Genomic DNA, 114,089 nt, shown 5'->3' on the forward strand with positions numbered 1-114,089 from the left:
ACCTTCACCCCGGCGGCAGGGATTACCGACACCACCAACGTGATCACCCTGGACAACACCGGCATTGCCGACCTCGCGGGCAACGCCGGCAGCGGCACCACCGATTCCAACAACTATGCCGTCGACAGCCAGCGCCCGACCGCCACCATCGTGCTCTCCGACAGCAGCCTGAGTGCCGGAGAAACCTCGCTGGTCACCATTACCTTCAGCGAAGCGGTGACCGGTTTTGACAATTCCGACCTGAGCGTCGCCAACGGCACCTTGAGCAACGTCACGTCCAGCGACGGCGGCATCACCTGGACGGCGACGTTCACGCCGAATGTGGGCGTCAACGACGCCACCAACCTGATTGTCCTGAACAACACCGGCATCGCCGACCTCGCCGGCAATACCGGCAGCGGCACCACCAGTTCGCCCAACTACACCATCGACACCGTGCTGCCGACCGCGACCATCATCGTGTCCGACTCCAGCCTGAAAATCGGCGAAACCTCGCTGGTCACCATCACCTTCAGTGAAGCGGTGACCGGTTTCACCAACGCCGACCTGACCATCGCCAACGGCACGTTGTCGGCGGTCAGCAGCAGCGACGGCGGCATTACCTGGACGGCGACCTTCACCCCGACCAGCAACGTCACCGACGCCACCAACCTGATCACGCTGGACAACTCCGGCGTGCAGAATCTGTCCGGCAACGCCGGCAGCGGCACCACCGATTCGAACAACTATTCGGTCGATACTCAGCGTCCGACTGCCACCATCGTGGTCGCCGACACCGCGCTTGGCGTCGGCCAGACCAGTCTGGTGACCATTACCTTCAGCGAAGCGGTGACCGGTTTCACCAACGCCGACCTGATCATCGCCAACGGCACGCTGAGCGCCGTGAGCAGCAGCGATGGCGGCATTACCTGGACCGCGACCTTCACCCCGGTGGCAGGGATTACCGACACCACCAACGTGATCACCCTGGACAACACCGGGATCGCCGATCTGGCGGGCAATGCCGGCAGCGGCACCACCGATTCCAACAACTATGCCGTCGACAGTCAGCGTCCGACGGCGACCATTGTCATGAGTGACAGTGATCTGCGCCTTGGCGAAACCGCCCAGGTGACCATCACTTTCAGCGAGGCGGTGACCGGTTTCGACAACTCGGACCTGAGCGTGGCCAACGGCACCCTGAGCAACGTTTCGTCGAGCGACGGCGGCATCACCTGGACGGCCACCTTCACGCCGAACATCGGCGTCACCGACCTGACCAATCTGATCGTCCTGAACAACACCGGCATCACCGACCTGGCCGGCAACACCGGCAGCGGTACCACCAGCTCGGCCAATTACCAGGTGCAGACCGAAGTGCCGACCGCGACCATTGTCATTGCCGACACTGCGCTCAAGGCCGGAGAAACCTCGCTGGTGACCATCACCTTCAACGAAGCGGTCAGCGGTTTCGACAACAGCGACCTGACCATCGCCAACGGCACGCTGAGCAACGTCAGCAGCAGCGACGGCGGCATCACCTGGACCGCGACGTTCACGCCGACCAACAACATTACCGACAGCAGCAACCTGATCACCCTGAACAACGCCGGAGTGACCAACCTGTCGGGCAACAGTGGCGTCGGCACCACCGATTCCAACAACTTCGCCATTGACACCGCGCTGCCGACCGCCACCATCGTGGTTGCCGACAACCGCCTGGGCATCGGTGAAACCACCACGGTGACCATCACCTTCAGCGAAGCGGTGAGCGGGTTCGACCTGTCGGACATCAGCGTCGCCAACGGTTCGCTCTCGAACCTGACCAGCAGCGACGGTGGCGTGACCTGGACGGCGACTTTCACGCCGACAGCCAACGTCAACGACCCGACCAACCTGATTCTGATCGATACTGCCGGCGTCCAGGATCTGGCCGGCAATGCCGGGGCGAGCATTGCCATCTCCAACAACTACCTCCTCGATGCGACCCGGCCGACGGTGAGCATCGTGGTCGCCAACCCGCATCTGGGCATCGGCCAGACCACCACGGTGACCTTCACGTTCAGCGAGGCGGTGAGCAATTTCGATCTGTCGGACCTGAGCGTGACCAACGGTGACCTGAGCAACCTGACCAGCAGCGACGGCGGCAAGACCTGGACCGCGACCTTCACGCCGACCGCGAATGTCACCGACCCGAGCAACTTCATTGCCCTGGACACCAGCAACGTCACCGACCTGGCGGGCAACGCCGGCAGCACGGTGGCGGTGTCGAACAACTACACCCTCGACAGTGAACGGCCGACCGCTACGGTAGTGGTTGCCAATCCGAACCTGGGCGTCGGCCAGACGTCGCAGGTGATCATTACCTTCAATGAAGCGGTGACCGGTTTCGATCTGTCGGACCTCAGCGTGGCCAACGGTACTTTGTCCAACCTCAGCAGCAACGACGGCGGCAAGACCTGGACCGCGACCCTGACGCCAAACGCCAACGTCAGCAGCGCCAGCAATGCGATCAGCGTCAACCGTGCCGGGGTCAGCGATCTGTCGGGCAACAGCGGCAGCGGGATCAGTCAGTCCGGCAACTATGTGATCAACACGGTGCCGGCCGTGCCACCGACGTCTCCTCTGGTGGTGACGCCGGATCCGCAGTTTCGCAGCAGCGATCCGGTCGTGGCACCGCCACCGCCCAACGTACCGCTGCAACCGATGGTCTTCACGACGCCTGTCGGGAATCTCGGTTCACCGCTGACCTTCCCGCCGCTGTTCGAGCAGCGGGTCATCGGCAACGGTATCCGTCCATTGGGCGACATTTTCATCAACCACGGTGCCTTGAGCCCGAGTTTCATTGCCCAGGTGTTCACCAGCAGTGACAGCGGCGGCGACGGTTCGGGCCACGGCTTCCTCGGCTTTGGCGGGGGAGATGGGGGCGTGTTCGGTATCAGCACCCTTTCCAGCCTGTTCAACCAGAACAGCGAGACAGAGCGGGATTCACTGAACGCCTTCGACAGTCACTCGATCAAGGGCGGCGACATTACCCAAGGCCTGCGCGGTGTGTTCGGCGCGCCGACCCTGGGCCAGCAACTGCAACAGATCAAGGACAGCGAGCAGCACCGGGTGGATAACCTGGCCGCGGCGCTGCAACAGGTCGGCATCAGCGAAATACCGGCCTGACAAACCAGAACAATCCAACAATATGTGGGACCTAGGGGCGATCCAGGGATGAAGAAAAGTCAGAAGTTGTTCGGCGCCAGCCTGCTGGCGCTGGCGATCAGCGGATGTGCAGTCACCAGTGAACCGATCGAACGCAGTGTCAGTGAGCAACGGGCCCGAGCCGACCTGCAAACCATGTACAAGGGCCAGGAACCGTTGCGCGGTCCGTTGACCTTGCACCAGGCCATGGCCCGCGCGGTGAAATACAACCTCGAAGGTCGCTTGAAGATCATGGAGGAAGCGCTGGCCAAGCGGCAGCTCGATCTCGCCAGTTTTGACATGCTGCCGCGCATGGCGCTGGACGCCGGTTACGTCGGACGCAACAACGTCAGCGCCTCCAGCAGCCAGAGTGTGCGCACCGGCACCCAGTCTCTGGAACCGTCGACCTCCCAGGACCGCGACCGCAACGTCGCCGACCTGACCATGGTCTGGAACGTTCTCGACTTCGGCGTCAGCTACATCAACGCCAAGCAACAGGGCGACCAGCGCCTGATCGTCCAGGAACGTCGTCGCAAGGTGATCAACACCATCGTCCAGGACGTGCGTTCAGCCTATTGGCGGGCAATGGCAGCCGAGCGTCTGCTCAAGCAGATCGACAGCCTGATGGCACGGGTCGACGCTGCCCGACGCAACAGTGAAAGCATGAGCGAGCAGCGCATCGGCGATCCGGTGCAGTCCCTCGGATACCAGCGTTCACTGATCGAAGCCACCCGGCAGCTGGAGGAGCAGCGCCGCGCGTTGTCGCTGGCGAAAACCGAACTGGCGACCCTGATCAACCTGCCGATGGGCACCAACCTGACGCTGGCCACCGACGACGGTTATCAGATCCCGGAACTCAAGGTCGATATCGCCAAACTGGAACAGGAAGCCCTGACCAGTCGCCCGGAACTGCGCGAGCAGGATTACCAGACACGGATCAGCGCTGCCGAAACCCGCAAAGCCATGCTGCGCATGCTCCCGGGCCTGGAGTTTTCTGCCGGCGGGCACTACGACAGCAACTCGTTCCTGGTGAACGACCGCTGGGCCGACTATGGCGTGAAAGTGACCTGGAACCTGTTCAACGTAATCTCCGCTCCGGCGGCCATCGATGTGGCCAAGGCCGGTGAAGAAGTCGCTACCGCACGGCGTCAGGCGATGTCGATTGCAGTGCTGGCGCAATTGTACGTGGCCAACGCCAACTATCAGGAAGCGCTGCGCCAGTTCAAAACCAACCAGCAACTGTCGGACATCGACGGGCAAATTGTCGGTCAGTTGCGCAACCGTCATCAGGCGGCAGGCATCGGCGAGCTGGATCTGATCCAGGGCGAACTGAACAACCTGCAAGCGGATTTGCGCCGTGACCTGTCCTACGCCGACCTGCGCAATGCCTATGGCCAGATCTTCGCCAGTGCCGGCCTCGATCCGTTGCCGGATCAGGTGCAGTCGACTGAAGTGCAGTCGATCGCCACGGCGCTGGCCAACCGCGAAGCGGCGTGGGCGTCGGGGGATATTTCGGTGCCGGCGGCCCGTGCCGCTGCCAAGTGAGTGATGAGTCGGCCAGCGTACTCGCGCCTGCCGGTCTCTGTGGATTTGCCGTTGCTGTTGCAGGCGTTGGCGGCGATCGAGGACACAGACTGGCACGGCCATTTCAACACCGCGTATTTCAGCGGTGACTGGAGCGGTGTGGCGCTGATTTGCGCTGCCGATGCCTTGACCGAGTTGTCACCCGGTACCGCCGAACCGGTGCCGCGCCGCCCCTGGTTGAAGGACCGCCGCTGGCAACAGGCGTTGCGCGACCTGCCGTTGGAGATCGTCAGTGCCCGGCTGCTGCGATTGGGGCCGGGTGGGCAGATCCATGAGCATCGCGATTACGATCTTGAGGGTGAGAACGCCGATATGCGACTGCACATTCCGCTGCTCAGTCCGCCTGCGGTGGACTTCTGGCTCGATGGCCTGCGCATGCCGATGATGGAAGGCGAGTGCTGGTTTCTCGATCTTGCGCGACCGCACCGGGTCGACAATCGGGACAGTACGGCACGCATTCATCTGGTCCTCGATTGCCGACCCGGCGCCTGGCTGGAGCAGATGATGACCGACGGTTTGCCAAGCACACCGCGGCCGGATGCCGAAGACTCGGCGCTGCAGCGATTTCAGCATCTGCTGGCCGTGGATCGGTCGTTGTCGGCGACCTTGCAGGCGCTACGTGATCCCGAAGCGTTCATCAGCCGAACCCTGGCGTTGGCCGCCGAGCGCGGCTTGTCATTCTCCCGGGAAGAACTGCAGGCGGCGATGCGCAACGGGCGCCGCTCGTGGAACGAACAATGGCGAGCCTGAATTTCGATGGCTGGCTGCCGGTTCGCATCTGGAAAGAGGCCGGGCAATGGCTGGTCGACTGGTGCTGGTTCGGTGACACGCCGCTGCACCAGCCGTTTTTTCGCGAGGCGGTGGAGCAGGCGCTGCAGTTGCCGTTCAATCAGGCGTTTCGCCGGCAGACGTCCTTGTCGGCGCTTGCCGATTGGCAAGCACTCAGCCCGGGCCTGTCACCGAGCGCTTTCATCCTGCACGCTTCGCGCTGTGGTTCGACGCTGATCAGTCAAATGGTGGCGCAGCTCGCCGATCACATCGTGATTTCCGAGGCGCCCCCCCTGGATGCCTTGCTGCGCAGCGATCTGCCGGCCGCTGAACGTCGTGCGGCCATCGCCGGGTTGCTCTCGGCCTACGGTCAGCGCCGGCGCGGGATGGAGCAGAGACTGGTGATCAAGCTCGATGCCTGGAACATCGGCGAATGGCCGTTATTGCACGACTGTTTTCCCGACACGCCGTGGCTGTTTGTCTACCGCGATCCGCTGGAGATCGCCGTTTCACATCTGCGTCGCCCGGGCATGCACATGGTGCCCGACCTGCTCGGCGCGTGCGTGCTGGACGATGACCTGCCATTCAAAGGACGCGAGGATTTTATCGCCCGGCGACTGGGACGGCTGCTGGACGCGGCGTGTTTGCACTGCGCTGATTTCGACGGGCTGGCGGTGAATTACAACGAGTTGCCTGAGGCGATGACAGGACGGTTGGCGAGGTTCTTTCAACTCAATGCCGAGCAGTGTGAGCAGGCGCTGACGGCTTCTGCGCAGCATGCGAAACAGCCGTCACAGGCGTTTGTCGCCGATGGCGAAAGCAAACGCCTTGAGGCTTCCACTCTGTTGCGCACGCAAGTGGAACGTTGTGCGCGGGCGCCCTATGACGCACTGGAGCGCTTGCGCAGGCTCACGATTTTGCCGACAGATCCGCCATTCCCTTGAGCAACTCGATCGGCAACGGAAAGACGATGGTCGAGCTCTTGTCACCGGCAATCGAACTCAGGGTCTGCATGTAGCGCAATTGCATGGCGCCGGGCTGGCGGCCGAGCATTTCGGCGGCCTGCATGAGTTTTTCCGAGGCCTGCAGTTCGCCTTCGGCGTGGATCACCTTGGCGCGCCGTTCCCGTTCCGCTTCAGCCTGTCTGGCGATGGCGCGCACCATCGATTCGTTGAGGTCGACATGCTTGATCTCGACATTGGCCACCTTGATGCCCCAGGCGTCGGTCTGGGCATCGAGCACTTGCTGGATGTCGATGTTCAACTGTTCGCGCTCGGCCAGCAGTTCGTCCAGTTCATGTTTGCCGAGTACCGCGCGCAGGGTGGTCTGGGCCAGTTGACTGGTGGCGGTCAGGAAGTCTTCGACCTGGATGATCGCTTTCTGCGGGTCGAGCACGCGGAAGTACAGCACCGCGTTGACCTTGACCGAGACGTTGTCGCGGGTGATCACGTCTTGGGGCGGCACGTCGAGGACGATGGTGCGCAGATCCACCCGGACCATTTGCTGCACCACCGGAATCAACAGGATCAACCCCGGCCCCTTGACCTGCCAGAAGCGCCCGAGCTGGAACACCACGCCGCGTTCGTATTCACGCAGGATGCGGAACGTCGAGCCCGCCAGGGCAATGAGCAACAGCAGCAGCGCGACAAAACCGATTTGCAGACCCATGATCACTCTCCGAGCGGTGCCGCGTCAGCCGCGGCCACTTGCAGCAACAAGCCCTTGCGCCCGACTACCCGCACCGGTTGCCCGGCGTGCAGCGGCGTGGCACTCGACACTTGCCAGCGTTCTCCTTGCAACTGTATCCAGCCGTTGCGGGTGTCGCGCGACTCCACCATGGTCACGGCCGTCACGCTGCCGACCAGGCCGGCGTCGCCGCTGACCGGGTGTCGCGGCCGGGTCTTCAGGGCACGAACCAGCAACGCGATCAGCAGCAGTGCGCTGACCAGCCCGAGGCCGATCATCATTGGCACCGGCAGTTCGGCATTGCTCAGAATCAGCGCGCCGATCACGAACATGACAATCCCGGCAAGGCCGATCACGCCGTAATTGGGCAGCACGCCTTCGGCGATCAGCAAGGTGATGCCCAGGGTGATCAGCCACAGGCCGATCGGGCTTCCGGCCGCAAGTGAGGTGTCCGCCGCCAGGGCCGATCCGCTCAGCAGCATCAGGGCAAACGCACAGCATCGGGTGTTCACGCGACCCTCCGGGAGAGTCATGGGGTTCTCTTATCAGTCTAGTTGAGCCTGCGGCTGGATGAATTTTGATCATTGCGCGGCCTCGCCAGTGGGCGGATTTACCTTCGTTCGCGGCTTGCCGGACTAGACTTTCCAGAACAGGAACAACGTTCATCATCGCTCGCCGCGCAGCGTCGGCGGGCAACGAGGTGCATCATGCGTATGGCAAGAAAAGTGCAAAGCAGCCTGACCCGGGCGCAATGCCAATACGACGTCGTCTCCCATCCGCACTCGAGCAGCAGCCTGGAAACGGCGCGGGTTGCGGGGATCCCGGCGGAGCGGGTGGCCAAATCGGTGATCCTCGACGATCACCACGGGCATTACCTGATGGCCGTGCTGCCAGCCAGCCGCCATCTGGACCTGAGCAAGGTGCGCACCAGCGGCGAGTGGCAGATCACCCGCGAAAGCACGCTCGCTCACCTGTTCGATGACTGCGAACGCGGTGCGGTGCCGCCACTGGGCGATTCCTATGGCCTGGACATGGTCATCGACCCGCTCGTGACCCGGCAGAAAGACATCTACCTGGAGGCCGGCAACCACAACAATCTGCTGCACATGAGCATGCCCGAGTTTCTGAAAATGGTGCCGCATGCGCAGGTGCGGGAGTTGAGTCAGTAGGTTTATGAGGTTTGTGAGGCACCAATCGCGAGCACGCTCTCTCCTACAGGTCCTGCGCTGAACCTCTGGGAGCGAGCGTGCTCGCGAAAAATCTTTCACACCCTATAGATCTTGCAGGAGTACCGACATGGAAAACCCGACGCACAGCCTCCCGTCCCTGTTCAAACAACTGGGCCTGGACAACGACCCGGTCAGCATCGATCAGTTCATCGCCGCCCACTCCCCGCTCAAACCCGAACTGCACCTGTGCGATGCGTTCTTCTGGAGCAAGAGCCAGGCGGATTTCCTGCGCGACGAGATTCTCGATGATGCGGATTGGGCGGAGGTGGTGGATCAGCTGGATGTGATGTTGAGGAAAGGGCGGGCGGGATAAAGACCGGACCTAGTCCTTGGCAGTCATAGCTCTCAAGGAAGAGAACGTCGCTTCAACTTCAAGATTGGATAAACCGATTCCGCAGGCCATTGATTCACGAGCGATTCTTACTTTTTGCTCTAAAAATGCCGCGTACGCAGATGTGTCGGGCAGACGTTCAATCGGATGTTGTCCAGAATTCGGGTTCTCGGGCGTGAATTGCGTCGTCATGGTTCAGTGCTCTCGGATGTCGGTGTCGGCGCAGTTTCAGCGAGGAACATTTCTTGTGCTGAAAGCAATTTGTTTCAAAACTTGACTGAATTTCCCCTCAAATGCCATATTGATAGTTAGCAAACTAACAGTGTGTGCATTCCCTCGTGCCGAATAACCTCGACGCTCTCCAGATGAACATCAGCAGTGCCATGGTGGTTGCTGCCAGGCATTGGCGGAAGATCTGCCAGACCACGCTGGTCAACTATGGAATTTCCGAAGCCTGCGCCGTCCCGTTGTTGATGATCGGGCGGCTGGGCGAGGGTGTGCGGCAGGTACAGGTGGCGCAGGCGGCGGGGATGGAGTCGCCGTCGCTGGTGCGTCTGCTCGATCAGTTGTGTCACGCCGGTTTTGTCTGCCGCACCGAAGATGCGCAGGACCGTCGCGCCAAATGCCTGAGCCTGACCGACACCGGCCGTGAGCTGGTGCAAGCGGTGGAGGCGCAACTGGTGCGCCTGCGTCATGAAGTGCTCGAAGGCATCGACCAGCGCGATCTGGAGGCTACGCTTCGGGTACTGAGAGCTTTTGAGGCGGCCACTCCGCCAACGGTGATCAATCCGTGAACGGGTTCTTTTCCGGCATGCCCCCAGCGCGGGACTGGTTCTACGGGATCCGCACGTTCGCGGCCTCGATGATCGCGCTGTACATCGCCTTGCTCATGCAGATGCCGCGTCCGTACTGGGCGATGGCCACGGTGTACATCGTTTCCAGCCCGTTCCTCGGCCCGACCAGTTCCAAGGCGCTGTATCGCGCCATCGGCACGTTTCTCGGTGCAGCGGCGGCGGTGCTGTTCGTGCCGATGTTCGTCCAGAGCCCTTATGTGCTGGTGGTGGTCATTGCGTTATGGACCGGGATTCTGCTGTTTCTGTCCCTGCATCTGCGGACCGCCAACAATTACGCACTGATGCTGGCCGGCTACACCTTGCCGTTGATCGCCCTGCCGGTGGTGGATAACCCGCTGGCGGTGTGGGACGTGGCCGAGTCGCGAACTGAAGAGATCTTTCTCGGCATCGCCGTGGCGGCGGTGGTCGGTGCGATGTTCTGGCCACGACGCCTGGCACCGGTGTTCAACGACGCCGTGGGCAAATGGTTCGCCGACGCCACGACCTACAGCCTGAAATTCCTCAGCCGCGACGTGCAGCCCGAAGAAGTCACTGCGCTGCGCATGGCCATGGTCGGCAGTTTCAACAGCCTGGAGTTGATGATCGGCCAGTTGCCGCACGAAGGTGCGCGGCCGCAAACCGTACGCAACACCAAGGAACTGCGCGGGCGGATGATCCACCTGCTGCCGGTGATCGACGCCCTTGAGGATTCGCTTTACGCCCTCGAACGGCGCACGCCGGAACTGGTGGAAAAATTCGCGCCGCTGCTCACCGCCACCCGCGAATGGCTAGGCCACAAAGACGCCGACCTCGACCGCTGGCAAACCCTGCGGGATCAGCTCGAAGCGTTGCAACCGAGCGCCGAAGCCCTCGAAGATCGCAAACAGTTGCTGTTTTCCAACGCGCTGTACCGTCTCGGCGAATTCATCGATCTGTGGCAGGACTGTCGCAGCCTGCAGGACGCGATCCTGTGCGAACGGCAGGACAGCTGGCGCGCGGTCTATCGTCACTGGCGCCTCGGCCGCCTGACGCCATTCCTCGACCGTGGGCTGATGCTGTATTCGGTGGCCTCGACCATTCTGGCGATCATCGTCGCCTCGGTACTGTGGATCCTGCTGGGCTGGACCGACGGCGGCAGCGCGGTGATTCTGGCGGCGGTATCGTGCAGTTTCTTCGCCTCAATGGACGACCCGGCGCCGCAGATCTACCGGTTCTTTTTCTGGACCGGGATGTCGGTGCTGTTCGCCAGCCTGTACCTGTTTCTGGTGCTGCCGAACTTGCATGACTTTCCGATGCTGGTGCTGGTATTCGCGGTGCCGTTCATCTGTGTCGGCACCCTGACGGTCCAGCCACGGTTTTTCCTCGGCATGCTGCTGACGCTGGTCAACACCTCGTCGTTCATCAGCATTTCGGGTGCTTACGACGCGGATTTCTTTGCCTTCGCCAATTCCAACCTGGCGGGCCCGATGGGGCTGTTGTTCGCGTTTATCTGGACCCTGATCGCCCGGCCGTTCGGCGCGGAACTGGCGGCCAAGCGCCTGACCCGTTTCAGCTGGAAAGACATCGTCAGCATGACCGAACCGGCCACCCTCGCCGAACACCGGCATCTGGGTGTGCAACTGCTCGACCGCCTGATGCAGCACCTGCCGCGTCTGGCGCTGACCGGCCAGGACACTGGCATCGCCATGCGCGAAGTGCGCGTGGGGCTGAACCTGCTCGATCTGCTCGCCTATACGCCGCGAGTGACGGGCGCGCCGAACGCGTTGCTCAAGCAAGTGGTGTCCGAGGTCGGCGAGTATTTCCGAGCCTGCCTCAAGGCCGGTGAACGCTTGCCGGCGCCGAGCGCCTTGTTGATGACCATGGATCGCACCCGTCGTGCGCTCAATGGCCACTGCGAGGAAGAAACCCGACTCAACCTGTTGCACGCCTTGAGCGGTTTGCGCCTGGCGCTGTTGCCCGGCGTGGAATTCGTCTCCAGTGCCGAGCCCGAAGAACCGCTGCCCGAAGGAGCGCCCCTATGATCGGTGATCTGGACATCAGCGGCATTTTCCTGCCGACCCTGCTGGTGTTGATGGGCATCACTTATGTGTTGTTTGTGTTGGTACACGGCGTGCTCACACGCCTGCATTTCTACCGTCTGGTCTGGCACCGGGCATTGTTCAACGTGGCTCTCTACGCCGTGATGCTGTACGGCGTGGATTCACTCAGTCGATACCTGATGACATGAAAAAACCGTTTCTGACCCTCGGTCGCGTCGTCCTGACGCTGCTGATCGTGACTTTCGCCGTCGTCGTGGTCTGGCGCATGGTGATGTATTACATGTTCGCGCCCTGGACCCGCGACGGCCACATTCGCGCCGACATCGTGCAGATCGCCCCGGACGTGTCCGGGCTGATCCAACAGGTCGAGGTCAAGGATAACCAGTTGGTGAAACGCGGCCAGGTGCTGTTCAGCATCGACCAGGACCGTTTCAAACTGGCATTGCGCCAGGCCAAGGCAGCCGTTGCCGACCGTGAAGAAACCCTCGCCCAGGCCCAGCGTGAAGCCAAGCGTAACCGTGGACTGGGCAATCTGGTGCCGGCCGAACAGCTGGAAGAAAGCCTGTCGAAAGTGGCCCGCGCGCAATCGGCCCTGGCCGAAGCGCTGGTGACGGTGGACAGCGCCCAACTCAACCTCGATCGCTCGGTGATCCGCAGCCCGGTGGACGGCTACGTCAACGACCGTGCGCCGCGCTCGCAGGAATTCGTCACCGCCGGGCGTCCGGTGTTGTCGGTGGTGGACAGCAATTCGTTCCATATCGACGGCTATTTCGAAGAGACCAAACTCGACGGCATCCACATCGGTCAGTCGGTGGATATCCGCGTGATCGGCGACCGCGCCCGCTTGCGCGGGCATGTCGAAAGCATCGTCGCCGGTATCGAAGACCGTGACCGTTCGAGCGGCAGCAACCTGTTGCCCAACGTCAACCCGGCCTTCAGCTGGGTGCGTCTGGCGCAGCGGATTCCGGTGCGCATCGCCTTCGACGATGTGCCGGAAGACTTCCGCATGATTGCCGGGCGTACCGCCACGGTCTCGATCATCGACGATCAGCAGGAGCCCGCGAAATGAGCAGGGCCCTGATGATCGCCGGTCTGGGCGTGATGTTGTCGGCCTGTTCCATGGTCGGGCCGGACTATCACCTGCCGAGTGATGCGGCGATTCAGCGCAAGGATTTCCAGGGCGATCTGGCGGTGGCCGGCAAACCTGTGGTCTCCACTCCCGTGCCGGCGGACTGGTGGCGGTTGTATCGCGATCCGCGTCTGGATCAACTGGTGCAGCAGGCCATGGCCTCCAACACCGACCTGCGGGTGGCGGCGGCGAACCTGTCGCGGGCCCGTGCCCAGGTCGATGAAGCCGAGGCGGCCGGCGGCTGGAGCGGTGGCGTGAAAATGGGTGCCCAGCGCTTGCAGGAATCCGGTCAGGCATTTCTGCTGCCGGAGAAAGTCCCGGTGGCCAACGTCGCCGACATCGGCATCAGCGCGTCTTACCAGTTCGACCTGTGGGGCGTCCTGCAGCGCGGGATCGAAGCGGCGAAAGCCAACGCCGACGCGACCCAGGCCGCTGCCGACACCGCACGCATCACCTTGGTGGCAGACGTGGTTCGGGCCTACACCCAGGTCTGCGCGGCCAACGAAGAACGGGAAATCGCCCAGCATTCCCTCGACCTGCAATCCCAGAGCACCACGCTGATCCAGCGCCTGCGTGATGCCGGACGCGGGGACGAAACCCAGGTCACCCGCTCGCAGACTCAATTCAAGTCCCTGCGCGCCGACCTGCCGCGCTATGAAGCGGCGCGTCAGGCCGGGTTGTTCCGTCTGTCGATGCTGCTGGCCAAACCGGTCGATCAATTGCCGGCCGGCACGGCGACCTGTGCTGAATTGCCGAAAATCGCCCAACTGGTGCCGGTCGGTGATGGCGCCGCGCTGCTCAAACGACGGCCGGATGTCCGCCAGGCCGAACGTCGTTTGGCAGCTGCGACCGCCGGGATTGGCATTGCCACCGGCGAGCTGTACCCGGACATCAGCATCGGCGCGACCATCGGCACCGTCGGCTTCGTCTCCGACCTCGGCGACCCCTCGACCAACCGCTGGGGCTTTGGCCCGTCGCTGAGCTGGAAGGTGCCGACCAACGGCGCCCGGGCGCGTATCCGCGAGGCCGAAGCTTCGACCCAGGGCGCTTTGGCGCATTTCGACGGCGTAGTGCTCAACGCCATCCGCGAAACCCAGACCGGACTGGCTCAATACACCGCGCTGCTGCAACGCCGCGACGCCCTGGCCGATGCCGAGCAGTCGGCGAAGCTGGCGGCTGACCAGACTCACCGCTTCTTCCAGGCGGGCCGCGAGTCGTTCCTCGCCGACCTGCAAGCCACTCGCACCTACACCGACGTCACTGCGCAACTGGCCGCCGCCAACACTCAGGTTGCCATGAGCCAGATCGATTTGTTCCTCGCCCTCGGCGGTGGCTGGGAAAGCGGACGAACGCAAGCCTCGAGCGCCAGCAAACCCTGAGGCCGTTGCTATGCTTTGAAGTATTGAAAGGGCGCCCCGAACCAGGCGCCTTTTCAGTGCACATTGCTAGCGCAGGTCTAGGGGAAACCAATAATGAAAAACCCTTACGCTCTCGGCTTCTGGTGCGCCCTGGTCGCACTGGTGCTGCTGTCGGCCACCTATTTCTACGGCATCATGCTGGCTCATCAGATCGACAAGGCGATGGTCTTCCTCGACAGCGCGACCGCGCTGATCGCGGTGATGGCGATCGTGGTGGTGGCCTGGGCATCGGTCCAGGTGCAGCGGCTCAAGAAACGCCAGCTTCAGCAAAGCAAGACGCTGCTGCTGATCTGGGACACCAAAGTCGCGCTGCGCAAAGTCGAAACCGTGTTCGACCGCTACTTCTGGGGCAGCTACTGGCAACCGGGACGCACTTTCGCCGAGGTCATGGGCGAACTCACCGGCACTCCGCTGGAAAAAAGCCTCGAAGCCCTGAAAAAACAATGCCTGGCCCTGGACAAACAAGTCGCCGATGACGGCTGGCACTGGTTGAACAATGCCCGTGAATTGTCCGACGTCGCGACCGCCATGGCCCGCGAGCGCTATCAGCTGGATTTCTGCGACCCACGCGGCGACGGGCCGGGCGGGGCGGTGATCGACCGGGATTTCGAGGTGCTGGTGTACACCTGGACCGCACGCCTGAAAAGCTTCGATCATCAGCTCGATGAGATCGAGCTGCAGTATTCCTGACCTCCCAAAAGATCGCCGAACCCGGCGATCTTTTTGTTTGTCCATGTCCCGTGGACACTCTTTAACCTTTAAACATTGGGCCGCCCCGCGCTGCCAGTGCTAATCTCCACCGCTAAATTCAGCGGAGTCGCGCCACGGCCCGGTCACGGGTTCACGGAAGACGACCACACCTTCAGCCACGGAAATCGATCAGGTCATTCATGAATAAATCAGCAGGCGTGCTTCTCGGAATTGTTGTTGCGATCGGCGCCATCAGCGTCGGCGGGGCCTGGTACACCGGCACCAAAATCGAAGGCGTACTGAACAATGCCGTCGCCAATGCCAACAGCGAGTTGCAGACCGCCATGGCCGGCTCCAACGGCAGTGCGTCGCTGGAACTGGTGTCGCTGGAACGCAACACCTTCAGCAGCACCGCGCACTATCGCCTCAAGGGTGAAGGCGAGATGTTCGGCGAAGCGCCGGTCGAGTTGCTGTTCGTCGACCATATCGAGCACGGCCCGCTGCCGTTCTCGCGACTGGTCTCGCTGAAATGGCTGCCGGTCATGGCCACCAGTCACTATGAGCTGGAAAAGACCCCGATCACCGAGAAATGGTTCGCCGCCACCAAGGGCGCTGCGCCACTCAAAGGTGTGGTCAACATCGGCTATGACCAGTCCACCACTGGCAATATCGAACTGCTGCCGCTGGAAACCGCGCTGGACGACAAGTCGAGCCTGAAGTTTTCCGGCCTGAACATGGACATTTCCGCCAGTGCCCAGGCACAGAAGGTCAAGGCCAACGGCTACATGGACAGCCTGCACCTGACCACCGTGGCTGAAGACCAGGCGCCGGTGCAGATCGAACTCAATGGCCTGACCCTGGCCAGCAACCTCGCCAAGAGCAGCTATGGCTACTACACCGGCGAAAACACCCTGGAACTGACCAGCAGCAAGACTACCTTCGGCGCCAAGCAGTCCGTGCTGGGCGTGAAGAACTTCGAGATGAAGAACCTCACCGAAGAAAACGGCACGAACGCTTCCGGCCGTGCCGACTACAAAATCGGTGAAGTGACCCTCAACGACAAGAAAATCGGTTCGGCCAATCTGGCCATGAGCCTTAAAAACCTCGACATCCCGTCGGCTCTGTCGCTGATGCAGATCTACCAGACCAAGCTGCAGCCATACGAAAAAGCCGCCGCCGAAGCCACCGCCGCCGGTCTGCCGGCACCGGAGCTGAACCTGACCGAAGCCGAGTCCACTCAGGTCAAGGCTGACCTGCAAAAACTGCTGGCGGCCGGGCCGCAACTGGCGCTGGAAGACCTGTCGCTGAAAACCGCCAACGGTGAAAGCCGTGCCAATCTGGTGCTCGACCTGACCAAGCCACAGTCGATGGACCTGCCGCCGGATCAACTGGGCAAGCAACTGATCGCCCTGCTTGACGTCAACGTGCTGGTGTCCAAGCCGATGCTGGTCGATCTGCTCAGCGTGCAGGCGCAACTCGATGGTCAGACCGATGCCAAAGCCATCGTCGACCAGGCCAGCGCCGGAGCCGACATGTTCGCCGGCATGGCCGTCGGTTCGCAGTTGGCGACCCTGGATGGCACCAACGTTGTCACCAAGCTGCATTACGCCGCCAATCAGGTGGAGTTCAACGGCCAGAAGATGACCGTCGAGCAGTTCGTCGATTTCCTGATGAGCAAATTCGCTGGTGTCAACGTCAGCCAGGAACAGTAACCCCCCTCGCTACACCTCAACGCCCGGCCTTTGCTCCCCGCAAACGCCGGGCGTTTTGCTGTCTGGAATCGGCGTGAGCGGCGTGAGCCAGCGTTTTCGGTCACGAATCTGAACAAATATTGTGTTCTGAATATTGATCTACGCTTGCGTGCAAGACTGCTTGGATAGCTTGGCCAGGTAAATCGACTTGGTCTCCGTTACGAATTGGGCAAGGGGGAGCATTGCTACCCGGCTGGCCATGTAAGGATGCTGACGAATGCCGCGTATTGATGTTCCTGTATTACATCGTGGTTTACGCCCTTTGTTTCGAGTCGCGCTTTGCAGCCAGTTGCTCTGGCCGGTGCTCGCGTTGGCCGATACGGCCTACGATCAAATGGTGCTTGATGCCCGGGCAGGGCATTACACGCCCGCGCTGACCGCTTTGCGTCAGGTGCCGCCGGCCCAGGCCACGCCGGGACAGATCAGCGATCACCTGCAAATCGCCAGTTGGGCCGGGCTTGATGCCGAAGTGGTGCAAGTTTACGAGACCCAGGGGCGCGGCCGCGCATTGCCGACCCAGGCCCTGACCGCCACCGCTCGCGCCTATCGCAATCTCAAGCGCTGGGAACAGGCCATCGAGGTCTACAACAAGGCCCTGGCGCAGGAACCGAACAACGCCGACCTGCAACTCGGTCTCGCGCTGACCCAGGCAGACTCTGGCAAACCCGATGAGGCCGTGACCCGTGCCAAGGCATTGGTTGCCGCCAAACCCGATGATCCTTCCCGCCGTCTCGCACTGGGCTATGCCCTGACCCGTGCTGGCAAGCAATACGATGCGTTGTTCGAATACGATCAGGCCTTCGCTCGCGCCGGCAGCAAACCGGAAGTCGCCCGTGAATACGTGGTCGCTCTGCAAAAGGCCCGTATGCCCGAGCCGGCGCTGCGCCTGGCCAATCAGCGGCCGGGGCTGATCGATCCGGTGACTCTGCGTCGTCTCGAAGGCGATCTGGCTGCCGAGCGGGTGCGCCTCGCCGAATTCGCCACCCGCAGCGAAAAAGAACGCTACGTGATCGCCGATCGCGCACTGGCCGACTACGACAAGCTGCTCGCCACCTGGACCCCGGATGCCGGCGCCCACGACGACGTGACCCGCTGGCGCATCGACCGCATGGGCGCGCTCAAGGCCCGTGCGCGTACGGCCGACGTCATTGCCGAATACCAGAAACTGCAAGGCGAAGGCGTGAAGATTCCGACCTACGCCCTGCGCTGGGTGGCTGCTTCGTATCTGGATCAGCGTCAGCCCGAGGTCTCCACTGACCTGTATCGTCAGGTGCTCTCGGCGCCGGACGCCGATGCCGGCGATCGCCTCGAAGACACCACCGCGCTGTATTACTCGTTGCTGGAAAGCGACCGCGTCGAGGAGGCGCGCAAGGTCGCCGAAGATCTGGCCAAAAACGAGAAACCGCGCGTCGAACTCAAGGGCTTGCCGATCGGTAACCCCAGCGACGACTGGATGGACGCGCAATTGCTCTCGGCTCAGGCTGCCGGCACCTACGGCGCGGACCTGCCCCATGGCGAGGATCGCTTGCAGACGCTGGTCGATCAGGCGCCGGGCAACGTCGGCCTGCGCCTGTCACAGGCCGATCTTTACCTGGCGCGACAATGGCCGCGCCGCGCCGAGAGCCAGCTCAAGGAAGTCGAGAGCATGGTGCCCCGGGACATGGGACTGGAGGTGGCTCAGGCCCGAACCGCCATGACGCTTCAGGAATGGCGGCAGATGGATGCGCTGACCGACGACGTCGTGGAGCGCTTCCCGGACAACCGCCAGGTGCAGCGAGCGGCCCGCGAGCGTGAAGTGCATGACATGTCCGAATTACGCGTTGAAGCCTACGGCGGCAAGGCCAATGGCGGCAGCGGTGGCAATGCCGGCGCGGTCAGCGGCAGCCGGGACTTCGGCATCCAGAGCACGCTCTACAGTCCGCCGATCGATGAGGATTGGCGCGTGTTCGCCGGGGTCGGTTATGCCACCGGTGACTTCGCCGAAGGCACCGGCAACCACCGCTTCCAGCGTGTCGGTCTGGAGCGGCGCACCCGCGACATGACCCTTGAAGCTGAAGTCTCCAACCATTCCTACGGTTACGGCGACAAGCAGGGCGCCCGCCTGGCGATTGCCCGGGACATCAATGACAACTGGCAGTACGGCGGCAGCCTTGAATACCTGTCGGCGGAGACCCCGTTGCGCGCGCTCAACAGCGACATCAAGGCCAACGGCGGCAGCGGTTTCATCCGCTGGCGCGCGAATGAAAGCCGCGAGTGGAAACTGTCGGTCAGCCCGTCGCATTTCAGCGACGGCAACAACCGTGTCGAAGCCTTGCTGACCGGCCGCGAAGGCGTCTACAGCACCACCCACGTGCAGGTCGACGCCGGTCTGGAAGTCAGCACCAGTCATAACTCCAAATCCGAAGACGTGCCGTACTTCAACCCGAAGGCGGACTTCAGCGTGATGCCGACGGTCAACGTCAACCACGTGCTCTACCACCGCTACGAAACCTCCTGGAGCCAGCAGTTCCAGGCCGGTGCGGGTACGTACAGCCAGCGTGATCACGGCACCGGCGGCATGGCGATGCTCGGCTACGGCCAGCGTTATGCCTGGAACGACGTATTCGAGGTGGGCGGTTTGTTCAGTGTGATCAACCGGCCCTACGACGGTGACCGGGAAACCGATCTGCGTCTGCTCGTCGACCTCACTTTCCGCTTCTAGAAGAGTTTGAAGATGCCTTTGATTTCGCGTTTCATCCTTCTGCTGGGAGTGCTGCTGGTCAGCGCCTGCGCCCAGCAAGCCCCGGCCTTCGCGCCGCCGTCCGAGCGTCCGCTGGCGGCCAATGAAAAGCCCTGGCCGAAAAACCACGTGCTGGGCATTGCCTACCACGACGTCGAAGACCGTGATCCCGATCAGGCCGTAGTGGCCGTGCGCACCGAGCGCATGATCGAGCAGCTGGCCTGGCTGCGGGAAAACAACTACAAGCCGGTGACGGTCGATCAGATCATGGCCGCGCGCAAGGGCGGGCCGGAACTGCCGCCCAAAGCGATCCTGCTCAGCTTCGACGACGGCTACGCGAGTTTCTACACCCGTGTGATGCCGGTGCTGCGCGCCTACAACTGGCATGCGCTGCTGGCGCCGGTCGGGGTCTGGATCGATACTCCGCTGAATCAACCGGTGGACTTTGCCGGCGCCATGCGCCCGCGTTCCGACTTTCTGACCTGGGATCAGGTGCGAGAAATTTCGCAATCGGGCCTGGTGGAAATCGCCGCCCACACCGATGCCAGCCACAAAGGCATCCTCGCCAACCCGCAAGGCAACATGCAGCCGGCCGCCGCAACCCGTCGCTACGATCCGGTGACCAGGCGCTACGAATCCGAAGCGCAATTCCAGGCACGGATTCGCACTGACGTGGCCACCATCTCAGAGAAAATCCGCAAGGCCACCGGTAAAAAACCACGAATCTGGGTCTGGCCCTACGGGACGGCGGACGGTACTTCGCTGACCGTGGTCAGCGAGCAGGGCTATGAAATGGCCCTGACCCTCGACGACGGTCTCGATGCCCTCGACAACCTGATGAGCAGCCCACGTTTTCTCGTGGCCTCGGACCCGGATGGCGAGCATTTCGCCAACAGCATCGTGGCCGTGCAGTCGGATTTCGCCATGCGCGTGGTGCACGTGGATCTGGACAACGTCTATGACCCGGATCCGGCGCAGCAGGAGGTCAATCTCGGCAAGCTGATCCAGCGCATGTCCGACATGGGCGCCAACACGGTGTTCCTGCAAGCCTTCGCCGATCCGAAGGGTGATGGTCTGGTGCATTCGCTGTACTTCCCCAACCGTCATCTGCCGATGCGCGCCGACCTCTTCGACCGCGTCGCCTGGCAGCTGCGTACCCGGGCCCACGTGAAGGTGTTCGCCTGGATGCCGGTGCTGAGTTTTGCGCTGGATTCGACATTGCCGCGGGTCACGCGCTGGGATCCGAAGACTGGCACTACCGCTGTCGATCCGGATCAGTACAAGCGGCTGTCACCGTTCGATCCCGAGGTGCGGCGGATCATTGGTGAAATCTACGAAGACGTGGCGCGCCTGACCTCGGTGGACGGCATTCTCTACCACGATGACGCCGTGCTGTCGGACTTCGAGGACGCCAGTCCCGAGGCCTTGAAGGCCTATGCCGCCCACGGTCTGCCGGGCTCGATTGCCGCCCTGCGTGATGATCCGGCAGCCATGCAGCGCTGGACGCGATTCAAGAGCCGCTACCTGATCGACTTCACCAATGAACTGACCGCCAAGGTGCGGGCGATCCGTGGCCCGCAGGTGCTCACCGCGCGCAACATCTTCGCCGAGCCGATTCTCAATCCCGGGAGCGAAGCGTGGTTCGCGCAGAACCTCGACGACTTCCTTGTGAGCTACGACTGGACGGCGCCGATGGCCATGCCACTCATGGAAAAGCAGACCCCTGCGCAATCCGGCCCGTGGCTGGAAGAACTGGTGGCGAAAATCAAACAACGCCCCGGTGCGCTGGATCGCACGGTGTTCGAATTGCAGGCACGGGACTGGACGAAGAAGGATCAGGCCGACATCGACGGTGCGCAACTGGCCGACTGGATGGGCCGCCTCAAGCGTCAGGGCGCCACCAGTTTCGGTTACTACCCGGACAACTTCCTCGAGAACCTGCCGGACCTGAAAACCGTGCGGCCTGCGCTCTCCAACAAATGGAACCCATGACATGCTGGATAGACTGCTGGCCCTGCTGGTTCTGGCGATTGTCCTCGGCGTACCGCTGGGGCTGATCTTCCTGGTCACCGGGCAATTCCTGATGGACTTCGTGTTCTTCTACCCGCTGTTCATGTCCGGGTTGTGGATTTCCGGTGGCCTGTACTTCTGGCTGCACTGGGAACGGCACTGGCCTTGGAAAGACGACACCCTGCCGCCACCGCTGGAAGGCGAACCGCTGATTTCGATCCTGATCCCTTGCTACAACGAGGGCGACAACGCGGCCGACACCATTCACGCGGCGCTGGCGCAGCATTACCCGAACATCGAAGTCATCGCGATCAACGACGGTTCCAAGGACAACACCGCGCAAGTGCTGGATGCGCTGGCCAAGGAAGATCCACGGCTGCGCGTGCTGCACCTGGCGGAAAACCAGGGCAAGGCCGTGGCACTGCGCATGGGCGCCATCGCGGCGCGCAGCGAATATCTGGTGTGCATCGACGGTGATGCGTTGCTGGCGCCGAACACTGCCGCTTATCTCGTGGCACCGATGCTCGACAACGCACGACTGGGCGCGGTGACCGGCAACCCGCGGATCCGCACCCGTTCGACCCTGGTCGGGCGGGTTCAGGTGGGCGAGTTTTCGTCGATCATCGGGCTGATCAAACGCACCCAGCGGGTGTTCGGGCGGATCTTCACCGTGTCGGGTGTGATCGTCGCGTTCCGCCGTACGGCGCTGAACCGGGTCGGCTACTGGAGCCCGGACATGATCACCGAAGACATCGACATCAGCTGGAAGCTGCAACTGGACCACTGGAGCATCTTCTACGAGCCCCGCGCCCTGTGCTGGATCCTGATGCCGGAAACCCTGCGCGGTCTGTGGAAGCAGCGCCTGCGCTGGGCCCAGGGCGGCGCCGAGGTGTTGTTCAAGAATATTCGCGGGATCTGGCAGTACCGTCACCGTTACCTGTGGCCACTGCTGTTCGAATACTGCCTGTCGACCGGTTGGGCATTCACCTTCCTGTTGTCGGTCATCTTCTGGGGCGTCGGCAAGTTCGTGGTCATGCCCGAAGCGATTGCGGTGGACCACCTGATGCCACCGGCATTTACCGGGCTGTTGCTGGCCTTCGTCTGCCTGGTGCAGTTCGCGGTCAGTATCGTGATCGACCGACGCTACGAGCCGGGTCTGGGCAGAACCATGTTCTGGGTGGTCTGGTATCCGTTGGTGTTCTGGTTCATCAGTCTGCTGACCACGCTGGTCAGCTTTCCGAAGGTGCTGTTCGGCCAGCATCAGAAGCGTGCGCGCTGGGTCAGCCCGGACCGGGGCATCAAACCGGCAGGCGACGACGAAGAGGAGATCATCAAATGAAAATCATCCGGACCCGCCAGCGGCCATTTCTGGTGGTGATCGATGTGATCCTCACCGTGCTGGCCTGGGTCGGCCTGCTGTATCTGCTGGTGCGCGGGCTGTGGCCGCTGATCGAAACCCATGCCGGCGGCCCGCGCATCGACCATTCGGCGTTCGAAGCCCTTGGCACCTTGCAGATCTATCTGTGGGTGGCGCTGGTCAACGCCGTCATCCTGATTTCCTGGGCCCGCTATCAACAACGCAAAAGCCGCAGTTTCGCCCAGCGCCGGCTGGCTGCCCCGGTGGTCGACGATGACGGTCTGAGCAAAAGCTTCAAGCTGTGCGATGACCGCCTGCAGAAGCTGCGCAGCCCTGGCGTCATCACCATCCACAACAATCAGGACGGTGACGTCAGCCACGTGGTGCCGCATCTGTGGCCGGTGGAGCCAGCCGAACTGCCGCCACCGCTGGCTCCACTGGAGCACCCACGGGTGATCTTTCTGCACGCCGAGGACGACGATAACCGCGAGCCATCGAACCGGCTCAACTGACCGCGCGAATCAGCCGCCATGCCTCTTCCATGGGCAGCGGCTGTTTCATGCGTTCGGCCAGCAACGCCATTGCGCGCTCCTGCTCGCACGCCACCGCAGCGACCACCAGGCCGTTGGCGCCGAAGAGTCCGATGAAGGGCGGCTGTTCGGGGTCGCCCATGAATTCGATGGCATCCCACTGCCCGGCGTGGCCGAGATAGTCGTAGTTGCGGCCAAAGTGCCAGGTCCAGAAATACGGCACGTCGAGGTAATGCTCGTCGGCGCCGAGCATGTTGGCAGCGGCGATCCGCGCGTGTTGCTGGGCCAGGCGCCAGTGCTCGATGCGCCGCGGCTGGCCGTTCAACGGGAACGTGGCGATATCGCCGATGGCCCACAGGTTGTCGGTGACGCCCATACCGGCATCGACTCGAATCGATTGGTCATTCTCCAGTGGCAATGATGCGAACGCCTCGGTTGCCGGGCGCACACCAATTCCCGCCAGCACCAGATCCGCCGAAAGACGCAGGCCATTATCGAGTAGCACCGCCTCGACCTTGCCGTCACCGGTGATCTCCCTGGCTGGGTGATCGACGATGAATTTCACCCCGTTCTCTTCGTGGAGGGCGCGGATTGCCTTGCCCACGGCTTCACCGAACTGTGCCACGAAGGGAATGGCGTGGCGCGCCAGCACCGTGACGTCGAGACCGTGCTGGCGCAGCGCCGAAGCACATTCGAGGGCGATGAAACTGTCACCGATGATGACGGCACGCTGTCCCGGCCGTGCAATTTTCATGATCTGTCCGGCGTGGGCCCTGGAACGCAGGACAAACACCTGCGGCAGGTCGGCACCGGGCAGCTCCAGAGCATTGGGCGTCGCTCCGGTAGCGAGTACGGCGGCGCTGTAGTTCAGCGTCCGGCCATCGGCAAGATGCAGGGTGCAGGTCTGGGCATCGAGCGCGATGACTGTGCCAGACACGCGATTGACGTGTTGTTCGCGGTAGAAGTCGTCATCGCGCAAGGGCGGGATTTGCTGTGGCGGTGTCTCTCCCGACAGGACAAATTTGCTCAATACCGTGCGGTCGTATCCGGCGTCCGGTTCGCGGTCGATCATCACGATCTGTCCGCCAAAGCCTTTCTCCCGCAGAGCGGCGGCGCACGCCGTTCCTGCAGCGCCGGAACCGACAATGACAAAGCTTCGCTGATCGTCCAGCCCAGGGACATGGGCATCCGACAGTGGTTGATCATCAACCCAGATTTCATCACCACGCAGTTCCAACGGATACCGCTTGAGGCTGTCCAGGGCCGGTGGCTCGCACAGGGCGCCGTCCTCTGCGCGAAAGGCAGCCTTGTGCCAGGGACAGATCAGTCGCCCATGACACAAGGCGCCTTCCGCCAGCGGCGCCCCGGCATGTGGGCATTCGCCCTGAAAGGCGCGCAACTGGCCGGCGACGCTCAGCAGGACAATCTTGCAGTCGCCGATCTGTACTTCAAGGCCACGGTCTTGCGCAACATCGGCGAAACGGGCGACACGGTGCAGGGACATGGTCGTGCTCCATGGGGTGTTTCTCATACGAGTTTGGCCCGGATCGCGAGGTTCATCCATTTCCCACTGCCACGGCACGAACGGTACGGCTATAGTTTGCAGGCCGACGAAGGCCCAACTGCACAAGGTGCTCCCGGATGACCCGATTGACCTCTCTCAACCCTTGGCTGGCGGCCGTTGCCGTCGCCCTTTGCGTGCAGTTCCCGGCGCAGGCCCAGGAGCGCTTCACTCTCAGCATTCCCGGTGTTTCGGACAATCGTCTGTTCACCGCAGCGGCGGCCAGCGATGCCGCCGGTTGCGGCGGCAAGAACCTGTCCCCGGCGCTGAGCTGGAACGCCGGCCCCGCCGCGACCCAGAGCTATGCCATCGTGATGCACGATCCGGACGGCCAGAAAGGCATGGGCGTCGATCACTGGGTTCACTACGGCATCAAGGCCACAACCCGGCAGATCCCGGCCGGCAGCGGCACCAGGCCGACCTTCGAAGGGCTGGGCGGTACCAACAGCAAAGGCACGACCACCTATGTCGGCCCCTGCCCGCCGACCGGCGACAGCGCCCACCACTACATCATCCAGATCTACGCCCTGGACCTTGCCCCCGACGCCTTGCCGGCCGGTCTGACCCGCGCCCAGTTGCTGGAAAAGATCAAAGGCCATGTGCTGCGCAACAGCAGTGCGGTACGGCGTTATCACCGCTGAAAAATATTCGGCGGCGTTTAACCCGAACTGAAAGGGCTGCCCGTCTCAGAGGTTGAATGATCAATTCTTCCTCGAGGTCAGCCCCCATGTTCCTTCCTTCGACGCTTCTGCGACCCTTGGCTGCCGGTGTGCTGTTGGCCGTCGCCGGTTGCGGTGTTTCCTCCGGTCCGGAATCGGTCGCCGTACCGCCACCGGCACAGCCCGAATCCAGCCCTGCGGTACAGCACGAAGCGGTCGTGGCCGATCGCGCGATGGCCAAACGCAGCGTGCTTGCGGCGCCGATGGCCAGTTTTGCTCCGATGCCGGCCGGGGAAAGTTATCCACAAGGCTATCGCGCCGAGCAGCACGAACAGTATGCCCACCTGGCTGATAACCCGATCCACAGCGTTGCCGAAACACCCGTCTCGACCTTCAGTGCCGATGTGGATACCGGCGCCTACGCCAACGTTCGCCGTCTGCTCAATCAGGGACGCCTGCCGCCGGAGGGCGCGGTGCGGCTGGAGGAGATGGTCAATTATTTTCCCTACGACTACGCGCTGCCCGCCGACGGCTCGCCTTTTGGCGTGACCACGGAACTGGCGGCCACCCCGTGGAATCCGCACACCCGTTTGCTGCGCATCGGCATCAAGGCATCTGACCGCTCGGTGGTGGAGCTGGCGCCGGCCAACCTGGTGTTTCTGGTGGACGTGTCCGGTTCGATGGATCGCCGTGAAGGGCTGCCGCTGGTCAAAAGCACTTTGAAACTGCTGGTCGATCAATTGCGCGAGCAGGATCGCGTGTCGCTGGTGGTCTATGCCGGTGAATCGCGGGTGGTGCTGGAGCCGACTTCCGGGCGGGAAAAGGCGAAAATTCGCACCGCCATCGAGCAGTTGACCGCAGGAGGTTCGACCGCAGGTGCTTCCGGCATCGAACTGGCCTACCAGATGGCGCAACAGGCGTTCATCCCCAAAGGTATCAACCGCATCCTGCTGGCCACCGACGGCGACTTCAACGTCGGTGTCAGCGACTTCGACAGTCTCAAGCAGATGGCTGTGGATAAACGCAAGACCGGTATTTCCCTGACCACCCTGGGTTTCGGTGTGGATAACTACAATGAACACTTGATGGAGCAACTGGCGGATGCCGGTGATGGCAACTACGCCTACATCGACAACCTGCGCGAGGCGCGCAAGGTGTTGGTGGATCAGTTGGGTTCGACCCTTGCCGTGGTGGCGAAAAACGTCAAATTGCAGGTGGAATTCAACCCGGCGCAGGTCAGCGAATACCGGCTGCTTGGCTACGAAAATCGCGCGCTCAAGCGTGAGGATTTCAGCAATGACAAGGTCGATGCCGGTGAAATCGGTGCAGGGCACACGGTGACGGCGCTGTATGAAATTGTCCCCGCAGGCGAGGAGGGCTGGCTGGAGCCGCTGCGCTACGGTAAGTCGGAGCCGGCTGTTTCCGGGAAGAACGGAGAATTGGCGATGTTGCGTGTGCGATACCAAAAGCCGGAAGGTGGGAAAAGTCTGCTGATCGAGCGGCCGATTGCCAGTCAGGTTGCGCCCGCCAGCGAAGACCTGCGTTTTGCTGCCGCCGTCGCGGCGTTCTCCCAGCAACTCAAGGACGGTCGCTACACCGGCGATTTCAGCTTGAAGGACACCGAAGCCCTGGCCCGAGGTGCCCGTGGCGATGACCGTTTCGGCCTGCGCAACGAATTCGTGCAACTGGTGGAACTGGCGCAAAGTCTGCGGACTTCGACCGCCTCCAATGCGTTGCCGACCGAGCGACGGATTGAATAGTGAGTCGCCTGAAGGGGTTCATCAGCCAGCTGTTTGCCAGCGCAGACAGCCTTGAGGCCAGCAGCGACGAATCGCTGCTGGCCCGATATCGCGAGGGCGAGGGCAAGGCGTTCGAAATCCTGTATGCCCGTCATCGCCAGGGCCTGTACCGGTTTCTGCTCGGGTTGAGCGGCAAGCCGGAGCTGGCCGAAGAGGTGTATCAGGAAACCTGGCTGAGCCTGATCCGCAGTAGCAGTCAGCCACAAGGCCGGGCGACTTTTCGTACCTGGTTGTTCCAGATTGCCCGCAATCGCCTGATCGACCACTGGCGCAAGCACGGCGCCCATCAGCCGTTGCATGACAGCTACGACGAGCAGACTCATGCGGTCAGCGATGAGGCGAGCGACCCCGAACAGCTGCTCAGCCTCAGCCGCGACAGTCAGCGCCTGGACAGTGCCCTGCAAACCCTGCCTGCCGACCAGCGCGAAGTGTTCCTGCTGCGCGCCCACGGCGACCTCGATCTGGCACAAATCGCCAGCCTCACCGAAACACCGCTGGAAACCGTCAAGAGCCGCTTGCGCTACGCCCAGCAAAAACTGCGTCGGCTGCTGGCCGAGGAGGTACTGACATGACGGACGCCCGCCAGACACCCGAAGAGCAACTGCTCAAACATGTGCGCGAACAGCACAACGTCGAACCGCCAGCGCATCTCGACGCGCTGATTCTTGGCGCCGCCCATCGCCAGGCCTCTGCACCGAAATCCAGCCCGTGGCAGCGCTGGCTCAAGGCCTGCCAGACACCGCGTTACCGGGTGGCTTTCGCCAGTCTGGTGGGCATCGCGCTGGTGCTGTCGCTGGTACAGCGTGCCCCGGAACCTGTGGCCCATTACGATTTCGCCCCTGCTGCCAAACCAGCCGCACCGCTGGCCCGCAAGGAGGCTATCGAGTCCCGGACATTGTCAGCCCCAACGGGCGCGCTGTCGGAACCTGCACCTGCACCTGCACCTGCACCTGCTCCGATGACGGAAATGGCCGCGCCGATGCAAAGTGAGTCGATCAGCGCCGACAGGGCAGACGAAGCCAAAGCCAGCAAACGCGCTGCCGCCCCGGCCAATGGCCTTGACGAGCAACTGCGCGAAGTCCTGCGTCTGCGCGAATCCGGTCAATCGCAAGCGGCCGACGCCCTGTTCAATAACCTGCACAAACGCTACCCGGACGTGAACCTCGACATCCGACTCGAACAAATTCGCCAGAAGTGACCGATTGATGACCCAGCCATTTGGCATTGCCCCGCAAAAACGCGCACTATCGGGGCATTGCCGATGCGCTGGAGGATGCCGTGGCCCAAAAAATCGACCGCATCGCCCAAATGCTCAACTGCCCGGTGAAGGGTGAGGAACTGCGGCGAGCCGTGACCGAGAGTCGTAAGGAGTTTCTTCTGGCGAAGCAGGCAGAAGAGGATCTGCAGGAGGACGTTCTTGATGATGAGTGGATCGAGGACGAAGAAGACGATGAAGAATACGACGAGTTTGACTGGACGACGGAGTGATTCGCCAACCAGCATCCACAAAAAAGCCTCAGACCTTTCGGCCTGAGGCTTTTTCGTTTCTGTTCATGGCGCACCAGGCGGGATTCGAACCCACGACCCCTGCCTTCGGAGGGCAGTACTCTATCCAGCTGAGCTACTGGTGCAGCGGGCGACATCATACCTAGGTCGGCTCGGGGCGTCCATGCCGGGTTTTGGCGTGGTTTGTCAGTGCAAGTGTCGGTTGGAAAACCCTGCATTCCATAAAGCTGTAACGTCCTGCAAAAGGCTCGCTTGGCGCTTTGGAGAGGCTGTTCTATGGTTTCCCTGCGATCGGGGCTGGTTGTACGTTGATCCGAAATGTTCAGCAATTACGGCGTTTTTGTTCTTTTTTTCGAACGACCTATTGTCCTTTAACCCCTTTGATCCTAGGATCCGTTTGAGATTTCAAACGCTCTTTGATCGGGTGCTGAGCCGCACGTGTTTGCAACCGTGCACTATTCAGGTGCTTGAGCCCGGTGAATGATTTCCCTGACGGCAGCCTTGCGAGGCGCCTTTCTACAATCATAATTTTGCTCCGCGCTGGCCGCGGTGCTGTTAAGGAAAGCCGACATGCAGCTTAAAGACACCCAGTTGTTCCGCCAGCAAGCCTTTATCGATGGCGCTTGGGTCGACGCGGACAACGGTCAGACGATCAAGGTCAACAACCCGGCCACCGGCGAGATTCTGGGCACCGTGCCGAAGATGGGCGCTGCCGAAACCCGCCGCGCGATTGAAGCCGCTGACAAAGCGCTGCCGGCCTGGCGTGCACTGACCGCCAAGGAGCGTGCAGGCAAACTGCGTCGCTGGTTCGAACTGATGATCGAGCACCAGGACGACCTCGCTCGCCTGATGACCCTCGAGCAGGGCAAACCACTGGCCGAAGCCAAGGGCGAAATCGTTTACGCCGCTTCGTTCATCGAGTGGTTCGCCGAAGAAGCCAAGCGCATCTACGGCGACGTGATTCCGGGCCACCAGCCTGACAAGCGCCTGATCGTGATCAAGCAACCGATCGGCGTGACCGCCGCCATCACCCCGTGGAACTTCCCGGCGGCGATGATCACCCGTAAAGCGGGTCCGGCCCTGGCCGCCGGTTGCACCATGGTGCTCAAGCCGGCTTCGCAAACCCCGTTCTCCGCTTTCGCCCTGGCCGAACTGGCCCAGCGCGCCGGCATCCCCAAAGGTGTGTTCAGCGTGGTGTCCGGCAGCGCCGGCGACATCGGCAGCGAGCTGACCAGCAACCCGATCGTGCGCAAACTGTCCTTCACCGGTTCGACCGAAATCGGCCGTCAGCTGATGTCGGAGTGCGCCAAGGACATCAAGAAAGTTTCCCTGGAACTGGGCGGCAACGCGCCATTCATCGTGTTCGACGATGCGGACCTGGATAAGGCCGTCGAAGGCGCGATCATTTCCAAGTACCGCAACAACGGCCAGACCTGCGTCTGCGCCAACCGTCTGTACATTCAGGATTCGGTCTACGACGCGTTCGCCGAGAAGCTGAAAGCGGCCGTCGCCAAACTGAAGATCGGCAACGGTCTGGAAGAGGGCACCACCACGGGTCCGCTGATCGACGAGAAAGCTGTGGCCAAGGTGCAAGAGCATATCGCTGACGCCGTGGCCAAAGGTGCCACCGTGCTGGCCGGCGGCAAGCCGATGGAAGGCAACTTCTTTGAGCCGACGATCCTGACCAACGTGCCGAAAGACGCGGCTGTGGCCAAGGAAGAAACCTTCGGTCCGTTGGCGCCACTGTTCCGCTTCAAAGACGAGGCCGAAGTGATCGCGATGTCGAACGACACCGAATTCGGCCTGGCTTCCTACTTCTACGCTCGCGACCTGGGCCGTGTGTTCCGTGTGGCTGAAGCGCTGGAATACGGCATGGTCGGCGTCAACACCGGGCTGATCTCCAACGAAGTCGCACCGTTCGGCGGGATCAAGGCCTCGGGCCTGGGCCGTGAAGGCTCCAAGTACGGCATCGAAGATTACCTGGAAATCAAATACCTCTGCCTGGGCATCTAAGCCTCGGTAGAAGATCGCTGTAAACGCAAAGGGCACGAGAGCGCTGTCCCTTTGCGTCGTTTCAAACCGGAATTTTCTCTGCGGCCGGGAACGCCGTGGCAGTCGATCATCGCATGCTGCCACCGCCGATTCCTCCCGCTTTATCCTTGAACCACGCCGCCCGATGAGCGGCGAATGAGGACTGTAATGAGCAAGACTAACGCTGAACTGATGGCCCGTCGTACCGCAGCTGTTCCACGTGGTGTTGGCCAGATTCACCCGATTTTCGCCGAGTCCGCGAAGAACGCGACCGTGACCGACGTTGAAGGTCGCGAGTTCATCGACTTCGCTGGCGGTATCGCTGTACTGAACACCGGCCACGTGCACCCGAAAATCATCGCCGCCGTGACCGAGCAGCTGAACAAGCTGACTCACACCTGCTTCCAGGTTCTGGCCTACGAGCCGTACGTTGAGCTGTGCGAGAAAATCAACGCTCGCGTACCAGGCGACTTCGCCAAGAAAACCCTGCTGGTGACCACCGGTTCCGAAGCCGTTGAAAACGCCGTGAAAATTGCTCGTGCAGCCACTGGCCGCGCTGGCGTGATCGCCTTCACCGGCGCTTACCACGGTCGCACCATGATGACCCTGGGCCTGACCGGTAAAGTCGTGCCTTACTCGGCCGGCATGGGCCTGATGCCAGGCGGCATCTTCCGCGCGCTGTACCCGAACGAACTGCACGGCGTGAGCATCGACGACTCGATCGCTTCCATCGAGCGCATCTTCAAGAACGACGCCGAGCCGAAAGACATCGCCGCGATCATCATCGAGCCGGTGCAGGGTGAAGGTGGTTTCTACGTTGCGCCGAAAGAATTCATGAAGCGTCTGCGCGCCCTGTGCGACCAGCACGGCATCCTGCTGATCGCTGACGAAGTACAGACCGGCGCTGGCCGTACCGGCACCTTCTTTGCCATGGAACAGATGGGCGTTGCCGCCGACCTGACCACCTTCGCCAAATCCATCGCTGGCGGCTTCCCGCTGGCCGGTGTCTGCGGCAAGGCCGAATACATGGATGCCATCGCCCCGGGTGGCCTGGGCGGTACCTATGCCGGTAGCCCGATTGCTTGCGCCGCGGCCCTGGCCGTGATGGAAGTGTTCGAAGAAGAAAAATTGCTGGACCGCTGCAAGGCTGTCGGCGAGCGTCTGGTCACCGGCCTGAAGGCCATCCAGGCCAAATACCCGGCAGTGATCGGTGAAGTGCGTGCCCTGGGCGCGATGATCGCGGTCGAGCTGTTCGAAAACGGCGACAGCCACAAGCCGAACGCTGCGGCAGTGGCATCGGTGGTGGCCAAGGCGCGTGACAAGGGTCTGATCCTGCTGTCCTGCGGCACCTACGGCAACGTTCTGCGCGTTCTGGTTCCGCTGACGGCGCCGGACGAGCAACTGGACAAAGGTCTGGCGATCATCGAAGAGTGCTTCTCGGAGCTGTAAGCCGTAGCACCGTGTAATCGGATCGACAAAAAACCCGCTTCGGCGGGTTTTTTCATGCCCGGGAAACACTTGTGCGGTTTTCAGGTTGTACCGAAACGTCAGCATTGGCTAAGGTTCAAGCATTGCAAGGGAGGGCGCGCATGACGGCCGTCGATTTACCCGCTGTACCCCGAGTGCTGATTGCCGAGGCCGACCCCTGGTCTCGTGACCTGCTCAAACAAGTGTTGCTGAATGTGCGCTGCGATGCGCGGCTGGACCTGTGCGCCGATGGCCAGGAGGCAATGACGCTGCTCAGCGAAGTGCCCTATGACCTGGCGATCGTCGACTGGGAGTTGCCCGGCGTCGATGGCTTGAGCGTGTTGCGCAGCGTTCGCCAGCGCAAACGCAATCCGCCGCTGCCGTTCATTCTGATGAGCAGTCGCAACGACAGCGCCAGCGTGCGCGAAGCCTTGCCGCTGGCGCCGACCGCCTACCTGGCCAAACCCCTTAACATGGAAAGTCTGACCGAGCGTTTACAGGGACTGCTGCTGAACGCCGGCGAAGAAGTGTTCTGCGAAGTGCCGGCGCTGGCGCCGGGCATGACCCTCTCGGTATTCCTCGAACGTCGCCGCGAGCAGGCCGACGGCGCGCCGTTGATGACCGACGTGCAAGTGGCGGTCAAGCGCAGCCTCAACCCCAACGGGCTGGATCTGAAGCTGCTGGAGGAGGAAATCCGCACCGATCCGCAAATCACCGCCGTGTTGATCGCCGCCGCCAACAGTGCTGCCCAGCACCATGGCGCGCCGGTGCAAACCCTGGCGCAGGCGTTGCATCGTCTGGGTACCGGGCAAAGCATGAACTTGATCCTTGGCCTTGCACTCAAGCGCAGCGCCCGACTCAGCGATCCGTGCCTCGCCGATTACGCCGAGCGTTATTGGGGCCTGTCGCTGCACACCGCCGAGTACGCTCGCACGCTGGCGCGTCTGCTCGATCTGGATCAGGAACGCTGCTACTGCGCCGGGATGCTCCATCGTCTCGGCGATCTGGCGCTGCTGCGTTGTCTGCAGGAGTGGAAGCAGGCCGGCGGCGAGCTGGATGAGCTGGAGGAGGTCGGCGATGCGCTGGCGGAGTTCGGTGCGGCGTATGGCTCGGCGCTACGCACCCGCTGGCGCCTGCCGCTGGAGCTGCGTGAGCTGATTGCCTCGGCCTACCAGCTCGGTGGCGGGGTGTATTCCCGCGAGGCGCTGGTAATGAACATGGCGGCGCAGATGGCCCGGCTGACCGAGCACGAGGGCGTCGAGGAACTGGCGAAGAGCCGTACGGCGCGGTTGCTCAAGATCGGCTTGCCGGAGCTGATGCGGATGCGCAAATAGCGGCTTGATTGCGCATCCGGTCTGGAGTCAGGCGCAAATGATCCGGTTCTTGCCCTGCCGTTTGGCCTCGTACATCGCCGTGTCTGCGCGGGCGAACAGGGTGTCGAGGCTTTCGTCATCCGGGGTGAGACTGGTCAGGCCCTGGCTGATGGTAATGCCGAACGTCTGTTCACCGTGATTGAAGCTCAGCCGCTGAATTTCCCGTTGCAGCCGTTCGGCCACCTGCATCGCCATGTCCGGCGCACAGCCCGGGAAAACCGCAGCAAACTCCTCACCGCCAATCCGTCCGAACAGGTCCCCCCGACGCAAGGATGCTCGCCCGCATTCGGCGATCCGTTGCAGCACGTTGTCACCTTCCGGGTGGCCGTAAGTGTCGTTGATCACTTTGAAGTCATCGATGTCCAGCAGCAGGAACGCCATTTGCGCGCCTTGCAGACGCGCTTGTTCAAATTCCCGGTGGGCGCATTCGAAGAAGTGTCGACGATTGCTGCTCTGGGTCAGCACGTCGGTAGTGGCCAGCCGTTGCAGCTCGGTTTCCATCTGTTTCTTGTCGGTGATGTCTTCGGCGATGCCGACGATGATCACCGGTTGTCCTGGTTCTTCCTGGCGGTTGATGAAGCACTTGTCGCTGATCCAGCGCACCTGACCGTCGGCGTCGATGATCCGATATTCGCGGTCTTCCACGGCGCCTTTGTGCAGCACTTCGGCGAGGCTGCGTTCAGCATATTCGAGGTCATCGGGGTAGATGCTGTCGCGCCACTGGTTGTAGTCGGCGAGCAGCAGGGCTGCGGAGCGGCCGAAAATCCGCTCATATGCGGGGCTGACGTACAGCACCTGACGGGTTTCCCAATTGAAGGCCCAAAGCACGGCGTTGACACTGACCAGCAGCGAGCTGAACAGCTGTTCGCGTTCGCTCAGGCGCGCCACTTCGCCCTGGGCGTGCATCAATGCCATCAGGGTCTGTGCGGCCTCTGGCCACTGGGGAAGGGATGAGTCTTTTTGATTGTTGTTGACCATCGACACGGATCTCAAAGGGCGTGCCGGGAAGTCGACAACGGCCACGGGACAGCCCGCCGGGGGTGGCGAAGTGTCTTTGAGATAGGGGATCGCGGGTGAAGTTCCGAAGGGTGCGCCCGGGAGCCGGGCGCACCGATCAACGGCATCAGGCAGGGCGAAGCGAGTAGGTTTTCAACTGATCGGCGAATTCACGCAGGGACTGGATGCCACTGACCTCGGCCTCGTGGACCCATTCCTTGATGGCCGCGAGCATGTCGTGGCCATTTGCGCTGGTCTTGACCCAGATCTGCTGCAGGGCCAGGCGTTTTTCGTAAATGACCTTCAGCGCCTGGCTGTGTTCGAGCATGTTCTGGATGCGCGCGTGATGGCGATCCTCGAGCAGGCTGGTTTCACGGGAGAGCAGACGCTTGGCGCGATGGAACTGGTGGCGTACCGAATGATCGACCTTGGCCAGCTCCTGCTTGACCAGCGGCCCGATCACCAGCTTGCGGTACTGGGCCATGATCTGGAAACGGTTGTTGAGGATCGCCATGGCGGTGTCCATGTCCAGGCTGCCCTTGCCTTCGACGCGGTGGGCGATCGGTGCGACCCGCTGCACCTTGGCCAGACGCAGGAAGCAGAAGACCTTGATCCAGGCCCAGCCGAGGTCGAACTCCCACTTCTTGACCGACAGCTTGGCCGAGTTGGGGTAGGTGTGGTGGTTGTTGTGCAGCTCCTCGCCGCCGATCAGGATGCCCCACGGCACCAGATTGGTCGCGGCATCGCGGCATTCGAAGTTGCGGTAGCCGACGGCGTGACCGAGACCGTTGACCACGCCGGCGGCCCAGACCGGGATCCACATCATCTGGATCGCCCAGATGGTGATGCCGATGGTGCCGAACAGCAGCAGGTCGATGACCGCCATGATTGCGATGCCCAGCAGGCGATAGCGGCTGTAGAGGTTGCGCTCGATCCAGTCTTCCGGGCAGTTCTTGCCATAGATGCGCAGGGTCTCGGGGTTCTGCGCTTCTTCGCGGTACAGCTCGGCCCCTTTGCGCAGTACCGTGGACAGGCCTTTGACGACCGGACTGTGCGGGTCATCTTCGGTTTCGCATTTGGCGTGGTGCTTGCGGTGGATGGCCGTCCACTCGCGGGTGTTCTGCGCCGTGGTCAGCCACAGCCAGAATCGGAAGAAATGCTTCAGCCCGGCATTCAGCTCCAGAGAGCGATGAGCCGAGTAGCGGTGCAAGTAGACCGTGACGGCAACAATCGTCACGTGGGTCATCAGCAGGGTCACGGCGACCAGCGACCAGGCCGACAAGCCAAGAAAACCTTCGTACCACATAGGCTATAGGGCCCTCGATAGAGAAAAAACAGCCGTTGCATTATCACCAAGCACACAGATAAAACCAGTCGCCCTTTCAGATAAGAGATGGCTGGATGTTTCTTGACCTATAATCCCGGCATTTTTTGTAGGGACATGGACGGCCGAATGTCTGCCACATACCGCGATGCCTTGCGTGCAGCGCTGCTTTACCTGGTTCTTGCCGTTGTCTGGCTGCAAGGTACTGGCTATTTATTGAACAGTTTCTTCGATAGCTCCGCTGACCCGTTGCGTTGGCAACTGATCAACGGTTACGTCTTTGCGGCGCTCAGTGCCGGGCTGATCTTCCTCGCCCGGGCGCGTCTGTTCGAATGCCTGGGCATCGGTGCCCGGTTGCGCGAGCGTCAGGCCGATCGCGAACGTCTGCGCCAGGCCGCCGCGGTGTTCGATTGCACACGTGAAGGCGTGCTGGTCACGGACCGACAAGGGCTGATCGTGCACGTCAATCGCGCGTTCATGGAGATCACCGGTTATCAGCACGACGAAGTGCTCGGTCGGCAGCCCAGCCTGTTCAAGTCCGGCCACCATCCACCAGGCTTCTATCAGGCGATGTTCGCCACGTTGCAGGCGCAGGATGAATGGAGCGGCGAGATCTGGAACCGGCGCAAGAGCGGAGAAATTTATCCACAGTGGCAAACCATCCGGGTGATACGCGACGATGACGGTCGCCTCAGTCATTACGTCGCGGTATTTTCCGACATCAGCGCGATCAAGGACTCCGAGCACGAACTCAAGCATCTGGCCCACCATGATCCGTTGACCGACTTGCCAAACCGCCTGCTGTTCAGCGACCGCGCCGAGCAGGCACTGGCTTCGGCGCAGACCCACAAGCGCGGCTGCGCGCTGCTGATGATCGACCTCGATCACTTCAAGCTGATCAACGACAGCCTCGGCCACAACATCGGCGACCGTTTGCTCAAGGCGGTTGCTGTGCGTTTGCAGGCGTTGTTCGGACCGGGCATCACGCTGGCGCGCCTGGGTGGCGACGAGTTCGCGGTGTTGATGGAAAGTTGTCCACAGCCGGCGCAGGCGGCGGCGCTGGCCCAACGTATTCTCGATGCACTCAAGGAGCCGTTCTGCCTCGACAGCCACGAATTGTTCATCAACGCCAGCCTCGGCATCAGTCTCTTCCCCAGCGATGCCTTGAGCGCCGAACAACTGCTGCGCAACGCCGATGCGGCGCTGTTCAAGGCCAAGAGCAGTGGCCGCAATGGCTACGCGCTGTACACCGAAGAACTCACGGCCCACGCCCAGCAGCGGGTCGAAATCGCCTTCGAATTGCGCCGCGCGCTGGAGCAGCAGGAGCTGCGGGTCTACTACCAACCGGTGCACGACCTGAAAACCAGTCGCCTGATCGGCGTCGAGGCGCTGGTGCGCTGGGAGCATCCGCAGCGGGGCCTGGTGTCGCCGGCGGAGTTCATCCCGATTGCCGAGCGCACCGGGCTGATCTCGGAAATCGACGCCTGGGTCATGCAGCAGGCCTGCCGGCAGATGTGCCAATGGCAGCAGGCCGGTGTGGTGCTGTCGTTTGTTGCGGTGAATGTTTCGTCACGACTGTTTGCCCGTCGCGAGTTGTATGAGCAGGTGGCGCAGGTGCTGCACGACACCGGTCTGGATCCGGCCTATCTGGAACTGGAAGTCACCGAAAGCGCGGTGATGGACGATCCGGAAGTGGCGCTGGAACAGATGCATCGTCTGCGCGAGCTGGGGATTCGTCTGGCCATCGATGATTTTGGCACCGGTTACTCGTCGCTGTTGCGGCTCAAGCGCCTGCCGGTGCAGAAGCTCAAGATCGACCAGGGATTCGTCGCCGGCCTCCCTTGGGACGAAGACGATGCAGCGATTGTCCGGGTGATCATCGCCCTGGCCCGCAGCATGGGCATGCAGGTGCATGCCGAGGGCATCGAGCAGGCCGAGCAGGCGGCGTTCCTGCTCGAGCAGGCTTGCGATCTGGGGCAGGGCTACTGGTTCGGGCGGCCTGTGCCCGAGACGCTGATTGACTGGAGCAGAGCCCCGGCAGTCAGTTGAGCGGCGGGACCGGCGGACTTGCGAAAGGGTAAATCCGCCGCAAACCCTTGCTGCATCACATAATGTTTTCCAGTTATATAAACATTCTTAAATAGTCTTTTTAAGAATATCCGCGCCTCTCTTATATTGCTCCCACGCCGAACGCAGTGCCGCCCACTGCCAGGCATATCCCATACAAAGGAGCAGCACCATGAGCGCATCCCTGCGTAGCGTTGACGGTCAGGACGAAACCACCATTCTGCGTGAAATCCAGAGCGCCTTGCGCGACCTGCGTTTCGGTGCGGTGGAAATCACTGTGCACAACGCGCAAGTGGTCCAGATCGAACGCAAAGAGAAATTCCGTCTGCAGCAACCGGGCAACAAACCGAGCTGAATCCAAAAAGATTCCAGCCTGCGCCCGCTCTTGCCGGGGATCAATGCAAGAGTGGGCGCAGGCGGTGATCTTTACTGGCAACCCGATTTTCGCAATCCATAAGAAAAAGCCACCACCCAGAATTCCAGGAGCTTTCACCATGTCGTCGATTCGCCGTTACGCTTTGGCCGCCCTGGCCAGTGCCGTGTTTGCCGGTTCCGCGGTTGCCAAGGATTATGAACTGCTCAACGTGTCGTACGACCCGACTCGCGAGCTGTATCAGGATTACAACGCCGAATTCGTGAAGTACTGGCAGTCGGAGCACGCCGGCGACACCGTGAAAATCCAGCAATCCCACGGCGGTTCGGGCAAGCAGGGCCGTGCGGTGATCGATGGTCTGCGCGCCGATGTCGTGACCCTGGCGCTGGCCGGCGACATTGACGAAATCGCCAAGCTCGGCAAGACCCTGCCGGCTGACTGGCAGAAGCGTCTGCCGGACGCCAGCACCCCGTACACTTCGACTATCGTGTTCCTGGTGCGCAAGGGCAACCCGAAAGGCATCAAGGACTGGGGCGATCTGATCAAGAACGACGTCTCGGTGATCACCCCGAACCCGAAAACCTCCGGCGGTGCGCGCTGGAACTTCCTCGCCGCGTGGGCCTACGGCCTGAAAGCCAACGGCGGCAACGAAGCCAAAGCCAAGGAATACGTACAGACCCTGTTCAAGCACGTTCCGGTTCTGGACACCGGCGCCCGTGGCTCGACCATCACTTTCGTCAACAACGGTCAGGGTGACGTGTTGCTGGCCTGGGAAAACGAAGCCTTCCTGGCGCTGAAGGAAGATGGCGGCAAGGACAAGTTCGACATCGTCGTGCCGTCGCTGTCGATCCTCGCCGAACCACCGGTGGCGGTGGTCGACAAGAATGCCGAGAAGAAGGGCAACGAGCAGATCGCCGAAGCCTACCTCAAGCACCTGTACAGCCCGGCCGGCCAGGAAATCGCGGCGAAGAACTTCTACCGCCCGCGAGACAAGGACGTGGCGGCCAAGTACGCCCAGCAGTTCCCTAAACTGGAGCTGGTGACCATCGACAAGGACTTCGGCGGCTGGAAAACCGCGCAGCCGAAATTCTTCAACGACGGAGGCGTGTTCGACCAGATCTATCAGGCGCAGTAATCTCAAATGAAACGAGCCTGATGCTCAGGCACGAAACCATGTGGGAGCGGGCTTGCTCGCGAAGACGGTGTGTCAGACGACGTAAATGTTGAATGATAGGGCCCATTCGCGAGCAAGCCTGCTCCCACATTGATGCGTTTTTAACCAAGGACTTTTATGTCGCGTCGTATCTCCCCCGTCATACCCGGCTTCGGGCTGACGCTGGGCTACACCTTGGTGTACCTCAGCCTGATTGTGCTAATCCCGCTGGCGGCGATGTTCGTCCACGCCGCCCAACTCACCTGGGATCAGTTCTGGACGATCATCTCCGCGCCCCGCGTTCTTGCTGCACTGAAGCTGAGTTTCGGCACTGCTCTGTGCGCCGCGATCATCAACGGCATCATCGGCACGTTGCTGGCCTGGGTGCTGGTGCGTTACACGTTCCCGGGGCGCAAGGTGATCGACGCGATGATCGATCTGCCGTTCGCCCTGCCGACCGCGGTGGCCGGTATTGCGCTGACGGCGCTGTACACGCCGACCGGGCTGGTCGGGCAGTTCGCCGCCGACCTCGGTTTCAAAATCGCCTACACCCCACTCGGAATCACCCTGGCGCTGACCTTCGTGACGCTGCCGTTCGTGGTGCGCACGGTGCAGCCGGTGCTGGCCGACATCCCGCGTGAAGTCGAAGAAGCGGCGGCGTGCCTGGGGGCCAAACCGTTGCAGGTGTTCCGCCACATCCTGCTGCCGGCGCTGTTGCCGGCCTGGCTGACCGGTTTCGCCCTGGCGTTCGCCCGGGGCGTCGGCGAGTACGGTTCGGTGATTTTCATCGCCGGTAACATGCCGATGAAAACCGAGATCCTGCCGTTGCTGATCATGGTCAAGCTCGACCAGTACGATTACACCGGCGCTACCTCCATCGGCGTGTTGATGCTGGTGGTTTCCTTCGTCCTGTTGCTGCTGATCAACTTGCTGCAGCGGCGCATCGAAACCCCATAAGGAGGCGCGAACCATGTCCCAATCGTCTATTGCGGCCGCGTCCTCGGCCAACGCTGCCCGGCGTGGCAGTGCCACTTCGCGGCGGATTCTGATCGGCCTCGGCTGGCTGATTTTCTTCCTGTTTCTGCTGCTGCCGCTGTTCATCGTGGTGTCGCAGGGTTTGAAGAACGGCCTCGGTGCCTTCTTCACGGCGATCTTTGAGCCGGATGCCCTGTCGGCCCTGAAACTCACTGTAATCGCCGTGCTGATTTCGGTGCCGCTGAACCTGGTGTTCGGCGTCAGCGCCGCTTGGTGCGTGAGCAAATACTCGTTCCGTGGCAAGAGTATGCTGGTGACGCTGATCGACCTGCCGTTCTCGGTGTCGCCGGTGATCGCCGGTCTGGTCTACGTGTTGATGTTCGGCGCCCAGGGCCTGTTCGGGCCGTGGCTGCAGGATCACGACATCCAGATCGTCTTCGCCCTGCCGGGCATCGTGCTGGCGACGATCTTCGTCACCGTGCCGTTCGTGGCCCGTGAGCTGATCCCGCTGATGCAGGAACAAGGCACTCAGGAAGAAGAAGCCGCGCGTCTGCTCGGCGCCAATGGCTGGCAGATGTTCTGGCACGTGACCGTCCCCAACATCAAATGGGGCCTGATCTATGGTGTGGTGCTGTGTACCGCGCGGGCCATGGGTGAATTCGGTGCGGTGTCGGTGGTTTCCGGGCACATTCGCGGGGTGACCAACACCTTGCCGCTGCACGTCGAGATCCTCTACAACGAATACAACCACGTGGCCGCGTTCGCCGTGGCGAGCCTGTTGCTGATCCTGGCGCTCTTCATCCTGCTGCTCAAGCAGTGGAGCGAAAACCGTATCAACCGCCTGCGCGCCAGCGCCGCGGAGGAATAATTCATGTCGATCGAAGTGCGTAACGTCAGCAAGAATTTCAATGCGTTCAAGGCGCTGGACAACATCAGCCTGGACATCCAGAGCGGTGAACTGGTGGCGCTGCTCGGCCCGTCCGGCTGCGGCAAGACCACCTTGCTGCGCATTATTGCCGGTCTGGAAACCCCGGATAACGGCAACATCGTGTTCCACGGCGAAGACGTGTCCGGTCACGACGTGCGTGATCGCAACGTCGGTTTCGTGTTCCAGCACTACGCCCTGTTCCGCCACATGACGGTGTTCGACAACGTCGCATTCGGCCTGCGCATGAAGCCGAAAAACCAGCGCCCGAGCGAAAGCCAGATCGCGACCAAGGTTCACGAGTTGCTGAACATGGTGCAACTGGACTGGCTGTCGGATCGTTATCCGGAGCAATTGTCCGGCGGCCAGCGCCAACGTATCGCCCTGGCCCGAGCCTTGGCGGTGGAGCCGAAAGTGCTGCTGCTCGACGAGCCGTTCGGCGCCCTCGATGCCAAGGTGCGCAAGGAGCTGCGGCGCTGGCTGGCGCGCCTGCACGAAGACATCAACCTGACGTCGGTGTTTGTGACCCACGATCAGGAGGAAGCGATGGAAGTGGCCGACCGCATCGTGGTGATGAACAAGGGTGTGATCGAACAGATCGGCTCACCGGGCGACGTCTACGAAAACCCGGCCAGCGATTTCGTCTATCACTTCCTCGGCGATTCGAACCGCCTGCATCTGGGGGATGACAACCACGTGCTGTTCCGCCCGCACGAAGTGTCGCTGTCGCGGCATGAACTGGAGGATCACCACGCCGCTGAAGTCCGCGATATCCGGCCGCTGGGCGCGACCACGCGGGTGACGTTGAAGGTTGAAGGTCAAACCGATCTGATCGAAGCGGAAGTGGTGAAAGATCACGACAGCCTGACCGGGTTGGCCAAGGGTGAGACGCTGTTCTTCAAACCGAAGGTCTGGCAGAAAGTCGCCAACCTTTAAAAGCATCGCGGGCAAGTCGAGTCGTCGCACCGCAGCTCCCACATGTTTTACGGCGAACACAACATTTGTGAACGACCGGACCCTTGTGGGAGCTGGCTTGCCAGCGATGGCGGTCTAGACAGCCGCGCGATTCGGATTGACCCGCACCACGCCCGCCCGCGCCTCGATCTGCTCTTTCAGCTCATGGCGCATCCCGAGCATGAACGCCAGCTCGGCCACCACGAACAACGGCCCGACGATCAACCCGCTCAAGTCATCGACAAACGCCGGTTTGCGCCCTTCATAGTGGTGCCCGACAAACTGGATCACCCAGCCGATCACAAACATCGCAAGACCTGCGCTCAGCCAGACCAGGGTGCTCTGCTGCGCCAGGACATGCCCGGCCCAGACCGACAGCCCCATCAGCACCGTCATCAAAACCCCGAGCTTCACTTCCAGTCGCAGGTAAAACCATGCTGAGGCCAGTGCCAGGATAACGGCAGGTGAAATCCACAACCCGCCCACCGACCATTCCGGCCGCGACAACAGCACAGCCACCGCCACCACAATCAGCGGAATCCCGATAAAGTGGCTGGCAATGTTGCGCGGGTCACGGTGGTAAGCGGCGTATTGACTCAAATGATCGACGAGGCTTTTCATTGTTGTTCCTCCTGTAGGGTGATCGAATCATGCCCCGGGTTCACGGCTCGTTCTGTCAGGCAGGCGACAATCTTTAGGAGAACGCATGGATAAGGTCTGGCGCGAGCGCCTGTTGACCGGGCAATGGTTCAGTCATCTGCCGCTGTCCTTTCAGGATAGTCTGCTGGCGGCGGCCCGGGAGCGGCGGCTGGCGGCGGGGCAGCGGCTGTTCCAGCGCGGTGATGCGCCGTGCGGGCTGTACGCGGTGCTCGATGGCGCGGTACGCATCGGCGCAGTCAGCGAGCAGGGCAAGGAGGCGCTGCTGAGCCTGGTGGAGGCGCCGCACTGGTTCGGCGAAATCTGCCTGTTCGACGGCCAGCCCCGCACCCACGATGCCTGTGCGGTCGGGCCTTGTACGCTGCTGAACATTCCCCAGGCTACGCTGCTGAAATTGCTCGACGAGCAACCCGTCTACTGGCGGCATCTCGCGCTGTTGATGAGCCACAAACTGCGCCTGACCTTCATCAATCTTGAACAGCTGAGCCTGTTGCCGGCCCCGGCGCGTCTGGCTCACCGCCTGCTGATGATTGCCGAAGGCTACGGCGAACTTGACCCGCCACGCCGTGTGCTGCAACTGCCCCAGGAACAGTTGGCATCGATGCTGTCGCTGTCGCGGCAGACCACCAACCAGATCCTCAAGGACCTGAAAGATCAGGGAATCATTGGTCTCGGTTATGGGGAAATCGAGATTCTGGACATGGAAAAACTGCGCGCCACCTGTCAGATCTGACAGTAGCGGACGCATATCGGGCGGTGTACAAGAGGTGGGTCGAATATGACCACAAAAGGAGTTGGACCCGATGAACAGTAAAGCTGCCGGCACCGCTGATTACTCTGACCTCCCTGTCAATAAAAGCGTCCCCGCACCAGTCGTTGTCAAACCCCAGGGTGACGTCAACAACCCGGTTGAATTCTCTGGTACTGGTCTGGCTGGGTGGCGGGTATGGATCATGGAAGTTCCGATTGATGGTGATCCGTTTGCTTCAGCTCTAGTCGGCCCGGATGGTACTTGGTCTGTCAAAGCGACACTGCCCAAAGCTGAATATCAGGCTTTCGCGGTACAGATGGATAATCGTGAAAGGTCTGAATGGAGCCCGTTTTTCAAGTTCAAGGTCAATTAATGAACATCGGGTCCGCAAGCTGATTTCCGACACAGCGGCGGTAGGAGAGTTTGCGAAGAAGAAAAGACCCTGATCATCCAATATTGCCGTCGATGGGGCAGGGCTTTTCTTGCCGAATCTGTCTGAGCTACGAACCGCGATAGGTCGAGAAGCCATACGGGCTCAGCAGCAGCGGAATGTGATAGTGCTGATCCGTCTGCTTCACTTTGAAAATCACCGGAATCTCCGGAAAAAACGTCTCGTGCTTCGTCTTCTCGAAGTACTCGCCGGTCTTGAACACCACCCGGTATTCACCCGCCTCGAACGGTTTGTTCGCCGGGAACAGTTCGGCGATCCGTCCCTGTTCATTGGTGGTGCCCTGCGCCAGCGGCTGCCAGTCCTGACCGACATGACGTTCCAGCGTCACGTTGATGCCCGGCGACGGCAGGCCGTTTTCCAGATTGAGTACGTGCACGCTCAGCGGGTTGCCGGCAGCCAGCGCCAGGCTCGAAAAAGCGCTCAGGCCGAGCGCGGCAAAAGTGATGCGCAGTGGGGTCATGGTGATGCTCCTGGGTTCAAGTACGGTTGATGGACAGGCCGACGATGTTGGCAGCCTTCATTGCGCAGGCTTCGTCCTGCTCACCGCCGCCGGAGCCGGCCACGCCCATGGCGCCGACCAGTTCTTTTCCGGCGAACAACGGGATGCCGCCGCCGAGCAACAGCAATTCATCGAGGGTATTGAGGTTGGCGGTTTCCGGATTGCTGCGTGCGCGCTCGGCAAACACCCGGGTCGGGGCTTTCGTCGATAGCGCGGTGTAGGCCTTGCGCTGACTGGCAGCCGTGTTGTGCGGGCCGATACCGTCGCCGCGCAAAGTCACCAGCAGGTTGCCGCCACGGTCGAGCACCGACACCGTACCAGTGCAGTTTTCCAGCGTTGCATCGGCCAGCCGCCGTGCGGTTTTCAGATCGAGGTCGGCATGACGGGGCAGCTCAGGTGCGGCGAATGCGGTGGCGCCGAGGCTGATTGCCAGGCTGGCGATCAAGTATTTAGCGGTCATGGGCAGGCTCCAAAAGCGAAGGCCGCCACCTTATCCGCCGGTCCCCGTCATAACCTCGTCAGTCGGATTACATGTTTGTAATGGGCAACGTCGCCGAAGGGGCCTAGCCTGTGCTTCTGATCAATCGAGGTGTGCCATGCGTTTGCTGGTCGTAGAAGATGAAGCCAAAACCGCGAACTTCATCGCCAAAGGGCTGGGAGAGTCGGGTTTTGCCGTGGACGTGGCGCTGAATGGCCTCGACGGTCGCTACTTTATTGAGCAGCAGGAATATGACCTGATCATCCTCGACGTGATGCTGCCGGGCCTCAACGGCTGGCAATTGCTCCAGCTGATCCGCCAGCGCGGCGCCACGCCGGTGCTGTTCCTGACGGCGAAGGACGCCATCGAGGACCGCGTGCGCGGCCTCGAGCTGGGGGCCGATGACTATTTGCTCAAGCCATTCGCCTTCGCCGAATTGCTCGCACGGGTACGGACGTTGCTACGGCGTGGGCCGATGCGCGAAGCCGAGTCGTACAGCATCGCCGATCTGGAAATCGACGTGCTGCGCCGTCGGGTCAGCCGGGGCGGCCAGCGCATCGCCCTGACCAACAAGGAGTTCGCCCTGCTGCATTTGCTCGCCAGCCGTCAGGGTGAAGTGCTGTCGCGCACGCTGATCGCTTCGCAGGTGTGGAACCTGAATTTCGACAGTGACACCAACATGGTCGAAGTCGCGGTGCGCCGGCTGCGTTCGAAAGTCGATGATCCGTACATGCCCAAACTGATCCACACCGTGCGCGGGGTCGGTTATCAACTCGAAGCGCCCGACGATGCGCGCTAGGTCGATCGCCTGGCGCCTTGCCCTGGCATTCGCCGCCGTTTGTGCGCTGGTACTTGGCGCGATCGGCGTGTTCCTGTATCGCTCGCTGGCCTCGGAACTTGCCTGGCGCGACGACATGGCGTTGCTCGGTCGTCTGGAGCAAGTACGCGCATTGCTCGCCGACAGCGACAGCCTCGACGCCTTGCAGGCGCGGCCACGGCTGTACCAGAACATGCTCGGCAACCTCGACAGTCTGCTGCTGGTGCAACGCGCTGACGGCTCGAATGTGATCACGATCAACCCTCGCCAACGCGCACTGCCGTCGGTGCCGGCCATCCCCCGGGATCAACCGCCGCAACGCAGCGATGTGCTGATCTGGCAAGCGTCGGACGGCGTCGAACTGGCCCTGTTGTCAGGTCAGGCCCAAGGCCCGAACGGCGAATCGCTGACCGTGATCGCCGGCAAGGTCTTGAGCGAGCGCGAGCAGATGCTCGGCAGCTATCGCCTGCGTTTGTATCTGGCCGTCGGACTGGGTGCCGTGCTCGCCTTCACCCTTGGCCTGGTACTGTTGCGCCGCGGTTTGCGGCCTCTGCGCAAGCTGAGTGAGGCGCTGCGTGGCATCGACCTGCGCAGCCTCGACCAACGGGTTCCCACCACCGGCACGCCAACCGAATTGCTGGAGCCGGTACAAGCGTTGAACGGCATGCTCGGGCGGCTCGACGACGGTTTTCAGCGTCTCTCACAGTTTTCCGCCGACCTCGCCCATGAAATCCGCACGCCCCTGCACACCTTGCTGGCAAGCAACGGCCAGGCACTGAATTACCCGCGCACCAGCACCGAGTATCAGGATGTACTGGCGTCGAACATGGAAGAGTTCGAACGGCTCAAACGCATGGCCGAAAACCTGATGTTTCTCGCCCGCGCAGAGCAGGCCGAACGGGCGCTCGATCTGCGCACGCTCAAGCTGCACGACATCGGCGAAGAGTTGTGCGACTACTTCGAAGCCCTGGCCGATGACCGGGAAATCCGCCTCGAAAACACGTTCAGCGGTGAACTGCTGGCGGATCAACAACTGCTGCAACGCGCCTTGGGCAACCTGTTGGCCAACGCCGTGCGCCATGCCGATGCCGGCTCGGTCATCAGCCTGCGCCGGCGCGATGAGCCAGGCGTGTGCTGGCTGCAGGTCCATAACCTCGGCCCGGTCATCGCGCAGGAGCATCTGGGCAAACTGTTCGACCGCTTCTACCGCGTCGACCCGTCCCGCGCCGAACCGGGAGATTCCGGCGGATTGGGATTGGCGATCGTGCAGTCGATCATGCAGTTGCATGGGGGGCGGGTGCGGGTCAGCAGTGATGCAAATGGCACCGTGTTTGAACTGGGGTTTATGTTGGTCTGACGGGCGCTTTCGCGGGCAAGCCCGCTCCCACAATGGTCGAGGTGTGACGCGGATTTTTGTACGCCCCAATCCTTGTGGGAGCGGGCTTGCCCGCGAAGAGGCTGGTCGATTCAGAACAAATTCCAGCCCCGTCAGCGCAACTGATCCCGAAACTGCCCCGGCGTCATCCCGGTCCAGCGCTTGAACGCCCGGCTGAAGCTGCTGGTGTCGGCAAATCCCAGTAAATAACTGACTTCGCTCAGCGAGCATTGCGGATCGCGCAGGTGCAGCAGCGCGAGGTTTTCGCGGCTTTCATTCAGCAGAGTGTCGAAGCGACAACCCTCGTCCGCCAGGTGCCGTTGCAGACTGCGCAGGCTCAAGTGCAGAGCCTGGGCAATGCGTTCGGCGCTGGGCTCGCCTTCGGGCAGTTGTTCTTCGATGGCGTCGCGCACCTTGCGCTCCCAGGTCAGGGGCTGGAGCTGGGCGAGGGTGCGTTTGAGCACCGCTTCGTTGTGCTCGGCCAGTTCCGGGTTGGCGTCGTCGAGGTGACTGTCGAAGTCGGCGAGGGCGAACTCGATGCAGTCTTCTTCGGCTGAAAAATGCACCGGCGAGCGGAACACTTTGTGCCATTGATGTGCATCGGTGGGTTCCGGGCGGCGCAGGTACACCGCCAGTGGCGCGTAGTCGCGGCCGAGGCGATTGCGGCAGGTACGCACGTAGATCGCGGCGAAGGCGTCGATGGCTTCGAAGGCAGGCGCCGGGTTGTCGACCGGGATCTTCAGGCGAAACCGATAGCGGTCTTCGGTGCGGGTCAGCTCCAGTTCCAGCGCGTCGCTGACCACCTGGTGATAACGCACGATCCGCTCGAACACTTCCCGCAGGCTGCCGCTGGCCACCAACGCATAGCCCAGCGCATGAAAGGTCGTGGGGCTGACAAACCGCGACACCCGCAAACCGATCGCCGGATCACCGCTGACCTGCACTGCGATTTCCCACAGGCGTGTGGTCGCGGACAACGGATAGCGGGCGTTCGGGTCGTCCATCAGTTGCGGATCGAGCCCGGCCTGCTGGCACAGGGCAGTGCTGTCCAGCCCCAGCGCGTCGAGTTGCTTGCGCAGGGCGCGCGTCCAGCTGGCGAGAGAAGTCGGTTCCTTCATGCTGATTGGCGCTTCCGGTCAACAGGTTGGCGTTCTCGGCTACCGCGTTTGAAGTCCGCGCGGGGCAGGATACGAACATCAATAATCAGAGGATGGAAGCATGGACCGTACTTCTGCAAGTCCCCAGCGACACAATGCTGCCCAGCGATCAGCGCATATTCGCGAAGTGGTGCTGGCCAAAGGCGTCGAGCTGCGCGAGCGCTACCCGATTCTCAAGCATCAGGATGCCCTTGGTGCGGGAATTCTGGCCTTCGCCCTGGCCGGGATGATCGGATCGGCGGCGCTCTATATCACCGGGCAATTGGCGTGGTGGGTGTGCTTGCTATTGAACGCCTTTTTCGCTTCGCTGACCCACGAACTCGAACACGACCTGATCCACAGCATGTATTTCCGCAAACAGCGTGTGCCGCACAACCTGATGATGGGCCTGGTGTGGCTGGCGCGGCCGAGCACGATCAACCCTTGGATCCGCCGTCATTTGCACCTCAATCATCACAAGGTGTCCGGCACCGAAACCGACATGGAAGAGCGGGCGATCACCAATGGCGAACCCTGGGGTTTTGCGCGGTTGCTGATGGTTGGCGACAACGTGATGTCGGCGTTCATCCGCATGCTCCGGGCCAAGACCTGGGCGCACAAGTTCAGCATCATCAAACGCACGCTGAAGGTCTACGCGCCGCTGGCGCTGGTGCATTGGGGGGCGTGGTATGTGTTTCTCGGCTTCCACGCGGCCAATGGCATCGCTTACTTGATGGGCTCGCCGATCGAATGGTCGGCGACCACGTTGTCGGTGATGCAAGTGATCGACATCGCCGCTGTGGTGATCATCGGCCCGAACGTGTTGCGCACCTTCTGCCTGCACTTCATCAGTTCGAACATGCATTACTACGGGGATGTGGAGCCGGGTAATGTGCTGCAGCAGTGCCAAGTGTTGAACCCGTGGTGGCTGTGGCCGTTGCAGGTGTTCTGCTTCAACTTCGGCAGCAGTCACGGGATTCATCATTTTGTGGTGAAGGAGCCGTTCTACATTCGCCAGCTGACGGTGCCGGTGGCGCATAAGGTGATGCGGGAGATGGGGGTTCGGTTTAACGATTTCGGGACGTTCGGGCGGGCGAACCGGTTTGTTCGCAAGGAAAATGAAGGGTTGGCGGGGAAGGCAATTGAGGTGAATTGACTTTGTATGTTCGGCTTGAGAACCAGCCCTCACCCTCACCCTAACCCTCTCCCGGGGGGAGAGGGGACTGATTGGGGGATATTGGAGAAGAACGCCGACGTGATCCTGATGTGCTGAATCCATAATCGACTCGGTTTTCCAGGTCGACGTATAACGCAATACACCTCGGTCTGCTCCCTCTCCTGGGGGAGAGGGCTGGGGTGAGGGGAGCTCTTGATCTTGTCCCCCTCAATCCGGCTGAAACGGCGACTCACTCAGAATCACCCCGGTTTCCTCCACATACCGCTGCCAATGCTCGATCAGCGCTTCAAGCCTCTGCGGCTGGCTCGACGCCAGGTCATGAATCTCCCCCGGATCACTGCTCAGATCGTACAGCTGCCAGGTCGCCGGCCCCACCGGGCCGGGGATCCACACCGCTTTCCACTGCCCCTGCCGAATCGCCCGGCGCCCGAACAGTTCCCACCCGGTGACGGTGTGTTCGTCATGCACCTGCGCCGTCTCGCCGGACAAGAACCCCAGCCACGATTTACCGCGCAAAGGCGCCACCGTTTTACCGTGCCACTGCTTGCCGGGATGGCGCACGCCGGCCAGATCGAGAATGGTCGGCGTGATGTCCATCACCGTGCCGAAACCATGGCTGATCTGCCCCTTCAACGGCAGCTGCGGATAGTGCAGCAGCGCCGGAACGCGAATCCCGCCCTCGGTGGTGAAGGCCTTGAACAGGCGTGACGGTGCGGTTGCCACCTGCGCCCAGTTCGGTCCGTACCAGACGTAGGAATTGGCACGGCCGATGTTGTCGAGGCTGTTGTCGTAATGCTGGCTCAGATACGTCACCAGCTGCGGACCGAATTTCGGGAAGGCTTCCAGCAGCGCGCCTTCGGCACCGTTGTCGGACATGAACAGGATGAAGGTGTTGTCGAGCTGACCTTGTTGACGCAGATAATCGACGACGCGGCCGATGTTCCAGTCCATGCGCTCGACCATCGCTGCGTAGACTTCCATCGCCCGGGCGGAAATGCGTTTTTGTTCATCGCTCAGCGCGTCCCATTGCGCAGTCAGCTGGATCAGCGGATGCGGTTCGACATCCGGCTCGATCAGTCCCAGCGATTTGAGTTTTTCCAGACGCTCGAGGCGCAGCACTTCCGGTCCCGCGTCATAGCGGCCACGATATTTTTCGACGATGTCGGCGGGCGCCTGCAACGGCCAGTGCGGCGCGGAAAACGGCAGGTAGGCGAAGAATGGTCGGCTCTGGTCACGCTCCTTGAGGTACTGCAACAGCTTGTCGCCGAAGGCGTCGGAGGAATAGAAATCCTTCGGCAATTCGTCGATGAAGGTGTCGTCTTCGATGTACAGCGCCGGGGTGGATTTCAGCAGGCCGGGCGTGTGTTCGTCGTAGGTCGGTTCGAATCCGTAATGGTTCGCCGCGCCGGGCAGCAGCGAGAACGAACGCTCGAAACCGCGGGCGTGGGGCGCCAGTTCGGCGGTCAGGCCCAGGTGCCATTTGCCGCTCATCAAAGTCTGATAACCGGCCTCACGCAGCAACTCCGGCAGCGCGACGACACGGTCATTGAGGTAACCCTCGTAGCCCGGCTTGCCGATCAGTTCCGGGGTCAGGGCTTCGGCCATGGTGCCAATGCCGGCGATGTGGTGATCGGTGCCGGTGAGCAGCATCGAGCGGGTCGGCGAGCAGGTCGGTGCGGTGTGAAAGTCGGTCAGGCGCAAGCCATTGTTGGCCAGCGCATCGAGGTTCGGCGTGGCGATTTCGCCGCCGAAGGCTCCGATGTCGGAGAAGCCGAGATCATCGGCCAGAATCACCAGAAAGTTGGGACGTTGCGGCATCGACAGGCTCCTGTTCAGCAGGCAATGAACGACAGCGGCAGATCGCGGATCTGCACCGGTGCGCTCGGTTGGTAATGGTCGTCACTGGTCAGTTCGTGCAGCAGTTCTTCGCGCAACTGGTGGAAGTCGAAACTGCTGCGCTGGCGCGGATGGGGCAGGGCGATGTCCACCACCTGTTTGATCCGGCCCGGGCGCGGCTCCATGACCACCACGCGGTCGGCGAGGAAAATCGCTTCCTCGACATCGTGGGTGACCAGAATCGTGGTGATCTTTGCCCGCTCGCGAATCGCCAGCAGTTCGTCCTGCATCTGCTGGCGGGTCAGCGCGTCGAGGGCGCCGAAAGGTTCGTCGAGCAACAGGATCCGTGGGCTCGCCACCAGGCCGCGAGCAATCGCCACGCGCTGGGCCATGCCGCCGGAAAGTTGATGCGGATAGGCGCGGGTGAAGTCGCGCAGGCCTACCAGTTCGATGAAATCGTTGACGCGTTGCTGCTTTTCGGAGGCAGCCAGCGGCTCGTTCACCAAGCCCAGACCGATGTTGTCGGCCACCGTCAGCCACGGGAATAGACGGTGCTCCTGAAACACGATGCCGCGCTCGCCACCGATGCCGCTGACGGCTTTGCCATCGACTGTGATCTGCCCGCGAAACTGCGTGTCGAGGCCCACCAGCAAGCGCAGCAAAGTGGATTTGCCGCAGCCGCTGGAGCCGACGATAGCGACGAATTCGCCCTCGGCAATGTCGAGGTTGAATTCGCGAATCGCCTCCAGTTCGAAACCGTCGACGTCGAAGGATTTGCCTACATGGTTGAAGCTGACAATCGGTGCGTTCATGCGTGTCTCCAGCGGGTGGCGCGGATTTCCAGGCGTTGGCCAATGAGGTTGAGCAGGGCGCCGGTGAGGCCGACCAGCAGCATCCCGGCCATGATCAGGTCCATGCGCAGCAGTTGTTGGGCGCCGATCATCTGGCTGCCGATGCCGCCGTTGGACGGCATGAAATATTCGGCGCCGATGGTGCCCAGCCAGGCGTAGATCAGGCTCAGGCGCAGGCCGGCGAAAATCCCCGGCGCAGCGCCCGGCAATACCAGTCGACGCAGGCGTTGGGCGAGGCTCAGTCGCAGGGCCTGCGCGGCTTCGTTGAGCTGTGGCGAGAGGTTGGCGACGCTGCGTTGAGTCGCGACAAACAACGGAAAGAAAGCGGCGAGGGCGACGAACACCCACTTCGCCAATTCGCCCAGACCGAACCAGGCGGTGAGCAACGGTACCCAGGCGAAAATCGCGATCTGGCGCAGGGCGGCGAGGGTCGGCCCGAGTACGCGTTCGCTGGTGCGCGACAGACCCAGCAACAAGCCCAGAACCAGGCCGAGGCCGCCGCCAATCAACAAGCCGCCGAGTGTGCGGCCCAGGCTCAGGGCCATGCCCGAGATCAACGTACCGTCGAGCAATCCGTTTTTCGTTGCCTCAAGCACCACCCACGGGCTGACCAGAATGTTGGCATCAATCCATTGTTGATCGACCGCCAGTTGCCACAACGCAAACAGCGCCAGCGGCAGCAGCCACGGCTGCACGCGTTGCCAGCCTTCGTAGCGTGGGCCACGACGAATTTCCGCCGTGGCCGGGTGCGGCCAGTGCACCAGTTTTCTGTCCAGCATGCCGATGCCGCGATCCATCGCCACCCCGATCAGGCCGATCACCACGATGCACACAAAAACGATGTCGAGCATGAACAGCTGTCGCGCCCAGACCATCAGGTAACCGATGCCTTCGCTGGAGGCCAGCAGTTCCACCGCGAGCAATGAAGTCCAGCCAGCGGCCAGCGCCAGGCGCACGCCGGCCATGAACGCCGGGAGGGCGGCGGGCAGCACCAGTCGGCGGATCAACAGACGTGGCGGCAAACGTAAAACAGCGGCGGCTTCACGTAATTTGGGTTGCGCATCGCGCACGCCGACCAGCGTGTGCAGGGTCACCGGCACCACGATGGCCTTGACCAGCACCACCAGTTTCAGCGTTTCGCCGATGCCGAAAAACACCATGAACAGCGGAATCCACGCCAGCGTCGGCACCTGGGCCAGGCCGGCGAAGGTCGGGAAGATCAGGCGTTCGAGGCGACGGCTGAAGCCCAGCGCCGCGCCGAGTACTGCGCCGGCGGAAACGCCCGCGAGCAGGCCCCAGAACAACCGTTGCAGGCTGATCCACAAATGACTCCACAACTCGCCCTGGGACAGCTCGATCGCGCTGCTCCACACCAGTGACGGCGCCGGCAGGATCTGTTCGCTCATCCATTGATTGCGCGCCGCCAGCCACCACAGGGCGAACAGTCCGAGCGGTAATATCCAGGGTAAAACGCGTTGGCTCAGGCGTGGCCAGGTGCGCCGGCTTTTCAACGGCGGTGCGGCCAGTGGCAAGCTGAGCAGGGATTCACGGGCCATGGGTGACCTCCGTTGTCGGGTTGGATCGTGTCAGCGGAATTAGCTGAAAACTAATTGTTATAAGCGAATTGAAAAATAACAATTTTGGAGATAAGCAGCGCCATTTAAGGCCTCCAGCCCTGCACGCATCCAATGCATTCGAAGAATATTTTCGATGCTCTCCATGCATACCGCTCTGCATGTCCCGATTTTGCTGACTTAGCTTGAAAAGCTATAAAAATGTGCGTTTTAAGTATTTAAGTGCTGGTACGGATTGCGCCTACTTTCGGCTCCTCAATGCCCGCCGTGATCAGGAGCCGCACCCATGAACCTTCCCTTCAAACGTGTCATCAGTCTGTTTGCCGCGCCGGCACTGGCGGGTCTGCTGGCGTTCTCTGCCCAGGCCGACGAGCTCAAGGAGATCAGGATTGCCGTGCCGGATCTGAGCGCCGGCACCCAGCACAGCGGTGGGGGCATCGTGGACGTGCTGCGCGATCAGCAGATCTTCGAAAAGGCCTTCGCCGATCAGGGCATCAAGATTCAGTGGAGTTTCTTCAAGGGCGCCGGACCGGTGATCAACGAGGCGTTCGCCAACGGCCAGGTGGACCTGGCCTATCTCGGAGATCTGGCGGCCATCATCGGCAAGTCCAACGGGCTGGATACGCGCCTGCTCAGCGCCAGCGCCCGGGGTGTGAAGCAATACCTGGGCGTGGTGCCGGGTTCGGGGATCAAGACGCTGCAGGATCTCAAGGGCAAGCGCGTGGCGATCTTCCGCGGCACTGCGACCCAGTTGTCGTTCGATGCCGCGTTGGCCAGTGTGGGCCTGAGCGAGAAGGACGTGAAAGTGATCAACCTCGATTTCAACGCAGCGGTTGCCGCGCTGGCGGCGAAGCAGATCGATGCGTCATGGGGCAGCTCTGGGCTAACCGCGTTGCAGGCCAAAGGCCTGGCCGAGTTGCCGCTTAACACCAAAGACCTTGGCGGCGCTGGCAGTGTGCAGTCGGTGCTGGTGGGTACCGGCAAATTTGTCGACGGGCATCCGGAAGCCGTGGCGAAGCTGCTCAAGGCGCAGCAGCAGGCCGTGGAGTGGCTGACCCAGGACAGCAACAAGGACGCCTACGTGCAACTGGTCTCGGAACTCGCGAGTTATCCGCCGGTGATCCTGACCCAGGATCTGAAGGATCAGAACCTGAGTGAAGTATTCCCGTCGACACTGGACCCGTTATTCCTCGAAAACCTGCAGGGCAAGGTGGATCTGGCGGCGCAGCAGAAGCTGATTCGCAAGCCGTTCAAGGTGAACGAGTGGGTAGCGCCTGAGCTGGCGGCTGTGAAACTCTGAGTCATGCGGTCATTCCCGCGCCGAGCGTGGGAATGACCTCTCAAACCGCGACGCTGATTTCCTGTTTATCCACCGCCACCAACGTCTCGATCATCGCCCGCGCCGCCGGTGACAGCCGGAATCCCGTGCGGCTCACAATCCCGCACCGCGCGTTCATGCTCTCCAGGTTCTGCGGCAGGTTGCGCCAGTGCAGCAGCGCCAGCGAGCCTTGGGCAATGTCCTCGACAAACGCCTCTTCGGTGCCGACGCCGATCGCGTTGGATTGCAGCACCACTTTCACCAGCGCCGGAAAATGCTCGGTCTCGATGGTCGGTGAAAAATCGATCCGCCCGCTGAGATTCGCCAGCAGTTTGCGAATGCCCGGCGGGATCAGCGTGGTCGCCAGCGGATAGTCGAACATGTCGTTGGTCGACAGGCTTTCCTTGGCCAGCAGCGGATGCCCCGGCCGGCAGAAAAACACCCCGCGCTTGGGCGTCAGCGGTTGGGTCTGGAAGTTCGGGTCGGATTCGAAATGACGGATGTCGGCGATGAAGAATTCGATCTCTTCGCGGCTCAGGGCGCGGCTGAGCTTTTCCCAGTTATCCACCTGAAAGCGGGTGCGTACTTTCGGGTGCGCATTGATGAATTGCGCCACCGCGTCCGGCACCAGTTTCACCGCCGGCGCCGGGCCGCAACCGAAGTGCAGTTCGCCGGCGTCGAGCTTGGTCATCTGCGTCACTTCGGCGCTGAGCAATGCCGCGCCCTGCACCAGGGTCAGGGCGTGTTGCAGCACCACTTGGCCTTCTGGGGTAGGGCGCAGATCCTTGTTGCCGCGATCCACCAGCACACAGCCGAACTCCTGCTCCAGCCCTTGAATGCTGCGGCTGAACGCCGGTTGAGTAATGCCCATGGCGTCGGCCGCGCGGACAAAACTGCGGTGTTCGTTGAGGGCGATGAAGTAGCGCAACTGGCGAAGATCCATATGCTTTTCCGGCATCCTAAAAATAGCTCGAAGGCATTTGCGACGAGGTTGCTTGAGGTTTTAAATGCAAGCTCTTATTCCGTCAACGAAGCATGTGAATATCTATTAGATGAAAATGGAATATAGATAGAGCGTTGTTTCGCTGCCGTCAAACCGCAAGCAGTTGATGAGGGTCTACCCATGAGCAATGCCGCACTCGCTGTAAAACCCGCTGTCCACGCGCTGGACATTCATCCGGTGGCCGGCCGTATCGGCGCCGAAATCCGTGGCGTGCACCTGTCCGGTGAGCTGGATGCCGCGACGGTTGAAGCCATTCAACAGGCGCTGATCCAGTACAAGGTCGTGTTCTTCCGCGAGCAGACCCAGCTCGACGATCAACGTCAGGAAGCCTTTGCGCACCTGCTCGGAGAGCCGGTGGCGCATCCGACCGTGCCGTCTCGCGAGGGCACCCGTTATCTGCTGGAACTGGACGGCGCCGAAGGGCAGCGCGCCAATTCGTGGCACACCGACGTGACCTTCGTCGATGCCTACCCGAAAGCCTCGATCCTGCGCTCGGTGGTGGCTCCGGCGTTCGGCGGCGACACCCTCTGGGCGAACACCGCGACCGCGTACAACGAACTGCCGACCGAACTGCGTGAACTGGCGGACAAACTGGTGGCTGTGCACAGCAACGAATACGACTACGCCGGAGCGAAGCCGGACGTGTCGGCGGAGAAGCTCGAGCGCTATCGCAAGATCTTCACCTCGACCGTCTATGAGACCGAGCACCCGGTGGTGCGTGTGCACCCGATCAGCGGCGAAAAGAGCTTGCTGCTGGGGCACTTCGTCAAGCGCATCAAGGGCTATTCCCAGGCCGATTCGGCGCATCTGTTTGGTCTGCTGCAGAGCCATGTCATCCGCCAGGAAAACACCGTGCGCTGGCGCTGGAAGGCCGGTGACGTGGCGATCTGGGATAACCGTTCGACGCAGCATTATGCGATTGATGATTACGGCACTCAGGATCGGGTGGTGCGTCGGGTGACGCTCAAAGGAGAAGTGCCGGTCGGGGCGAACGGGCAGCGTAGCCAGACCATCAAAGGCGCTGAAATCGTCGGCGTCTGATAAGACCTCATCGCGGGCAAGCCGGCCATCCGGCTTGCCCGCAGTCCTTTCACCAGACGCCAATCTGAACGAGCTTTTCGGTCTCCGGCTCCCCATAACGAAACCGCTGCCCACGCAAATCAATCTCCTGATGACTGATCGTCGTGCGCCGCTTCAGCCCGCGCACCCACTCGAACAGATACCCCGCATGCTCCTCGCGCACCGCCGCATACGCCGGATCCGCGCCCAGATCCTGCAGCTCCTGCGGGTCATTCAACAGATCGAAAAGCTGCGGCCGAAAGCCGTCGTACGCCAGGTATTTCCAGCGCTCGCTGCGCACCATCGTCATGCGGCAGCGGTCGATCGGCTGGCCCAGTCGCTCCCGCGCGGGGGCCTGGAAGGCGTAGTCGTATTCGCTGATCGCATAGCGACGCCAGTCGGGATTCTCGCCGTGCAGCAGCGGAATCAACGAACGGCCCTCCAGGCGATGCTCGGCACCCGCCACGCCCAGCGCGTCGAGAAAGGTCGGCAAGCTATCGATGGTTTCCGCCAGGCGTTCATCGACTGTGCCCCGCGTGACATCCGCCTTCGCACGTGGGTCGCGCACGATCAACGGCACGCCCACCGCTTGCTCCAGCAAAAACTCCTTCTCCCCCAGCCAGTGATCGCCCAGAAAGTCGCCATGATCGCTGGTGAACACGATCAGCGTGTCCTCCCAGCGTCCGTTGCTTTGCAGGAAATCGAACAGCCGCCCCAACTGATCATCGACCTGTTTGACCAGGCCCATGTACGTCGGGATCACGTTCAGTCGTACCGGATCTTTGGAGAAATTCAGGCTTTCCTCATGCTGGCGAAAGGCCTCATAGACCGGGTGGTCGCTTGGAGAGGCATTACGTACCGGTTCGAGAATCGATTTCGTACTGTACAAAGTGTGGTACGTCGCCGGTACGATGTAGGGCCAGTGGGGTTTGATATAGGACAGGTGTAAAAACCACGGTTTTTCACCTTGCTCACCGATGAAGTCGATGGCTCGATTTGTAGTGTAGACAGTCTCTGAATGTTGCTCGGGAATTCGCGCCGGCAAATGGGCATTGCGCATTTTCCAGCCGCTGAGGATTTCGCCGTTGTCGCCTTCGGCCGCGTTGGCCCAGTCGTGCCAGGGGTTGCGCCCTTCGAAACCCTGGTCGCGCAGGTAATGGGTGTACGGCGCGGATTCGCGTTTGTCATCGAACAGCGGGTCGTCGGGGAAGATGCCGTCGTGACGAAAGTACGGTTCGAAGCCGACTTCATTGAGCACTTCAGCCTGGGCGCTTTCAGGGTTGATCGCCAGCCGCTGCAAGGCATCCACATTGGCCGTGGCGTGGGTCTTGCCGACCAGCGCAGTACGAATGCCGTGGGGGCGCAGGTAATCGCCGATGGTCAGTTCTTCCAGCGGCAGCGGCACGGCGTTCCACGCCACTTGATGGCTGCTGACATAGCGTCCGGTGTAGGCCGACATCCGCGACGGTCCGCAGATCGTGCCCTGTGTATAGGCGCGGCTGAAGCGCACGCCGGCGGCGGCCAGGCGATCGATGTTCGGGGTGTGCAGGTGCGGGTGGCCGTAGCAGGACAGGTAATCGCGGCGCAGTTGATCGCACATGATGTACAGCACGTTGCGCACAGGGTTTTGCGGGTTGGACATGGGGTTCACCAGTCAGAAAGACAGGCGAGGTTTTTCGCTTTCGGCGAGGGTGTTCGGCAAGTGCATTCGGGGAATGTGTTTCATGCAAGAAATGCATCGGCGCCTGCGCAGGCCTCTTCGCGAGCAAGCCCGCTCCCACAGGAGTACGCGTTTCGAATGTAGGAGCGGGCTTGCTCGCGAAGGCGTTGCGTCAGACGGCAAAATTGTCCAGTGAACACACTTCCTCATCCACCGCATCAATCGCCTTGATCTGCTCGATCATCGCTTCGGCCAACGGTGACAACCGATACCCGGCGCGACTGACAATTCCGTAGCGCGTGTACAACTCCTCGAGATCATCCGCCAACCCTTCGATCTTCAAGCACACCAGCTCACCACGAGCCTGATGCAGCGCATCCGAATAGGCACCGACGATACCGATCGCATCCGAGCGCAGCACCACGCCGAGCAGGCTGGCGCTGTTCTCGCACTCCACGTTCGGGACGAAATCCGGGCGGCCGCTGAGGTCGACGATGACCTTGCGCAGGTTCGGTGGACGGATGCTGACGGCCAGTGGATAACTCATCAATTGCTCGGCGGTGACCCGATCCGATGCGGCCAGCGGATGCCCGGCGCGGCAGCAGAAATGCCATTTGCGCGGGCGCAAACGATGGGTCAGGTAATCCGGATCGGCCTCGAAGTGCCGGGTGTCGGCGACGAAGAATTCGAACTCTTCATTCAGCAGTCGCTTGCTCAAACTCTGCCAGTCATCGACCTGGTAATGCACCCGCGCTTTGGGGTAACGGCCGATGAAGCTGCCGATGGCTCGGGGGATCAATCCTGCCGCCGGCGCCGGGCCGCAACCGAAGCGCAATTCTCCCGCCTCCAGCCCGTTGAACTGGCTGATCTCGTTGGCCATCTGCTGTGCACCGCTGACCAACCGCCGGGCGTGTTCAAGCAGCACCTGCCCCTGTTTGGTCGGCGGCAATTCCTTGCGCCCGCGATCCACCAACTGGCAACCGACGCTGTGTTCCAGCGCCTGAATGCTGCGGCTGAATGCCGACTGCGACAGGTTCACCGCCTGCGCGCCGGCGACGAAGCTGCGTTGTTCGGCGAGGGCGATGAAGTGGCGGAGCTGGCGCAAGTCGATATGCATTTTTCACATAAAAAATATCCGGGAAATGCATTGGATATGCATTAGGTGGACTCCTTATAAAGGCAATCTCTTATGCAGTAAATCTTTGTAAAAACATAAATAAATAACTTAAAAGAATATGCAGCGCGGAAGATGTCTGCGTGTTTTTTCACCAGGAGCAGCCCCATGAGTCCGTTGAACTTCGCTTCACCGCAGCCGCCACGACGGCTCAAACGTCTGCCCCTGGCCCTGTTGCTGGCGGGGAGTGCCAGTTGGACCCACGGCTACGCTGCGGAAACGGATACCCCTGTGCCGGCACCGGCAGGCAAGACCGCGACCGCCACTTCGCAACTGGAAACCGTGACCGTCACCACCCGCCGCCGCGAAGAAAGTTCTCAGGATGTGCCGACGCCCATGAGCGTGGTCAGTGGCCAGACTCTGGAGACGCAACGGGTCTATCGAATCTAGGATCTGCAGCAACTGGTGCCCAGCGTCAACGTCGCCTACATGCATGCGCGCCAGTCCAGCGTGTCGATTCGCGGTCTGGGCAACAACCCGGCCAGCGACGGCCTGGAAGGCAGCGTCGGCCTGTACATCGACAACGTTTATCTGGGTCGTCCGGGGATGGCGGTGTTCGACCTGATGGACATCGAACAGCTCGAAGTCCTGCGCGGGCCGCAAGGTACGTTGTTTGGCAAGAACACCACCGCCGGGGTGATCAACATCAGCACCCGCGCGCCCAGTTTCACACCGGAACGCAGCATCGAAACCTCGGTCGGCGAGGACGGTTATTTCCAGACCAAGGGCACGCTTTCCGGGCCGCTCAACGATCAACTGGCCGGGCGAATTTCCGCCTATCGCACCCGTAGCGATGGCGACATCAAAAACGAATTCAACGGCCACGATTTGAACGGTGGTTCCCGTGACGGCTTCCGGGCGCAGTTGCTGTTCAAGCCCAACGAAAACTTCAATCTGCGCTGGATCGGTGATTACAACGAAGAGGATTCCAGCGCCGGCACCCGCGTGCTGTACAACACCGGGCCGACCATCAATGGCGTCAATCTCTACTCGGCTCGCGCCGCCGCTGCCGGCGCGACGCTGGTCAACGGCTCGCACCGCAAGGTCAATCTGGACAGCGACCAGCACGTCACCGTGCATCAGGGCGGCACGTCGGTGGAGGCCAACTGGACCCTGCCGAGCGACTTCACCCTGACCTCGGTCAGTTCCTATCGCTACTGGAATTTCACCCCGCGCAACGACGATGGCCTCAACGTGCTAGCGAGCTACAACGCCGGGGTCTCGGTGGAGGACAAGCAGTATTCCCAGGAATTTCGCCTCGCCTCGCCCAAGGGCGAGTTCTTCGATTACGTCCTCGGCGCCTACTATTTCGGCTCGGACCTGGACAACAAATCCTTCGCCTATTACGGCCCGCAGGCAGATATCTGGAACGGCACGCCACGGGGTGCGCTGGCCAACGTCAACAGCGTCGGCCGTGGCCACATCAAGACCGACAGTTTCGCGCTGTTCGCCCAAGGCACCTGGCACCTGACCCCGCGTCTGGATTTCACCGCCGGGGTGCGTGGCACCTATGAAGAGAAGAACGCCTGGGTCAATCGCGATGTGCCGCAGGGTGGCGCAGCAGTGACTGGTGCTGCTGCCACCGCACGACGCGGCCGGACCGGCGCCTACGATTCCGGCGATTTGAATCAGTACAGCTCCAGCCCGTCCGGATTGCTCAACCTGAGTTATCGCTTCACCGATGATCTGCTCGGCTACGCCACGTTGTCTCACGGCGAGAAATCCGGTGGGGTCAACCTGGTGGTCGGCTCGGCACCGACCGCTGGCGCCGACTCGTTGCTGATCGGCACCGAGCGCGCCAACAACGCCGAACTCGGCTTCAAGAGCACGCTGTGGGATCGTCGCTTGCAGCTCAATGCCAACGTGTTCTGGACTCAGGTCAACGCTTACCAGACCAACGCCTACGACGACGTCAACCGTGTGCAATACCTGACCAACGCCGGCTCAGTGCGCTCACGCGGGGTGGAGTTCGAAAGCACCGTGATTCCGCTGCGCGGTCTGACGCTGAACTTCAACGGCTCGTTCAACGACGTCAGTTACCTCTCGTACAAGGACGCGCCGTGCCCACCTGAAGTCAGTCAGGCGCCGGGGGCTCCGGCCTCTTGCGACCTCAGTGGGCATCAGGTGGTCGGCGCCTCGAAATGGATCGGCAACGCCAACGGCAAATACGAATGGAATCTGGCCAACGGACTGCAACCCTACGTCACTGGCAGCTACGCGTTCCGCTCCAAAGCGGTGGGCACGGTCGAAGATTCCGACTACGGCCAGATCCCGAGTTACGCGGTGGTCAATCTCTCCACCGGCCTGCGCGGCGATTTCAATCAGGGACAGTGGGATGTCTCGCTGTGGCTGAAAAACGCCTTCGACAAAACCTACTACACGACCCTGTGGACCGGCGGCAACGGCGGCTATGAAGGTCTGCTCGGCACGCCGCGCACCCTCGGCGTCACCGGTCGCTACGACTTCTGATCGATGTCGGCGACCAGCGCTTCAATCCGGACAACCTGTTGCAAGGTGGTCTGGCGCCTGGGGCCGAACCTGGCCGTCACCTGGAAAAGGCAACAGACCAATGCCAATCGTTAGTTATCAAGACTCTTCCGAATCGAAATAAGTTATGAGCGACATGAATAGTGCATATAGCAATATCGTTGAAAAGTCCCGTGGACAATAAGTCAATGTCCAACCATCCTGAGTCTCGTGAGTTTCCAGGAGGAAACTTGCTCTCATCGGAAGACACTTATCCAACGATAAAGGGAATCTCGTTATGTCGAGCATTAATGGCAACTATGTAAACGCTAACGCTGGCGCCAAACTGACGATCACCGATGGCAACGACTCCAACGGCACCTTCAGCGGAAAGTTCAGCCAGAACGGCGTGAACTACGACATCGCGTACGGTCACTATCACTTCCAGAACAGCACCGGGCAGCCTACGATCATTACTTTCGCGGCTTTGAATGACGGCACTGGCTATCAGTCCTGGACGCTGTTCTCGCCGGATCACAACTACTCGAAAGTTCGTGCGGTGGGTTCTCGTACCAACTTTGACGGTGATGTAGTCGGTCTGGCCGGGGAGTTTGTGAAGCAATAAGAAATTCCGTAAATCGAAGGCCGATGCATTAAACATGCATCGGCCTTTTTGTTTGTCTACAAAAAAGTTCGTCAACTATCACCTTGGTATTAGTTGTCACCGAATCCCGGGTCCTCGATAAACCGATGCCTTGGATGAATACTTTTTATGCTAGGAAAGCATGTCGATTTCGGCGAGCCGCTGGAAGCCTTGCAGGCCGTGGCTTTGGCGGAAATGATCGCTTCTTATATTCCATAAGTGTCTATTCATAACATGAAAGATTACTTTCGGAGATAAGCCTCCCGACCCAATGATTGACCCATCGATCACGCCGTGGGGGATTCAACAAGCGGCGGATCGGCTACGCGAAAAAACGCAAAGAGACCGCAGGGAGTAAATCAATGGGCAATGTCCAGACCGCCGCCAGTGCACAGGAGGTGCTGTGGCGCCAGGCGCCGAGCGGCGAGTTGGTCGATCTCGGCCGGCCCCATCGTGTGCCGTTGGGGCAGCTGCGTTTGCAGCGCGTGCCCAAGGGCATTCTGAGCCGCCGCGAAACGATTCTGCTCGGCGTTCTGGCGCTGGTGGTGCATGGCGCGGTGATCTACTGGATCAATCAGCATCCGACGCCGGCGCTGCCGATCGTGCCGCCGGAAATTCCACCGATGACCATCGAGTTTTCGCGTCCGGCCCCCCCGGCGCCGCCTGTGGTTGTACCGCCGCCACCGGCACCGGTGGTCGAGCCACCGCCGCCGGTGGAGGACGAACTGGCAACCAAGCCACCACCGAAACCGAAGCCGATTCCCAAACCGAAACCGGTCGCCAAACCTGTTCCGAAACCAGCGCCAAAAGCCGTCGAGCAACCCCCGGCTCCGCCACAACCGGCCGCTCCGGTCGCCGCGCCAGCACCACCTGCACCACCGGCGCCTGCTCCGGTGACCCCGGCCTCGGCCAACGCCGCGTACCTGAAGAACCCGGCGCCGGAGTATCCGTCGCTGGCCCAGCGTCGCGGTTGGGAAGGCACGGTGTTGCTGCGGGTGCACGTACTGGCCAGCGGCAAACCGGGCGAGATCCAGATTCAGAAAAGCAGTGGCCGGCAACAGCTCGACGACGCGGCGCTGGACGCAGTGAAGCGCTGGAGCTTCGTGCCGGCCAGGCAGGGTGATGTCGCCCAGGACGGCTGGGTCAGCGTACCCATCGATTTCAAGATTCATTAATTGGTAATCAGCCGGCTTTATTCTCGCGGTGTGTCTGTAACCGTCATCGCGAGCAAGCTCGGCTCCCACACACGAGGGAACACATCATGACGTTACTGGCATCTCCACTGGAATCCATCGAAAGCGCGGTGATCTGGCTGCTGGTGGTCTTCTCTGTCGCTACCTGGGGCCTGGCATTGCTCAAGGCTGTGCAGTTCAGCCGGTTGAAGGCGCAGGACCGCAAATTTCACAAGCGCTTCTGGGCGGCGTCGAGTCTGGACTCCGCCGCCGAGTTGAGCGAAACCCAGCCCGGCGCCGCAGCGCGGGTGGCACAGGCCGGTTATGCGGCGATACAAGTGGGCGAGGCGCCGCAGGCCAATGACCTGAGCCAGGCGATCAATCATCAGGATCGCCTCGAACGTGCCTTGCGCCAGCAGATCGTCCGCGAGCGCCGTTCGCTGGAAACCGGTCTGGCGGTGGTCGCGAGTATTGGCAGCACCTCGCCGTTCATTGGTCTGTTTGGCACGGTGTGGGGAATCATGGAAGCGCTCAAAGGCATCAGCGCGGCGGGCTCGGCGAGCCTGGAAACGGTCGCAGGACCGATCGGTGCAGCGCTGGTCGCCACCGGGGTGGGGATCGCGGTCGCGGTGCCGGCGGTGCTGGTTTACAACTACTTTTTGCGTCGCCTGAAACTGACGGCGGCGGACCTGGACGACTTTGCCCACGACTTCTACAGCCTGGCGCAGAAGAGCGCGTTCCGCGTGCTGATCCACCCGACCGCGCACAAGGCTGCGGCCCAGGGCAACGCAACAAAAGTGAAGGAGGCGTCCTGATATGGCCTTCTCCACGCAAGACAGCGACGAGGTGCTGAGCGAGATCAACGTGACGCCGCTGGTGGACGTGATGCTGGTGCTGCTGGTGGTGTTCATCGTCACCGCGCCGCTTTTGACCAACGCGATACCGATCAACCTGCCGAAGACCGAAGCGGTGGCGCCGGTCGAGCAGAAAGACCCGTTGGTGGTGAGCATCGACGGTGCAGGAAAGCTGTTTATCAACAAGGACGAAATCCAGCCGGACCTGCTGGAGTTCAACCTCAAATCGGCCAAGGCCAAGGACCCGGAAGTGCGCGTGCAATTGCAGGCAGACGACGGGGTGAATTACGGCGAAGTGGCGCGAGCCATGGCTTCGATTGAGCGGGCGGGCATCACCAAGCTGTCGGTGATCACTGCACGATAAGGGTTTCACGTTTTTCCGGGGCCGTCTCCTTGGCAGGGTGCGGCCCCTTTTTTGTCTGTTGCTTAATATGCATTTCAGGTCTTAATAAATAGCTTCTTATTCCTTAACGAATATAAATCCCGTCCCTATACTCGTTCAGGAACAGACACGACGCAGGAGAGCTCCCCCATGCGCAACGAATCAATCCGCTATCTGATTGTGCCGGGCTGGCAAGGATCGCCAGAAGATCATTGGCAAACCCACTGGCAGAACAGCCTGCCCAACAGCGCGCGGGTGGAGCAGGCCGACTGGCTGACGCCGCGTCGTGAAGACTGGGTCGCGGCGCTGGCCGAGGCGATTGCCGCCGACAGCTCGCCAGTGATTCTCATCGCGCACAGCCTGGGCTGCATCACCGTGGCGCACTGGGCGGCCACCGCGCCGCTGCATCATTTGCGTCAAGTGCGCGGGGCGCTGCTGGTGGCGCCGGCGGATGTCGAACGCCCGGCCTGCGTGCCTGCACTGCGCAATTTCGCACCGATCCCGACCGATCTGCTGCCCTTCCCGAGCCAGGTCGTCAGCTCCGACAACGACGCCGCCGTCAGTGCGCCGCGTGCGCTGGAACTGGCGCGCAACTGGGGCGCCGAGGCGGGGATTCTCGCGGGCGCCGGCCATATCAACGTGAAGTCCGGGCATCAACGCTGGGAGCAGGGATTCGCTTATCTGTATCGCCTGCAGAACCGCATGGAACACCACGCCCGGCGCCGAGCCTGATCCATTTTATTTTTTTCAACGCCCCCGTCTCCCGGCGATTTGGGGCGGGAGTCTGCCATGAGTCTTGAAACCTTCGGTCAGCCGTTGCTGACCTTTCCCGATGCGGAAAAAAGTCCCCTGAGCATCCGCGCCAAGGCGCTGGTGTTCGTCGATCCACGCTCGCGCCAGTTGCGCGAGGAAATGGCCCAACTCGCACCGCGTTCGATCTCGGTGTTGATTCGTGGCGAGACCGGCACCGGCAAGGAATTGCTCGCCCGCCACATCCACCGTGCCAGTGATCGCAGCGGGCTATTTGTCTCGGTCAATTGCGGCGCGATCAGCCCGACGTATGCCGATGCCGAATTGTTCGGCTACGCCGCCGGTAGCTACAGCGGTTCGGCCAGCAGCCGCGCCGGCTGGTTCGGCTCGGCCAACGGCGGCACCTTGTACCTGGACGAGATCGGCGACCTGCCGCTGCCGATCCAGGTCAAGTTGCTTTCCGCCCTGGAAAACCACGAAGTCACCCGCGTCGGTGCGCATCAACCAAGCCCGGTGGACGTGCGCCTGGTAGCGGCGACCAGCATCGATCTGGCGCAAGCAGTGGCAGCGGGAAAATTCCACGAGCGTCTCTATCACTATCTCAGCGAAGGGCAGCTGGAACTGCCGGCGCTGCGCGCGCGGGTCGGCGACATTCTGTCGTTGGCCGAGTACTTCCTCGGTATCTACAGCCAGCGCCTGGATCTGCCGGTGCCGCTGATCAGCGAAGCGGCGCAGCAGGTGCTGGAGCAGCACAGCTGGCCGGGCAACACCCGGGAACTGGAAAACGTCATTCATTTTGCCCTGCTGGTGAGCACCGGCGACGAAATCCTGCCGGAGCACCTGAACCTCCCCGAGGTGTCTGGGCCGCTGGTTCAGATCGAGCGTCAGGTGGCGAGCATCAGCCTCAACGGCACTGCCGACGAACGTAAGGCATTGAAAGAATTGCTGTTGAGCCTGAGCGAGGCGTTGTAACCATTTTGTTCAACATGAACAAAATGGAATATGAAGCTGAATAAACGTTATTGTCCGGGAATAAAAAATCCCGGTATTGTCCGCTTCACGCCAGCAGTAGCACATCGCTGGCACACGTATTAATGCCGTCGTCGATGACGACCGTGATTTTCGACTAAGGACACTGCATGAAAAAGGTTCTGTTGTTTACAGCATTGGCGGCTGCTCTGACTGCTTCCCTGGCCCAGGCCGGCGAGAAACTGGTGGTTGCTGCGACCCCGGTTCCACACGCCGAGATCCTCGAGCTGATCAAGCCGACCCTCGCCAAAGAAGGCGTGGATCTGGAAATCAAGGTCTTCACCGACTACGTACAACCGAACGTACAGGTGGGCGAGAAGCGTCTGGACGCCAACTACTTCCAGACCCTGCCGTACCTGAACAGCTTCAACCAGGGCAAATACAAGGACGACAAGGCCAAGTACCTGGTGACCGTGCAAGGCGTTCACGTTGAACCGTTCGGCGGCTACTCGAGCAAGTACAAAACCCTGGCTGAACTGCCGGACGGCGCTACCATCGCCATTCCGAACGAAGGCAGCAACAGCGGTCGTGCACTGATCCTGCTGCAGAAGGCCGGCCTGATCGAGCTGAAAGATCCGAAGAACGCTCTGGCTACGCCAAAAGACATCGCCAAGAACCCGCACAACTTCAAGTTCAAGGAACTGGAATCGGCCCTGCTGCCGCGTGTTCTGAAAGAAGTCGACCTGGACATGATCAACACCAACTACGCGCTGGAAGCCAAGTTGAACCCGACCAAGGACGCTCTGGTGATCGAAGGCGCGGATTCGCCTTACGTGAACTTCCTGGTGGCCCGTGAGGACAACAAGAACAGCGACGCCATCAAGAAACTGGCCGCTGCCCTGACCAGCCCTGAAGTCAAAGCGTTCATCGAGAAGAAGTACAACGGCGCGGTACTGCCGGCGTTCTGATCCGACGCAACAGCAACCCCCTTCAAGGTTGAAAAAAACGCCGATGACCAGTGATGGTCATCGGCGTTTTTGTGTGTGCTTCAAAAGCCCCCTCACCCTAACCCTCTCCCGGGGGGAGAGGGGACTGATTGGGGGATGCTGTAGAGGTACGCCGACCTGATTATTCTTCACCGAATCCATAATCGGCTCGGTTTTTCAGGTCGATGTCTGTCGAAAGACAACTCTGTCGGCTCCCTCTCCCAGGGGGAGAGGGGTGGGCGGGCGGCGTTCCGATGAGGGGGCTTTTCGCGTTTGATCTACGCGGTGTGTTTCAACGCTCTGCGCAAAGCCACCAGCCATTTCACGAAATCCTGCGGGTCCGGTCGCTGCGGCACTTTTACGTCCATGTTCTCTTCCTTGTTATGAGTTCAGCCGGGGGAGTCTGGCCAAAAGCTGTTCGTCCTTGGAGGGCTATTACGAAAAAAAGATCCTTCCTACAGCGAAAGGAAAAATAGCCTTCTTATTCTGTCGCGGCAAACCCGCAGGATAGTTTTTTGTGTGATATCAATATGCTTTATCGGTATTTAAATTATGATTTTTATACCTTTAAAGTCGGTGTTTGCAGGACGGCTATCCGCTGTCCATGGACTGCACCATCGTCGCTTACCGAGCGACGTCAGGATGTTTCATGACCTTCGATTACGCATTTATCCTCAGCACCCTGCCGGCGTTTCTCAAAGCCGTGGGTGTGACGCTGCAGGTCGGTTTGATCGCCATCGGCACCTCGCTATTGGTGGCGTTGCTCAATGCGACGATTCTGGTGTTTCGCACGCCTTACCTGCAAAAACTGGTCGGGCTCTATGTGGAGCTGGCGCGCAACACGCCGCTGCTGATCCAGCTGTTCTTCGTCTACTTCGCGCTGCCGGCACTGGGGATCAAGGTTTCCGGTTTCACTGCGGCGATCATCACCATGACGTTTCTCGGCGGCGCCTACCTCACCGAAGTGCTGCGCGCCGGCGTCGATGCGGTGCCCCAGGCGCAGCTCGAATCGGGCCGCTCCATCGGCCTGTCCCACGGCCAGTTGCTGCGTTACGTGATCCTGCCGCAAGCGGGGATCCTCAGCCTGCCGTCGCTGTTCGCCAATTTTATTTTCCTGCTCAAGGAGACCACCGTGGTCTCGGCCGTGGCGGTGCCGGAAATTCTCTACACCACCAAGAGCTACATCGCGCTTTACTACAAAACCTACGAAATGCTCGCCGTGCTGACGCTGATCTGCGTGCTGCTGTTCCTGCCGCTGTCGCTGCTGTTGAGCCGTCTGGAAAGGAGGCTCCAGCATGGCCAGTTCGGGTCTTGAACTGCTCTGGGTGTCGTTGCCGCAACTGGCCAAAGGCGCCGGGCAAACCCTTTCGATCTCCTTCCTCAGTATCGCCATCAGCACCGTCGGCGGCGTGCTCTACGGCGTGCTGCGCACGCTCAACGTGACGTGGCTGAACGCGCTGCTGCGGATCTATCTGGAGCTGTTCCGGGCGATCCCGGTGCTGGTCTGGTTGTACCTGCTGTTTTTCGGTCTGCCGATTTTCTTCGGCCTGAGCCTGCCCAGCTTCTGGTGCGCGGTGCTGGTGCTGTCGCTGTGGGGCGCCAGCGAGGTCGGTGAAGTGGCGCGGGGTGCGCTGCATTCGTTGCCGCGCGGGCAGCGTGAGGCGGGGTTGTCGATCGGTCTGAACGCGGCGCAGCTCTACGGCTACGTGCTGCTGCCCCAGGCGCTGAAGCGCATGACGCCGCCGACCATCAACGTCTACACGCGGATCATCAAGACCAGTTCGCTGGCGGTGCTGATCGGCGTGGTGGATGTGATCAAGGTCGGCCAGCAGATCATCGAGCGCACTTACGAATCGGTGCTGATATACGGCGCGCTGTTCCTGTTTTTCTTTTTCATCTGCTACCCGCTGTCGGCCGCCTCGCGCGTGCTGGAGCGGCGCTGGACGCAAGCATGAGCGCATTGATCGAGTTTCAGGGCTTCAACAAATTCTTCGGCGAACAGCAGGTGCTCAAGGGCATCGACCTGCAAGTGAAGTCCGGCGAAGTGATCGTCATTCTCGGCCCCAGCGGCTGCGGCAAAAGCACTCTGCTGCGTTGCCTCAATGGCCTGGAAACCGCCCACAGCGGCCACCTGAAATTCGCCGGTCGCGAGTTGCTGGACAAGTCCACCGACTGGCGCGAAGTGCGTCAGCAGATCGGCATGGTGTTCCAGAGTTATCACCTGTTCCCGCACATGAGCGTGCTCGACAATTTGCTGCTCGGTCCGCTGAAAGTGCAGAAACGCGAACGCCGCGAAGCACAACAACAAGCCGAAGCATTGCTCGAACGCGTGGGCCTGTCGGACAAGCGCGACGCCTTCCCGCGACAACTCTCCGGTGGCCAGCAGCAACGCATCGCCATCGTCCGCTCGTTGTGCATGAACCCACGGGTCATGCTCTTCGACGAAGTCACCGCCGCCCTTGATCCGGAGATGGTCAAGGAAGTGCTGCAAGTGATTCAGGGCCTGGCCCGCGAAGGCATGACTCTGCTGATCGTCACCCACGAAATGGCCTTCGCCCGCGCGGTGGCCGATCGCATCGTGTTCATGGACGCCGGGCGCATCCTTGAACAGAACCCGCCCGAGCTTTTCTTTACGAACCCGCAAACCGCACGCGCGCAGCAGTTCCTGGAGAAGTTCTCCTACGTCGAAGCCCTGCCTTCAACGACCTCGCCCAAAACGACCCAAACCAAGGAACTGGAACTGCCATGAAAACTGCCAAAGCCCTATTCGCATTACCGCTGATCAGCCTCGCGCTGCTGGCCGGCTGCAACAAGACCGAAGAACCGGCCAAGCCGAAAGTCGCCAGCGAAAGCACCGCGCCAGCGGGTTACCTGGACAAGATCAAGGCCCGCGACAAACTGATCGTCGGCGTATTCACCGACAAACCGCCGTTCGGCTTCGTCAATGAAGCTGGTCGCTATGTCGGCTTCGATACCGACATCGGTCGTCAATTCGCCAAGGATCTGCTGGGCGATGAAAACAAGGTCGAGTTCGTGGCCGTGGAACCGGCGAGCCGCATTCCATTCCTGCAAAGCGACAAGGTGGACCTGATCCTCGCCAACATGACCGTGACCCCGGAGCGCAAGGAAGCGGTGGAATTCACCAACCCGAACCTCAAGGTTGCGGTGCAGGCACTGGTGCCCCAGGGCAGCGACGTGAAGAAGCTCGATGACCTGGCGACCCGCACCACCATCGTCACCACTGGCACCACGGCCGATATCTGGCTGACCAAGAACCACCCGGACTGGAAACTGCTTAAGTTCGAGAAAAACTCCGAGTCCCTGCAAGCCCTGGCCAACGGCCGTGGCGATGCCTACGCCCAGGACAACCTGGTGCTGTTCAGCTGGGCCAAGCAGAACCCGGGCTACCGTGTGCTGGACGAAAAACTTGGCGCCGAAGCGCCGATTGCACCGGCGGTGAAGAAGGGCAATATCGAATTGCGCGATTGGGTGAACACCGAACTGGCCAAGCTTGGGGAAGAGAAATACCTGCTCAAACTGTATGACCAATACGTACGCAAAGAGCTGAGCGATGACACCAAGCCAGAGAGCGTGATTGTCGAAGGCGGGAAGTGGCAGGGCTAATCAGGCCAGTTCCACGCCGGCTCATCCAGAACCCTCTGCCCGACGATTCCGGTCTGGCCGAGGGTTTTTTCCAGCACGATGCAATTGCATTCCGGGTCCTCCTGCAACGCCGAAATCAACCGCCGCGCATGGGACACCACCCACACCTGACACTGCTCCGAGACCCGGATGATCAAGCGCGCCAGCGCCGGCAACAGATCCGGATGCAGGCTGGTTTCCGGTTCGTTCAGCACCATCAGCGAAGGCGGGCGTGGCGTCAGCAGCGCGGCGACCAGCAGCAGATAACGCAACGTGCCATCCGACAGTTCCGCCGCCGACAACGGCCGCAACAAGCCTTCCTGAAAGAACTCGATGGCAAAGCGTCCGCCCGCCAGTGGCGCGATGTTCAGCCGTGCGCCGGGAAAGGCATCGCTGATCGCCGCCTGCAACGCCTCGGGATCGCCGATCTCGCGGATGGTCTGCAACGCCGCCGCCAGATCCCGCCCGTCGTGATGCAGCACCGGCGTGCGCGTGCCCAGTTGCGGCTGGCGCACCGGGGCGTCGGCGTCGCTGCGAAAGTGATCGTAGAAGCGCCAGCGGCGGATAAACTCGCGCATCTGGAACACTTCCGGCGAGGTGCGCAGGCTGCCGACCTGATCGAACAGGCTGTCGAAGTTCGGCGTGTATTGCGCCAGAACATCCCAGCCACGACCTTCACGGGCGCGGATCATCGGCCCGTCGCGATCCACCAGCAGACTGGCCGGACGATAGAGCGGCCCGGCCCAGATGCATTCCTTTTTGATTTCCGGGTCGAGGGAAAAGAACGAAAGGCTTGGCTCCGGCAAACCCAGGGCAATTGAATAGCTGAAGTCCTCCCCGGCAAACCCCAGACGCAGGCGTTTCACGCCCTGGCGCACGGTGGACTGGATCGGCACCTCGCCGTTGCGCATGCGCCGGCTGATGGTTTCCGGCCCGGCCCAGAACGTCGAGTCGAGCCCGCCCTCTCGGGCCAGCGCATTGACCACGCCGCCCTGAGCGGTTTCCGCCAACAGCCGCAGCGCCCGATACAGGTTGGACTTGCCGCTGCCGTTGGGGCCGGTGATCAGGTTCAGCCGACCCAACGGAATCACCAATTTATTGATCGAGCGGTAATTGGCCACCGCGAGGGTCTTGAGCATTGAATCCTCGTTGATCGTTCCCACGCTGTGCGTGGGAATGCATCTGCGTCAAAGGCAGACGCGGAGCGTCCATGGCGGCGTTACCACGCACAGCGTGGGAACGATCACAGGGAGTATAAGATTCGCGCATGCAGACTCGGAACCCTGTTCTAAGCTCACAGTCGTATCGTCACTTGCACGTTCGTACACAGGAAGGAGTCTGCATGGCGAGTCCCGGAATGAAAACAGTGGTCCTGCTGAGCGTGCTCGCTTTGCTCGCCGCTTGCGGCGAAAAAAAGGCTCCCCAGGAGTATCTTCCGCGAGTCTTTGTGCAAGAGGTCAAGCCTGCGGACTACGCGGCGTCGGTGACCCTCACCGGTGACGTCCAGGCCAGGGTGCAGACCGAATTGTCGTTCCGGGTCGGCGGCAAGATCATCCAGCGCATGGTCGATGTCGGTGACCGCGTCTCGGCCAGACAGGTACTGGCCAAGCTCGATCCCAAGGATTTGCAGACCAACGTCGATTCCGCCCAGGCCCAGGTGCTGGCCGAGCAGGCGCGAGTCAAACAGAGCGCTGCCGCGTTCGTCCGCCAGCAGAAACTGTTGCCCAAGGGCTACACCAGCCAGAGCGAATACGATTCCGCGCAGGCGGCGTTGCGCAGCAGCCAGAGTGCCTTGAGCGCGGCTCAGGCGCAGCTGGCCAACGCCAGGGATCAACTGAGCTACACCTCGCTGATCGCCGACGCGCCGGGTGTCATCACCGAGCGTCAGGCCGAAGTGGGTCAGGTGGTTCAGGCCACAGCGCCGATCTTCAGCCTGGCCCGGGACGGCGATCGCGACGCGGTATTCAATGTGTACGAGTCCCTTTTGGCCGAGCGGCCGGCAGAGCGTTCGATTGTCGTCAGCCTGCTCGACAACCCGGCCATCAAGACCACCGGCACCGTGCGCGAAATCACCCCGGCGGTGTCGGCGCAATCCGGCACGGTGCAAGTCAAGGTCACTCTCGACAGCCTGCCTCAGGGTATGCAGCTTGGCTCGGTGGTCAGTGCTACCGCCAAAGGCTCCGGCAAATCGGCGGTGGAGCTGCCCTGGTCGGCGCTGACCAAAAACATCAGCGAACCGGCTGTGTGGATGGTCGACGACAAGGGTGAAGCGCAACTGCACAACGTCACTGTCGGCCGATACCTGACCGGGCACGTGATCATCAGCGAAGGCCTCAAGGGCGGCGAAAAAGTGATCGTTGCCGGTGGGCAATTGCTGCATCCGGGGATGAAAGTCGAGATCGCCGAGAACACCTACAAGGAACTGCAACCGGGAGCACAGCCATGAAGCCTTTATGGGTGTTGTCCATCGGGCTGCTGCTGGTTGCCTGTTCCAAGAGCGAGCCGCCGCCCGAACCGGTGCGGCCGGTGCTGTCGATCAAGGTCCAAGCGCTGAACGAGGAAACCCTCGGTCGTTTCGCCGGCAGCATTCAGGCGCGCTACGAGAGCAACACCGGTTTCCGCGTCGGCGGTCGGATTGCCAGCCGTAACGTCGACGTGGGTGCCGAGGTGGAGAAGGGCACCTTGCTCGCCACTCTCGATCCGTCCGACCAGCAGAACCAGTTGCGCTCGGCCCAGGGTGATCTGGCGAAAGTCGAGGCGCAACTGATCAACGCCCAGGCCAACGCCCGGCGTCAGCAGGCGCTGTTTGATCGTGGTGTCGGCGCCCAGGCGCAACTGGACATCGCCACCACGGATTTGAAAACCACCCAGGCGTCCCTCGACCAGGCGCGGGCGGCAGTCAACCAGAGCAAGGATCAACTCGGCTATACCGAGCTGCGTTCCGACCACAAAGCCGTGGTCACGGCGTGGAACGCCGAGGCCGGCCAAGTGGTGACGGCCGGCCAGCAGGTGGTGACGCTGGCACAACCGGATATCAAGGAAGCGGTGATCGATCTGCCGGACACGCTGGTTGATCAGATCCCCAGCGACGTGGTGTTTCTGGTGGCCGCACAACTCGATCCGAGCATCAATACCACGGCGGTCATTCGTGAAATCGAACCCCAGGCGCAAAGCGCCACGCGCACCCGTCGTGCCCGGTTAACCCTGGCCAGCACGCCACCCGGATTCCGCCTCGGCACGGCAATCAGCGTGACCCTCAGTTCAGCGATCAAACCGAGAATCGAATTGCCTGCGACGGCCTTGCAGGAGGTCGACGGCAAAACCCGGATTTGGGTGATCGACCCGCAAAGTAAAACCGTCGCCCCGCGTGACATCAGCGTAACCAGCCGCACCGACAGCACCGTGGTGCTGGCCGGCGGAGTCAAGTCCGGCGAGCGTGTGGTCAGCGCCGGCGTCAACAGCCTCAAATCCGGACAAGCCGTGAAACTCGACGAGGACAGTCAATGAAAGGGTCTTTCAATCTCTCCGAATGGGCCCTCAAGCATCAGTCTTTCGTCTGGTATCTGATGTTCGTCGCATTGCTCATGGGGGTGTTTTCCTACTTCAATCTGGGGCGCGAGGAAGACCCGTCGTTCACCATCAAGACCATGGTGATCCAGACCAAGTGGCCGGGCGCGACCCAGGAGGAAACGCTCAAGCAGGTCACCGACCGCATCGAGAAAAAACTCGAAGAACTCGATTCCCTCGACTACGTGAAAAGCTACACGCGCCCCGGTGAGTCCACGGTCTACGTGTACCTGCGCGACACCACCAGTGCCAAGGACATTCCGGAAATCTGGTACCAGGTGCGCAAGAAGATCGACGACATTCGCGGCCAGTTTCCCCAGGGGATTCAGGGGCCGGGATTCAACGATGAGTTTGGTGACGTGTTCGGCTCGGTCTATGCCTTCACGGCCGATGGTCTGACGATGCGGCAACTGCGCGACTACGTGGAACAGGCGCGCGCCGAGATCCGCAACGTGCCGGGGCTGGGCAAGATCGAGATGGTCGGCCAGCAGGACGAAGTGATCTACCTGAACTTCTCCACCCGCAAGCTGGCGGCGCTGGGCATCGATCAACGCCAGGTGGTGCAGAGCCTGCAATCGCAGAACGCCGTGACCCCGGCGGGTGTGATCGAAGCCGGGCCCGAGCGGATTTCGGTGAGAACCTCCGGGCAGTTCGCCTCGGAAAAGGACTTGGCGGAGGTCAATCTCAAACTCAATGACCGCTTCTATCGTCTGGCCGACATCGCTGAAATCAGCCGTGGCTACGTCGATCCGGCAACCCCGGAATTCCGCTTCGACGGCAAGCCGGCCATCGGTCTGGCGATCGCCATGCAGAAGGGCGGCAACGTCCAGGCCTTCGGCAAGGCGCTGCACGAGCGCATCGATCAGCTCACCGCCGACTTGCCGGTGGGTGTAGGCGTGCACACCGTTTCCGATCAGGCGGTGGTGGTGGAAGAAGCCGTCGGCGGCTTCACCAGCGCGTTGTTCGAAGCGGTGATCATCGTGCTGGTGGTCAGTTTCATCAGCCTTGGCGTTCGAGCCGGGCTGGTGGTGGCGTGCTCGATTCCGTTGGTGCTGGCCATGGTGTTCGTCTACATGGAATACAGCGGCATCACCATGCAGCGGATTTCCCTTGGAGCGCTGATCATCGCCCTCGGGCTGCTGGTGGACGACGCGATGATCACCGTGGAGATGATGGTCACGCGCCTGGAAATGGGCGAGACCAAGGAGCAGGCCGCGACGTTTGCCTACACCTCCACAGCGTTTCCGATGCTCACCGGTACGCTGGTGACCGTGGCCGGTTTCGTGCCGATCGGTCTCAACGCCAGCTCCGCCGGTGAGTACACCTACACGCTGTTTGCGGTGATCGCGGTGGCAATGATTGTGTCGTGGGTGGTGGCGGTGTTCTTCGCGCCGGTGATCGGCGTGCATATCCTCAGCACCAACGTAAAACCCCACGAAGCGGAGCCGGGGCGTATCGGGCGAGCGTTCAATCACGGTTTGTTGTGGTCGATGCGCAACCGCTGGTGGTGCATCGGCATCACCGTGCTGTGCTTCGTGCTCGCGGTGTTTTGCATGCGCTTTGTGCAGAACCAGTTCTTCCCGTCTTCCGACCGTCCGGAAATTCTGGTCGACCTCAACCTGCCGCAAAACGCCTCCATCGATGAAACCCGCAAGGCCGTCGACAAACTCGAAGCCACACTCAAGGGCGACCCGGACATCGTGCGCTGGAGCACTTACATCGGCCAGGGTGCGATCCGTTTCTACCTGCCCCTCGACCAGCAATTGCAGAACCCGTACTACGCGCAACTGGTGATCGTCAGCAAAGACTTCAAGGCCCGCGAAGCCTTGAGCCAGCGCCTGCGAGATCGTCTGCGCAAGGACTTCGTCGGCATCGGCAGCTACGTGCAGGCCCTGGAAATGGGCCCGCCGGTGGGGCGCCCGATTCAGTACCGGGTCAGCGGCAAGGACATCGATCAGGTGCGCAAGCACGCCATCGACCTCGCCACTGAACTGGACAAGAGTCCGCACATCGGCGAGATCATTTACGACTGGAACGAGCCCGGCAAAGTCCTGCGCATCGACATCGCCCAGGACAAGGCGCGTCAGCTCGGACTGTCCTCGGAAGATGTGGCCAACCTGATGAACAGCATTGTCAGTGGCTCGCCGCTGACTCAGGTCGACGACGATATCTACCTGATCAATGTGGTCGGGCGGGCGGTGGATTCCGAACGCGGCACACCGGAAACCCTGCAGAACCTGCAGATCGTCACGCCCAACGGTACGTCGATTCCGCTGCTGGCCTTCGCCACCGTGCGCTATGAACTGGAGCAGCCGCTGGTGTGGCGTCGCGACCGTCTGCCGACCATCACCATCAAGGCCTCGGTGCGCGATGAAATCCAGCCGACCGACCTGGTGAAAGTCCTCAAACCGACCATTGACGCCTTCGCCGCCAAGCTGCCGGTGGGGTACAAGGTCGCCACGGGCGGTACGGTCGAAGAGAGCGGCAAGGCCCAGGGGCCGATTGCCAAGGTGCTGCCGCTGATGCTGTTCCTGATGGCGACTTTCCTGATGATCCAGTTGCACAGCGTGCAGAAGCTGTTCCTGGTGGCCAGTGTCGCGCCGCTCGGGCTGATCGGCGTGGTGCTGGCGCTGGTGCCGACCGGTACGCCGATGGGCTTCGTGGCGATCCTGGGGATTCTGGCGCTGATCGGCATCATCATCCGCAACTCGGTGATCCTCGTGACGCAGATCGAAGAGTTCGAGCACAAGGGCTACTCGCCCTGGGATGCGGTGGTGGAAGCGACCGAGCACCGGCGCCGGCCGATTCTGCTGACCGCCGCAGCGGCGAGCATGGGCATGATCCCGATCGCCCGGGAAGTGTTCTGGGGCCCGATGGCCTACGCGATGATCGGCGGGATTGTGGTGGCGACACTGCTGACGCTGCTGTTCCTGCCGGCGCTGTATGTGGCCTGGTACAAGATTCGCGAGCCGAAGAAAGACGCTTCGACATCGGCACATTAAGTCCGCTTGTTACATATTTGCGAAGGGCCTGACTTACAGCGTCGGCGTATTCGGTTAACGTCCCTCCTCCTTTAGGAGAAGGGACGTCTGATGCTGACCGTTACCTGCTGGCTGCGCGCGCTATTGCTGATTGCCGGTTTATGCCTGTCGTCCCTGTCCTGGGCCGACACGCTATTGGAAAACTCGCTGTGGCGCGTGCAACTCGATCCGGCAACGCTGGCTGTCCATATCACCCCTGCGGGCCGTGAGACGGTGCTGGCGTCGACGGGAATTGCCCCGCACAAGGTCAGTCGGTTGAGCAAGCGCAACAACCGCCTCGACTGGCAATGGGATGACGGAGCCTGGTCCCTCAGCGCCACGCTCGATGAGCGTGATCTGTCCTTCTCGATCACGGCGCGTGAGCCCGCAGAACTGGAATTTCTGCGTCAGCCCGCCCGCGGGATGGGCAAGGGGCTGGTCTGGCCACTGGCCGAGGGGCACTACGTGCCGCGTGGCGATCCGGTGTGGCAGGCATTTCTGTTGAATCAGGGTGAATTCAATACCACTCAGGACCTGAGTTTGCCGCTCTGGGGTGTTGAACATGACGGATTCAGCCTGCACTGGCTGATGACCAATCCCTACAACAATCGGCTGCTGTTCAGTGCCCAAGGCAAGGCGTTGGCACTGTCGGCCCGGCATCGCTTCACGTCACTCGAACCATCGGCGCCATTGACGTTCACCCTGTTCCTCGGGGTGGCCGACCCGTTGGCCGGCGCCAAGCGCTACCGGCAGTGGCTGATCGATAACGGTCGTTATGAAACCTTGACCAGCAAATTCCTGAAAACACCTGAGGCGAAGCGGCTGTCGGGCGCCAGTCATCTGTACTTGTGGGGCAACGACCTGCTGGGGGCCAAAGATGTGCGCAGTTGGCCCATGCTGCTCGACATCTTGCGCGGTGGTGGCTCGCTGGCCAGTGGCCTGAAAGCGGGAATGGATCGTGAGGCGTTGCAGATCCTGGCCACTGGCAGGGAGTTGAACGGCTATCAGAAAAAAGTGCTTTTGCGCGGTCTCAATCACGCCCTGAATACCCTGGCGCGCAAGACCTGGCAGGCCCGGGCCGTGCCGGACATGCGGGCGCTGGTCAACGGTTACGCCGACGTGCGCGCACAAGTGGCAGCCGACCTCGGTGAGGCGCTGACCCCCGAACCCGAGCGCTGGGGCAGCACGTTTTCGCTGGATACGATCAAGCAATTACAGAACGCCGGGCTGTCCCGTTTGTGGTTGGGACTGGGTGAGGGCTGGGAGGGCGGACTCTGGCACCCCGAGACGATCAAGGCAGGCGTGGCGGCGGGCTATCTGATCGCACCGTACGATTCCTATGAAACGGCGCTGAGCCGTGGTGAGAATCCTGATTGGACCACCGCACATCTGGGGGACAGGGCAAATCTCGAGTGTGCAATCGTGAAGAGCGACGGAACGCTGAAAAGCGGCTTCCAGCAATCGGGGCATTACACCGACCCTCGCTGCGTGCGGCCGCTGCTTGAGCAACGGGTCGCGGCCATTCGCGACGCCGCCGGTTTCAACAGCTGGTTTCTCGATGCCTATGCCACCGGCATGCTGTTCGACAGCTACCGTCCCGGGGCAACGATGACCCAGGCACAGAATGCCGAAGGCAACATCGGGGCATCACGCTGGATCAATGAAGTGCTGAAGCTGCCCGCCGGCTCGGAGGATGGCAACGCAACGACCGCGCAAGGCGTGCTGTTCGCCCATGGCATGCAGACGCCGGTGATCGGTTGGGGCGACGTCGAAATGAGCAAGAAAACCGAATCCAGGTACTTTGCAGGCAAGTGGTATCCGCCGGAGCAGCCAGAGGTTTTCTTCAAACCTGTGCCGATCAAAGAGTCGTTGCGGCGTATTCACTTTGATCCGGCCAGCCGTTTGCCGTTGTATCAGGCGGTGTTCCATGGCTCGGTGATCACGTCCCACCATTGGCTGTTCGATAGCCTGAAACTGACCAATGTACGGGCGGACAACGAACTTGCGCAGTTGCTCTACAACGTTGCGCCGCTGTATCACCTCAGTGTCGACACGCTTGCGCAGCGATTGCCGCAGATTGCCCGTCAGGATGCGTTCTTCCGGCCTTTGCATGAACGTCTGGCGACCCAGGCACTCACCGGTTTCGAATGGTTGAGCGCGGACCGGCTGCTTCAGCAGACATCCTTTGAAGACGGCACGCGCTTGCTGGCCAACTTTGATGTGCAGGCGCACGAGGTACAGGGGCAGATCCTTCCCGGGCGGAGCATCACGGTGCGCTCGCCGGAGAGCGCACCTGCCTTGTATCAGGTCGAGACCAAGCCCTGAGTCTCAGCGCTTGCGCCAGACACTCGCCAGCCAAGGCTGCTGTTCACGCGGCAGTCCCGCCGGTCGGTAGTAATGCTCCAGCTCCGCGAACCCTGCCGCCGTCAGCAATCCGCGCCATGCCTCCAGATCGTGATACGACCCATAACGCGGCCCGTTCCAGCCCTCACGGTTATCCCCACGCGGGTTGGAACTGAACAGCACGCCGCCCGGTTTCAATGTCCCGTGCAACTGCTTCAAGACTCGTGGCAATTCCTGCAACGGCACATGAAACAGCACCGCGTTGGCGAAGATGCCGTCGAAGCGTTCTGCCGGCAGATCCAGCTTCAGGAAATCCTGGCACCACACTTCACAGCCACTGTCCTCCCGAGCCATCTGCGCGAATTTTTCCGCACCGTCGAGGCCGACGGCTATGTGACCCATCCGTGTGAAAGTCTGCAAATCCCGACCCGGTCCGCAGCCGAAATCGAGGATGGAAAACGGCGCGTCACCCTGGATGTGGCGCAGCAGGGCGTCGATGTTCTGGCTGACATCGTGATCGCGGGTGCCCTCACGAAAATCCTCGGCCACCGAGTTGTAGTGGCCGAGGGTGGTGGAGGTGATCTGTTCCAGATCGGTGGGGGTCTGTTTCATGGTCGGGCTGCGCTGGCAATGGATGTTGCCGACTATACGCCATGCAGTTCAGCGCTTGTTCAACCCACGCGCCAGACGATCGCCGCCCAGCTGAATCACCGCCACCAGCGCCACCAGCAGCACGATCACGGTCAGCATGATCTGACTGTCGAAACGTTGATAACCATAGCGATAGGCGATGTCACCCAGTCCGCCGGCGCCAATCGCTCCGGCCATCGCCGAGGAGTTGATCATCGTCACCAGCGTAATGGTGAACCCGCCGACAATCCCTGGCAGCGCTTCGGGCAACAGCACGTGCCAGACGATATGCCAGCGTCGGCAGCCCATGGCTTGCGCGGCTTCGATCAAACCGTGGTCCACCTCGCGCAGGCTCACTTCGGCGATCCGCGCAAAAAACGGCGTGGCCGCGATGGTCAGCGGCACAACGGCGGCCCATACGCCGTAGGTGGTGCCGACGATCAGCCGGGTGAACGGGATCAGCGCGACCATCAGGATCAGGAACGGAATCGAGCGAAACAGGTTCACGAATGCACCCAGAGCGCGGTTCAGAATTGGCGCTTCATAGATCCCGCCCTTGTCGCTGGTGACCAGAATCACCGCCATCGGAATCCCGGCGAGCAACGCGATCAGCGACGACACGCCGACCATCAGAAACGTATCGATGAAACCCTGCAACAAGCGATCAAACCACATAGCCCAGCACCTCCGTGCGTTGCGCCCATTGGCCGGCACGCTGACGCAATTCCTCGGCGTTCAGCTTTGATCCCGCCACTGCCAGCAACAGTTGCCCTAGCGCGTGGCCCTGAATCCGTTCCACACCGCCCTGGAGCAATTTCACCCGGCCACCAAGCGCGGCGAACAGCGCGGCCAGATCCGGTTCATCCTGCTGGCGGCCGGTGAACTGCAAACGCAGCACCACAGATGCATCGGACGACGACGGTTGCGCCTGCAGACGGCTTTGCAACTCTTCGGGCAAGGCGTGTTGCAACGGCGCGAGCAAGGTCTGGCTGACCTCGTGTTGCGGGTTGCCGAACACTTCCCAGACCGGGCCTTGTTCGACGATGCGGCCATGTTCCAGCACGACGACGCGGTCGCAGATTTCCCGGATCACAGCCATCTCGTGAGTGATCAGCACGATGGTCAGGCCCAGGCGTTTGTTGATCTCGCGCAGCAGGCCGAGGATTGACTGGGTGGTTTCTGGATCCAGCGCCGAAGTGGCTTCGTCACACAGCAGAATGTCCGGGTCATGCACCAGCGCGCGGGCGATGCCGACACGCTGTTTCTGCCCGCCGGACAGCTGCGCCGGATACGCCTTGTGCTTGGCTTGCAGGCCCACCAGCTCCAGCAGTTCGCGAACCTTTTTCTCCCGCTGTTCTTTCGGGACGCCGGCGACTTTCAGTGGCAGCTCGACGTTCTGCCACACCGTTTTCGCCGACATCAGGTTGAAGTGCTGAAAGATCATGCCGATCCGCCGACGCAGGGTGACGAGGCGATCCTCGTCATACTCGCCGATGTCCACCTGATCGATCAGCACTCGGCCCGAGGTCGGTTGTTCGAGGCGGTTGATGGTGCGGATCAGCGACGACTTGCCGGCGCCGCTGCGGCCGATGATGCCGAACACTTCACCGCGCTGGATCGCCAGGTCGATGCCTTGCAGGGCTGCGACCGGGCCTTGCTTGCCGTCGTAGGTTTTGCCCAGCCCGATGAAGCGCACATGGGCGCGGTTCAGCTCGGGATGCAGTTCGGTGCGCTCCGCGAGCGCGGGTGGCTCTGGAAGATCCAGTCGCCGTTGGATGGCTGCGGTCATCCTCAGCTTTCCCAACCGGCCTGGTACAGCTTGCCATGGGCCTTGTCCAGCGCGGCGCGAACGGCCGGCGAATGCTGGTAGATGTCGACGAACTTGATCAGGCGCGGGTCGGTCTTGCTCTTGGGCTGGATCACGAACTGGATCACGTATTCCTTGTGGTCGAGGCCGTCGAACAGCAGCGCGGAACCTGCGTCGAAGGTCTTCGCCAATCGGATGTAGGCCGGGTAGCCCTGGACCAGATCAGCGTCATCGTAGGCGCGCACCAGTTGCACGGCTTCGACCTGGAGGATCTTGATCTTCTTCGGATTGGCGACGATGTCGTCTTCGGTTGCCTTGTAGCCGACGCCCGGTTTCAACGTGATCAGACCGGCCTTGGCCAGCAGTTGCAGGCCGCGTCCGCTGTTGATCGGGTCGTTGGCGATGGCGACGCTGGCGCCCTCAGGCAACTCATCGAAGCTTTTGTATTTCTTCGAGTACAGGCCGACGTTGTTGATGATCCCCGGGGCAAACGGCACCAGGTCAAAACCGGAAGCAGCCTTGGCGTTTTCCAGGAACGGGATGTGCTGGAAGTAGTTCACGTCGATGTCACCGGCGGCGAGGCTGACGTTGGGCGCGATCCAGTCGGTGAACTCCACGAGTTCGACTTTCAGGCCTTGTTTGGAGGCTTCTTCGACGGCAGCTTCCAACGGAATCGCGAAGGCGGCGGTGGTGCCGATTTTCAACGGCGCGTCGGCGGCGAAAATGGCCGAGCTGAACAGGCCGAAGGCCAGGGCCAGTGCTTTGACTGGGTGGGACAGAAGCTTCTTGGTCATGGTGGTTTTCCAGTCAGTGCGAGGAGGTGTGTCGGTAGTGGGCGCCCGTGTGTTGCTGCGGCAAGTGCGCTTCGCCGTGAAACAGTTTTTCCCGCAGGCTGCCGGTGTCGTACGCGGTCTTGTACGAGCCGCGCCGTTGCAGTTCCGGAATCACCAGATCGATGAAATCCACATAGCTTTCCGGGGTGACGATGCGGGTCAGGTTGAAGCCATCGAGACCGGTTTCGGCGATCCATGATTCCAGCTCATCCGCCACTTGCTGCGGGGAGCCGACCACGGTGATGTAGCGCCCGCCCAGAGCGTGCTGGTCGAGTAACTTGCGGCGGGTCCAGTCGTTGTTCTGCAGGTTTTTGGTGGCGGACTGGATCGCGTTGCTCTTGACGTACTGGATCGGTTCGTCGATTTCGTACTGGGAAAAATCGATCCCGGTGGACGCCGAAAAATGCGCCACGCCCGCTTCGGCGCTGGCGTAGCTCAGGTATTCGGCGTGCTTGGCCCAGGCCTCTTCTTCGGTCTCGCCGACGATCACGTTCAGGCCCATGAACACCTTGATGTCCTCGGGATTGCGCCCGGCTTCGACGGCGCTGGCACGGACCTTGTCCACCTGAACCTTGGTCGACGGTTTGTTCTGGCCACTGATGAACACGCACTCGGCATGGCGTCCGGCGAACAGCAGACCCCGATCCGAACTGCCAGCCTGGAACAGCACCGGCGTGCGCTGCGGAGACGGCTCGCACAGGTGATAACCCTCGACCTGATAGAACTCGCCCTTGTGCTCGACCTTGTGCACCTTGTCCGGCTGCGCGTAGATCCGCTGCTGCGGATCGTTGAGCACCGCACCGTTTTCCCAACTGCCTTCCCAGAGTTTGTAGAGCACTTCGAGGTACTCGTCGGCCTGGTCGTAACGCCGGTCATGCTCGACCTGCTCACTCAGGCCCATGGCCTTGGCGGCGCTGTCCAGATAGCCGGTGACGATGTTCCAGCCCACCCGCCCACGGCTCAGGTGGTCGAGGGTCGACATGCGTCGGGCGAACAGATACGGCGGCTCGTAGGTGAGGTTGGCGGTCAGGCCGAAGCCGAGGTTTTTGGTCACCGCGGACATCGCCGATACCAGCAGCAGTGGATCGTTGACCGGCAGCTGGATCGACTCTTTCAACGTGACGTCAACCGAGTTCTGGTAGACGTCGTACACGCCGACGATGTCGGCGATGAACAGTCCGTCGAACAGCCCGCGCTCCAGCAATTGCGCCAGTTCGGTCCAGTACTCGATGGTCTTGTATCGGGTCGAGGTGTCGCGGGGATGCGTCCACAACCCGTGGTTGATGTGGCCGATGCAGTTCATGTTGAACGCATTGAGCAGGATCTTTTTCTTGCTCATCAGATGGTCCCTCGCAGCGGAGGGTTTTCATCGTTGAGGTAGTAATTGCCCACCGCGTGATACTTCCAGCGCACTGGATCGTGCAGGGTGTGCACCCGGGCGTTGCGCCAGTGACGGTCGAGGCCGTGCTCGATCAGGGTGGCCTGGCTGCCGGCCAGTTCGAACAACGTGCTGCCGGCGGCCAGAGAGATTTCGGTGCTGATCGCCCGCGCTTCGGCGACGGCAATCGAGGCTGCTGCAACCGTCTCGGCGTTGGTCTCGGCCTGGGCCGCATCGAGGAATTCGCCGGCGCGTTCGAGCAAGGCCTCGCTGGCGTGCAGGCGGATGCTCAGGTGGCCGAAGCTTTTGAGGGTCAGCGGGTCTTCGGTGGCCTTGTCGTTGCCCGAATCGATCCATGGACGGGTCTTGCTGCGTACGAAGTGCAGCGCATCTTCGAAGGCGGCGCGGGCGATGCCGGTGTCGATGGCGGCGTGGAGGATCTGCGCCAGCGGGCCCACCGGGGTCGGGCGTTCGAAAGCGCTCTGGAAAGGGATGACATCTTCGGCGGCGACATACACGTCTTCGAACACCACCGAGCCGCTGCCGGTGGTGCGCTGGCCGAAGCCGCTCCAGTCGTCGATCACGGTCAGGCCTTTGCTGTCACGCGGGACGAAGGCCAGTTGCTGCACGCCGTTTTCATCGACCACGGACGTTGGAATCCGTTGGGCGTAAATGGCACCGGTTGCATAGAACTTGCGGCCGTTGATGCGATAGCCGCTGCCGTCGCGTTTGAGGCTGGTGACACGGTCGTGGGCGGTCCTGGTGCCCAGTTCCGCCAGAGCATTGCCGAAGCGCTGACCAGCGAGGACTTCAGCGTAGAGACGTTGTTTCTGCTCGTGGCTGCCGTTTACCCGGAGCACTTCGAGGGCATAGAAATGGTTCTGCGGAATCTGCCCGAGCGAGCCATCGGCCCGGGCGATCAGGGCGATGACTTTGGCCAGCGTCACGTTGGACACGCCGGCGCCGCCGTACTCCTTGGGCACGCTGATGCCCCACAGGCCGGAGCGGGAAAACACGTCGAGTTCCGGCAGCGGCAGGCGGCGTTCGCGGTCGCGCAGGTTGCTGTCGCGCTGGAAGTCTTCGGCCAGGTCACTGGCCACGATCAGGGCTTGCTCGTCGCTGGTGATGACCGCGACGGGATGGGAAAAGGTCATAGGTTTTCTCCAGATGTCTGGTCGTCAGATCCAGGAATGGCGAGCCGGCAACTTGCCGTTGAGGCGCCAGGCGCCGACCGCGTGGTATTTCCAGCGCACCGGGTCGTGCAGGGTGTGCACCCGGGCATTGCGCCAGTGACGGTCGAGGTTGAATTCGGCGAGGGTGGCGCGGCTGCCGGCCAGTTCGAAGAGTTTTTCGCTGGCCAGCAGCGAGATCTCGGTGGTCAGCACCTTGGCTTCGGCCACGGCAATCGAGGCGCGGGCGGCGGATTCGGCGGTGAGTGGTGCGGCGTGCACCTGATCCAGCACTTGCCCGGCCTTGCACAGCAGCGCCTCGGCGGCGTGCAGTTCGATTTTCAGTTTGCCGATGTCGGCGATCACGTAGAGATCGTCGCTGGCGCGTTCGACCTTGGCATCGATCCACGGCCGGGCGCGGGTCTTGACGAATTCGATGGCGTCATCGATGGCGCCGCGGGCGATGCCGGCGTCGATGGCCGCTTGAATCAGCTGCGACACCGCGCCTTGGGTATTGGGCTTTTCGTTGATCTTCCAGTTGTCCACCACAAGGCCAGCGTCGACTCGCACGTTGTGCAGCAGGATCGTTCCGCTGGCGGTGGTGCGCTGGCCGAAACCGGACCAGTCATCGACGATGCGCAGACCCGGTGTGCCACGGCGGACGAAGGCCAGCACTTGCTTGCCGTCATCGTTGAGTGCCTTGACCGCGACCCAGTGGGCGAACAGTGCGCCGGTGGAATAGAACTTCTGGCCGTTGATCACGTAGTCATCACCATCGGCGGTGATGCGCGCTTTCAGTTCCAGGGTGTCCTTGGTGCCGCGTTCCGGCCCGGCGTTACCGATGCGCCAGCCTTCGAGCACACTCTGCAACAGCTGCTGTTTCTGCGCTTCTGTGGCGCTGCCGAGGATCAGGTTGATGATGCCGAACTGGTTCTGCGGGATCTGCCCCAGTGCCGGGTCGGCCGCGGAAATGATCGCGAACACCTCGGCCAGGGTGACGAAGGAAACCTGCGGCCCGCCGTACTCGCGCGGGATGGCAATACTGCCCAGGCCGCTGCGGGTGAATTGCTCGATTTCTGCCCACGGCAGCTTGCGCTGACGGTCGCGTCTGGCGGCCTGCACGCGGGCGACTTGCGCCAGTTCATGTGCAGCCTTGATGGCTTGAGCGTCGTTGCGCAGCACTTGTGCGGGCAACAACAACGGGGCGATGTCCAGATCACTCTGGACGTTTGCGTCTGCCAGACTGGACATCAGTGCCACTCCTTGGCTGCACGCAATGCCCTGGCGATCCGCACTGGGGTGATTGGGTTCCGGACCATGTTACCTACCTCACATCTCATGAAAAACGCCGCAAAAGTGCGGCGAACGAAAGAATGTCCGGTGGTCCGGTTCATATACCCTAAGCGCGTATAAAATTTAAATAAACTAACTTTTAGGAATATGCATAGAAGATCGAAAGCTCACTCGACTTTGCGCTCCGCGGCCATGGGAATTTGCCTCAAGGGCACTTTCAGATAAGGATTCACGCAGCCAATCTTCAGGGTGCGTGGCGGCGCCCAGCGCGAGTTGTTGCCCACTCGATCAATGACGCAGTAAGTCACATCCAGTCGCAGGTCTTCGCCCGCTTCAACGATGATTGCCGGCGGCACCCAGACCTGGATTCCCTGGCCGACATCGGCTTGCGTGACAGGGGGCAGATCCATCCGCGCATCACCCCAGCGCAGAGTGATTTCGTCGCCTTCGGCCATGTTCAGGTAAGGCTCGATGGTCAGAGGGACGCCGCGCTTGATCTGACTCGGGTTGACCCCGCGCCGGCGGATGACGTCTGGAAGGCTGACCGGCAGCAGATACTGATTTTCTTCCTCGCATCCCGGCGCAGGTTGCCCGCCCGGGCAGTCGAGCTTGACCTCAAACCGGGCGCTGGGCGACAAGGCCGGGTTTCTTCCGACCTGCATGACCCGGTAATGCACGCAGGGTGTACCGTTGACAATGAAGCTCTCGGGTACCCGCAGGCAAATCGTGCTTCCGACATCCCCGGCATTCAGCACGCGGGAAGCGACGTAGCAGCCATCCCAGAACAGCTCGATCAAGTCGCCGCTGTCCATCTCGTCATACGGTTCGATTTCGAGTGACAGGTTGGCGGCCGCCATGAGGTTGATTCCGGTGCCATGGGTTTGCTCCAGGGCCGGCGGTGCCAATTTCGGGATGATTGAAATGCAGGTCATCGGTTTCTCTCCTTGAAGTCTTGCAGCGAAGTCCGTTTTCGAAAGAACGAATGGCGTGTATTACCCGGCAATAAAACTTTGGAGTCTCGTACAAGTTATAAAGGAACTTGTTGAACTAGCGTTTGCCGGTTGATGACTAGATAAGAGTTCGCCGGAAGAGGTGTCAAGCGAGCGGATTAGTTAATCCGTGAATTACCAGTTAATCAGAAACGTCCTACGTTGTTATAGCAATAGGACTAGGCGTGACAAGGAACCTGGCTACAGGTTTTGGCGGTTTTCAGCGTGTTTCGTCGGGAACTCTTGTGAAGCGAGGAATCAACGTGCGACGAATTTTACGCACGATGAAGTTGTTGCAGGACATATATATTTGCTGTCGTTGCAGGAGGGGGTTTGTTTATGTTTTGAGGGGGTTTGCATGTCTGGCGAAATATCACTTCCATCCGTGGAAGTGAGCGGTTTGCACTTTTCAGTGCTCAGCCGTTGTTGCGGAACTTGCTGAGAAACTGTCGCGTGCGTTCTTCTTTCGGATTGGCAAACAACGCCTTGGCTTCGCCTTGCTCGACGATCACGCCTTTATCGAAAAACACCACGCGGTTGGCCACGTCACGGGCAAATGCCATTTCGTGGGTGACGATAACCATGGTGCGTTTTTCTTCGGCCAGACCGCGAATGGTCGCCAATACTTCGCCCACCAACTCGGGGTCGAGGGCCGAAGTCGGTTCGTCGAACAGGATCACTTCCGGTTCCATCGCCAGCGCCCGGGCAATCGCCACGCGCTGTTGCTGGCCGCCGGACAGGCGCCGTGGGTAGGCGTCTTCCTTGCCCGCCAGGCCGACCTTGGCCAGCAGCTTCTTGCCCAGGGCAATGGCTTCGTCGCGAGGCGTCTTCTTGACCACGATCGGGCCTTCGATGACGTTTTCCAGGGCGGTGCGGTGGGGGAACAGGTTGAAGTTCTGGAACACAAAGCCCACGTGCTGGCGCAGGTTGCGCACCAGGCTTTGCTGCTGGTTCAGCGGGCGGCTGGTATCGATCTCGATCTCGCCGACCTTGATCCGGCCGCTGGTGGGTTCCTCAAGGAAGTTCAGGCAGCGCAGGAACGTGGTCTTGCCCGAGCCGCTGGGCCCGATGATTGCCACGACCTCGCCTTCTTTCACTTCCAGATCAATGCCGTTGAGCACGACTTGACCCTTGAACTGCTTCGTCAGTTTTTCCACGACAATCATGGGGTCAGGACTCCTGGTCGTGCCGATTGACCCGCGCTTCCAGCTTGTTCTGGAAGTGCGACAGCACCGTGGCCAGAATCCAGTAGATCAGCGCGGCGGCAAGATACATGGTGAAGACTTCGAAAGTCCGGGCGGTAATCAGCTGCGCCTGACGGAACAGCTCCGGCACCTGAATGGTGGCGGCCAGTGCGGTGTCCTTGACCAGTGAAATGAAGCTGTTGCCCAGCGGCGGCAACGCCGTGCGCATGGCCTGCGGCAGGATGGCCCGGCGCAGGGTCTGCGCGCGAGTCATGCCGATGCTCGCAGCGGCTTCCCACTGGCCGCGTTCGATCGAACCGATCGCGGCACGCAGGATTTCACAGGCGTAGGCGGCCATGTTCAGCGAGAAGCCGATCAGCGCCGCCGGCAGCGGGTCGAGTTCCATGCCCAATTGCGGCAAGCCGTAATAGATCACGAACAGTTGCACCAGCAACGGCGTGCCGCGAAAGAACGACACGTAGATGCGGGCCAGCCAGCTGACCGACTTGAAGCGCGACAGGCGCATCAACGCCAGGCCAAAGCCCAGCAGCAGGCCGAAGAACATGCCGCCCAGGCTAAGGATTACCGTGTAGTACGCGCCCTTCAACAGGAAGGGCGCGGAGTCCAGTGCGAGTTGGAAAGCTTCTTCCATTATTGGGTGACGTCAGCGTTGAAGTATTTCGTGGACAGCTTCTCAAGGGTGCCGTCGGCGCGCAGTTCGTCGAGGGCCTTGTTCACGGCAGCCAGCAGTTCAGGCTCGCCTTTGCGCAGGGCAATACCGGCTTCCTGACGCGAGAAGGCTTCACCGGCAGCCACGGTTTTCGGCGCTTTCTTGGCATATTCCAGCGCAGCGAGACGGTCGATCAGAATTGCGTCGGTACGGCCGTTGTTCAGGTCGGCGAACTTGGTCGGATCATCGTCGTAGGTGCGAACGTCGGCACCCGGCACGTTGGCGCGGACCCACTGTTCGTAGTTGGTGCCCAGACCCACGCCGACTTTCTTGCCGGACAGGTCGGCCGCGGATTTGATGTTCAGCGCGGCTGCCTTGTCTTTCAGCACCAGCGCCTGAATCCCGGACACGGTGTACGGTTCGGAGAAGTCATACTTCTTCTTGCGCTCGTCGGAGATGGTCACCTGATTGACCACGACGTCCAGACGCTTGGATTCCAGGGCTGCGAGGATGCCGTCCCATTTGGTCGGCTGGATCTTGGCCTTGACGCCCAGCTTCTTGGCCAGGGCTTCGGACAGTTCGACTTCGAAACCCGACAGCTTGCCGTCGGCATCGACGAAGCTGAACGGTGGGTAAGTGCCTTCCAGGCCGACGTTGATAACGCCTTTGTCCTTGATCTGTTGCAGTTGCTCACCGGCAACGGCGCTGCTGATCAGGCCGGCGCTCAGTGCCAGGCCCAGCGAACCTACCAGCAGATTTCGACGTAGTGCGGAAAAAATCATGACAAGCCCCTGTGTTTTCTTATGGAAGACGCTTAAGGAAAGTTGGCGAATCCGGGAATTGGACGACAGCGCTATCCTGCCTTAAAGCAGCTTATGCGTCTCTCGCGAAATTCGCCTGCGGCGAGACTATATGACGGTTTTTTTAGAATGGAAAATAATGAATTTTCTTTTTGTTATTCTTAAATTGAATATGTGTTTTTGATATTCCGAACGTTCCCAAACGCTGCGTGGGAGCGTCCCGGGCTGCATTCCCACGCAAAGCGTGGGAACGAGCGCTGCAGTATGCGCGTCGACCTACTACAGAAAGTCCTTGTACGCGAACAACGCCGGGGCGCCGCCGGTGTGCAGGAAGATGATCGGGCCGTCGTCGAAACGCCCGCGCCCGATGCCGTCGAGCAGCCCGGCCATGGCCTTGCCGGTGTAGACCGGATCCAGCAGCACGGCGTCCTGGCTGGCCAGCAGTTTCACCGCCGACAGTGTCCCGGCATTCGGCTCGCCGTAGCGCGGGCCGAAGTATTCGTCCCACAACTCGACCTTGAAGCTGTCCGGCAGCGCCACGCCCAGCAGATCGGCGGTGCGTTCGGCCAGGCCTTGCACTTTCGGGCGCTGATCTTCTTCGCTGCGCGAAACCGTCACGCCGATCACCGGCAGTTGCGGCAGCGCTTCGCTCAAGGCCAGGGCCAGGCCGCTGTGAGTGCCAGCGCTGCCCGAGGCCAGCACCACGGCAGAAAATTGCAGGCCGGTGTCCTTGATCTGTTCAGCCAGCTCCAGACCGGCGCGTACGTAACCCAGCGCGCCGAGGGCGTTGGAGCCACCGATCGGCACCAGATACGGCTTCTTGCCGTTGCTGCGCAGGCGCACGGCGAGGGCAGCCAGTTGTTCGTCGGCGTTGTCAAGGTTGTCGACCAGCTCGACCTTGGTGTCGAACAGATCCAGCAGCAGGCGGTTGCCGTTGCCGGTGTAATTGACGTCGTCGGTGCCCAGCGGGTTTTCCAGCAGGGCTACGCAGCCCAGACCCAGTTTTGCGGCCAGCGCAGCGGTCTGGCGAACGTGGTTCGACTGCAGTGCGCCGGCGGTGATCAGGGTGTCCGCGCCTTGGGCGAGGGCATCGGCGGCGAGGTATTCGAGCTTGCGCAGCTTGTTGCCGCCCATGGCCAGTGGCGTCAGGTCATCGCGCTTGATGTAGACATCGCGACCGAGCCAGGTGGACAGGCGCTCGAGCTTTTCCAGTGGGGTCGGTTGGCCGAGCAGGTCGAGGCGATTAAAGCGGTCCAGCTGTTGTTTGATCGGTTGTGTGGGCATGGTTCCGTACTGATGCAAGGAGATGTCAGGACTATAGGCACGCCGATTTACCGGGGCAACCGTCATTCGCTTATAGCCAAATGTGCTTAGGCCAGCACTATCGGTTCTTAATTCGCATCCGATGCGTTGCCGTAAAGTAGTGGCCGTTGACGCGGCCAGACAGTCCGGCCGCCCGTGAGGAGTCTTTACCGTGAGCGAGCGTTCCAGCCATTGGCAATTGCAGACCATCGTCAGCCAACTGCGTACCGCCCGGGATCAATGGCGTACGCAAAATGGCCGCGCCAGCGGCGAGCAGGGCGGACGCGAGTTGCCGTCCCGTGATGCGATGGCGCAGATTCTCGAAGCCTTGTGCGGCGCGTTGTTCCCGATGCGTCTGGGGCCGGTGGACCTGCGTGAAGAAAGCGAGGATTTTTACGTCGGCCACACCCTTGATGTCGCGTTGAATGCATTGCTGGCGCAAGCACGACTCGAACTGCGTTACGTCGCCCGTCACAGTGCCCGGGACGACAGCGAAGTCGAGGCACAGGCCATCAGGATCATTCAGGATTTCGCTCTGGCGCTGCCAGGCCTGCGCAGCCTGCTCGACACCGATGTGCTGGCCGCGTATCACGGCGATCCGGCGGCGCGCAGCGTCGATGAAGTGCTGCTGTGCTATCCGGGGATTCTGGCGGTGATTCACCATCGCCTGGCGCACCATTTGTATCGTGCAGGCTTGCCACTGCTGGCGCGGATCAGTTCGGAAATCGCCCACTCGGCAACCGGCATCGATATTCACCCTGGCGCGCAGATCGGCCGCAGCTTCTTCATCGACCACGGGACCGGAGTAGTGATCGGCGAGACCGCGATTATCGGCGAGCGCGTCAGGATTTATCAGGCGGTGACCCTCGGCGCCAAACGCTTCCCGGCGGACGAGGACGGTCAGTTGCAGAAGGGGCATCCACGCCATCCAATCGTCGAGGACGATGTGGTGATTTACGCCGGCGCGACGATTCTGGGGCGGATCACCATCGGCAAAGGCTCGACCATCGGCGGCAACGTGTGGCTGACCCGCAGCGTGCCGGCCGGGTGCAACCTGACTCAGGCCAACCTGCAGCATGATGACGGGACGCAGAAGTAAGACATCAAAAGCCACCCTCACCCCAGCCCTCTCCCGGAGGGAGAGGGAGCCGACTGAGGTGTCTGGCGCTTTACATCGACCTGAAAAAACCAGTCGATTATGGATTCGGTGCAGCAAAATCGGGTCGGCGTAACTCTCACGTATCCCCCAATCAGTTCCCCCGCTCCCTAGGGCGCGGGGCCTATACATCGACCTGAAAGAATCAGTCGATTATGGATTCGATACAGCAAGATCAGGTCGGCGAAACTCTCAAGCATCCCCCAATCAGTCCCCTCTCCCCCCGGGAGTGTATGTACCGGAGACATGGTGAACACATGTTCGGAGACATGGTGGACGGTTTTTAGATCCTCTTACCTGCCGTAACAATCTGCAAGTTCAAGTCGATTCGGGCGATACGATGTCTACTCCAGTAGACATCGTGGATGCCATCCTCCGCTGTTTCCCTGATCGCTATCGACAGCCCGTGAAATGCTTTTCCGATTGAGTATTCACGGTTCCTCCAGTAAATCTCGCCCTTCACCTGGACCTTTCTGACCACATCTCCGTCGGCGTATTCCGGCGCCATTTGCTGCTCCTGATACTCCCGAGGGCTGCTGCTGTAGCGAGTCGCCGGCACCTGCATATCCAGCGCTTGATGAGGACGTTTCTGGTTGTAGACATCACGCCAGATATCAAATGCCTGTTGTGCGCTGTTGAGGTCCGTGAAGTGCCGACCTTGCAGCACTTCACTCTTCAGGCTGCGGTGGAAACGCTCCAGTTTTCCCTGGGTCTGCGGATGATAAGGCCGGGAGTGACCTACCTTGATGCCCTGACCCATCAGCCAGACTTCCAGCGCGGTATAAACCCCAGTCTGGTCACCCCAGGGCGAACCGTTGTCCATCGTTATGCGCAAAGGCAAGCCGTAACGCCGAAAGACCCGGATTAGATGCTCCTGGACGGTGTCACGCTGCTCATTGGCGCACGCGGCGATACACATCGAAAACCGCGAGTGATCGTCCAGTATCGTCAATGGATGGCAACGCCCCTGACTCAGGCTGAAATGGCCCTTGAAGTCCATCTGCCAGAGATCGTTGGGCGCTTCATGCTCGAACCGGATAAACGGTTTGATCTCAGCAGCCTTTGGATCAACGCGCGAATGACGCTGTAAAACTGCATGCACAGTACTGACGGAAGGCATCGCTAAACCTTTGTCTTCCAGCACGCGTTTGAGCTTGCGAGCGCCCCAAGCCGCGTACTCCTGACTCACGATCAGAATCTGCTTCTCCACCTCGTCAGCACAACGTTTGGGGGACGTCTTCGGTCGTCGTGACTGATTGTTCAGCCCCTCGGCCCCTGATTTTTCAAACCTGCTGAGCCATTTGTAGGCAGTGCTTGGGCTGATGTTGAATCGACGGCAAAGCTGCCGAACATTGGCCCCTTCTTGCCGAGCCAAAAGCACGAATTCTGTACGTAGCTGCACGGTAGACACCTCTTCCCAAGACACAGGCCATCTCCTTCGCGATGAGCAATGTGTCTATTTAAAAGTGTCCACCATGTCTCCGAACACCTGTCCACCATGTATCCGGTACATACAGGGAGAGGGTTAGGGTGAGGGCGCTTTTGACTTTGATTTTTCCACTGAACGAATCCGCCCAAACCCCCGTCATACCCAACCTTGAGCTAGCGTACGAAAGCGACCGCTGAGCCCTGCGATTAGTCCTGAGCATGCTATCCATGTTTAACTTGAACGTTCATTCAAGTTAAACCGGTAGCTCGCTGCCCGCTCACAACAGGAGGCTTGCCTTTGCTGAGTCCGATCATTTCAGCCATTTCTCAACCCCTTGAGGTGCACCGTTCATGAGTGCATCGTCTACCCCCGCCAGCGGTCTGGTACGCATGAATCCGCCGGTGTTCTGGTTCGCCGCAACGGTGATTCTGCTCTTTGGCCTCGTTGTCATTGCCATGCCGGAACAGGCCGGTGCCTGGCTTCTTGAAGCGCAAAACTGGGCGGCCAATACGGTCGGCTGGTACTACATGCTCGCGATGACCCTGTATCTGGTCTTCGTGGTGGTCACCGCGTTATCGGGCTACGGCAAGATCAAGCTCGGTGCCGACCACGACGAACCCGAATTCAGTTACCTGTCCTGGGCCGGCATGCTGTTCGCCGCCGGGATCAGCATCACGCTGTTTTTCTTCTGTGTATCCGAACCGCTGACCCACATGCTCCAGCCGCCGCAAGGCGAGGCCGGCACGGCGGATGCGGCGCGTCAGGCGATGCAGATTCTGTTTCTGCACTGGGGCCTGCATGGCTGGGGCGTGTTCGCGTTCGTCGGCATGGCACTGGCGTATTTCGCTTATCGGCACAACCTGCCGCTGGCCCTGCGTTCGGCGCTGTACCCGCTGATCGGCAAGCGCATCAACGGCCCCATCGGCTACGCGGTCGATGGCTTCGGCATCATCGCCACGGTGTTCGGTCTCGGTGCGGACATGGGCTTCGGCGTGTTGCACCTCAACTCGGGGCTGGATTATCTGTTCGGTATCGCCCACACCCAGTGGATTCAGGTCGGCCTGATCACGCTGATGATGGGCGCGGCGATCATCGTCGCCGTTTCCGGCGTAGATAAGGGCGTGCGGGTCATGTCCGACATCAACATGCTGCTGGCCTGTGCGCTGCTGCTGTTCGTGTTGTTCGCCGGTCCTACCCAGCATTTGCTCAACACCCTGATCCAGAACCTCGGTGACTACCTCGGCGCGTTGCCGATGAAGAGTTTCGACCTCTACGCCTACGACAAACCAAGCGACTGGCTCGGCGGCTGGACGGTGTTCTACTGGGCCTGGTGGATTGCATGGTCGCCGTTCGTGGGCCTGTTCATCGCACGGATTTCCCGTGGCCGGACCATCCGCGAATTCGTCTTCGGCGTGCTTTTGATCCCGCTCGGTTTCACCCTGGCGTGGATGTCGATCTTCGGCAACAGCGCCATCGATCAGGTGCTCAATCACGGCATGTCGGCACTGGGCATGTCGGCCCTCGACAACCCATCGATGACGCTCTACCTGCTGCTGGAAACCTACCCGTGGAGCAAGACCGTCATCGCGGTGACGGTGTTTATCAGCTTCGTGTTCTTCGTCACCTCCGCCGACTCCGGCACCGTGGTGCTCTCGACACTGTCGGCCAAGGGCGGCAATCCGGATGAAGACGGGCCGAAATGGCTGCGGGTGTTCTGGGGTGCGATGACCGCGCTGGTGACCAGCGCACTGCTGTTCTCCGGCAGCATCGATGCGCTGAAGTCGGCGGTGGTGCTGACCTCGTTGCCGTTCTCGCTGATTCTGCTGCTGATGATGTGGGGGCTGCACAAGGCGTTCTATCTGGAGTCGCAGAAGCAGATCGCGCAACTGCATTCGCTGGCCCCGGTTTCCGGCTCCCGGCGTGGCAAGGGTGGTTGGCGACAGCGTTTGAGCCAGGCTGTGCACTTCCCGTCGCGTGACGAGGTGTACCGCTTCATGGACACCACGGTGAAACCGGCCATCGAAGAAGTGACGGCGGTGTTTGTCGAAAAGGGGCTGAATGTCGTGACGCAACCCGATCCGGCCCACGACAGCGTCAGCCTGGAAATCGGTCACGGCGAGCTGCACCCGTTCATCTATCAGGTGCAGATGCGCGGCTACTTCACGCCGTCGTTTGCCCGTGGCGGCATGGGTTCCAAGCAGCTCAATAATCGCCGCTACTACCGCGCCGAAGTGCATCTGAGCGAGGGCAGTCAGGACTACGATCTGGTCGGTTACACCAAAGAACAGATCATCAACGACATCCTCGACCAGTACGAGCGGCACATGCAGTTCCTGCATCTGGTGCGTTGATCGGAGCAGGGCGCCGGGACGGTTTCAGGTCTCGGCGCTCAGCACCATGAACAACACCATCGCAGCGATCGGCACGCCAAACACGGCACTGCCAATCGCAATCTCCGACCCCAGCGGCTGCCCGGCGTGCACCACGCCGACCGCGCCATTGATCACCGTCAACGCCAGCCACAACGCTGCGAAACCGTAGGCCATGGTCTGTCGACTGAAGCCGATGCGCTCGCCGATGTAGAGCATCAGCGCCAGCAGGATCAGGCCGAAGAAGATGATGATTGCGGTGTGCATGGTCGCGCCTGTGGAATGTGCGGTGTTACCTAGAGCATAGCCAAACCGGCCCACGCCATACTTGTCAGGTACTTTCCCGCTCTATGACCGTGCACTGCAGCAGATTCAACCGCTGCACCTCATCGCTCGGCAACACGCCCAGGCTTTCCAGCACCCGGGTTGCCGCCAGCACGCCAATCTCCAGCGCGGGCGGTTTGATCGTGCTGAGACTCGGCAGCAGCATCTCGGCGAACGGGTAGTCGCCGAAGCCGAGGACGGCGCAGTCTTCGGGGATTTTGAGGCCGGCGCGTTGTCCGGCGAGCAGGCCGCCGGCGGCGAGGTTGTCGTTGGCGAAGAGGATAGCGTCCGGGCGCGGTGAGGCGCTCATCAGCGCTTCCATCGCTTGCTTGCCGGCTTCGAACGGGGCGCGATCGGCGTCCGGTGCGAATACCCAGGGCTCCAGACCGAGTTCACGCACGGTCGCTGCGTAACCGTCGCGGCGCTCCAGTGCGCTGAAGTCGCCGGGTGCGCTGTTTTGCACAAACGCGATCCGCCGATAGCCCTTGCCGTGCAAATAACGAGCGGCGCTGACCCCCACCTCGAAGTGCGAAAAGCCGATTTGCATCGGCTCGCGATCCGGCTGGTAATCCCAGGTTTCGATCACCGGGATATCCGCTTCGGCGAGCATCTTTTCCGTGCCCGCACTGTGGAAATGACTGGTGACCACCAGCGCCGCCGGCGACCAGCCGAGGAACGCCCGCACGGCGTTTTCTTCCTGTTCAGTGCTGAAGTAACTCGAGGCCAGCAACAGCTGATAACCGTGACGGCTGAGGGTGTCGCTGAAACCCTGAATGGTGTTGGCGAAGATCGGCCCGGAGATGTTCGGAATCACCATGCCGACGATTTTCCCCCGTGCCGAGGCGAGGCCGCCGGCCACCAGATTCGGCACATAACCCAGCTCGGCGACCACCGTCGCGATCCGTTCGCGGCGTTCGGGCGAGACCTGTTCCGGCTGGTTGAAGTAGCGCGACACGGTGATTGCCGAAACACCGGCCTGGCGCGCCACAGCGTTGAGGGTCACGCGACCGGCGCCACGGCGTTTGCGAGGCTTTTCTTCGCTCAAGGCTCGATCCTTCTTAAAAACCAAAACGCATATAAAAGTAATTTTTCAGTATTGGACGGTCTATGTCCGGCTTGCCAATACTGGCGATGTTAGCGCTAACAAAGCGCATTGTCTGCTACTCGCTCGAGCGAATGCCCAAGACACCGAGACAGGCGCTGTCGTCGCAGAACGGCAGCGGTTCAGGGCAACTTTTCGAGCGGGCACACATGCACAACATTCCTGGGGCGACACACAAACTGGCGCAATCGATCCGCGCTGCGGGCTGGCTACTCACCGGGCTGGCCGCGCTGCCGCTGCCCGCCGCGTTCGCCGCCGACAGCACCGATCAGGAGCCGACACTCAAGTCCGTCACGGTCACCGCCACCCGCCGCGAAGAGTCGCTGCAAAAGGTCCCGGTGGCGGTGTCGGTGATCGACGGCGAGCAACTGGAGCGTGACAACCGCAACAGCGTGGCGAGCATCGTCCAGCAAGTGCCGTCGCTGAATTTCCGCACTGGCGCATCGAACAAGGACACCTCGCTGTTCGTGCGCGGCGTGGGGACGATTTCCACCTCGCCGGGCGTCGAGCCGACCGTGGCCACGGTGATTGATGGCGTGGTTTATGCGCGTCCCGGCCAATCCACTCTGGATTTGCTGGACCTGGAACGCGTCGAAGTCCTGCGCGGGCCGCAAGGCACGTTGTTCGGCAAGAACGCCTCGGCCGGCGTGCTGAACATCACCAGCAAGGCGCCGACCGCCGAGACCCACGGTTACATCGATCAGTCGTACTACAGCGGCAATGAAAGTCGCACCCGTTTCGGCATTGGCGGGAGCCTGATTCCGGACACACTCAAGGGCTCGATCAGCACCTTGTTCGGCACTTACGACGGCAATGTCGACAACAAGCACAACGGTCAGGAGGTCAACGGCTACAACCATCGCGGCGTGCGCGGCAAACTGGAATTCACCCCGAACGACGACGTCACCTTCACCCTGATCGCCGACTACATGCAGTCCCACGATGACGGCCCCAATGGCGTCGTCACCAAAGCTCTGACCCCGGCCTTCGCCAATGCGCTAAGCCCGGTCAGCGCCACTCGCCACAACCGCGACATCAACACCGACACTCGCTCCCACGTCGAGGACACCAACAAGGGCCTGTCCGGCCAGCTCGACTGGCAACTGGGCAATTACACCCTGACCTCGATCACCGCGTGGCGTGGCTGGGACAACACCCAGTATCAGGACGGCGACCGCCTCGGCACGGTAACGGCGGCGTTCCCCGGTACGGCGGACAAGGGTGACCTGGCCTTCGACCAGTACTCGCAGGAGCTGCGTCTGGCCTCGCCCAAAGGCGAGTTCCTCGAATACGTCGGCGGTCTGTTCTACCTGCACGGCAAGGATGACGAGACCTATCAACGCACACTGACCACCACCACACGAACTGATCGCGGCGTCGCCGATTACAGCACCACCAGCGACAGCTACGCGGTGTTCGGTGAGAGTACGTTGAATTTCACTTCGGACTTCCGTGGCATCGCCGGCCTGCGCTACACCCACGACGATCTGGAATACGATCACCGTCGCGTTTCCACTTCCGCCACCACCGTCAGCGGCATTCAACCGGCCACCCGCAGCTCCGGTTCGGTGGATGAAGATGGCTGGTCCGGCCGGCTCGGTTTGCAGTACGACCTGAGCGATGCCATCACCACTTATCTGACCTACTCGCGCGGCTACAAAGGCCCGGCCTACAACGTGTTCTTCAACATGCAGCCGCGCGACACCGAAGCGCTGAAACCGGAAACCTCCAACACCTGGGAGGCGGGGATCAAAGCCTCAAGCTGGAACAATCGCCTGACCACCAACCTCGCGGTTTTCCACAGCGACTATGACAACTACCAAGCGAACTTTTTCGACACCGTCGCCGGGCAAGTCGTAACGCGCCTGATCAACGCCGGCAGCGTCAGCACCGAAGGCGTGGAAATCGATTACGCCTTGCAAGCGACCCAGCAACTGAAGTTTTCCGGCGCACTGGCCTACACCCGCGCCCGCATCGACCAGTTCGCCTGCCCGGCGGGTGCGGCGGCGTCGTGCAACGTCAACGGCAAGCCGCTGCCGTTCAGCCCGGACTGGAAAAGCTACGTGCGCGCCGACTACACGATCCCGCTGGATAACGGCCTGGATATCGAACTCGGCACCGACTACAGCTGGCAGAGCGAAGTGCAGTACGACATCAGCCAGAACGCCGACACCAAGCAGGGCGCCTACGGCCTCTGGAACGCCAGCGTCGCCCTGGCCGATTACAACAACGGCTGGCGCGTGGCGCTGCTCGGCAAAAACCTTACCGACAAGTCCTACTCGCCGTTGCTCGCCAGCGGTGGCAACTACATCTACCGCGCCGTGCCTCGCGATGACGAACGCTACTTCGGCGTGCAACTGCGCAAGGACTTCTGAGATGAGCAGACAGCTGAAACTCGGCGCGTTCCTCATGGCTACCGGGCACCACGTTGCCGCGTGGCGTCACCCGGATGTGCCGGCCAACGCCGGGCTGGATTTCGCCCATTACAAACGCCTGGCGCAGATTGCCGAGGCGGCGAAGTTCGACACCTTGTTCGTCGCCGACAGCGTCGCCGCTCCGACCCAGGACATCGCCAGCCGCATGGCCCGTTCGGATCACTTCGAACCGCTGACGTTGCTCTCGGCCTTGAGCGCGGTAACCGAACACATCGGCCTGATCGCCACCGCTACCACCAGTTACAACGAGCCGTACCACGTGGCGCGCAAGTTCGCTTCGCTCGATCACCTGTCGGGCGGGCGAGCGGGGTGGAATCTGGTGACCTCGGACAACGCCGCCGAAGCGCAGAATTTCGGCCGCGACGAACACATCGGCCATGCCGAACGCTACAGCCGCGCCCGGGAGTTTCATCAGGTGGTCACCGGGCTTTGGGACAGTTGGCAGGATGATGCCTTCCTTCGCGACAAGGCCAGCGGTGCGTATTACGACCCGGAAAAACTGTACGTGCTGGATCACGTCGGTGAGCACTTCCGGGTCAAAGGCCCGCTGAATGTCGCGCGCTCGCCACAGGGTCAGCCGGTGATCGTGCAGGCCGGCTCGTCGGAAACCGGACGTGAACTGGCGGCGCAGACGGCTGAAGTGGTGTTCACCGCGCAGACTTCACTGGCCAGCGCCCAGGCGTTTTACGCCGACCTCAAGGGCCGCTTGCCGAAATACGGACGCAGCGCCGATTCACTGAAAATCATGCCCGGCGTGTTCGTCGTGGTCGGGCAGACGCACGCCGAAGCGCAGGAAAAATGTGAAACGTTTCAGCAATTGGTCGAACCCGAGGTGGGCGTCGCCCTGCTTGGGCGTATGCTGGGCAACTTCGATCTGTCGAAGTACCCGCTGGACGGGCCGCTGCCGGATTTGCCGCTGACTGAAAGCGGCCAGCAGAGCCGGCAGAAACTGCTGACCGAACTGGCCGGTCGGGAGCATCTGACCCTGGCCGAACTGGGTCGCAGAATCGCAGGGGGGCGCGGGCATTACAGCGTCGTCGGCACCCCGGCGCAGATTGCCGACCGTTTGCAGGAATGGTTCGAGCAGGGCGCGGCGGACGGTTTCAACGTGCTGGTGCCGCACCTGCCCGGCGGGCTCGAAGACTTCGCCAATGGCGTGGTCCCGGAACTGCGACGGCGTGGGCTGTTCAGAACCGAATACGAGGGCCGGACCTTGCGCCAGAACCTTGGCCTCGCCCGGCCCGGCAACAGATTTGCGTAGCAATCGACACCCGATTCAAGACCGACAAGAGAGGATTCGATGACTTACACCGCTGCCGAAAATCGCTATGACTCCATCCCTTACCGCCGCGTCGGACGCAGCGGTCTGGTGCTGCCGGCGCTGTCCCTGGGCCTGTGGCACAACTTCGGCGACAGCACGCCGATCGACACCCAGCGCGCGTTGCTGCGCACGGCGTTCGACCTGGGCATCAACCACTTCGACCTGGCCAACAACTACGGCCCGCCCTACGGCAGCGCCGAGATCAACTTCGGTCGTCTGCTGCGCGAAGACTTCAAGCAATACCGCGACGAACTGATCATTTCCAGCAAGGCCGGCTGGGATATGTGGCCCGGCCCTTACGGCCAGGGCGGCGGTTCGCGCAAATACGTGCTGGCCAGCCTCGACCAGAGCCTGCAACGCCTGGGCCTGGACTATGTGGATATCTTCTATTCGCACCGCTTCGACCCGGACACCCCGCTGGAAGAAACCGCCAGCGCCCTCGCCACGGCGGTGCAGCAGGGCAAGGCGTTGTACATCGGCATCTCGTCGTACTCCGGGGTGAAAACCCGCGAAATTGCCGCGTTGCTCAAAGAGTGGAAAGTGCCGCTGCTGATCCACCAACCGGCCTACAACCTGCTCAACCGCTGGGTGGAAAAGGACCTGCTCGACACCACCGACGAGCTCGGCACTGGCGTGATTGCCTTCACCCCGCTGGCGCAGGGTCTGCTGACCGACAAATACCTCAACGGCGTGCCGGCGGATGCGCGGGTCAACCGTCCGGGCGGTGGTTCTTTGCAGGCTTCGCACTTGTCCGAGGCCAACATTGCTCACGTGCGGGCGTTGAATGAAATCGCCAAGCGTCGTGGCCAGAGTCTGGCGCAACTGGCCTTGGCCTGGACGCTGCGCGATCCGCGGGTGACCTCGGCATTGATTGGCGCGAGCCGGCCAGAGCAGATTGTCGAGAACGTCGGGGCGTTGAAGAATCTGAGCTTCAGTGCTGAGGAACTGGCGGAGATTGACCGGTTTGCCCAGGAGGGCGGGATCAATCTTTGGGAGAAACCATCGACGGCTGAATAAGTGACTGGCGCCGAAATATTCGGCGCCTGCTCTGACGCTTTCGCGGGCAAGCCCGCTCCCACAGGGGCCGAGTCGTACACAAAATCTGCGAACACAGATGTCTTTGTGAGAGCGGGCTTGCCCGCGAAGAGGCCGGCTCAAGCACCAAAGAAATCGGGGCCTATTTAAAGAACGGCACATCTCCCAACACCGTAGCCCGCTGCATCACTCGCCGCGCCGGCCGGTAGTCATCCACCGCGTAATGCTGCGTCACGCGGTTGTCCCAGAACGCGATGTCGTCCTTCTGCCAGCGCCAGCGAATGGTGAATTCCGGCCGCGTCGCGTGGGCGAACAGAAACTTCAAAATCGCTTCGCTCTCGGTCTCCGACAGCTCATTGAGCTTCGACGTGAACCCTTCGTTGACGAACAGCGAACGCCGCCCGCTCACCGGATGCGTGCGAATCACCGGGTGCGACAGCGGTGGATTCTTGCGCCGCGCCTCTTCCCACTGCGCCAGTGCTTGCGGGGTGTTGCCGTAGCGCTCCAGCGGAAACGAACGGGTGAAGTCATGAGTCGCGGTCAGCCCTTCGAGCAGTGCTTTCATTGGCGCCGACAGCGCTTCATAGGCGGCGATCCCGCTGGCCCACAACGTGTCGCCACCGAACTCCGGCAACAGCTTGGCGCTGAGCACCGCGCCCATGGCCGGGGTCGGCAGGAAGGTCACGTCGGTGTGCCAGATCGCGTTGTCGCGCACGTCGGTGACGGCGGTGTCGAGGATCAGCACTTCCGGTTGCTCAGGCACATTCGGGTAGATCGGATGAATATGCAGGTCACCGAAGTAGGCGGCGAAACGCGCCTGCTGCGACGGCTCGATCGGTTGATTGCGGAAGAACAGCACCTGGTATTTGAGCAGTGCCTGCTCGATGGCATCGCGCTGTTCCAGGTTCAGCGGCTGGCTGATGTCGACGCCGCTGATCTGTGCGCCGAGGGCCGAGCTTAACGGGGTGATGTTCAGGCTGCTCATGGTGGTTCTCTTCAATTCCGGGGCCCCGAAACTGTCGGGGTAGTCAGTGCTGAAAAATCAGTGGGCCTGGCCGTGCCACGGCACCAGTTTGCGTTGCAGGGCGCGCAGGCCCATCTCCATGGCGAAGGCGATCAGGGCGATGACCAGAATCCCCAGCACCACCACATCGGTGACCAGAAACTGCGCGGCCGACTGCACCATGAAGCCCAGGCCGCTGGTGGCCGCGATCAGTTCGGCGGCGACCAGCGTCGACCAGCCGACACCCAGGCCGATGCGCACACCGGTCAGAATGTCCGGCAGAGCACTTGGCAAAATCACATGGCGGATCAGTTGTGCGCGGGTGGCGCCCAGCGACTGCGCGGCGCGCAATTTGGCCGGGTCGACGGTGCGCACGCCAGTGGCGGTGGCAATCGCGATCGGAGCGAAAATCGCCAGGTAGATCAGCAGCACTTTCGACAATTCGCCGATGCCGCACCAGATCACGATCAGCGGCAGATAGGCGAGCGGTGGAATCGGGCGGTAGAACTCGATCAGCGGATCGAGCACGCCACGGGCGATGCGGTTGGCGCCGATGGCAATGCCCACCGGCACCGCGGTCAGAATCGCAAAACCCAGGCCCAGGCCGATGCGGCTCAGGCTCGCGCCCAGGTGCTGCCACAACGTTGAATCCATGTAGCCCGTGGTCGCCAGCAACCAGCCTTTTTGCAGCACGGCGGACGGTGGCGGCAGGAACAGTGGTTCAATCAGGCCGGTGGCCGTCACGGCCCACCAGATCACCAGCAACGCGAACAGGGTCAGCAGGCTGATCCAGCGGGTGCTGAGGCTGCGGCGCACGGGAATCACCACCGACGTGGCGGCAGGTTTCACGGCGGTGGCGGAAACGTCGTAACTGCTCATGCGCGCTCCTGCCGCTGAGCGGCGCTGCGTTGCGAGAACACTTTGGCGAGTACGTGTTCACGGGTTTCGATGAAGCGCGGATCGGACTTGATCGACCGCGCCGATTCGCCGGCGGCGTAACGCTGGCCGAAGTCGAGATGCAGACGCTCGACGATCTGCCCCGGATTCGGCGCCAGCAAAATCAGGTCAGTGGCGAGGAACACCGCTTCTTCAATGTCGTGGGTAATCAGGAACACCGGTTTGGCGGTGCGTTGCCAGACTTGCAGCAACAGCTCCTGCATCTGTTCGCGGGTAAAGGCATCGAGGGCGCCGAAGGGTTCATCCATCAAAAGCACGCGTGGGTCGGCGGCGAGGGCGCGGGCCAGGCCGACGCGCTGTTTCTGGCCGCCGGAGAGCTGCCAGATGCGACGGTGTTCAAAACCGGAAAGGTCGACCAGCGCGAGCATTTCCCGGGCACGCTGTTCGCGTTTGTCCTTGGCCACACCGGCCAGTTCGAGACCGAAAGCCACGTTGGCCAGCACGTCCTGCCAGGGCAGCAGGGCGTCGTCCTGGAACACCACGCCGCGCTCGGCGCTCGGGCCTTTGACCGGGACGTTGTCGAGGGTGATGCGACCGGCGCTCGGTTCGACGAAGCCGGCAATCAGGTTCAACAGCGAAGTCTTGCCACTGCCGGACGGGCCCAGGGCCACCAGCAATTGCTGAGGGCCGAGGGTCAGGGAAATGTCGGACAGTACCGGTTCCGGGCTGCCGGGATACTGTGCGCTGATGCGCTCCAGCTGTAGCAAGGCCATCGCAGTTAACTCCCGATCAGTTGGTGATGTACTTGGCGCTGACGTACGGCGCGTAGTCCGGCAGTACCGCTTCGACCTTGCCTTGCTCCTTGAGGAACGCAGCGGTGTCGGTGATGGCTTTGGTAGTCGGCGCGCCGAGGTCACTGACCTGATCCGCCGCCAGCGGGTAGACGTTGCCTTGCAGCAGTAATGGAATGTCGCTGGCCTTGGCGCCGGACAGTTTCACCAGCTTGTCGACGTTGCTCTGGTTGGCCAGCCAGGCTTTTGGATCCTTGCGGTAGTCGGCGTAGGCGTCGAGGGTGACTTTGGCGAAGGCCGTGACGATTTCCGGGTGCTTCTCGGCGAAATCCTTGCGCACGATCCAGGCGTCGAAGGTCGGCGCGCCGAATTTGGCCAGCTCGCCGGAAGTGATCAGCACTTTGCCGTTTTCCTTGGCCACACCCAGCGCTGGATCCCACACGTAAGTGGCGTCGATGTCACCGCGTTTCCACGCGGCAATGATCGCTGGCGGGGCGAGGTTGAGGACGGTGACTTTCGAAGGGTCGATGTTCCAGTGCTTCAGCGCGGCCAGCAGGCTGTAGTGACCGGTGGACACGAACGGCACGGCGATTTTCTTGCCGACCAGATCCTGCGGGGTCTTGATGCCGGAGCCGTCGCGGGCGACCAGCGCTTCGGCGGCGCCGATCTGGGTGGCGATTAGAAAGGTTTCCACCGGGACCTTGCGGGTGATCGCCGCGGTCAGCGGGCTGGAACCGAGGTAGCCGATCTGCACGTCGCCGGAGGCGATGGCGGCAATGATATCGGCACCGTTATCGAACTTGCGCCAGTTGATGTCGGCCTTGGTGGCTTTCTCGTAGGCGCCGTCGGCCTGGGCGACTTTCGCCGGATCGACGGTGGTCTGGTAGGCAACAGTGAGGTCGGCGGCCTGAGCCAGGAAACTCGCGGCAGCCAGAAAGGCCACGGCCAGCAGGCGAAGCGGGACATTCAGTTTCATTGAAGAGCTCCATATCAGGCGACCGAGTGTCGGCGTGAAAGGAGACTAAATGATCTAAGAAACTAAAAATAAATAACTTTTTAGAATGAGCTTATGAGCGGAAAAATCTAAGGCTCAGAGGTATTGGGGGCGTTGGAGTTCTGGGTATGGCTTGAGATCTTTTCCCCCTCACCCCAACCCTCCCGAAGCGTTGGACCGCCCCCAGGGGGGCGAGGGGGAAAGGGAGCTGATCGGGGGCTTTTCAGATCCTGAGTTCGACTCGGTATTTCACGTCGGTGCAGTTCGAGAGTACAACTCGGTCAGTCCCCTCTCCCCTTGGGAGAGGGCTAGGGTGAGGGGCTGCGATCCAAAGCCGATCAATCAGTTGCTGATCGCCAGAATGCTCGCCTGATACGACCCGACAAACACGTCGAAATCGCCGACCTCGTTCTGTTCCAGCTCAGCCTGTTGCGCCAGTGAAGAGCGCGCCAGTTCTTCAAACTTCGCTTGCTCGTCAGCCGCCAACGGCTCGCTGCGGAAGAACTCGGCGTGGGCCTGGCTCTGGCGCAGGGAGAATTGCGCGAAGCTTTCCTTGTGCTCGGCCATGGCTGCCAGCACCTGGGCCGAAGGTGTCAGGGACGAGTCCTTGACCTTCGCCAGTTGCGCGGCGAGGGCCTTGCTGTGGGCATCGCCGCCATGGCTCTGATCGAGCAACGCGGCCAGCGGAGCAATTTTTTCCAGCAGTTGCGCCGCCCATTCCTTCATGTCGACCGGTTGGCCGTCGCGCTGCAATTGCAGGCCCGGACGGCGACCTTCCTTGACCACGCTGAGGAAGTTGGAGGTGGCGTTGCCGCAGCTGGTGTTGGTCAGCAACGGGCTGTCGTTCAGCGCGCAGTACAGCAGGAACGCGTCGAGGAAGCGCGACTCGGTCAGATCGATGCCCATCGGCAGGAACGGGTTGATGTCCAGGCAGCGCACTTCGACGTACTGGATGCCACGGGCCATCAAGGCCTGGATCGGCCGCTCGCCGGTGTAGGTCACGCGTTTCGGGCGGATGTTGGAGTAGTACTCGTTTTCGATCTGCAGGATGTTGGTGTTCAGTTGCACCCACTCGCCATCCTGGTGCGTGCCGATTTCAACGTACGGCGCGTACGGCGTGGCCACCGCTTGGCGCAGGCTGTCGGTGTAGCTGGCCAGGTCGTTGTAGCAAGGGGTCAGGCCGGCCTGGGCGTTGCTCTGGTAACCGAGGTCACTCATGCGCAGGCTGGTGGCGTAGGGCAGGTAGAGGGTGTCCGGATCCAGCTGTTCCAGCTGATGCGAACGGCCGCGCAGGAAGCCGGCGTCCAGCGCCGGCGAAGCGCCGAACAGGTACATCAGCAGCCAGCTGTAGCGACGGAAGTTACGGATCAGCGCGATGTAGGACGACGACTGGAAATCCCGGTCGGTGCCGACGAAGCCTTCGGCTTCTTTCAGCAACGGCCAGAGCTTTTCCGGCAGGGAGAAGTTGTAGTGAATCCCGGCGATGCACTGCATGGTCTTGCCGTAACGCAGGGCCAGGCCCTTGCGGTAGACGTACTTGAGCTGACCGATGTTGGAGGTGCCGTAATAGGCGATCGGGATGTCTTCCTCGGCCGGCAACGGGCACGGCATCGATGGACTCCACAGGTACTCGTTGCCGAGCTTGCTGTAGGCAAAGCGATGAATCTTGTCCAGGCTGGCCAGGGTATCGGCAGGGTCTGGAAGGGCGGGCGTGATGAACTCCAGCAGCGACTCGGAATAGTCGGTGGTGATCTGTTCGTTGGTCAGCGCGGAACCCAGGGCTTCAGGGTGCGGCGTTTGGGCCAGACGGCCTTCGCCGGTCACGCGCAGGCATTCACGTTCGATACCGTGAAGGCACTGCTCAAGCAGAGAGAGGTTAGCGCGCTCGCCGAGCAGAGCCAGGCGGCGGTTGAGAAGTTCGCTCAATTTGGATTCCTTCACGCGTCAGTCGCCCCAATATGGGGGTGGGCAGGACGGTCTACAAGGGTGAAGTTGAAACTGGCGTTTTCGCCTGGTTTTTCGGGCTCTGAAGCCCCCGTTGAAGCGCCAACTTCATTCCCTGAATCTGGCCGATGCACGCGAAGATTACGCGATCCCTGTGGGAGCGGGCTTGCCCGCGAAGGCGTCGTGTCAGGCGACCTGATGCTGCCTGACACTCCCTCTTTGCGGGCAAGCCCGCTCCCACAGAAAAGCTCGACGCTGCGATCACAGCGCCGAAATTAACTCAAAATGATGAACAACATCTACAGGACAGCGAACGTGCCTTGCGCTTTTGCGACCAGTTTGTCGCCCTGCATCACGTCGGCTTCGACCACCAGCGTGCGCCGGCCCGGGTGGATCACCCGCGCCGTGCACATCACCTCGCCTTCGGAGACGGCGCGGATGTAGTTGATCTTGCACTCGATGGTCGCGCTCTGCTGATCAAAGCCGTGGGTGCTGGAACAGGCCAGCCCCATGGCGATATCGACCAGACTGAACAGCGCGCCACCGTGCAGCTTGCCGCCGCGATTGCGCAGTTCGGGTTCCAGCGCCAGGGCGACTTGCGCCACCCCGGTTTCCAGGCTGTGCAGGCGACAGCCCAACAGCTTGAAAAACGCGCTCTCGACGAGCCCGGCCGGCATTTCCATCAACGTTTCTTCAACTGCTTGGCGTTGGCGAACAGCGACGCCATGGCGTTGTTCGCCGGAGCTGCCGAGGTGCTTTCCTTGCGCGGAGCCGAACCCTGGGACTGGCGTGGCGCCGAGCCCGGACGCGAACCACGGGCACCGTCGATCTTCTCGCCCGGGGTGTCGCTCATGCGCATCGACAGGCCGACGCGTTTGCGCGGGATGTCGACTTCCATGACCTTCACCTTCACCACGTCACCGGCCTTCACCGCTTCGCGCGGATCCTTGATGAATTTCTCCGACAGCGCGGAAATGTGCACCAGACCGTCCTGATGCACGCCGATGTCGACGAACGCACCGAACGCGGTCACGTTGGTCACCACGCCTTCGAGGATCATCCCCAGTTGCAGGTCCTTCAGGTCCTCGACGCCTTCCTGGAACTCGGCGGTCTTGAACTCCGGACGCGGGTCGCGGCCCGGTTTTTCCAGTTCCTGCAGGATGTCGGTGACGGTTGGCAGACCGAAGGTCTCGTCGGTGAATTTCTTCGGATCCAGACGCTTGAGGAACGACGCGTCGCCGATCAGCGAGCGGATGTCGCGGTCGGTTTCAGCGGCGATGCGTTGCACCAGCGGATAGGCTTCCGGGTGAACGGCCGAGGAATCCAGCGGGTTATCGCCGTTCATCACGCGCAGGAAGCCGGCGGCCTGCTCAAAGGTTTTCTCGCCCAGACGCGCGACTTTCTTCAGCGCAGCGCGGGTCTTGAATGCGCCGTGCTCGTCCCGGTGGGCCACGATGTTCTGCGCCAGGGTCGCGTTGAGGCCGGAGATCCGCGCCAACAGCGCCACGGACGCAGTGTTCACGTCCACGCCCACGGCGTTCACGCAGTCCTCGACTACGGCGTCCAGACCGCGCGCCAGCTTCAGCTGCGACACGTCGTGCTGGTACTGGCCGACCCCGATGGATTTCGGATCGATTTTCACCAGCTCTGCCAGTGGGTCCTGCAGACGGCGGGCAATCGATACTGCGCCACGGATCGATACGTCCAGATCCGGGAATTCCTTGGCCGCCAGTTCCGATGCCGAGTACACCGATGCGCCGGCTTCGGAGACCATGACCTTGGTCATTTTCATCGCCGGGTATTTTTTGATCAGCTCGATGGCCAGCTTGTCGGTTTCACGGCTGGCGGTGCCGTTGCCGATGGCGATCAGATCGACCGAGTGCTTGGCGCACAGGGCGGCCAGGATGGCGATGGTCTGATCCCACTTGTTGTGCGGCACGTGCGGGTAAACCGTGGCGTGATCCAGCAGCTTGCCGGTGGCGTCGACCACGGCGACCTTGCAACCGGTGCGCAGGCCCGGGTCCAGGCCCAGGGTGGCACGCGGGCCGGCCGGGGCGGCCAGCAGCAGGTCGTGCAGATTGTGGGCGAACACGTTGATCGCCTCGGTTTCGGCGCCGTCGCGCAGCTCGCCGAGCAGGTCGGTTTCCAGGTGGGTGTAGAGCTTGACCTTCCAGGTCCAGCGCACCACTTCGCCCAGCCATTTGTCGGCCGGACGGTTCTGGTTCTGGATGCCGACGTGCTGGCCGATCATGCCTTCGCACGGGTGCAGGGTGCCCGGCAGTTCTTCGCCGACTTTCAGCGCGGAGCTGAGAATGCCTTCGTTGCGACCACGGAAAATTGCCAGCGCGCGGTGCGACGGCATGCTTTTCAGCGGTTCGTCGTGTTCGAAGTAATCGCGGAACTTGGCGCCTTCCTCTTCCTTGCCGGCGATCACGCGGGCGCTGAGGGTGGCTTCCTGCTTCAAATAATTGCGCAGTTTGTCCAGCAGGTTGGCGTCTTCGGCGAAGCGCTCCATGAGGATGTATTTGGCGCCTTCCAGCGCTGCCTTGGCATCGGCCACGCCTTTTTCGGCGTCGACGAAGCGCGCAGCTTCGGCTTCGGGGGTCAGGCTCGGGTCGTTGAACAGACCGTCGGCCAGCTCGCCGAGGCCGGCCTCCAGGGCGATCTGGCCCTTGGTGCGGCGCTTCTGCTTGTACGGCAGGTACAGGTCTTCGAGGCGGGTCTTGGTGTCGGCGAGTTTGATTTCGCGTTCCAGTTCGGGGGTGAGTTTGCCCTGCTCCTGGATGCTGGAAAGAATGCTGATGCGCCGTTCGTCGAGTTCTCGCAGGTAGCGCAGACGCTCTTCCAGATGACGCAACTGAGTGTCATCGAGGCTGCCGGTCACTTCTTTCCGGTAACGGGCGATGAAGGGAACGGTAGAGCCTTCATCGAGTAGCGCGACGGCCGCTTCGACCTGTTGTGGGCGTACGCCGAGTTCCTCGGCGATGCGGCTGTTGATGCTGTCCATAAAACCACCTGACAAATTGTGAAAGCAGGCTCGCAGGCGCGTAAATGAAGGCCCGGAGTCTGGTGGGGCGGCTTGATGCTGGCCGCTGCCTGGGTCAAAAGGCATTCCATTGACCCGTGAAATCGAACAATTACTGCGGCGACCCGGAAAATAAAGGACGGCCACCTGCGGTAACGATTCAGACGTTGCCTGGCACAAAAGGCCGCGCATTATAACCGGCGTTCTGTCATTCGGGGGCGACGCAGTCTGTAGGCTCAAGCCCCGGTTTTCTGGCAGTGAAGGAAAAATCTGCTAACAATGCACACGGTGCGTATAACGGCAGCTACGCCATAATGCGCGCCGAGCTAAAAGGAGCATCCAATGAGCAGCACTGCACAAACTGCTGAAGGCGAAAAAATTCTTATTGTTGACGACGATCCGGGGCTGAGCAGCCTGCTGGAACGCTTCTTCGTCAGCAAGGGCTACCGTGCCCGCGCCGTACCGAACACCGAGCAGATGGATCGTCTGCTGTCGCGCGAAGTGTTCAATCTGGTCGTTCTCGACCTGATGCTGCCAGGTGAAGACGGCCTGACTGCTTGCCGTCGCCTGCGTGGCGCGAACAATCAGATCCCGATCATCATGCTCACCGCCAAGGGCGACGAGCTGAGCCGTATCAAGGGGCTGGAACTGGGCGCCGACGACTACCTGGCCAAGCCGTTCAACCCGGACGAGCTGATGGCCCGGGTCAAAGCCGTACTGCGCCGTCAGGCCGCACCGGTGCCGGGCGCGCCGGGCAGTGAAGAAGAAAACGTCACGTTCGGCGACTATGTGCTGTCCCTGGCCACCCGCGAACTCAAGCGCGGCGACGAAGTGCACATGCTCACCACCGGTGAGTTTGCGGTACTCAAGGCCTTGGTGATGAACGCCCGTCAGCCGCTGACCCGCGACAAGCTGATGAACCTGGCTCGTGGCCGGGAGTGGGATGCCCTGGAGCGTTCCATCGACGTGCAGATTTCCCGTCTGCGCCGGATGATCGAACCCGATCCGTCCAAACCGCGCTACATCCAGACTGTCTGGGGCGTGGGTTATGTATTCGTGCCGGATGGCAACTCCACCAAGTGACGGGTGATTTGTAGGAGCGGGTCTGCGGGAAACGGTCGAAAGTGCCGCCTCCGCAGACTCGCTATCCGCAATATGCGAGCATTGCTCGCTCCTGCAAGTGCGTAGCGGTTA

At 61.5% G+C, this 114,089-nt stretch carries 98 protein-coding genes, 1 tRNA gene and 1 pseudogene (1 of these 100 running past the window's edge); 60 read left to right on the forward strand and 40 right to left on the reverse strand.

The features are described 5' to 3' along the window. The 4 genes in view from ACSPX5_RS24605 to ACSPX5_RS24620 are tightly spaced (at most 48 nt apart) and all read left to right on the forward strand, a layout consistent with a single transcriptional unit that may run on beyond the window. On the forward strand, positions 1 to 3,150 hold the 3' end of the coding sequence (locus ACSPX5_RS24605) for an Ig-like domain-containing protein (RefSeq protein WP_439820424.1). The gene continues 4,146 nt to the left of window position 1, outside the view; only the last 3,150 of its 7,296 coding nucleotides appear in the window; its start codon lies off the left edge, out of view; its stop codon occupies positions 3,148 to 3,150. Positions 3,151 to 3,198: 48 nt separating this feature from the next. Continuing rightward, positions 3,199 to 4,713 carry a TolC family protein gene (locus tag ACSPX5_RS24610; RefSeq protein WP_169428324.1) on the forward strand — a complete coding sequence of 505 codons (1,515 nt, stop codon included), beginning with the start codon at positions 3,199 to 3,201 and terminating at the stop codon, positions 4,711 to 4,713. 3 nt (positions 4,714 to 4,716) lie between these two features. Next, positions 4,717 to 5,502, forward strand: coding sequence for an aspartyl/asparaginyl beta-hydroxylase domain-containing protein (locus ACSPX5_RS24615; RefSeq protein WP_439820425.1), 786 nt, complete (start codon positions 4,717 to 4,719; stop codon positions 5,500 to 5,502). Then, positions 5,490 to 6,464 (forward strand): sulfotransferase family protein, encoded by a 975-nt coding sequence (locus ACSPX5_RS24620; RefSeq protein ID WP_207867061.1) that lies wholly within the window; start codon positions 5,490 to 5,492, stop codon positions 6,462 to 6,464. Before ACSPX5_RS24615 ends, ACSPX5_RS24620 begins: the two co-directional genes overlap by 13 nt. Here the strand turns inward: ACSPX5_RS24620 and ACSPX5_RS24625 are convergent. Together ACSPX5_RS24625 and ACSPX5_RS24630 are read right to left on the reverse strand one after the other, a co-directional pair. Then, positions 6,430 to 7,188, reverse strand: a complete 759-nt coding sequence (locus tag ACSPX5_RS24625) for a slipin family protein (RefSeq protein ID WP_169428327.1) — start codon at positions 7,186 to 7,188, stop codon at positions 6,430 to 6,432. The genes ACSPX5_RS24620 and ACSPX5_RS24625 overlap by 35 nt on opposite strands. A 2-nt stretch (positions 7,189 to 7,190) precedes the next feature. Further along, positions 7,191 to 7,739 carry an NfeD family protein gene (locus ACSPX5_RS24630; RefSeq protein WP_439820426.1) on the reverse strand — a complete coding sequence of 183 codons (549 nt, stop codon included), beginning with the start codon at positions 7,737 to 7,739 and terminating at the stop codon, positions 7,191 to 7,193. 174 nt (positions 7,740 to 7,913) lie between these two features. Here ACSPX5_RS24630 and ACSPX5_RS24635 point away from each other — a divergent pair, with 174 nt between their 5' ends. Both ACSPX5_RS24635 and ACSPX5_RS24640 read left to right on the forward strand, forming a co-directional pair. Beyond that, positions 7,914 to 8,375 carry a YbaK/EbsC family protein gene (locus ACSPX5_RS24635; RefSeq protein WP_439820427.1) on the forward strand — a complete coding sequence of 154 codons (462 nt, stop codon included), beginning with the start codon at positions 7,914 to 7,916 and terminating at the stop codon, positions 8,373 to 8,375. A gap of 127 nt (positions 8,376 to 8,502) precedes the next feature. Continuing rightward, positions 8,503 to 8,748: a DUF2789 domain-containing protein gene (locus tag ACSPX5_RS24640; RefSeq protein ID WP_169428329.1), complete on the forward strand. Its 246-nt coding sequence runs from the start codon at positions 8,503 to 8,505 to the stop codon at positions 8,746 to 8,748. 9 nt (positions 8,749 to 8,757) lie between these two features. Here ACSPX5_RS24640 and ACSPX5_RS24645 read toward each other — a convergent pair whose 3' ends face one another. Continuing rightward, entirely contained in the window at positions 8,758 to 8,958 is a 201-nt protein-coding gene (locus ACSPX5_RS24645) for a hypothetical protein (protein WP_169428330.1), read from the reverse strand. Positions 8,959 to 9,131: 173 nt separating this feature from the next. On the opposite strand from ACSPX5_RS24645, the gene ACSPX5_RS24650 reads away from it, so the two are divergent. The 11 genes from ACSPX5_RS24650 (at position 9,132) to pgaD (ending at position 23,224) form a co-directional block, all read left to right on the forward strand. Then, positions 9,132 to 9,560 (forward strand): MarR family winged helix-turn-helix transcriptional regulator, encoded by a 429-nt coding sequence (locus ACSPX5_RS24650; RefSeq protein WP_011331882.1) that lies wholly within the window; start codon positions 9,132 to 9,134, stop codon positions 9,558 to 9,560. After that, the gene (locus ACSPX5_RS24655; protein ID WP_439820428.1) at positions 9,557 to 11,620 is read left to right on the forward strand and encodes an FUSC family protein; all 2,064 of its coding nucleotides are present in this window, start codon (positions 9,557 to 9,559) and stop codon (positions 11,618 to 11,620) included. The genes ACSPX5_RS24650 and ACSPX5_RS24655 overlap by 4 nt, the downstream gene beginning before the upstream one ends. Then, the gene (locus tag ACSPX5_RS24660; protein WP_007957657.1) at positions 11,617 to 11,826 is read left to right on the forward strand and encodes a DUF1656 domain-containing protein; all 210 of its coding nucleotides are present in this window, start codon (positions 11,617 to 11,619) and stop codon (positions 11,824 to 11,826) included. The genes ACSPX5_RS24655 and ACSPX5_RS24660 overlap by 4 nt, the downstream gene beginning before the upstream one ends. Further along, positions 11,823 to 12,707: an efflux RND transporter periplasmic adaptor subunit gene (locus ACSPX5_RS24665; protein WP_169428332.1), complete on the forward strand. Its 885-nt coding sequence runs from the start codon at positions 11,823 to 11,825 to the stop codon at positions 12,705 to 12,707. The genes ACSPX5_RS24660 and ACSPX5_RS24665 overlap by 4 nt, the downstream gene beginning before the upstream one ends. Then, positions 12,704 to 14,146, forward strand: a complete 1,443-nt coding sequence (locus ACSPX5_RS24670) for an efflux transporter outer membrane subunit (RefSeq protein ID WP_439820429.1) — start codon at positions 12,704 to 12,706, stop codon at positions 14,144 to 14,146. The genes ACSPX5_RS24665 and ACSPX5_RS24670 overlap by 4 nt, the downstream gene beginning before the upstream one ends. Positions 14,147 to 14,239: 93 nt before the next feature. Next, positions 14,240 to 14,875: an NADH:ubiquinone oxidoreductase subunit N gene (locus ACSPX5_RS24675; RefSeq protein ID WP_169428334.1), complete on the forward strand. Its 636-nt coding sequence runs from the start codon at positions 14,240 to 14,242 to the stop codon at positions 14,873 to 14,875. Between the two features lie 200 nt (positions 14,876 to 15,075). Beyond that, positions 15,076 to 16,587 (forward strand): YdgA family protein, encoded by a 1,512-nt coding sequence (locus tag ACSPX5_RS24680; RefSeq protein ID WP_439820430.1) that lies wholly within the window; start codon positions 15,076 to 15,078, stop codon positions 16,585 to 16,587. 256 nt (positions 16,588 to 16,843) lie between these two features. After that, positions 16,844 to 19,327 (forward strand): poly-beta-1,6 N-acetyl-D-glucosamine export porin PgaA, encoded by a 2,484-nt coding sequence (gene pgaA / locus ACSPX5_RS24685; RefSeq protein ID WP_439820431.1) that lies wholly within the window; start codon positions 16,844 to 16,846, stop codon positions 19,325 to 19,327. Between the two features lie 12 nt (positions 19,328 to 19,339). Continuing rightward, complete coding sequence (gene pgaB / locus ACSPX5_RS24690; RefSeq protein WP_207867067.1) at positions 19,340 to 21,337, forward strand: poly-beta-1,6-N-acetyl-D-glucosamine N-deacetylase PgaB; 1,998 nt, start codon at positions 19,340 to 19,342, stop codon at positions 21,335 to 21,337. Position 21,338: 1 nt separating this feature from the next. After that, positions 21,339 to 22,694, forward strand: coding sequence for a poly-beta-1,6-N-acetyl-D-glucosamine synthase (pgaC, locus tag ACSPX5_RS24695; protein WP_169428338.1), 1,356 nt, complete (start codon positions 21,339 to 21,341; stop codon positions 22,692 to 22,694). After that, a complete protein-coding gene (gene pgaD / locus ACSPX5_RS24700; RefSeq protein WP_207867069.1) occupies positions 22,691 to 23,224 on the forward strand; it encodes a poly-beta-1,6-N-acetyl-D-glucosamine biosynthesis protein PgaD in 534 nt (177 codons plus the stop codon). The genes pgaC and pgaD overlap by 4 nt, the downstream gene beginning before the upstream one ends. Here pgaD and ACSPX5_RS24705 read toward each other — a convergent pair. Next, the gene (locus ACSPX5_RS24705) at positions 23,217 to 24,746 is read right to left on the reverse strand and encodes an FAD-dependent oxidoreductase (protein ID WP_439820432.1); all 1,530 of its coding nucleotides are present in this window, start codon (positions 24,744 to 24,746) and stop codon (positions 23,217 to 23,219) included. The two genes, pgaD and ACSPX5_RS24705, sit on opposite strands and share 8 nt — an antisense overlap. Before the next feature lie 137 nt (positions 24,747 to 24,883). Here ACSPX5_RS24705 and ACSPX5_RS24710 point away from each other — a divergent pair, with 137 nt between their 5' ends. From ACSPX5_RS24710 to ACSPX5_RS24730, 5 genes are all read left to right on the forward strand, one after another. Continuing rightward, the gene (locus ACSPX5_RS24710; protein WP_207867071.1) at positions 24,884 to 25,444 is read left to right on the forward strand and encodes a YbhB/YbcL family Raf kinase inhibitor-like protein; all 561 of its coding nucleotides are present in this window, start codon (positions 24,884 to 24,886) and stop codon (positions 25,442 to 25,444) included. Positions 25,445 to 25,530: 86 nt separating this feature from the next. Continuing rightward, entirely contained in the window at positions 25,531 to 27,222 is a 1,692-nt protein-coding gene (locus ACSPX5_RS24715; RefSeq protein WP_439820433.1) for a vWA domain-containing protein, read from the forward strand. 29 nt (positions 27,223 to 27,251) lie between these two features. Continuing rightward, the gene (locus ACSPX5_RS24720; protein WP_439822053.1) at positions 27,252 to 27,833 is read left to right on the forward strand and encodes an RNA polymerase sigma factor; all 582 of its coding nucleotides are present in this window, start codon (positions 27,252 to 27,254) and stop codon (positions 27,831 to 27,833) included. Continuing rightward, complete coding sequence (locus tag ACSPX5_RS24725; protein WP_439820434.1) at positions 27,830 to 28,459, forward strand: hypothetical protein; 630 nt, start codon at positions 27,830 to 27,832, stop codon at positions 28,457 to 28,459. The genes ACSPX5_RS24720 and ACSPX5_RS24725 overlap by 4 nt, the downstream gene beginning before the upstream one ends. Positions 28,460 to 28,479: 20 nt before the next feature. Further along, entirely contained in the window at positions 28,480 to 28,749 is a 270-nt protein-coding gene (locus ACSPX5_RS24730) for a hypothetical protein (protein WP_243433429.1), read from the forward strand. 66 nt (positions 28,750 to 28,815) lie between these two features. Here ACSPX5_RS24730 and ACSPX5_RS24735 read toward each other — a convergent pair. Continuing rightward, a tRNA-Arg gene (locus tag ACSPX5_RS24735) sits at positions 28,816 to 28,892 on the reverse strand. A 445-nt stretch (positions 28,893 to 29,337) separates the two neighbouring features. Here ACSPX5_RS24735 and gabD point away from each other — a divergent pair. The 3 genes from gabD (at position 29,338) to ACSPX5_RS24750 (ending at position 33,599) form a co-directional block, all read left to right on the forward strand. Continuing rightward, entirely contained in the window at positions 29,338 to 30,780 is a 1,443-nt protein-coding gene (gabD, locus tag ACSPX5_RS24740; protein WP_439820435.1) for an NADP-dependent succinate-semialdehyde dehydrogenase, read from the forward strand. A gap of 186 nt (positions 30,781 to 30,966) precedes the next feature. Beyond that, positions 30,967 to 32,247 carry a 4-aminobutyrate--2-oxoglutarate transaminase gene (gabT, locus tag ACSPX5_RS24745; protein WP_207867074.1) on the forward strand — a complete coding sequence of 427 codons (1,281 nt, stop codon included), beginning with the start codon at positions 30,967 to 30,969 and terminating at the stop codon, positions 32,245 to 32,247. Between the two features lie 140 nt (positions 32,248 to 32,387). Next, complete coding sequence (locus tag ACSPX5_RS24750; protein WP_207867075.1) at positions 32,388 to 33,599, forward strand: response regulator; 1,212 nt, start codon at positions 32,388 to 32,390, stop codon at positions 33,597 to 33,599. Between the two features lie 27 nt (positions 33,600 to 33,626). On the opposite strand, the gene ACSPX5_RS24755 is transcribed toward ACSPX5_RS24750, so the two are convergent. Beyond that, positions 33,627 to 34,616, reverse strand: a complete 990-nt coding sequence (locus ACSPX5_RS24755; RefSeq protein WP_169428348.1) for a GGDEF domain-containing protein — start codon at positions 34,614 to 34,616, stop codon at positions 33,627 to 33,629. Between the two features lie 145 nt (positions 34,617 to 34,761). Beyond that, complete coding sequence (gene desA / locus ACSPX5_RS24760; RefSeq protein WP_169428349.1) at positions 34,762 to 35,940, reverse strand: delta-9 fatty acid desaturase DesA; 1,179 nt, start codon at positions 35,938 to 35,940, stop codon at positions 34,762 to 34,764. Between the two features lie 147 nt (positions 35,941 to 36,087). On the opposite strand from desA, the gene dibA reads away from it, so the two are divergent. The 6 genes from dibA (at position 36,088) to ACSPX5_RS24790 (ending at position 42,387) form a co-directional block, all read left to right on the forward strand. After that, the gene (gene dibA, locus ACSPX5_RS24765) at positions 36,088 to 38,007 is read left to right on the forward strand and encodes a phosphodiesterase DibA (RefSeq protein WP_439820436.1); all 1,920 of its coding nucleotides are present in this window, start codon (positions 36,088 to 36,090) and stop codon (positions 38,005 to 38,007) included. A gap of 190 nt (positions 38,008 to 38,197) precedes the next feature. Next, positions 38,198 to 38,380, forward strand: coding sequence for a sulfur starvation response protein OscA (oscA, locus tag ACSPX5_RS24770; protein ID WP_003220508.1), 183 nt, complete (start codon positions 38,198 to 38,200; stop codon positions 38,378 to 38,380). Between the two features lie 139 nt (positions 38,381 to 38,519). Beyond that, positions 38,520 to 39,533 (forward strand): sulfate ABC transporter substrate-binding protein, encoded by a 1,014-nt coding sequence (locus ACSPX5_RS24775; protein WP_011331904.1) that lies wholly within the window; start codon positions 38,520 to 38,522, stop codon positions 39,531 to 39,533. 156 nt (positions 39,534 to 39,689) lie between these two features. Then, a complete protein-coding gene (cysT, locus tag ACSPX5_RS24780) occupies positions 39,690 to 40,508 on the forward strand; it encodes a sulfate ABC transporter permease subunit CysT (protein ID WP_007952818.1) in 819 nt (272 codons plus the stop codon). A 13-nt stretch (positions 40,509 to 40,521) separates the two neighbouring features. After that, complete coding sequence (cysW, locus tag ACSPX5_RS24785; protein WP_064361637.1) at positions 40,522 to 41,394, forward strand: sulfate ABC transporter permease subunit CysW; 873 nt, start codon at positions 40,522 to 40,524, stop codon at positions 41,392 to 41,394. Positions 41,395 to 41,397: 3 nt separating this feature from the next. Then, positions 41,398 to 42,387 carry a sulfate/molybdate ABC transporter ATP-binding protein gene (locus ACSPX5_RS24790; protein WP_169428351.1) on the forward strand — a complete coding sequence of 330 codons (990 nt, stop codon included), beginning with the start codon at positions 41,398 to 41,400 and terminating at the stop codon, positions 42,385 to 42,387. 114 nt (positions 42,388 to 42,501) lie between these two features. On the opposite strand, the gene ACSPX5_RS24795 is transcribed toward ACSPX5_RS24790, so the two are convergent. Continuing rightward, positions 42,502 to 43,026, reverse strand: coding sequence for a DUF962 domain-containing protein (locus ACSPX5_RS24795; protein WP_439820437.1), 525 nt, complete (start codon positions 43,024 to 43,026; stop codon positions 42,502 to 42,504). An 85-nt stretch (positions 43,027 to 43,111) separates the two neighbouring features. Between ACSPX5_RS24795 and ACSPX5_RS24800 the strand changes: the two genes are divergently transcribed. Continuing rightward, complete coding sequence (locus ACSPX5_RS24800; RefSeq protein WP_439820438.1) at positions 43,112 to 43,795, forward strand: Crp/Fnr family transcriptional regulator; 684 nt, start codon at positions 43,112 to 43,114, stop codon at positions 43,793 to 43,795. 70 nt (positions 43,796 to 43,865) lie between these two features. Beyond that, entirely contained in the window at positions 43,866 to 44,186 is a 321-nt protein-coding gene (locus ACSPX5_RS24805; protein ID WP_169428354.1) for a hypothetical protein, read from the forward strand. Positions 44,187 to 44,313: 127 nt separating this feature from the next. Here ACSPX5_RS24805 and uraH read toward each other — a convergent pair whose 3' ends face one another. After that, on the reverse strand, positions 44,314 to 44,724 hold the full coding sequence (gene uraH / locus ACSPX5_RS24810; RefSeq protein WP_169428355.1) for a hydroxyisourate hydrolase: 411 nt from the start codon (positions 44,722 to 44,724) through the stop codon (positions 44,314 to 44,316). Positions 44,725 to 44,740: 16 nt separating this feature from the next. After that, complete coding sequence (locus ACSPX5_RS24815; RefSeq protein WP_439820439.1) at positions 44,741 to 45,223, reverse strand: GlcG/HbpS family heme-binding protein; 483 nt, start codon at positions 45,221 to 45,223, stop codon at positions 44,741 to 44,743. Positions 45,224 to 45,359: 136 nt separating this feature from the next. On the opposite strand from ACSPX5_RS24815, the gene ACSPX5_RS24820 reads away from it, so the two are divergent. After that, positions 45,360 to 46,040: a heavy metal response regulator transcription factor gene (locus ACSPX5_RS24820; protein ID WP_039772967.1), complete on the forward strand. Its 681-nt coding sequence runs from the start codon at positions 45,360 to 45,362 to the stop codon at positions 46,038 to 46,040. Further along, positions 46,030 to 47,415: a heavy metal sensor histidine kinase gene (locus ACSPX5_RS24825; protein ID WP_439820440.1), complete on the forward strand. Its 1,386-nt coding sequence runs from the start codon at positions 46,030 to 46,032 to the stop codon at positions 47,413 to 47,415. Before ACSPX5_RS24820 ends, ACSPX5_RS24825 begins: the two co-directional genes overlap by 11 nt. Before the next feature lie 131 nt (positions 47,416 to 47,546). Here ACSPX5_RS24825 and ACSPX5_RS24830 read toward each other — a convergent pair whose 3' ends face one another. Then, positions 47,547 to 48,551 carry an AraC family transcriptional regulator gene (locus tag ACSPX5_RS24830; RefSeq protein ID WP_169428358.1) on the reverse strand — a complete coding sequence of 335 codons (1,005 nt, stop codon included), beginning with the start codon at positions 48,549 to 48,551 and terminating at the stop codon, positions 47,547 to 47,549. Positions 48,552 to 48,651: 100 nt separating this feature from the next. Here ACSPX5_RS24830 and ACSPX5_RS24835 point away from each other — a divergent pair, with 100 nt between their 5' ends. Next, the gene (locus ACSPX5_RS24835; protein ID WP_439820441.1) at positions 48,652 to 49,725 is read left to right on the forward strand and encodes a fatty acid desaturase; all 1,074 of its coding nucleotides are present in this window, start codon (positions 48,652 to 48,654) and stop codon (positions 49,723 to 49,725) included. A gap of 228 nt (positions 49,726 to 49,953) precedes the next feature. Here the strand turns inward: ACSPX5_RS24835 and ACSPX5_RS24840 are convergent, their stop codons facing one another. Genes ACSPX5_RS24840 through ACSPX5_RS24850 form a run of 3 tightly spaced genes read right to left on the reverse strand, consistent with a single transcriptional unit; the run spans position 49,954 to position 53,989 of the window. After that, positions 49,954 to 51,564, reverse strand: coding sequence for an arylsulfatase (locus ACSPX5_RS24840; protein WP_439820442.1), 1,611 nt, complete (start codon positions 51,562 to 51,564; stop codon positions 49,954 to 49,956). 14 nt (positions 51,565 to 51,578) lie between these two features. After that, positions 51,579 to 52,394, reverse strand: coding sequence for an ABC transporter ATP-binding protein (locus ACSPX5_RS24845; RefSeq protein ID WP_323161025.1), 816 nt, complete (start codon positions 52,392 to 52,394; stop codon positions 51,579 to 51,581). Beyond that, on the reverse strand, positions 52,391 to 53,989 hold the full coding sequence (locus tag ACSPX5_RS24850; RefSeq protein ID WP_439820443.1) for an ABC transporter permease: 1,599 nt from the start codon (positions 53,987 to 53,989) through the stop codon (positions 52,391 to 52,393). The genes ACSPX5_RS24845 and ACSPX5_RS24850 overlap by 4 nt, the downstream gene beginning before the upstream one ends. A 304-nt stretch (positions 53,990 to 54,293) precedes the next feature. Here ACSPX5_RS24850 and ACSPX5_RS24855 point away from each other — a divergent pair, with 304 nt between their 5' ends. Then, positions 54,294 to 55,307 (forward strand): ABC transporter substrate-binding protein, encoded by a 1,014-nt coding sequence (locus ACSPX5_RS24855; protein WP_439820444.1) that lies wholly within the window; start codon positions 54,294 to 54,296, stop codon positions 55,305 to 55,307. Positions 55,308 to 55,347: 40 nt separating this feature from the next. On the opposite strand, the gene ACSPX5_RS24860 is transcribed toward ACSPX5_RS24855, so the two are convergent. Beyond that, positions 55,348 to 56,268, reverse strand: a complete 921-nt coding sequence (locus ACSPX5_RS24860) for a LysR family transcriptional regulator (RefSeq protein ID WP_169428362.1) — start codon at positions 56,266 to 56,268, stop codon at positions 55,348 to 55,350. Positions 56,269 to 56,448: 180 nt separating this feature from the next. Between ACSPX5_RS24860 and ACSPX5_RS24865 the strand changes: the two genes are divergently transcribed. After that, entirely contained in the window at positions 56,449 to 57,369 is a 921-nt protein-coding gene (locus ACSPX5_RS24865; RefSeq protein ID WP_439820445.1) for a TauD/TfdA dioxygenase family protein, read from the forward strand. Positions 57,370 to 57,418: 49 nt separating this feature from the next. Here the strand turns inward: ACSPX5_RS24865 and ACSPX5_RS24870 are convergent, their stop codons facing one another. Both ACSPX5_RS24870 and ACSPX5_RS24875 read right to left on the reverse strand, forming a co-directional pair. Continuing rightward, the gene (locus tag ACSPX5_RS24870) at positions 57,419 to 59,029 is read right to left on the reverse strand and encodes an alkaline phosphatase family protein (protein WP_439820446.1); all 1,611 of its coding nucleotides are present in this window, start codon (positions 59,027 to 59,029) and stop codon (positions 57,419 to 57,421) included. A gap of 190 nt (positions 59,030 to 59,219) precedes the next feature. Next, on the reverse strand, positions 59,220 to 60,164 hold the full coding sequence (locus ACSPX5_RS24875; RefSeq protein ID WP_439820447.1) for a LysR family transcriptional regulator: 945 nt from the start codon (positions 60,162 to 60,164) through the stop codon (positions 59,220 to 59,222). Between the two features lie 165 nt (positions 60,165 to 60,329). Between ACSPX5_RS24875 and ACSPX5_RS24880 the strand changes: the two are divergent. From ACSPX5_RS24880 to ACSPX5_RS24935, 12 genes and pseudogenes are all read left to right on the forward strand, one after another. Then, positions 60,330 to 62,690: pseudogene (locus ACSPX5_RS24880) on the forward strand (TonB-dependent receptor). 295 nt (positions 62,691 to 62,985) lie between these two features. Beyond that, complete coding sequence (locus tag ACSPX5_RS24885; RefSeq protein WP_007952780.1) at positions 62,986 to 63,312, forward strand: hypothetical protein; 327 nt, start codon at positions 62,986 to 62,988, stop codon at positions 63,310 to 63,312. 380 nt (positions 63,313 to 63,692) lie between these two features. Further along, positions 63,693 to 64,505: an energy transducer TonB gene (locus ACSPX5_RS24890; protein ID WP_439820448.1), complete on the forward strand. Its 813-nt coding sequence runs from the start codon at positions 63,693 to 63,695 to the stop codon at positions 64,503 to 64,505. A gap of 86 nt (positions 64,506 to 64,591) precedes the next feature. Further along, positions 64,592 to 65,317 (forward strand): MotA/TolQ/ExbB proton channel family protein, encoded by a 726-nt coding sequence (locus ACSPX5_RS24895; RefSeq protein WP_439820449.1) that lies wholly within the window; start codon positions 64,592 to 64,594, stop codon positions 65,315 to 65,317. A 1-nt stretch (position 65,318) separates the two neighbouring features. Next, entirely contained in the window at positions 65,319 to 65,720 is a 402-nt protein-coding gene (locus tag ACSPX5_RS24900; RefSeq protein ID WP_003220570.1) for an ExbD/TolR family protein, read from the forward strand. A 168-nt stretch (positions 65,721 to 65,888) separates the two neighbouring features. Beyond that, positions 65,889 to 66,470, forward strand: a complete 582-nt coding sequence (locus ACSPX5_RS24905) for an alpha/beta hydrolase (RefSeq protein ID WP_007952774.1) — start codon at positions 65,889 to 65,891, stop codon at positions 66,468 to 66,470. 57 nt (positions 66,471 to 66,527) lie between these two features. Further along, a complete protein-coding gene (locus ACSPX5_RS24910; RefSeq protein WP_439820450.1) occupies positions 66,528 to 67,460 on the forward strand; it encodes a sigma 54-interacting transcriptional regulator in 933 nt (310 codons plus the stop codon). Between the two features lie 167 nt (positions 67,461 to 67,627). Next, entirely contained in the window at positions 67,628 to 68,425 is a 798-nt protein-coding gene (locus ACSPX5_RS24915) for a MetQ/NlpA family ABC transporter substrate-binding protein (RefSeq protein WP_007952772.1), read from the forward strand. Between the two features lie 667 nt (positions 68,426 to 69,092). Further along, a complete protein-coding gene (locus ACSPX5_RS24920; RefSeq protein ID WP_007918712.1) occupies positions 69,093 to 69,758 on the forward strand; it encodes an amino acid ABC transporter permease in 666 nt (221 codons plus the stop codon). Then, positions 69,739 to 70,398, forward strand: coding sequence for an amino acid ABC transporter permease (locus tag ACSPX5_RS24925; RefSeq protein ID WP_007952770.1), 660 nt, complete (start codon positions 69,739 to 69,741; stop codon positions 70,396 to 70,398). Before ACSPX5_RS24920 ends, ACSPX5_RS24925 begins: the two co-directional genes overlap by 20 nt. Then, on the forward strand, positions 70,395 to 71,192 hold the full coding sequence (locus ACSPX5_RS24930) for an amino acid ABC transporter ATP-binding protein (RefSeq protein ID WP_207866825.1): 798 nt from the start codon (positions 70,395 to 70,397) through the stop codon (positions 71,190 to 71,192). Before ACSPX5_RS24925 ends, ACSPX5_RS24930 begins: the two co-directional genes overlap by 4 nt. Beyond that, a complete protein-coding gene (locus ACSPX5_RS24935) occupies positions 71,189 to 72,067 on the forward strand; it encodes a transporter substrate-binding domain-containing protein (protein WP_323161034.1) in 879 nt (292 codons plus the stop codon). The genes ACSPX5_RS24930 and ACSPX5_RS24935 overlap by 4 nt, the downstream gene beginning before the upstream one ends. Here the strand turns inward: ACSPX5_RS24935 and ACSPX5_RS24940 are convergent. Beyond that, positions 72,064 to 73,224, reverse strand: coding sequence for an AAA family ATPase (locus ACSPX5_RS24940; RefSeq protein WP_085667646.1), 1,161 nt, complete (start codon positions 73,222 to 73,224; stop codon positions 72,064 to 72,066). The genes ACSPX5_RS24935 and ACSPX5_RS24940 overlap by 4 nt on opposite strands. A 203-nt stretch (positions 73,225 to 73,427) precedes the next feature. Here ACSPX5_RS24940 and ACSPX5_RS24945 point away from each other — a divergent pair, with 203 nt between their 5' ends. The 4 genes from ACSPX5_RS24945 to ACSPX5_RS24960 all read left to right on the forward strand — a co-directional run bounded on the left by ACSPX5_RS24945 (position 73,428) and on the right by ACSPX5_RS24960 (position 80,997). Further along, positions 73,428 to 74,531: an efflux RND transporter periplasmic adaptor subunit gene (locus tag ACSPX5_RS24945; RefSeq protein ID WP_207866828.1), complete on the forward strand. Its 1,104-nt coding sequence runs from the start codon at positions 73,428 to 73,430 to the stop codon at positions 74,529 to 74,531. Further along, a complete protein-coding gene (locus ACSPX5_RS24950; protein ID WP_207866829.1) occupies positions 74,528 to 75,592 on the forward strand; it encodes an efflux RND transporter periplasmic adaptor subunit in 1,065 nt (354 codons plus the stop codon). The genes ACSPX5_RS24945 and ACSPX5_RS24950 overlap by 4 nt, the downstream gene beginning before the upstream one ends. After that, on the forward strand, positions 75,589 to 78,654 hold the full coding sequence (locus ACSPX5_RS24955) for an efflux RND transporter permease subunit (protein ID WP_207866830.1): 3,066 nt from the start codon (positions 75,589 to 75,591) through the stop codon (positions 78,652 to 78,654). The genes ACSPX5_RS24950 and ACSPX5_RS24955 overlap by 4 nt, the downstream gene beginning before the upstream one ends. A gap of 90 nt (positions 78,655 to 78,744) precedes the next feature. Next, a complete protein-coding gene (locus ACSPX5_RS24960) occupies positions 78,745 to 80,997 on the forward strand; it encodes a glycoside hydrolase (RefSeq protein WP_439820451.1) in 2,253 nt (750 codons plus the stop codon). A 3-nt stretch (positions 80,998 to 81,000) separates the two neighbouring features. On the opposite strand, the gene ACSPX5_RS24965 is transcribed toward ACSPX5_RS24960, so the two are convergent. The 12 genes from ACSPX5_RS24965 to ACSPX5_RS25020 all read right to left on the reverse strand — a co-directional run bounded on the left by ACSPX5_RS24965 (position 81,001) and on the right by ACSPX5_RS25020 (position 93,052). Beyond that, positions 81,001 to 81,627 (reverse strand): class I SAM-dependent methyltransferase, encoded by a 627-nt coding sequence (locus ACSPX5_RS24965; RefSeq protein WP_439820452.1) that lies wholly within the window; start codon positions 81,625 to 81,627, stop codon positions 81,001 to 81,003. Positions 81,628 to 81,675: 48 nt separating this feature from the next. Further along, positions 81,676 to 82,320, reverse strand: coding sequence for a methionine ABC transporter permease (locus ACSPX5_RS24970; RefSeq protein ID WP_439820453.1), 645 nt, complete (start codon positions 82,318 to 82,320; stop codon positions 81,676 to 81,678). Then, complete coding sequence (locus ACSPX5_RS24975) at positions 82,310 to 83,434, reverse strand: methionine ABC transporter ATP-binding protein (protein WP_439820454.1); 1,125 nt, start codon at positions 83,432 to 83,434, stop codon at positions 82,310 to 82,312. Before ACSPX5_RS24975 ends, ACSPX5_RS24970 begins: the two co-directional genes overlap by 11 nt. Before the next feature lie 2 nt (positions 83,435 to 83,436). After that, a complete protein-coding gene (locus ACSPX5_RS24980; protein WP_169428378.1) occupies positions 83,437 to 84,246 on the reverse strand; it encodes a MetQ/NlpA family ABC transporter substrate-binding protein in 810 nt (269 codons plus the stop codon). A gap of 13 nt (positions 84,247 to 84,259) precedes the next feature. Then, a complete protein-coding gene (locus ACSPX5_RS24985) occupies positions 84,260 to 85,624 on the reverse strand; it encodes an LLM class flavin-dependent oxidoreductase (protein ID WP_439820455.1) in 1,365 nt (454 codons plus the stop codon). Beyond that, positions 85,624 to 86,817 (reverse strand): SfnB family sulfur acquisition oxidoreductase, encoded by a 1,194-nt coding sequence (locus ACSPX5_RS24990; RefSeq protein WP_323161041.1) that lies wholly within the window; start codon positions 86,815 to 86,817, stop codon positions 85,624 to 85,626. Before ACSPX5_RS24990 ends, ACSPX5_RS24985 begins: the two co-directional genes overlap by 1 nt. Positions 86,818 to 86,841: 24 nt before the next feature. Beyond that, positions 86,842 to 88,083: an SfnB family sulfur acquisition oxidoreductase gene (locus ACSPX5_RS24995; protein ID WP_439820456.1), complete on the reverse strand. Its 1,242-nt coding sequence runs from the start codon at positions 88,081 to 88,083 to the stop codon at positions 86,842 to 86,844. 209 nt (positions 88,084 to 88,292) lie between these two features. Next, on the reverse strand, positions 88,293 to 89,057 hold the full coding sequence (locus ACSPX5_RS25000) for a hypothetical protein (protein WP_439820457.1): 765 nt from the start codon (positions 89,055 to 89,057) through the stop codon (positions 88,293 to 88,295). A gap of 473 nt (positions 89,058 to 89,530) precedes the next feature. Beyond that, positions 89,531 to 90,280 carry an L-cystine ABC transporter ATP-binding protein TcyN gene (gene tcyN / locus ACSPX5_RS25005; protein WP_169428383.1) on the reverse strand — a complete coding sequence of 250 codons (750 nt, stop codon included), beginning with the start codon at positions 90,278 to 90,280 and terminating at the stop codon, positions 89,531 to 89,533. Between the two features lie 4 nt (positions 90,281 to 90,284). Continuing rightward, positions 90,285 to 90,950 carry a cystine ABC transporter permease gene (gene tcyL, locus ACSPX5_RS25010; protein WP_169428384.1) on the reverse strand — a complete coding sequence of 222 codons (666 nt, stop codon included), beginning with the start codon at positions 90,948 to 90,950 and terminating at the stop codon, positions 90,285 to 90,287. Further along, positions 90,950 to 91,750: a cystine ABC transporter substrate-binding protein gene (tcyJ, locus tag ACSPX5_RS25015; RefSeq protein ID WP_207866839.1), complete on the reverse strand. Its 801-nt coding sequence runs from the start codon at positions 91,748 to 91,750 to the stop codon at positions 90,950 to 90,952. The genes tcyL and tcyJ overlap by 1 nt, the downstream gene beginning before the upstream one ends. Before the next feature lie 297 nt (positions 91,751 to 92,047). Next, positions 92,048 to 93,052 (reverse strand): D-cysteine desulfhydrase, encoded by a 1,005-nt coding sequence (locus tag ACSPX5_RS25020; RefSeq protein WP_439820458.1) that lies wholly within the window; start codon positions 93,050 to 93,052, stop codon positions 92,048 to 92,050. Positions 93,053 to 93,242: 190 nt separating this feature from the next. On the opposite strand from ACSPX5_RS25020, the gene epsC reads away from it, so the two are divergent. Continuing rightward, a complete protein-coding gene (epsC, locus tag ACSPX5_RS25025) occupies positions 93,243 to 94,169 on the forward strand; it encodes a serine O-acetyltransferase EpsC (RefSeq protein WP_085712695.1) in 927 nt (308 codons plus the stop codon). Positions 94,170 to 94,509: 340 nt separating this feature from the next. Here epsC and ACSPX5_RS25030 read toward each other — a convergent pair whose 3' ends face one another. Next, the gene (locus tag ACSPX5_RS25030; RefSeq protein WP_169428712.1) at positions 94,510 to 95,652 is read right to left on the reverse strand and encodes an IS481 family transposase; all 1,143 of its coding nucleotides are present in this window, start codon (positions 95,650 to 95,652) and stop codon (positions 94,510 to 94,512) included. Between the two features lie 392 nt (positions 95,653 to 96,044). Between ACSPX5_RS25030 and betT the strand changes: the two genes are divergently transcribed. Beyond that, a complete protein-coding gene (gene betT, locus ACSPX5_RS25035) occupies positions 96,045 to 98,006 on the forward strand; it encodes a choline transporter BetT (RefSeq protein WP_207866886.1) in 1,962 nt (653 codons plus the stop codon). 24 nt (positions 98,007 to 98,030) lie between these two features. Here the strand turns inward: betT and ACSPX5_RS25040 are convergent, their stop codons facing one another. Then, positions 98,031 to 98,291, reverse strand: a complete 261-nt coding sequence (locus ACSPX5_RS25040) for a hypothetical protein (RefSeq protein ID WP_114881008.1) — start codon at positions 98,289 to 98,291, stop codon at positions 98,031 to 98,033. Positions 98,292 to 98,355: 64 nt separating this feature from the next. Further along, the gene (locus ACSPX5_RS25045) at positions 98,356 to 99,393 is read right to left on the reverse strand and encodes a LacI family DNA-binding transcriptional regulator (RefSeq protein ID WP_439820459.1); all 1,038 of its coding nucleotides are present in this window, start codon (positions 99,391 to 99,393) and stop codon (positions 98,356 to 98,358) included. A gap of 206 nt (positions 99,394 to 99,599) precedes the next feature. Between ACSPX5_RS25045 and ACSPX5_RS25050 the strand changes: the two genes are divergently transcribed. Genes ACSPX5_RS25050 through mgrA form a run of 3 tightly spaced genes read left to right on the forward strand, consistent with a single transcriptional unit; the run spans position 99,600 to position 104,223 of the window. Next, positions 99,600 to 101,825, forward strand: a complete 2,226-nt coding sequence (locus tag ACSPX5_RS25050; protein WP_439820460.1) for a TonB-dependent receptor — start codon at positions 99,600 to 99,602, stop codon at positions 101,823 to 101,825. Between the two features lies 1 nt (position 101,826). Continuing rightward, positions 101,827 to 103,146 carry an LLM class flavin-dependent oxidoreductase gene (locus ACSPX5_RS25055; RefSeq protein WP_439820461.1) on the forward strand — a complete coding sequence of 440 codons (1,320 nt, stop codon included), beginning with the start codon at positions 101,827 to 101,829 and terminating at the stop codon, positions 103,144 to 103,146. A gap of 39 nt (positions 103,147 to 103,185) precedes the next feature. Then, positions 103,186 to 104,223 carry an L-glyceraldehyde 3-phosphate reductase gene (mgrA, locus tag ACSPX5_RS25060; protein WP_135294741.1) on the forward strand — a complete coding sequence of 346 codons (1,038 nt, stop codon included), beginning with the start codon at positions 103,186 to 103,188 and terminating at the stop codon, positions 104,221 to 104,223. A gap of 160 nt (positions 104,224 to 104,383) precedes the next feature. Here mgrA and tauD read toward each other — a convergent pair whose 3' ends face one another. The 7 genes from tauD to ACSPX5_RS25095 form a co-directional block, all read right to left on the reverse strand. Then, positions 104,384 to 105,226, reverse strand: a complete 843-nt coding sequence (gene tauD, locus ACSPX5_RS25065) for a taurine dioxygenase (protein WP_439820462.1) — start codon at positions 105,224 to 105,226, stop codon at positions 104,384 to 104,386. Positions 105,227 to 105,283: 57 nt separating this feature from the next. Further along, positions 105,284 to 106,123, reverse strand: a complete 840-nt coding sequence (gene tauC / locus ACSPX5_RS25070; protein WP_064382739.1) for a taurine ABC transporter permease TauC — start codon at positions 106,121 to 106,123, stop codon at positions 105,284 to 105,286. Continuing rightward, positions 106,120 to 106,914 carry a taurine ABC transporter ATP-binding subunit gene (gene tauB / locus ACSPX5_RS25075; RefSeq protein ID WP_323161049.1) on the reverse strand — a complete coding sequence of 265 codons (795 nt, stop codon included), beginning with the start codon at positions 106,912 to 106,914 and terminating at the stop codon, positions 106,120 to 106,122. The genes tauC and tauB overlap by 4 nt, the downstream gene beginning before the upstream one ends. Before the next feature lie 16 nt (positions 106,915 to 106,930). Continuing rightward, positions 106,931 to 107,908, reverse strand: a complete 978-nt coding sequence (gene tauA, locus ACSPX5_RS25080; protein WP_323161050.1) for a taurine ABC transporter substrate-binding protein — start codon at positions 107,906 to 107,908, stop codon at positions 106,931 to 106,933. A 360-nt stretch (positions 107,909 to 108,268) separates the two neighbouring features. Further along, positions 108,269 to 109,852, reverse strand: coding sequence for a glutamate--cysteine ligase (gene gshA, locus ACSPX5_RS25085; protein WP_439820463.1), 1,584 nt, complete (start codon positions 109,850 to 109,852; stop codon positions 108,269 to 108,271). 317 nt (positions 109,853 to 110,169) lie between these two features. Beyond that, complete coding sequence (locus tag ACSPX5_RS25090) at positions 110,170 to 110,553, reverse strand: PaaI family thioesterase (protein ID WP_064382742.1); 384 nt, start codon at positions 110,551 to 110,553, stop codon at positions 110,170 to 110,172. After that, entirely contained in the window at positions 110,553 to 112,877 is a 2,325-nt protein-coding gene (locus tag ACSPX5_RS25095) for a Tex family protein (RefSeq protein ID WP_439820464.1), read from the reverse strand. Before ACSPX5_RS25095 ends, ACSPX5_RS25090 begins: the two co-directional genes overlap by 1 nt. 360 nt (positions 112,878 to 113,237) lie before the next feature. On the opposite strand from ACSPX5_RS25095, the gene ompR reads away from it, so the two are divergent. Further along, entirely contained in the window at positions 113,238 to 113,978 is a 741-nt protein-coding gene (gene ompR / locus ACSPX5_RS25100; RefSeq protein WP_007952694.1) for an osmolarity response regulator transcription factor OmpR, read from the forward strand. The last annotated feature ends 111 nt before the right edge of the window (positions 113,979 to 114,089 follow it).

Origin of the sequence: Pseudomonas sp. HLG18, from assembly GCF_051903985.1 — a bacterium.
Classification (GTDB): Bacteria; Pseudomonadota; Gammaproteobacteria; order Pseudomonadales; family Pseudomonadaceae; genus Aquipseudomonas; species Aquipseudomonas fluorescens_BT.

Excerpts from the sequence above, each read along its gene's own strand:
- ACSPX5_RS25000 (WP_439820457.1), bottom strand. The coding sequence starts at position 89,057 with ATGACCTGCATTTCAATCATCCCGAAATTGGCACCGCCGGCCCTGGAG.
- ACSPX5_RS24960 (WP_439820451.1), top strand. The coding sequence starts at position 78,745 with ATGCTGACCGTTACCTGCTGGCTGCGCGCGCTATTGCTGATTGCCGGT.
- dibA (WP_439820436.1), top strand. The coding sequence starts at position 36,088 with ATGTCTGCCACATACCGCGATGCCTTGCGTGCAGCGCTGCTTTACCTG.
- ACSPX5_RS24835 (WP_439820441.1), top strand. The coding sequence starts at position 48,652 with ATGGACCGTACTTCTGCAAGTCCCCAGCGACACAATGCTGCCCAGCGA.
- ACSPX5_RS24825 (WP_439820440.1), top strand. The coding sequence starts at position 46,030 with ATGCGCGCTAGGTCGATCGCCTGGCGCCTTGCCCTGGCATTCGCCGCC.
- ACSPX5_RS24985 (WP_439820455.1), bottom strand. The coding sequence starts at position 85,624 with ATGAGCAAGAAAAAGATCCTGCTCAATGCGTTCAACATGAACTGCATC.
- ACSPX5_RS24660 (WP_007957657.1), top strand. The coding sequence starts at position 11,617 with ATGATCGGTGATCTGGACATCAGCGGCATTTTCCTGCCGACCCTGCTG.
- ACSPX5_RS24975 (WP_439820454.1), bottom strand. The coding sequence starts at position 83,434 with ATGACCGCAGCCATCCAACGGCGACTGGATCTTCCAGAGCCACCCGCG.
- ACSPX5_RS24750 (WP_207867075.1), top strand. The coding sequence starts at position 32,388 with ATGACGGCCGTCGATTTACCCGCTGTACCCCGAGTGCTGATTGCCGAG.
- ACSPX5_RS24640 (WP_169428329.1), top strand. The coding sequence starts at position 8,503 with ATGGAAAACCCGACGCACAGCCTCCCGTCCCTGTTCAAACAACTGGGC.
- ACSPX5_RS24615 (WP_439820425.1), top strand. The coding sequence starts at position 4,717 with ATGAGTCGGCCAGCGTACTCGCGCCTGCCGGTCTCTGTGGATTTGCCG.
- gabT (WP_207867074.1), top strand. The coding sequence starts at position 30,967 with ATGAGCAAGACTAACGCTGAACTGATGGCCCGTCGTACCGCAGCTGTT.
- ACSPX5_RS24915 (WP_007952772.1), top strand. The coding sequence starts at position 67,628 with ATGAAAAAGGTTCTGTTGTTTACAGCATTGGCGGCTGCTCTGACTGCT.
- ACSPX5_RS24650 (WP_011331882.1), top strand. The coding sequence starts at position 9,132 with ATGAACATCAGCAGTGCCATGGTGGTTGCTGCCAGGCATTGGCGGAAG.
- ACSPX5_RS24940 (WP_085667646.1), bottom strand. The coding sequence starts at position 73,224 with ATGCTCAAGACCCTCGCGGTGGCCAATTACCGCTCGATCAATAAATTG.
- ACSPX5_RS24905 (WP_007952774.1), top strand. The coding sequence starts at position 65,889 with ATGCGCAACGAATCAATCCGCTATCTGATTGTGCCGGGCTGGCAAGGA.
- oscA (WP_003220508.1), top strand. The coding sequence starts at position 38,198 with ATGAGCGCATCCCTGCGTAGCGTTGACGGTCAGGACGAAACCACCATT.
- ACSPX5_RS24610 (WP_169428324.1), top strand. The coding sequence starts at position 3,199 with ATGAAGAAAAGTCAGAAGTTGTTCGGCGCCAGCCTGCTGGCGCTGGCG.
- tauB (WP_323161049.1), bottom strand. The coding sequence starts at position 106,914 with ATGGCCTTGCTACAGCTGGAGCGCATCAGCGCACAGTATCCCGGCAGC.
- ACSPX5_RS25020 (WP_439820458.1), bottom strand. The coding sequence starts at position 93,052 with ATGCCCACACAACCGATCAAACAACAGCTGGACCGCTTTAATCGCCTC.
- uraH (WP_169428355.1), bottom strand. The coding sequence starts at position 44,724 with ATGACCCCACTGCGCATCACTTTTGCCGCGCTCGGCCTGAGCGCTTTT.
- ACSPX5_RS24820 (WP_039772967.1), top strand. The coding sequence starts at position 45,360 with ATGCGTTTGCTGGTCGTAGAAGATGAAGCCAAAACCGCGAACTTCATC.
- ACSPX5_RS24725 (WP_439820434.1), top strand. The coding sequence starts at position 27,830 with ATGACGGACGCCCGCCAGACACCCGAAGAGCAACTGCTCAAACATGTG.
- ACSPX5_RS25090 (WP_064382742.1), bottom strand. The coding sequence starts at position 110,553 with ATGGAAATGCCGGCCGGGCTCGTCGAGAGCGCGTTTTTCAAGCTGTTG.
- ACSPX5_RS24830 (WP_169428358.1), bottom strand. The coding sequence starts at position 48,551 with ATGAAGGAACCGACTTCTCTCGCCAGCTGGACGCGCGCCCTGCGCAAG.
- pgaC (WP_169428338.1), top strand. The coding sequence starts at position 21,339 with ATGCTGGATAGACTGCTGGCCCTGCTGGTTCTGGCGATTGTCCTCGGC.
- ACSPX5_RS24630 (WP_439820426.1), bottom strand. The coding sequence starts at position 7,739 with ATGACTCTCCCGGAGGGTCGCGTGAACACCCGATGCTGTGCGTTTGCC.
- ACSPX5_RS24995 (WP_439820456.1), bottom strand. The coding sequence starts at position 88,083 with ATGTCCAGTCTGGCAGACGCAAACGTCCAGAGTGATCTGGACATCGCC.
- ACSPX5_RS24755 (WP_169428348.1), bottom strand. The coding sequence starts at position 34,616 with ATGGTCAACAACAATCAAAAAGACTCATCCCTTCCCCAGTGGCCAGAG.
- ACSPX5_RS24925 (WP_007952770.1), top strand. The coding sequence starts at position 69,739 with ATGGCCAGTTCGGGTCTTGAACTGCTCTGGGTGTCGTTGCCGCAACTG.
- tcyL (WP_169428384.1), bottom strand. The coding sequence starts at position 90,950 with ATGGAAGAAGCTTTCCAACTCGCACTGGACTCCGCGCCCTTCCTGTTG.
- ACSPX5_RS24645 (WP_169428330.1), bottom strand. The coding sequence starts at position 8,958 with ATGACGACGCAATTCACGCCCGAGAACCCGAATTCTGGACAACATCCG.
- ACSPX5_RS24955 (WP_207866830.1), top strand. The coding sequence starts at position 75,589 with ATGAAAGGGTCTTTCAATCTCTCCGAATGGGCCCTCAAGCATCAGTCT.
- ACSPX5_RS24715 (WP_439820433.1), top strand. The coding sequence starts at position 25,531 with ATGTTCCTTCCTTCGACGCTTCTGCGACCCTTGGCTGCCGGTGTGCTG.
- ACSPX5_RS24775 (WP_011331904.1), top strand. The coding sequence starts at position 38,520 with ATGTCGTCGATTCGCCGTTACGCTTTGGCCGCCCTGGCCAGTGCCGTG.
- ACSPX5_RS25095 (WP_439820464.1), bottom strand. The coding sequence starts at position 112,877 with ATGGACAGCATCAACAGCCGCATCGCCGAGGAACTCGGCGTACGCCCA.
- ACSPX5_RS24945 (WP_207866828.1), top strand. The coding sequence starts at position 73,428 with ATGGCGAGTCCCGGAATGAAAACAGTGGTCCTGCTGAGCGTGCTCGCT.
- ACSPX5_RS24845 (WP_323161025.1), bottom strand. The coding sequence starts at position 52,394 with ATGAACGCACCGATTGTCAGCTTCAACCATGTAGGCAAATCCTTCGAC.
- ACSPX5_RS24800 (WP_439820438.1), top strand. The coding sequence starts at position 43,112 with ATGGATAAGGTCTGGCGCGAGCGCCTGTTGACCGGGCAATGGTTCAGT.
- ACSPX5_RS24795 (WP_439820437.1), bottom strand. The coding sequence starts at position 43,026 with ATGAAAAGCCTCGTCGATCATTTGAGTCAATACGCCGCTTACCACCGT.
- ACSPX5_RS24970 (WP_439820453.1), bottom strand. The coding sequence starts at position 82,320 with ATGTGGTTTGATCGCTTGTTGCAGGGTTTCATCGATACGTTTCTGATG.
- ACSPX5_RS24675 (WP_169428334.1), top strand. The coding sequence starts at position 14,240 with ATGAAAAACCCTTACGCTCTCGGCTTCTGGTGCGCCCTGGTCGCACTG.
- ACSPX5_RS25040 (WP_114881008.1), bottom strand. The coding sequence starts at position 98,291 with ATGCACACCGCAATCATCATCTTCTTCGGCCTGATCCTGCTGGCGCTG.
- ACSPX5_RS24930 (WP_207866825.1), top strand. The coding sequence starts at position 70,395 with ATGAGCGCATTGATCGAGTTTCAGGGCTTCAACAAATTCTTCGGCGAA.
- ACSPX5_RS24965 (WP_439820452.1), bottom strand. The coding sequence starts at position 81,627 with ATGAAACAGACCCCCACCGATCTGGAACAGATCACCTCCACCACCCTC.
- betT (WP_207866886.1), top strand. The coding sequence starts at position 96,045 with ATGAATCCGCCGGTGTTCTGGTTCGCCGCAACGGTGATTCTGCTCTTT.
- ACSPX5_RS24665 (WP_169428332.1), top strand. The coding sequence starts at position 11,823 with ATGAAAAAACCGTTTCTGACCCTCGGTCGCGTCGTCCTGACGCTGCTG.
- ACSPX5_RS24935 (WP_323161034.1), top strand. The coding sequence starts at position 71,189 with ATGAAAACTGCCAAAGCCCTATTCGCATTACCGCTGATCAGCCTCGCG.
- ACSPX5_RS24885 (WP_007952780.1), top strand. The coding sequence starts at position 62,986 with ATGTCGAGCATTAATGGCAACTATGTAAACGCTAACGCTGGCGCCAAA.
- ACSPX5_RS24900 (WP_003220570.1), top strand. The coding sequence starts at position 65,319 with ATGGCCTTCTCCACGCAAGACAGCGACGAGGTGCTGAGCGAGATCAAC.
- ACSPX5_RS24855 (WP_439820444.1), top strand. The coding sequence starts at position 54,294 with ATGAACCTTCCCTTCAAACGTGTCATCAGTCTGTTTGCCGCGCCGGCA.
- ACSPX5_RS24790 (WP_169428351.1), top strand. The coding sequence starts at position 41,398 with ATGTCGATCGAAGTGCGTAACGTCAGCAAGAATTTCAATGCGTTCAAG.
- tauC (WP_064382739.1), bottom strand. The coding sequence starts at position 106,123 with ATGAGCAGTTACGACGTTTCCGCCACCGCCGTGAAACCTGCCGCCACG.
- ACSPX5_RS24625 (WP_169428327.1), bottom strand. The coding sequence starts at position 7,188 with ATGGGTCTGCAAATCGGTTTTGTCGCGCTGCTGCTGTTGCTCATTGCC.
- desA (WP_169428349.1), bottom strand. The coding sequence starts at position 35,940 with ATGTGGTACGAAGGTTTTCTTGGCTTGTCGGCCTGGTCGCTGGTCGCC.
- pgaA (WP_439820431.1), top strand. The coding sequence starts at position 16,844 with ATGCCGCGTATTGATGTTCCTGTATTACATCGTGGTTTACGCCCTTTG.
- tauA (WP_323161050.1), bottom strand. The coding sequence starts at position 107,908 with ATGAAACTGAATGTCCCGCTTCGCCTGCTGGCCGTGGCCTTTCTGGCT.
- cysW (WP_064361637.1), top strand. The coding sequence starts at position 40,522 with ATGTCCCAATCGTCTATTGCGGCCGCGTCCTCGGCCAACGCTGCCCGG.
- ACSPX5_RS24680 (WP_439820430.1), top strand. The coding sequence starts at position 15,076 with ATGAATAAATCAGCAGGCGTGCTTCTCGGAATTGTTGTTGCGATCGGC.
- cysT (WP_007952818.1), top strand. The coding sequence starts at position 39,690 with ATGTCGCGTCGTATCTCCCCCGTCATACCCGGCTTCGGGCTGACGCTG.
- ACSPX5_RS24895 (WP_439820449.1), top strand. The coding sequence starts at position 64,592 with ATGACGTTACTGGCATCTCCACTGGAATCCATCGAAAGCGCGGTGATC.
- tcyJ (WP_207866839.1), bottom strand. The coding sequence starts at position 91,750 with ATGATTTTTTCCGCACTACGTCGAAATCTGCTGGTAGGTTCGCTGGGC.
- pgaD (WP_207867069.1), top strand. The coding sequence starts at position 22,691 with ATGAAAATCATCCGGACCCGCCAGCGGCCATTTCTGGTGGTGATCGAT.
- ACSPX5_RS24890 (WP_439820448.1), top strand. The coding sequence starts at position 63,693 with ATGGGCAATGTCCAGACCGCCGCCAGTGCACAGGAGGTGCTGTGGCGC.
- ACSPX5_RS24805 (WP_169428354.1), top strand. The coding sequence starts at position 43,866 with ATGAACAGTAAAGCTGCCGGCACCGCTGATTACTCTGACCTCCCTGTC.
- ACSPX5_RS24705 (WP_439820432.1), bottom strand. The coding sequence starts at position 24,746 with ATGTCCCTGCACCGTGTCGCCCGTTTCGCCGATGTTGCGCAAGACCGT.
- ompR (WP_007952694.1), top strand. The coding sequence starts at position 113,238 with ATGAGCAGCACTGCACAAACTGCTGAAGGCGAAAAAATTCTTATTGTT.
- ACSPX5_RS24850 (WP_439820443.1), bottom strand. The coding sequence starts at position 53,989 with ATGGCCCGTGAATCCCTGCTCAGCTTGCCACTGGCCGCACCGCCGTTG.
- mgrA (WP_135294741.1), top strand. The coding sequence starts at position 103,186 with ATGACTTACACCGCTGCCGAAAATCGCTATGACTCCATCCCTTACCGC.
- ACSPX5_RS24710 (WP_207867071.1), top strand. The coding sequence starts at position 24,884 with ATGACCCGATTGACCTCTCTCAACCCTTGGCTGGCGGCCGTTGCCGTC.
- ACSPX5_RS24815 (WP_439820439.1), bottom strand. The coding sequence starts at position 45,223 with ATGACCGCTAAATACTTGATCGCCAGCCTGGCAATCAGCCTCGGCGCC.
- ACSPX5_RS24910 (WP_439820450.1), top strand. The coding sequence starts at position 66,528 with ATGAGTCTTGAAACCTTCGGTCAGCCGTTGCTGACCTTTCCCGATGCG.
- ACSPX5_RS25050 (WP_439820460.1), top strand. The coding sequence starts at position 99,600 with ATGCACAACATTCCTGGGGCGACACACAAACTGGCGCAATCGATCCGC.
- ACSPX5_RS24670 (WP_439820429.1), top strand. The coding sequence starts at position 12,704 with ATGAGCAGGGCCCTGATGATCGCCGGTCTGGGCGTGATGTTGTCGGCC.
- ACSPX5_RS24990 (WP_323161041.1), bottom strand. The coding sequence starts at position 86,817 with ATGACCTTTTCCCATCCCGTCGCGGTCATCACCAGCGACGAGCAAGCC.
- ACSPX5_RS24950 (WP_207866829.1), top strand. The coding sequence starts at position 74,528 with ATGAAGCCTTTATGGGTGTTGTCCATCGGGCTGCTGCTGGTTGCCTGT.
- tcyN (WP_169428383.1), bottom strand. The coding sequence starts at position 90,280 with ATGATTGTCGTGGAAAAACTGACGAAGCAGTTCAAGGGTCAAGTCGTG.
- ACSPX5_RS25055 (WP_439820461.1), top strand. The coding sequence starts at position 101,827 with ATGAGCAGACAGCTGAAACTCGGCGCGTTCCTCATGGCTACCGGGCAC.
- gabD (WP_439820435.1), top strand. The coding sequence starts at position 29,338 with ATGCAGCTTAAAGACACCCAGTTGTTCCGCCAGCAAGCCTTTATCGAT.
- tauD (WP_439820462.1), bottom strand. The coding sequence starts at position 105,226 with ATGAGCAGCCTGAACATCACCCCGTTAAGCTCGGCCCTCGGCGCACAG.
- ACSPX5_RS24635 (WP_439820427.1), top strand. The coding sequence starts at position 7,914 with ATGCGTATGGCAAGAAAAGTGCAAAGCAGCCTGACCCGGGCGCAATGC.
- ACSPX5_RS24620 (WP_207867061.1), top strand. The coding sequence starts at position 5,490 with ATGGCGAGCCTGAATTTCGATGGCTGGCTGCCGGTTCGCATCTGGAAA.
- ACSPX5_RS24870 (WP_439820446.1), bottom strand. The coding sequence starts at position 59,029 with ATGTCCAACCCGCAAAACCCTGTGCGCAACGTGCTGTACATCATGTGC.
- ACSPX5_RS24865 (WP_439820445.1), top strand. The coding sequence starts at position 56,449 with ATGAGCAATGCCGCACTCGCTGTAAAACCCGCTGTCCACGCGCTGGAC.
- pgaB (WP_207867067.1), top strand. The coding sequence starts at position 19,340 with ATGCCTTTGATTTCGCGTTTCATCCTTCTGCTGGGAGTGCTGCTGGTC.
- ACSPX5_RS24920 (WP_007918712.1), top strand. The coding sequence starts at position 69,093 with ATGACCTTCGATTACGCATTTATCCTCAGCACCCTGCCGGCGTTTCTC.
- ACSPX5_RS24875 (WP_439820447.1), bottom strand. The coding sequence starts at position 60,164 with ATGCATATCGACTTGCGCCAGCTCCGCCACTTCATCGCCCTCGCCGAA.
- ACSPX5_RS24980 (WP_169428378.1), bottom strand. The coding sequence starts at position 84,246 with ATGACCAAGAAGCTTCTGTCCCACCCAGTCAAAGCACTGGCCCTGGCC.
- ACSPX5_RS24860 (WP_169428362.1), bottom strand. The coding sequence starts at position 56,268 with ATGGATCTTCGCCAGTTGCGCTACTTCATCGCCCTCAACGAACACCGC.
- ACSPX5_RS24840 (WP_439820442.1), bottom strand. The coding sequence starts at position 51,564 with ATGCCGCAACGTCCCAACTTTCTGGTGATTCTGGCCGATGATCTCGGC.